A 115343-nucleotide genomic window follows, 5' to 3' on the forward strand; every position below is an offset into this window, starting at 1 on the left:
GTTGGATTAGAGATCATCGGGACTCTATTTCGCCTGAAGAAATTCCTGCGGCAGACGAACATGTTCAAGAGTTGCAACGCCTGCAGGAGGTAGAGCAACGCTACCAAAAGGCCGTTAAGGTCCTTGGTGAAAAAGAACTCGAAATCGAAATTTTGCGAGAGTTGCTAAAAAAGCAAAACCCCGCTTATCTGAAAAATTTGAAATAGCCGACCCATTCATTAAGCGGGGGGAACCGGCAGCTGTTGTGCTGCGCATTCTTGGGTTGTCAGAATCAACGTATTACGACCGTAAAAAGCGACTGGCCCAGTCAGCAGAAAAAGGCGAAGAACGTCCAACCGAAAGCCGTGCAGGTCGTCCCGTGCCTGGATACTCTTACACGGCTACAGGTGAGAAAGTTAGCGACGCACAAATCAAAGAATGGCTGCTCGAACTCCTTGAAGGAGAAGAGTTTGTCTATGGTTATAAGTTTTTGGCCCAATCCCTTCGAGATAAGTATGATCTCATCTTCAACAAAAAGAAGTCTTATCGACTTTGCCAAGAGTTAGACATATTGCAGAAACCTAGAAAGCGCGTACGTTCCCACCCTCGCCGATTACCGAGAAATCGAGTTATAACGGGGTCAAACCAACTTTGGCAAATGGACATTAAATATGGATACGCGATCGGGCAGGAACGGTTCTTTTTTGTACTCAGCATTATAGATGTGTTTGACCGAATGGTAGTAGGGCAGTATAGAGGCCCAGTATGCGAAGCTAAACAAGTCGTCCAAACCTTATGGTATGCCTTGCAAGACCGTATAGAGCCCGGCGAGCCCATGCCGGTGGTTCGTACAGACAATGGTCCGCAGTTCGTCAGCAAGCTATTTGGAGATACCTGTGAAAGCTTGGATCTTATTCATGAGCGTATACCACCTCGGTCCCCCAATATGAACGCCTACATTGAGTCATTTCACAGCGTCCTGGAGCGCCATCTGTTTAGCCAAAGGGACTTTATGACCCTCGATGAAGCTTATGAGGCGCTGGACCAATACATGGACTTTTACAACAACCGAAAAATTCACGGTAACTTAAGAAAAATGTCTCCAGCGAAGTTCTCGATATGGGTGAGGACACTGGAAGACACCTCTGCCTTTCATAGAGCGGTGTAATACGGCAGAATAAGGAGCAATCCTGTGAATTCATAAACATTGTAGGGTAGGACTCCGGATTAAGGGGGCCTAGCCGAATCTGCATCTTTTTCCTTCCAAAATCACCCTTTTCCCGCCAACTTAAGAAAATACCTGCACATACGCATCTTTTTCATTCTAAGTCCACCAATACCTCCAAAGTTCCTGCACTTTTGCATCTTTTTCGCTCGGTTGGGAAGAAGTGGGGTACGATTGGATAGCGTGAGATTACGGTCAGGTTTACGGTTAGGTTGCAATCTGATTTATGGCTTCGTCGTACTGTGACCGACTGTTTCCGGCTGTGCCAAGCCATGTCCGCCTGTGTCTGGTCGTTTCCGACTGCTCCCGGCGTTTCTGACCGTGGACCAGCCCGGCGCATGGCCAGAGCGCAGCGCGAATCCGCCATGCGCGGGGGCTCCGATAACCGGAAGCCGGCTCCCTATCTTTTGTCCACTTGCAGCAGCGCAATATCCTTCAGTCGATATGTATGCTTGATTTTTTCCTCCGTGATGACGTTCAGCTTCAGGAGGCCGGCGATTTTGGCGGTGTCCGGTTTGGAAAGCAGACGCCACAGTTCCAGGTCCGGGAGCGCTTCATAAAGCTTGTTCTCGTCATACTCCCGTCGGGCCTGATGAATGACCCGGACCGTATGTTGTGCGAGCTCCAAACCGGTGATTTGCCGCTCTCGGCAATGCTCCAGAATACGTTCGCGAAGCTCCGCCAGTTCCTGCTCCAACTCCTTCATCCGCTGTTTGACTTCAAAATAGCGCGCCACGATCATGTCCATATCCTTCAACTCCTTTATATCCCATGGATATGCCGTAAGCTGAAGTTTTAGGACAGCTTGTCTTCCGGATCCCTGGCCCCGGCCGCGCTCCCGGTCTGTCCGGGTTCACACAAAGGCAGCGTGATGGTAAAGCGGGTCCCCGCGCGGTGGACGCTTTTCAGCGAAATCGTCCCTCCCATTCCCTGGACGGCCTGGTAGGAGAAATTCAGCCCCAACCCGGTCCCCCGGGACTTGGTCGAGAAAAAAACGGACCCCAGCCGTTCCACCTGGTCTTCCGTCATCCCGATCCCGTTATCCGCAATCGTTAAAACGGCTTTTGACGCCTCGGTCCAGAGGTCCAGCGTCACCTTTCCGTCGGTAACGGCATAGCAGGCTTCAATCGCATTTTTGATTAAATTGACTAGGATCTGCTTGATTTTTTCCGGATTGGCCAGAATCGGAACCGGATCTCCCGGCGCCTCCAGCTCAAGTATCACATTGTTCATATTGGCGTAGGGACGCATGACTTCCACGGTAATCCGCAGCTGATGCGCCAGATCGGTCGCCTCCTGTTGATCCGTTAGCGGCTTGGAAATCGCAAGGTATTCGGAGAGAATATACTCCGTACGCTCCATTTCACTGATGCAAATGTCAATATAGCGTTGCACTTTCTCCTGATCCAGCCGGGACTCCCGAATCAGCTTCAGGAACCCCTTGACGGCGGTTAACGGGTTCCGTACTTCATGGACAAGCGAGGCGGCGACTTGGCTGACCACTTCCACCTTTTTGTTCTGCATGTATCGGATAAACAAGTCCTTGTCCGCGGCAGCTTTCTGGAAAAGCCAGATCAACAGACAACTGCCGAAAAAGTTTTGAACCGGAATAATCACAATATGGAACCATAAATGACTTTCGATCAAAGCGGGATTGTACCAATAGACGAGCAGAAGCGGAACGATGGAAAAGACGGACCCCGCGGTTAAGGTAACGCCCCACTTTTTGTCGGTTTTCCGATACCATTTGTACAGCAGAAGCGAAATCGGAAGCGTAACAAGCAGAATAAGCATGGCGACCCAGGTTCCATCCCCGCCGAGGTATAGCCGATACAGCACAAATTCCGGCAGAAGAAAGAGACCTGCTCTATAGCCGCCGAAAAGCAGCCCGAAAAACAAAATGATATACCGGATGTCGTAAAAATACCCGCTCACCGCGCTTGCCCCAAAGGTCATGGAGAAGAACAGGCAGATCGTGCTGATCACGATAATGAACGGGGTCGAAAAATTCCGGGGCTTGTCCCGGTAATATACGTTAAACGCCAAAAAGGGGATCAGGGCAAAAAATAACTGAAGAATAATTTCCTTAACTACGGTCATCCATAGTGTCACCCTTCACAGGTTACTGGTTTGGTTTTAATCGGCTGCTGTTCTCATCATATTTCTTTTTTTGAAAATCGTATACAGATAAACTGTAAAAAAAACACGGTTAGACAAAGTTCACACTCTGTCCAACCGTGTCGAATGGTCGGATCGACAATGTCGTCCTTCATTTACGGTTCTTGAAGCTTCCATTTCTGCCTGTCCAGGGACGGGGCCGGAGGTTTCAAGCTTAAGCCGCTCCCGTCCTCCGTAACTTCAATGGCTTGCTGGTGATAAGCCGAGATCACGGAGACCGTGCCGTCCTCATGTTCGGAAATCAGCCAGCGCTGATTGGGATAGCCGAGATAATCGTACAATTGAAGCTTGTTTTGCCCGGTATCGAGGTCCAGCGCTTTCCCTTCTTCGGTTCGAATCGAATAAGAGCCCGCCTCGTCTCCGGTAGGTACCAGAACCCAAACCCGATTGCCGCCTTCCTCGGCCAAGTCGGCCGGAACCACCGGTTCTCCGTTTTGCGATTTCTCGGCAAAAAGCACTTGAGGCCCTCCGCTATGGACAAGGATCGCTTTTTGCAATTTCGCGGGTTCCATGTTGCTCGCATTCACATTTTGGAAAAAAGCTTGCCCGCCGAACACATGAACGCCTATATGTCCCTCGGCGAATGTTCCGTCGGCAACCTCCATCATTTTCACGTCGTCCACAAACACGCGCATTTGCGGTCCGCTTGCTTCGATGCGAATGCGGTAGGTTTTCCCCGGCTGCAGAAAGGCCGGCACTTTGGCGAGCACCTGTCTCTCCGCAAAGGCTCCGTCCAATTTGTAAAACAGGCGGAAGGCCTTCATATTGGGATCGATGTTAAAATAGTATCCGCTCCGTCCGTCCGGGCTGGCCCGGAACAGAAGGGAACCCGCTCCACCCGAACGGGCCAGCGTCATCTCGGCTTCCAGCGTAAAGTCCCCCGCCTTTTCCCGGGCCATGTAAGCCGCATCGCCGTCATACCTGCCGCGGATGCCCTGTTCCGTGGCGACCCACGTCGCTCCGGAAACATCCGATGTCCAGCCGGTCAAGTTCGTACGAAACTCGCCGGCGAATACCTTGACCCGCACCCAGGCGGACGCTCTGCCGTCGGCGGTGGAAGCGGTGAGGATGGCCTCGCCTTTTCCTTTGCCCCGTATGACGGCCCGCCCTTTATCAGAGGACTCTATAGCCGCGACAGCGGCATCGCTGGTCGTCCACCGAATCGGCGCGGTACCCCGGTTTTTCAGGTCCGCGACCGCCGCCTCCAACCGTAACGCGTCACCGACGGAGATTTCGCGGTCGTCCGTATCCATGATCACTTTGGGCCCCAGTTCATCACTTATGCTCCATACGTTTTTTAGCGCGTTCACCTTCAAGGAAACCAACTTGACCTTGCCGCCGTCGGCATAGAAGCCCATCTCCCGATGAGCCGGATCGGGAAAAATGACATCGGAAATCACCGCCCGGCCGTCATTGCCGAAGACTTCAACCGAGCCATCGTCGACGAAGGCCTGCAGCCGGATCCTTCCCTTCTCCGGTTGAAGGGGCGCGGTATGGAAGGTGCTGAACAGCGGTGAAAATTCCGTGTTGCCGGAAGCCGAACGGTCCACAAACATTTGCTTTTGCGCCACCTTGTAACCGGCCACCGTTTTTTGTTCCCCTCCCTCGCGCAGCCGGAAGCCAAATTCCTTGACCGTGCTGCCTTCGGGAATCTCGATGACCGCTTCAATTTCAAAGGCTCCGGCGGAAAGACCTTTCAGAAGATTCGCTTCCTTCGCCGTCACCAGCCTGTCTTTGACAGAGAACACTTCCCGCTCCAACGAATCCAGTTCCTGAATCGGAGCCTGAAACAAGCGGAGTCCTTCATCCGTTTGCCGCAAGGTGACCTCCCTCGGAATGGAGAGCGTCCCCTTCCACCCTTGCGTCGGAAAGGCGAACGGGTAATCCCAGTTGGTCATCCAGGCCAGCATGATTCTGCGCGAATCCGGCAGATCGGAAAAGGACATGGAGGCATAGAATTCTTTGCCGAAGTCCGTCGTCAGCACCTTCCCGGCGGGGTTATCGTTGACGAATTTCCCCTCCGGGGTGAGCTCCCCGATAAAGTACTCCGCCGCCGAGCCCTGTGTTTTCGGATTGGCGCCCGTACTGATCATCAGCACCCATTTCACCTCGTCCGTCCCCTCCACTTTAAGTTGAAAGAGGTCGGGACACTCCCATACGCCGCCCCGGACATAATTCCCGTATCCGAACAGGTCCGCAAGCGTCCAGTCCAATAAGTTCGTCGAGGTGAAAAAGCGGATATGGTCGCCGCCGGAGACCACCATGACCCAACGGTTATTCGCTTCGTCCCTGACGACCTTGGGATCCCGGAAATCCCAGCCTCCCGGCTCTTCGCCCTGCTTGCCCGGGTTCTCGATCACGATGGGACGCTCCTTGGAATACTCCCAAGTCCGGCCGGCATCTTTGCTGTACGCCAAACCGATGCGCTGATTCCCGTTGGGGCCATCCGGATGATAGGAGGTATAATAAGCGACCAGGCCTTTGCCTCCTGAATCGGCGAACAGCCCGGAAGCGTTCTCAAGATCCGCCACAGCCGAACCGGACCAGACATGACCGTATTCATTCCAGGGAAGCGCGACGGGGAGCCGTTTCCAATGGACCAGATCCGGGCTTACCGCATGAGCCCAGGTGCCCCCGTCCTGATGAAACAGGTGGTATTCCCCTTCGAAATAAACAAGCCCGTTCGGGTCGCTCGCCGATCCCCTGGCCGGGGAGTAGTGATAATCCGGCCGGTATTTTTCCGCGTAATAATCGTCTTCCGGTGTTAGATAAGCATCCTGAAAATACGCTGTACCGTCCGATACGGAGAAGCCGGCGTGTCCCCGGCTAAAGCTGTGATCGGTGACTTCGATCGCCGGTTCGGCGTATCCGTCGAGCTGCACTTTAACGCGAGGTCCGACCGCCGCGATCTCCAGATGATGCCTGGCCGCTGGCGGCGACGGATATGCCTGGTCCGATGTCTGAAGCACAGTTCCGTCCATCTTCCGCAATTGAACGCGCACTTCGCCCTTCTCTTTCACCAATGCCGCCTCGTATCCTTCGGTCCCGCTTGCGTTCACCCGAAACAGCAGCCCACCGTCTCCCCGCTCCGATCCATCCGGTCCAAAGGAGAGGTTTCCTTCCAGGACAAAATTATCCCCCAGTTCGCCGAATAGTTGCAGCGCCCGGTTTGAACCCGCCTTCGTGCGCTCACTCATTCCGCGAATTCCTTGGAGATCCGGTTGCCAGCTCCCCGTTTCTTTCACCAAAGAACCCAAATTGCTCTTAAGTTCACTAACCTTTACGTTTTGAAAAAGCGCCGATCCGCCCCGGGCGTGTAGTCCCATATACCCCGTAGCGTAGTTGGCGTCCGCCGCCTCAAGAACCGGGGCGTATTGATTGCCCCAAAACACCTGAATCCGCTTCCCCTCCGCTTTGATCTTCAGCCGGTAGATTTCCCCTTGGGACAGCGTAACCTGCCGTTCTCCCAACGTTCTCCCCTTCCCCGACCCGTCGATCTCGCTCAAACGGAGCATGCCCGTTTTCGGAACAAGGGTCAGCTTATAGAAGGACCGGCCTTCCGTATCGGAGCGGAAAATCAAGGATGGCTCCGCATCCCGGCCCATGACCATCACATCGGCCTCCAAAACAAAATCGTCCGCCTTCGCCGCGGCGATCGCCATGACCTCATTCCCGGCATCCGGGGTCACAAGAGCCCCCTGCTCCGTGTCCTCCATTTTCCCTTGGCCCTTAACACGCCACCCCGTCAAATTGGTCATAAAATTGATTGCGCTTTCAAAATTGATCGCCGTATCCTCCTTTTCCGCAGGGCTTATAGAACGGTTACTTTCCGCCCGGCCGGTATTCGGTTGTCCGATCAGAGCCAGTATCGCGCTGAAAACAAGCAGCGCCGACATCGACGCAGACAACAAGGAGTGGGATTTTCTCAACATCCGCCCTCTTCCTTTCCAAATGGAATGTTCGCGGCGTGAGGCGGGACAGGAAAGGCAAAGAAGCCCCTTCCTATCCTCAACCCTTTACCGCCGCATTAAGCCTGATCCCTTAATGCGGACAGGCCCAAGGCCAACGCGCCGCAAAGACCCGCTTGCTGCCCCAGCCCCGGAGGCACAATGTAATCGTCGATATGTTCCAGAATTTCCCCGGCGCTCAAATATCCGTTCAGATTTCGCTTCACCGCCTCCCGGATCAAGGGATAGAGCTGCGCTTGCTGCATCACTCCCCCGCCGAGAATCACTTTCTCGGGGGAGAGCAAGAGGATCGCCCCCGCAATCGATTGGGCGAGATAAAACGCCTCGATCTCCCAAGCCGGGTGATCCGCCGGAAGCTCATGCCCTTTCACCTTCCAGCGCTTTTCCAGGGCCGGGCCGGAGGCCATTCCCTCCAGGCAATCCCCATGGAAAGGGCAGGCTCCCGCAAAATCATCGTCCGGGTGCCGCCGGATCAGCACATGTCCCCCTTCCGGATGGACCAGGCCGTGAACCAGCTTGCCTTCCGAATAGACGCCGATGCCGACCCCCGTGCCTACCGTGTAATACAGGCAGCTGTTTACCCCCCGGGCGGCCCCCCAGGTCGCCTCCCCGAACGCGGCGGCGTTGACGTCCGTGTCCCATCCGAACGGTACCGGAAATTCCCGCCGCAGCGTGCCGAGGAAGTCGAAATTCCCCCAGCCCGGTTTCGGAGTGGTTGTCACATAACCGTAAGTCAGGCTATCTTGGCGGATATCGATCGGCCCGAAGGAACCGACTCCGATCGCATCCGTTTGCTTTCCTTTGAAAAAGGCAATAACTTGGTCTAGTGTCGTCTGCGGGTCTTCGGTCGGAAAGCTGATGCTCTCCGCAATTTCCCCCCGCTCATTCCCAATGCCGCAAACAAATTTGGTGCCGCCGGCCTCAATCGCTCCAATTCGCATCGTAAGTCTCCCTTCTTTTCGCTGGCCTCATTCCGGGATTCGGGCGGACGGCTTCAGAGTATACACCTCAAGAACGTCCAGCATCATGGTGTCATCCTCGGCAACAAAGGAGATGCCGCCCGCTTCGCCTTTCGGATAAATCAAATCGGTGATCACGGCCTGCCCGCCATTCGCGAACAACTCGATCGAGGAGCGGTCCACCAGAAGCCGCAGCTCCACCTTATCGCCGGCCGCGTACAACTTGGCGTGATGGGTACCCGGGAATTGTTCATGAAAATCGTGTATGCCCGATTTTTTGCGGTCCACGAACACCTCAAGCTCCGCCGCATTCACGCCGGCCACAGTTTCACAGGCGTCTCCCGCTCTTACCTTGAAGGCAAAGGACCGGCCTGCGGGAGCTACGGCTCTCAGCTCGAAACTCTCAAGCTGCAGGGAACGCAGCGCCGTTTCCGCTTCAGCCGCGGATATGCCTTGAAGGCGCAGCACGGGGACACGGGCGCCCTCCAGCTCCCGGGCTGGCTTTTGCAGCAAATAAACCGCGCCGTTTCTTTCTTCCAGCGATAGTTCCCTCGGTACCGTCATCGCGCCGCGGAAGCTGTCCGTCGGCGTCAGATTAGCGTATTTCCAATTGCTCATCCAGCCGATGAACAGGCGTCTGCCGTCCTCCGCGGGCACGTCGGACCAACTGACCCCGGCATAATTGTCCCTGCCGTAATCCAGCCAGCGAATCTGGCCGGATTCCGCGTCGGGCACAAACGTCAAACCATCGAAATCCCCGGTGAAATACTGCGTGCGCGAGCCCTCCGGATACTCCGGGTTATCCCCGATGCTGACCAGCATCACCCATTTCTGTCTGGAAGGATCCCCGTTAATGGAGAGCGAAAACAGGTCCGGGCATTCCCAGACTCCGCCGTGGAATCCGATGCCGTCGCCGAACTCGCTGCCGAAGGTCCAACTTTTCAAATCCGTTGAGTGATACAGGCGAACCGTTTGACCGCAAGCCAAGATCATGATCCACCGCCCGGTGTCCTGATGCCAGAACACTTTGGGATCGCGGAAATCGACCAAGCTCTCGTCCTGAAGCACCGGATTTCCTTCAAACTTGGTCCAGGTTCTGCCTTTGTCGTTACTGTAAGCAAGGCTCTGGGTTTGAACCGGTTGCGAGCCTGCCGTTTCCCGGCTATGGGTGAATATAGCGACCAGGCCCGGTTTTTCGCCGAAAAAGCCGGTCGTATTATGCCAATCGACCACGATGCTTCCCGAAAAAATCATCCCGATCTCGTCCGGGGCCAGGGCGATGTCGAGCTCCTCCCAGGTCACCAGATCTTTGCTTACGGCGTGTCCCCAGTACATCGGTCCCCAGGTCATGCCATGAGGATGATGCTGAAAGAACAAGTGATACTCCCCTTCAAAGTAAACCATCCCGTTCGGATCATTCATCCACATCGTCCTGGGCGAAAAATGATAGACTCCTCGGTAATTTTGTTTGATAAAAGTTGACATAGGTTTCTCTCCCTCTCCCCGAATTTATCCGGCGGCTCTATATCTGAACTTATTTTTTCGTTGCTCTGTCATAACCGGACTGTTTGATTTCCATCCATTCCTTCAAGCCAAGCCGGTCCAGTTCCTTCAAATATTCGTCCCACTGCTCGTCGATCTTGCCGTTCTGGTACCATTCGGTGCGCATTCTCAATACATAGGCGAACAGATCCGTCTCAATCGTCGTCAGCCGTTCAAGCTCTTCAATCGAGTTGAACACGCTCGGCATCGATCGTTCCGCCTTCATATGGGGCGCCATGATTTCCTTGATGATCCGCAATCGTTCCTTGGCATCGTCCGGCAGCGTCGTATACTTGCCATAGTAGCTGTCCAGAATGGCCAGCGGCCCGCCGACACTGGTCTTTTCTCGGAGTTCCACCGGGGCGGTTCCGTTCAGCGGCAAATGCTTCAGCGTATTTTTTTCCGCATCGTATTCAAAAATGTTCTGTTGAGTTTCGTCCCCATACGTTCCCCAGTTGTTTTGCACCGATTGAACCGGATCGTACAACTGGTCCACCCATTTCGCCGTCGTCTCCAGGTTTTTGTTGGCGCTGGTAATCACCATTCTGCCGCGATGGAAGCCCAGGGCATTGATTTGGGTGACATTGATTTCGCCGTCGGGACCGGCGAGCGGAGGCATCACGTCATAGCTGTCATCGGCCCCGGAAATATTGCTCTTGTCCCAGGAGAAATACAGTCCGTACTTGTGATCCTTGCCTTTGGCCAAATAAGTGCTCCAATCCTGCGTATAGGCCTCGACGTCAATGAGCCCCTCTTTATAAAGCTCATGGATAAACTTGACCGCTTCCTTATAGCCTTCCTCGGCCGGCGCGAACACCACTTTGCCATCATTCGTGACGACAGCGTGGTCGGCGTTCTCCCCAAGCCCGAACGAAGCGAAGAGGAACACCAGATCCTCGGCTCCCGGTTTATTGATAAAAGATAACGGAATTTCATCCGCTTGGCCGTTCCCGTTCGGATCCTGCGTCTTAAAGGCAATCAGCACCTTCTTAAGCTCCTCCGTGGTCTTTGGCATTTCGAGCCCGAGCTTCTTCAGCCATTCCACATTAATCCACGGAACGGCGTCCACCGCCTGAATCCGTTCCTTGCCGCTGCCCAGCTCTTCGATCCAAGGAAAAGCATAGATATTCCCGTCCGGAGCCGTAATCATCGCTTTGTATTCCGGAGCATCCTCCAGCACTTTTTTGAAGTTGGGCATATGCTGCTCGATCAGGTCGTTCAACGGGATAATCGCCCCGTCCTTCGCCAGCTTCAACAGCTCGTAATCGCTGTACCCCGCGTCAAAAATCGCATCGGGAAGATCCCCGCTCGCCATGGCGAGATTTCTTTTTTCGACAAACACGTCCTTGGTGAAATTCTTCCAATTAATATGCACGTTCGTCTTTTCCTCAAGCCGCTTGTTGATCAGCTTCTCGTTCGGGTCGGACGGAGCGAGCGGCGAGCTTTGGGTTATGAAGTTCAGCGTCACCTTGCCGTTCGGATCCTGCTTCTCGCTGGCGGCCCCGCCGCCCCCTCCGCCGCAGGCCGAGAGCAAAATAGCGGAAGCCAAGAGCGTTACGGATATCGATTTCAAGGCGCTTTTCGGTGTACTCATTTTTCTCATTGTGGATGACCTCCCATTTTATTAAAAAGTACATGATGTATAAGTTGAACTAATTGATTTGCTCTAGGCAAAAGTGTGAAATGATTCTGGAGAAGCTACAAGCTTTCTGCAAGAAAGCTGCTTCGGAAGCATAAGCCTCGCTCGCCTTTGTGACCGGATTTCTACCTCCTAGGTAATAATCATGAAATCTGGGAACAACAGCGATCGGAAGAACATTTCACACGGCTGCCTCGTATGCAATTTAATAGATCAACTTATCTGCATATATGTGCTGCCGCCCCCTATTTCAGGGAACCGACCATGACACCTTTCTCGAAATACTTCTGAAAGAACGGATACATAATGACCAGCGGAAGACTGGAGATGACGATCGCCGCATATTTGATAATCTCGGACAAGCGCTTCATTTCCGCCATGGCGAGCTGGTCGCTGATCATCCCCGGGTCCACCTGATTCTGAATCAGAATCGAACGGAGAACGAGCTGGAGCGGATGCAAATTCGGATTGTCCAGATAGATCATCGCGTCAAAATAGGAATTCCATTGGCCGACGAAGGCGTACAGGATAAGCACGAAAATAATCGGTTTGGAAAGGGGCAGTACGATCCGGAAAAAGATGCTCGCTTCCGAAGCCCCATCGACATCCGCGGCCTCGCGCAATTCGCGGGGAACCCCTTTGAAAAAGGTGCGGGATAAAATAATGTTCCACACGTTAACGGCCCCCGGGATAATCACCGCCCAGATCGTGTCGAGCAGCCCCAAATTTTTGACCAGCAGGTAAGTCGGAACGAGCCCCCCGCCGAAGAACAAAGTGATCAGAAACAAGGTCATAAACCAGCCCCGGCCCTTCAGCCGGTCATCCGATAATGCATAGCCGGCAAAGATGGACACCGTTACCGTGAGGAGCGCAAATGCGCTGGAATAGAGCACCGCGTTGCCGAAGCCGCGGATCATCGCCGGGTTGGACAGAATTTTCTGATAACCGTCCAGCGTCCAGTCCGACACCCGGAAGGATATGCCCCGGCTCAATAACACGGAGGGATCCATAAAGGAGGCGACCACGATATACAATAGCGGAACAACCACGACCAGAACGGCCAACGCCAGGAAAAAACCGTTCAATTTCAGCAGAAAGCGGTCGAAGCGGGAATGTTTAATGGGCATTGTTGTTTGCTCCTTTCTCAATAAAGACCATCGCCCTCGTTTAGCTTTTTGACGATAAAGTTCACCGTAACCAGCAGAACCACATTTATCACGGAATTAAATAAGCCGACGGCTGCCGAGTACGCGTAATCGCCCGATTGCAGACCGATTTTGTAAACATAGGTCGGAATGATTTCCGATGTCGGCAGATTCATCGCCGTCTGCATGAGGTAGGCTTTTTCAAAACCGATGGACATGATTCCGCCCGCCGCCAGGATAAATACGATAGCCATAATCGGCCGGATCGTCGGCAGATCGATATTTCGAATCCGCTGCAGCAGATTTGCCCCATCGAGGTTGGCCGCATCATGCAGCTCGGGGTCCACATTGGCCAATGCGGCCACATAAATAATCGAGGACCAGCCCGCTCCCGTCCAAATATCCGACAGAATATAAATCCACCTGAAGTACTCCGGCCTGGACATAAACATGATGGGCTCGCCGGTCATCCAACTGAACATTTGATTGATCGGCCCCGTCGGCGACAGGAAGATAAAGAGCATCCCGACGATGACCACCACCGAGATGAAATTGGGGGCGTACAGAAAAAGTTGAATGTTCTTCTTGACTCCCGCACGCCGGACTTGATTCAGCATCAGGGCCAAAAGAATCGGCACCGGAAAGCTCAAAATCAGGCCAAAAAAACTTAATTTAAGCGTATTCATAAAAATTACTTCGAAATTGGGAGATGACAGAAACTTCTCGAAGTGTTTAAACCCTACCCACTCGCTCGCGAGAATGCCCTTGATCGGGCTAAAATCTTTGAATGCGATAATCGCACCGTACATGGGACCGTACTTAAAAATAAGAGTTAGGATCAGCGCCGGCGCTAGCAGCAAATAGAGAAAGGAATGCTTCCGCAAATATTTCATCCAGTTTGGCTTGCCGGAGTGAACAAGCGCCGGTTTTCCTTGGGTGGTATTCATCAGATTTTGCAAATTTGTGGCCTCCGTTCTTCCTGACTTTGCATTTGTCAACAGTAAAGGCTTTCAAATTTTCGATTCCTGTGCCTTTTTGTATCGAATGCACTTACAATTTAACAAACGGAATGGTTTAGGTCAATACATTTTGCTAAAATATTTTTGTGCATTTGTAAAAATTATTTCGATATTAATTCCTTATTATATTTACAAATGCATACAATTGTTGCGAATTATCATGTTATTACGACATTTTTAAGTGATATTCTAATAAAAAGCTACTCCCCTCACTTTTTCCTCTATGGATAAATTATTTATCCCAAGTCTCCAAATGTAAACTTATGTGTGCATATGTAAAATTAATATTGCTATTTCCAGCGAACTGTTATACATTGGAAGAGTCGAAGTTATCGTGTTCTCACTTCGTAGGAATAGATTAAGTATAGATACAGAGGTGAAAGAATGGCGAAGGAGAAAGTAACGATCCAGCATATCGCCGACGCTCTGGGAATTTCCCGAAACACCGCCTCCAAAGCGCTGAACGGAAGCGGGAGCATTCCGGATGAGACCCGGAATAAAGTCATCAAGAAAGCTATCGAATTGAAATATAAGCAGTTTGCGTTTATGGAAAGCGAGAGCCTCTTAACCAAGAGCTCCAATACGAGAAACATCGCGCTTTTGACCGAAAACTTGCCCAATACGTCCCATTTCGGGTCCACGCTGATCAGCGGCCTGGAGAAAAGAATCAGCTCGGAGGGCTACAATTTATCCATCCATATCGTCAGGGATATTGAGATGGAATCTTTATCGCTTCCGAACAATTTTGACAAGTCGAATGTCGACGGCATCGTCTGCATCGAGCTTTTTGATCTGGAGTACAGCAAGCTGATTACCGACCTCGGAATCCCGACCATTTTTATCGATTGTTCCGCCCATGTCTGCTACCCCGAATTTCAGGCCGACGTCCTGTTGATGGAGAACGAACACAGCACGTACCGGTTGACCAAGAAGCTGATTGAAGGCGGATACAAGGAATTGGGGTTTATCGGGGATTATAACCATTGCCGGAGTTTTAACGAGCGATGGGTGGGATTTAACCGGGCATTGACTGAGGCCGGTCTTGAGCTTAAGCTATCCCAATGCGTTGTGGATGACGACCGCTTGTTCTCCTCCAAGCCCGGCTGGATGGATGAGCGGCTGAACGAGATGGGGAAGCTGCCTTCCGTGTTTGTTTGTGCGAACGATTACATTGCCGTAAGCGTCATCAAGGCGCTTAAGAACCGAAACCTGGCGATTCCCCGCGATATCGTAATCTGCGGCTTTGACAACGGACCGGAGTCCGTGATCGTCGAGCCTCATTTAACGACCGTTCATATCTACAGCAATGAGATGGGGATTAAGGCGGCGGAGATGCTGCTGTCTCGGATCCATGATCCGAACCAGCCTTATCAGGTTTCCCATATTTACACAAAACCGATATTCCGGGAATCCACCCCGGAACTCGGATAGCCTGCCGCCAAGCGGGCAAGCAGCAAAACGGCTGGATAGGGGAGGCCCTTTCCAGCCGTTTATTTAGGGTTGCGGTTTGTAAATGCCGATTTTCAGGATGGTTATAATCTCTTCAAATTCTTTAGTGACCTCCTGCAGTCTGGAAGTCCCGCGATCGGGCAAACCGCCAAACTCCTCCATAAACTTGCGGGTTTTCATCTCTAACACCGAGGCGACGATTTCCAGGGCTCGCTCCGTCACAAACGTTTCCCGGAAACGGGAGGTATCTATTTTGGTCCTGAACCATGCTTCTCCTTGTTTTTTTATCCGCTGCTCCCGCTCGGCAAGCTCCGCCCGCAGCTCCTCCGGGGTATCTTGGAACGCGGACACGACCAGCTTATAAATAGTCGGATATTTCATAAACATTTTAACCTTCGCTGTGCTTATCGTTACATAACGTTCCAGTATATCTTCGGGCATCTCGCTTAGTTCCGCATTCAAAAACGCCTCAAACTGGTCCAAGCATTGATCCAAAATTTGCAGGTACAGCCCTTTTTTACTTCCGAAATAGTGAAAGAGAATGCCTTTGGATGTGTTCGCCTTTTGGATGATCCGATTGGTGGATGCCTTGCGGTACCCCTGCTCGCTGAATTCTTCCAATGCATACTGCAGAATGATATCTATCTTGCTTGTCATGAATAGTCCCCTCCCTGTCTATTTCAATCCGGTAAGCTTCTCGCTGACTTCCCAGAGCTTCCCCCATACCGCCTTATCGTAAGAACTGCGGGAAGAAGCTACCTCACGGTTTAGCTCATCAAAGTACTTTCCGGAGACATGAAGCAAAGAAGGGGCTGCTGATAGGTAGAAATAAGTTTCCGCCATTTGCTCGGGGTCGATGGAGAACCTCCGCTTGATCCGATAGAGCGCGCCCATCCAGGCCGGGAGGTGATTATAGCGTCCCGCGTCCACTTTGACACTAGGTACCCGGATGGCGTTCGCCGTAACCCCGGTCCCTTTCAACCGCTCGGCGAGCTCATAGGTAAACATCAATTGGGCAAGCTTGGAATGGTAATAGGCCCGCGTTGGCGAATATTTCATTTCGCCGTTCAAATTATCAAATTCGATCGTCATACGAGGATAAGACAAAAGACCTTTCGAAGCAATGGTAATAATCCGGCTCGGTGCGCTTTGTTCAAGTCGACTTAGCAGCAAATTCGTCAGGAGGAATGGCGCAAGGTGATTGGTGGCGAAGATGTTCTCCACACCGTCTTCCGTCAACACGGGCCGCTTCATGGATAAATCGAAGTTGGCGGCATTATGAATCAGCACATCCAAGCGTTCAAACTCGCCAAGTACGGTCTTCGCCAGCCTGCGAACATTTCCCTGTGACGCAAGGTCCGCTTGAAGCACTTTAACATCTCCATTGCCTGTTTCCTGCCGGATTTCCTCCGCGGCCTTCTCCCCGGCATTCGCATTCCGGCACACCATGATCACCGCGGAACCCGCGCCGGCCAGACGCTTGGCCGCCCGCTTGCCAATCCCGGCATTGGCCCCTGTAATCAAGGAAACCTTCCCCTTCATGTTCCATTCCATTATGATCACCCGTTAATTCAGCATGGTTATTGACCATGTGGTCAATGTTGAGCTTATTATACGCCGCATTGACCATACGGTCAATGCGGCGTTTTCTTAGATTTCTTTAGTAGTCCGGGAGTATAACCTATCCTTGATTCAGGTAAAGTACAGCAGGCCCATTCTTTTACTTCCGCTATTTCAGATCCACCTTGAACTCCAGTTCGCTGATATATTTCTTTTCCCCAAATTTGCCTGAGGTACGGTCCACTTTTTGTACATAAGGTTTAATCGTAACGGATTTCGGCTTCTCTTTGAAAGGCGTGAAGAGGAAGTCTATATGATACTTTCCATCAATGATGTTCATTCTGTTATCGTAAAGATCGTCCACCTGGTTGTTGTTCTCATCGAAGATACTGACCCCGAATGCATGCTTACCGGCATACAGATATTTGTCAGGAATTTTGTATTCTTCTCCGAGGCTCTTGAACTCTCCTTTACCGGTCATGGTCAACCGTGTACTGATCGGCGTCAGTTCCAGTTTATCCAAGGTGAGGCTGAATCCGTCATGGGATTTGACCGACTGCGGGTTCAAGACGAGATTTTCGGTGTTTTTCTTCACCGGAAACTTCAGCACATAAGGTTGGTCGGCCCCCGTCATGTTCACTTGCAGCGTCAAATCGAAAGACTTGCCCAGTGCCGGCCGTCCCAAGTTTCCAGGATGGCCCGATGTGCCGGTACCGAAAGGGAGGGAATCATTGAAGTTCAGAATCGCCGAATCCCCGCTTGTCCCTTCTTCCAAAATGTAACGGCCGACAAAGTAGTTCTCGCCATTAACGATCATTCTGATGTCCTTGATCACGCCCTTGCCGCCGGTAACTCTGTCGCCGTTGGAAAGAACGTCGCCCAGCAGTTTGTCATCCGTTTCGCCTTCTCTCTGTAAAGCAACGGAGATGCGCGTCCCGTCATAGATATAACCTGTACTTTTAAGCGTGATGCCGCTGTGGCTGTCTTCGGCGTTAACGGGCTGATACAGCCCCTGCTTTACCCCCGCCTGAAGCCCCTCATCACCGTATTGCTGGAATACGTTGCCGATCAACGGGACCTGGCTTAACGCGCTGGCCATGGTCGGGGAAACAAAACCGCTGCCGATGACCCCAAGTCCCATGGCCGCGGCGATCCCCGAGATCGCCGCCGCTTTTTTCATCATGCTGCTCTTCCGATCACGATGACGAATACCTGTATTTGTTTTGTTCATTTCCTCCACAATCCTCTCTTCCAGGTTTAATTCCGGCACTTCCGTAAGATTGATCATATACTCCAAATTTTCAATAACCTGCTCTGCTGGATCCCATGTTCGTTTCAATTTTGGCGCCTCCCTTATTACGTTCATATTGAACCAGTTTTTTACGGATGCGTTCATATTTTTTTCGCAATGCAGCCGCCGTACAGTCCATAATCTGCCCGATCTCCTCAAAAGTGTACTGCTCTACCGCCTTTAACAGCACCAGGTTTCGCTCGTCAGGCGTCAAAGGATCCAGCAGCTCCATTACGGCGGATTCCCGTTCGGTATGGGTATATAAACGGGCTTCATGCCGATACTTGTCCGCCAACCTTTGCTCCCGTTTTTTCTTCTTCAACACATTCATGCTGTGATTGTAGGCGATTCTGTACAGCCATGCCGAGAAAAGGGATTCCCCCCGGTAGTCGCCGATATTTCGATATGCCCGGATAAAAATATCCTGGAGCGCATCCTTCGTCTCCTCAGGGTCTCTGATGAGATAGTAACAATAGATATACAACTGTCTTTCAAAATGGCGAGTGATCTTGATAAACGCTTCCTGGGAGCCCACCTGCGCCTGCCGAGCCCATTCATCGATCAGCGCTCTGAGCTCTTCCCCGTTTACGGCAGCCGTTGTTCTTTTATCCACTCCATCACCTCCCGTGTTCCGAATTCGTATATATGACAACCGATTCTTCGCGATTTGTGACATGAAATTAAAAAAAACCGCCGGCTCGATGCCAGCGGCCAAAACTCTTATGATTTCCCCAGATAGGTTGAACTAAATAAATGATTGGCGTTGGGCAAGGATGTGATAGGGTTTCGGAGTTACGTTGCCAACATCCACAATTGTAGATATAAAGCCCCACTCCACCTTCGGAGTCTACATCATTAACGGGAAAATTTAACGGGAAAATTTCCCGTTAATGTACCGCTCTTTGGCTCTTGGATCGGATTTAGCTGGAAAAGCTCCATCTATTTCGCGGTCCCATTGCCGATATGCACTATTTCAGGCGAATTAGCGGGAGGTTTTCCAGCTAATTCGCCTCTGCAGCCGCATACGTACCAAATTAACGGGAAGAATTCCCTTTAATTCGAACCAAACCATAGTTACCTTTATAGATTTCTGTATAAACGATACATCACCACAGCCGCTTCCGCCCGCGTGGCGAAAGCTTCTCCTTCAAAGCGGTTCCCGCTTTTTCCCTGCAGGAGCCCCAGACCGGCCACCTTGGCGGCAGCCTCCTTCGCCCACGATGGAATCTCCTTTTGATCGGAGAAGGACGAGGCCGCCGGGGCTGCCGTCTTCCCTTCCGCATGCTCCAACGCTCTGGACAGAATTATCGCCATCTCGGCCCGGGTGATCGCTTGATCCGGCGCGAAGGTCCGGTTGTCGTACCCGGTCACGATTCCCGCCTTCACAACGCTTTGGACGGCATCGTAATACCAACTGCCCGCAGGGACATCGCCGAACTGCACTTCCGCAGGCCCGCTCGGCTTCAAATCGAGCGCCCGTGCCAGCAGGGAGACGAATTCCGCCCGGGTAACCTGTTCCTGCGGACCGAACAAATTCCCGCTTCTTCCCGTCACGATGTCCTTCGCGGCAAGCACTTCAATCTCGTTGACCGCCCACGAGTAATTTGTCTCGGTCACGTCCGTGAACTTCATTTCCTTGGCCATGAACATGTAACGGCTAAAGCTGCTCAATCGGGCCACAAGGCTGCCGTCTTTTAGAAGGGTCGGCAGTTGGACCGGCTGCCCCTGTTCCGGAAGCTTGAACAGGCTGATTTTTTCGGGATTCAGCTTGGCTGCGACGAGCGCTTCGACCGGGATCGATACCGTCACAGGTTGGCTGAACGCAGGGTTGCTCAGCACCTTTCCGCTCTTATCCAGCACGGCGAAGTCATAGTACTTCCCTGCCGGTCTAAGCACGGCTTCCGGGTTTAACCCCGCCAGCAGCGTCGCTGCCGCCTCATCCGTGGCCGGCGTCACTTGAACAAACCCGGCCTCCCCGGGAAGAGCCCCCGCCGGCACGGTAACCGTCAAGCCGCCCTCCAGGGAAACCACGGTCGGCTCTCCGTCCTTGACCGCCACTCTGACGGATCCGGCTGGTGCCTGCTCCAGCTTCGGTGTTACGGGTGCCGGTGTGAAAGTACCGCTACTGCTGCCATTGCGGCTGCTCTTGCCGCTTCCGCCACCGGAGCCACCGGAGCCACCGGAGCCTGGCGCATCGGTAACGGTAATGTCCGCGGTCACCCGCAAAGCGCCGTAGTTGATTTCTACCGTGGTGCGGCCATCCCGCTTCCCGGTCACCTGCCCCTTATCTACGGAAATCAGCGCCGGATTGGCCGGCGTGTACTCGGCTTCCGCCGTTACGTCGGTCTCCTTCCCTTCCGCGTTCCGGTAAATCACGGTCAACTTCCCTTTAGAACCCTCCTGAAGGGAAAGCGTCTGCGGTTCTACCCGAAGCGCGGGCTTCTCCAAAACGGTGACTTTGGCTTGACGCCGGGAATCCGCCTGAATTTCCTGACCGTTCTGGTCGAGCAGCACGAGATTCACCAATTCAAAAGAGTACTCCCCATGCGGCGCCGCCCCGAATCGGAAAGACGCCAATGATCCGATTCCGGTGTATCCCGGGGTGCCGTTCAATGCAACGGAGTATTCGTACCGGCTGCTTTCCGGTGAAAGCTCGTAAACCGCCCCCGTTACGGACAATTGCGCGTCAGGATTCCATTTCGCCTGATGTTCGCCCAGTTGCGGGCTCGGCACAACCTCCGGCATCGTCAGCTGCTTACTGTACACCAGATCGAATTTCGCGGAGTATACCGCGGCGGTAACGTCAAAATCGACGCCTACCGTAAAGGGTTGATCCGCGGGTACTTGGCTCGGCAATGCCGTCACAACAACCGCGTTTTTCACCTCGGATTTGTAATTTACGACATGGGCCGGGACAACCTGGCCGTTCCCGGCAAGATCATAGATGTAAATTTCATAGGAGTTCTCTCCCGGATTCACGGGAACCTGAACGGCGAAATTCCCGTTTTTATCCACGGTCCCGTCAATTTGTACTTTTTTCCCGTCATTTGCACTGCCATAAAGCACGGCCACACCGATCACGTCCGGAATGGATAATTTCCCCTGTGACACCAACAAGTCGATTAATAAATCCTGGGTAATCATGCCGGAGATGGTCCCCGAGAAGCTGGATTTATCCACGACAATGTCGGGTTCTCCGAGCTTCGCAAGAGGCGCCGTGGTATCAATGATGAAGGCTGCGGCTTGATCCTCAAGAGGAACTGCATTTTCTCGTCCATCCCCTACCCAAGGCACTAAATAATACAAACCTTCATTCAGTCCCGAGCCATTCCAAGGCTCATTAAGTTTATAGGTGCCCGGATTCAAATCGTTCCCGTCCAGCAGCATTCCCAACCATTGGCCATCGGCGGCATGCACATCCAGGGAGAAGTAAGGAACGCCTTGATTTAACTTGAATGATATGTTCGTAACATCCGATACCGTATCCCCGTTTGGAGAAAAAATGTCCGGTTCCAGCGTTACATCGGAAACCGTGGCGTTTTCCGGCGTCTCTCCAATATAGAGAGCGATAGGCATTTGAATTTCATGACCGCTGCCCGGATCCGCCAGCTTCAATTCGCCCTCGTAATACGTGGCGTCCGTTTGTTCGGGTACTTTAACGGCAATGGAGAAATCCCCCTGTCCTCCTGCGGGAACATCGACCTGACCGTTGGACAGTTCAAGCTGAACCGGCGATGAGCCGTACCATTCGGTACTCAGGACGTAAGAAGAATTCTGTCCCGCGATATCCTTGACGGTAATTTTCCGTTCGCCGGCGGACCCCAAGGAAACATAACCAAAAGAAATGCTGCCGGTATAGTGAGTAAGCGAATCCTTGCCGCCCACATTTGCGGTGGTTTCCTCGGCCATGGCGACCGCTTTGGCCTTCAGGATTTTTTCAAGCGAAATGCGTCCGGCGCCTTGCTCCATGTGTTTATAACGGGCTCCAAGACGGTCATTCAGCTTAACGGTATTATTCATCATCAAGGCCTTGATTTCGGATGGAGTCAAATCCGGGTATTTTTCTTTAAGTAGAGCAGAGGCCCCTGCGATATGCGGTGCCGCCATACTCGTGCCGTTTTGCGCCGCATACCATCCCTCGTACTCGGGTACGCTGGAAAGAACTCTCACTCCGGGTGCGGTAATATCCGGTTTAATATCAAACGAGGGTTTGGATGGTCCCCGGGAACTAAAATCGCCCATGATATCCTGCTCCACGGTTGTGTCAAACGTAACTTTCAGTGCAGAATTAGCCTCTAGTTCGGTCTTGATCCGTTCTCCCGCTACACCGGACAAAGCGTAGATCGGAATCGTCACGTTGATCTCCCCGAGTGTCCCGCTCTCCAGTTCACCCGGCACATTGTTAAATATAATGGCGCCGATGGCTCCGGAAGCTATGGTATTTCTCGCTTTTTCTTCAAAAGAGAGCTCCCCGCGCTTGATCAGTGCGATTTTTCCGTTCAAGTCCTTTCCTGCATAATCCGCCTCTCTGCCGAAACCGACGTCCACCAATTCGTATTCTTCCGTCAAGGTTTCAATCCCCTGGGACTTATCGAACGTCTCCATGAAAAAGGCGCTGTCGTCCGAGCCGCCCACCTTGATGATGGGTGTCTCCATCGGGTGTTTGGAGGCCCCTACCGTAACCGCCAGCTCGGCTGATCCCGGATCGCCGACCGTCGCTTCACCCGGGCCATCGTTTCCGCCGGCTACGATTGCAATGACGCCCGTTCTTACCGCGTTGTTGACGGCGACGGAATCCGCGGACGCTTCATTGTTTCCTGGCGAACCCAAGGATAGATTGATGACGTCCATGCCGTCCTCGACGGCCTTCTCAATCCCGGCGATGACGCCTTCGTTCGTTCCTCCTCCATAGGGACCCAGCACTTTATAGGCGTAAATATCCGCTTCAGGGGCTACACCTTTGATTCCCTCCATTCCCGCTGCGCCGACACCCTGGCCGGCAATAATTCCGGTGACGTGGGATCCGTGCGAGGTGTAATAAGTTTTCCCCAGCTCGTTCACCTCGGGGAGATTCGGGTTTTCCTCCCGGGCTTTATAGTAATCCTCCTTCGTGGTTTCATACGGTTCCCCGTCGTTATTGATAATGTCGTATCCCCAATAACCGTCCGGATTCCGGACGATAGCCCCTTCCAGGTCGGGGTGATCCTTCGCGGCCCCGGTGTCGAGAACGCCGATCTTGATCCCTTCCCCCCTGGCGCCTTCGCTCCAGAGCGCTTCGCTCCCGATAAAAGGAACGCTTCCTTGCGCGGTAACCAAGGTATCCGGCTCGGATGTAGCATAGACCGTTTTGTTCGGATACACGGCTTTGACTCCGGGCAGCGTCAGCAGTTCTTCCACCTGATTGGCCGCCAGGGTCAGCGAATATCCGTTAAATACCTGGGTAAACTCACGTTTAATCTTTGCATTCAACTGACTCTGTGCCGCTTTTTTGAAGATGCTCTTCTCGAGTTTAATCTTTGCGAGATGCGATGAAATGGATGGCCCCTTGAGACTTGACTTGCTTTGAACCTGCCCGGCCTCGGCCTCGAACACTTTCACCGGGGTCTGCTGCAATTCTACGATGACGGAAACGGGTTCTTGGCTGTCTGTGAGGGGAACGTAATTTTCGGGTTGAAGTGAAGAAGAGGGAAGAGGTGCCTGCTGCTCGATCTTTAGGGCTTCATCATGAAAAAGAGATTGGGAAGATGACCGGGCGGATTGACTCTGCCGCTGTTCCCTGCTCAACCTCGGATCGGGTTTCAGGTCATCCAGCGATACGGCATTCCGGTCCAAACCGGAGATGACTTTAACGGCGCTTTCTGCCTGTTGGAGCGACTCCTCCTGCGCTCCCGCTGCCGGCAATAACAGCGTAAAAGTTAACAGAAAGCTTAAAATTCCTGCAATGACTCTCCTGCTCAAACTCTCTCATCTCCTTTTATTTGGTTTTTATGTACGTTCAAAGCTGTAATACAATATCTATTCTAGAAGTGGATTAAATTACCTTTTGATTTTCATAAAAAATCCCCCATCCTCGCCCTAAAGCGAAGTACGGGGGATAAGGGATATCGCCTAAAATGAACGCCGAACTTCGGTGGTGCAGGTCGTATCGGCTTTAATAAAATTCTCGTGCTTGCCGAAATGCGCGACAGCCTCCCGATCCGGAAGCCATACCCATTCATCGATTTCCGATTGGCAGCGGTGCGCGCGAAAGGCCGCCAGTTTGGTCTCCAATTGGGCGGAAACATCGATTTTCACGACATCCGTACGCGTATAACCAAAGAGCTCGGGACGCTCCATCATATCGCCGAAAGAGATAAAGAACAGGCGTTGCTCCAGCCCGGTCCGTCTGCAGGCCGCCGTTGCGGCTTTGCCGATCGCGCAGTGGTCGGGATGGCCTCCCCACTTTGCGTGAAACGTGAGGACCACGTCCGGTTCGATCTCGCGGACCAATTTTTCAATCCGTGCGATGAGCAGCTCCTCATCGATAAATTCGACCGTCTTGTCCCGGATGTCCAGGAATCTCAAGTCGCGAACGCCCAGGATCCGGCACGCTTCCAGCAATTCCTGTTCCCGGGCGGCCGCGATCGTTTCCCGGTTCAGATAAGGCGGGTTGCCCATGCGGCGGCCCATCTCTCCCCGGGTCGCGCTGACGAGCGTGATCTCCGCCCCTTCCCCGGCGTATTTCGCCAGTGTCCCGCCGCAAATAAAGGTTTCGTCGTCCGGATGCGCAAAAACCGCAAGCAGCTTGCCCACCCGGCGTTGCTCTGTGTGGTTTATCATTCCGGAAACGGCTCCCTTCCCAGGTGTAGTGCGGCATGCATCCGGCCGCGATCGTCAAATCCGGCCAGCAGCAGGCGGCCTTGTTCATCGACCTCGTAATGGGTGAGCGCCTCCATGCGCAGCCAACCCTGGCCATCAAACCGAAGAGCAGCGCGGCAGGGATTGTCGCCTGCGATAAAAGCCTCGTCTACGCAGATTTTGAAATTGCGGACAAAGACGTATGATGTCGCCTCGCTGTGAACATAAACAGTGTCTCCGACAAATGCGCGAAGCTCCTTTTGCACCTGTGCCTGGTCTATTTTTTTCATCCTTCAAACCTTCTTTTTTCAGAAATTAAAAATCTCAGCCCCATCATTATAGCAGGATTTCCGGACAGAAGCCGTAATTGGGGGAAAGCCCGAAGCCGCCTTAAAGATCGGTCAAAAATCCTTCCCTCTCCGGGTCGTAAACATTCAACACCTGATAACCTTCATAGCTTTGCACCATCGCCAGCACCCAATAGAGCGTCGGCCCACCCTTAATCTCATCCTTCATATAATAGATCCCGCTGTCCTCAAAACCGCCGAATTGAACAAGCTCCTTAAAGAGCTTTACCGTTTCCGGCTCCAATTGCAGTCCGGGCAATTCGCTAAGCTTCAATTCGTTCAAATCCTTGTTCAAAGCGGCGTAGCGGGAATATAATTCTTCCTGCATCCCCGGCACATCGATATCCGGGCCCATCACTGTAAACTTGAGCAAAGTTTCCGTAAATACCGATTCATCCAGGAGGGCGTCGGAATAGATGGCCTTGACAGCCTCTCTTCTCATCCGGCTTTCCTTATCTATCTGCTCGGAAGATACGCCACTGCTTGACTCTTTCGGCGTAGCCGCACCGATATTGTCTTCCTCCGTCGACAACCCCAAGGTTTTGATCGTTTTGGCGATTTCCGCATCCCAATTGGGAATTTCCGTATACATCACTTTCCCCGTTTCCTGGTCGGCTTCGGTTTTGGGAGAGAAATCATAAAACTTCCCGCCGTTAAAAAGGTGAATGACGTTGGAGTCCGGATCTTTCACCACTTTATGGCCTTCGATGGTCATTTCCTCACCGTACACTTCCTTCGCCAGTTCGTTCAGCGGTGTCCATTGTTCAAACCGTGCCGAATCATTGCTGATCTGCAGGGACTGTCCCTCCGCAGCAAAGTTTTGTGGCTGATCATCATGATGATAGCTGACCATGATCCAATAAGGTTCTTTTCCGTCGTTCACAAAATAGGATGGAACCTTGTACCGGCTCAAATCCAACTGGAAGTATTTCTTATACTCCGAGTCCGCCGTCATTCCCCGGGCAATTTTGATAAGTTCCTCCACGGAATAGGTGCGACCCGAAAAATTCATAACATAGGAGACTGAATCGAGGTCATAAATAAAATCTCCGTCTATGTAAACCAGCTGCGCCTTTCCCGAATCCGGTCCGACCAAATACTCTTTACCGTCTACCGTTTGTACCTTAAACCCCTCATCCTTAAACTGTTTATAGGTTTTCCCGTCATTAGGGACGACCCGGATGTTCAAGGGAGTTCCCTCCGATTTTCCTTGTCCGCCGCTTCGGTCTTCCAGTCTCAACTGCAAAGAGATCTTTTGGTCGATCCATGTTGCCGTGGAAACCGGAGAATTGCGGAAGCCTTTCTCCAGACTGGGCAATTTGATCTTCTCCAGGCTTTTGTTAAGAAGCTCCGCCTGATAATGCACCGCATTCTTCACGTACAGCAAGTCCTTGGCACTGAATTCCTGTCCTTGAACAGCTTGGTCAACCTGCCCGGCTTGCCCGCTTTGCCCCTTCGCTCCGGTCTCTTGCCGTTGCTCGGCGTCCGCTTTCGCCCGCTCCTCGGCTGCGGACTTGCCGCAACCCGCCATGACCGCCGCCGCCAGCAGCATAACACTTATCGTCTTCAGCTGTTGTTTCATGTTGCCCCTCCTGATGTTTCATTCACTTGATATGTCATTTGCACTAGATTATTATAGCAATCCAGAGACTTTAATCCTATCAAATTCTCAGGATAATGCGCGAATGCATGGCCCCTAACCCCCGTTTCTGGAAGCAAGCCGGCAACCTAAGGTATAATGAAAGTATGAAAGATTCAAACAACAAGACAACTTATGTACGAAGGACGGTATCTATGATTGATCATTCCAATCCTAATCCACTGGAACAAGTGAAAACCATTCAAAAGAAGCTGACCCGGTTCTTGATGATGTATAAATTCGCGCTTCACGAAGTGGAGACGAAGATCGAAATTCTGCAGGAGGAATTCCAACTGCTGCATGACTACAACCCGATCGAGCATACCAAGTCAAGGCTGAAGTCGCCCGAAAGCATCATGAAAAAGCTGTACCGCAAGGGCGGAATCCAGTCCCTGGAGGATATCAAACACACGATTCACGACATCGCCGGTATCCGGATCACCTGTTCCTTTATCTCGGATATTTACCGGATCAGTCGGATGCTTCAGGCGCAAAAAGACTTGAACATCATTGCGATCAAGGATTACATCAAAAATCCGAAGCCCAATGGTTACAAAAGCCTGCATATGCTGGTGGAAGTGCCGGTCTTCATGTCAGACCGGGAGGAACTCGTCTGCGTGGAAATTCAGATCCGGACGATCGCCATGGATTTTTGGGCCAGCCTGGAGCATAAAATCTTCTACAAGTACAATGAATCCGTGCCGGAACGCCTGCTCGCGGATTTAAAAACAGCGGCGGACACCGCCTACGAGTTGGACACGAAGATGGAGCAGTTGCACCATGAAATGGAAGAGATCAAGCTCGCTCATCAAAATGCCGGCGAGGGTGAATTTCAACTGCTGTTCGACAATCAGAAGCTAAAAATTCCCGATAACCTGCTTCAGTTGCTGTCAGGTGACGAAAAGGAATGAGAAAAGAGCCGCTCTCCAGGGCTGGATATAGTCCTGGAGGATGGCTATTTTTCGCCTATGTCTATTTTCCTATTTTCTATGAAAAATGAATTGACGAAGTCACTAGATTCCCTTTATACTTCCCTAAAGTTATTTCATATTTATACATAGAATAGGGGAGAGCACCGTCATCATGAGACCCACCAAGGCTAAGAAGATCCTAGAAAAATGCGTTTTTACGTTCCTGAGTTTCTTGCTTTTACTTCCTCTATTTATCATCCCCTCGTCAGCCCATGCTTCCACCGGCATCGTAAACCCCAATCAGGTTTATTCCTACAAGGTGATGCAGCGGGATATCGATCGGCTGGCCGAGGTCTATCCCGACCTCATTTCCTACCAATCTCTCGGTAAAACAAAATATGGCCGCGATTTGTGGGCGGTTAAACTGGGGCGCGGCGAATCCGTCCTTTTTCTGAACGGTTCGCATCACGCCAGGGAATGGATGACCACCTCGCTGCTGATGAAAATGATAGAGACCTACGCTCTGGCCTACACCGCCAATACCCCGATCTCCAATTATGAAGTGCGCAGCTTGCTCGACAGCGTGACGATTTGGATCGTCCCTATGGTAAATCCGGACGGCGTCACCCTTGCTCAACAGGGAACGGCCGGATTGCCGGCCAATCTGGCCAACACCTTGCACCGATATAACGGCAACAGCAGCCATTTCGCACGTTGGAAAGCCACGATGGAAGGGATCGACCTGAACCGCCAGTACCCGGCCGGCTGGAGCACGATCCGCAATGCAGGAGCGTATCCCTGGTATCAGAACTATAAAGGAAAACAACCGGCGCAAGCTGCGGAAGTGCAGATGATGATGGCTTTTACCAAACAAATTGATCCGGAAATCACGATCTCCTATCACAGCTCGGGTGAAATTATATTCTGGCATTACCGGACGCCAAGCCAAAACGTCGCCCGCGACCAATCGATCGCCACCGTACTCGCCAATCTAACCGGATATTCCCTGGTGAAGCCGGAGAAAAATCCGTCGGGTGGAGGCTATAAGGACTGGTTTGTCCAAACCTTTGGCCGTCCGGGCTTTACGATTGAGATCGCCGATTATGTCGGAGAACGAAGCGTTCCGCTGAGCAAATTCGGCGGAATCTGGTCCGAAAACCGGCTGGTGGGTCTCTACACGGCCAAGAAATCCTACGACCTTTGGCTCGGGAAGCAAAAGGTCCAGTACGTCGAGGAGCCGATGGACCTGCTAGCGGGCACGCCGTTGTACCCTAACATCGGCGGCGCCGCAACCGCCACCGCTTCCCTCGCGCCGCAGAAGCTCACCATCACCGCCCGCAAAGGGGACTGGGTTCAGGTAAGCGCGGCCGAAGGAACCGGCTGGATTCACCCCTCGCCGGGGATGCTGACGGTCGTCGAACCGATCGATGCTTCCGCCCATGTGCCGGAGGTTATCCGGACCTACCGCTATCCGGATGCCTTTGCCCCCAAAGGCCCGGCGGTATCGCCGCAAACGATTCAAGTTACCGGTCAATCGGGCGAGTGGCTGCAAATCGCGGCGGAAACGGGCCCGCTTTGGATCCGTGGCCAGGGCTTGGAGTTGAAGGCACCGCTTCAAAATTCGGAGCCGGAGTCTAGGCCCGCTCCCGCGCCGGAGAATCAGGCCCCTGCGGGGGGGACCCCACCCGAGAATCAGGCTCCTGCGGAGCCTACAACCGAGAATCAGGTTCCCGCGGAGCCTACACCGGTCCAGCCGCCTTCTCCGGCGGATTCAACGCCGGAAAAAGCGCCGGATCACGCACCGCAACCCCCGCAGGAACCGGTCCGGGGCGTAGTGACAGTCGAGGGGGAAATCGTTCAGTAGATGAAGCAGCCGGTCAATTCAATCTGTTGACGGCTTGCTCCAAAATGACAAAAATAGCGGCTATGGCTTCCGTTACAAGCAGGAGGTCAGTCGGGAATCATGAATCGTCCCTTCCACTTTCTACTCTAACGGACATCATAGCCGCTATTTTGCGAAAAATCGCTTCCTTCCTATTCTAACGGAAATATGAGCGCCTATTTGCTCCCTTTACCTCGAAAGCGGCCTCATTTTGCCGAAATAGCAGCTATGGCTTCCGTTAGAATTCCGATCCGCTCCGAAATGCCAAAATAGCGGCTATAGTTTCCGTTAGAACCAGGAGGTCAGGCGGGAATCGTGAACCGTCCCTTCCACTTCTGCTCTAACGGACATCATAGGCGTTTAAGGCCCTTATTCACTTGCCAGGCCCGATTCACGGGAGCATTTCCTGTGAATCGAGCCTGGTTTATTTTTACTCCCATAGAAGGAGGAACCAATAAAGTTGTCGAATTATGGCATACAGGCGTGGGTTTAGCCCGCAACTACGAGACAGGAGGACTACAAACTTCATGAACTTTTGGCAAACCCTCGGGATTGAGCCCACCGGGGACAAATCCGCGATAAAACGGGCATACGCGAAGCTTTTGAAAATTCATCATCCGGAAGATGACCCGCAGGGCTATCAAAAACTTAGAGAGGCTTTCGACCGGGCCATGAAAATAGCCATCGAAGAGGAAGAGGAAAATGAAGCTGACTATCAATGTAATGATGGTACTGACACTGATATTGATGTTGTTGCCGACGACATAAACCAGGGAATTAGATATAGAAGTACATACCGGTGGACAGATGTGGCGCCGCATCAGGTGTTGAACGAAGTTCAGCTATTTTTTCAGAAAATGAAGGAGTTGTATTACGATTTCGCGCGTCGGATCGATCCTCAAGAATGGAACGCTTTGATGGCGGATGATTTTTTGTGGAAAGTCGAATATCATGAAGAACGCTTGAATGCGCTGATCTTATTTTTGGAGAAGCATCAAAACTTACCGCATGAGGTATGGCAAATTCTCGATAAATGCTTTCGGCTGGTTGAAGACAAGGAATATTTGTTTGAGATTTATGACGAACCGACGGTTAAGTTCATAATCAGGCAAATTTACGGGGCGACAACGCTTGGTTACGATTGCTTTGTCAACAGGGAGCTTCATTTCGATATCGAACATTATCTTACGCTGAGGCAACGAGCCCAATCGATGTTAATGGAAGATCAACTGGAGGAAGCCGCGGACGTCCTGGCCGAGGCCCATCAAATGTTTCAGGATGATCCGGATTTGCAGTTGATGAGGGCTAAATATTTTCGGAGAGTCGGCAATAAGGAAGAGGCCCTCACCAGCCTGGATGATCTTCTTACGCTAAAGCCGGAAGATTATGAGGCTCATTTGCTGCGGGCACAGATTTATTACGAAGAACAGCAGTACGAGGAGGCGATCCGGGAGTGCGAATCGCTTCGGGAATATCATGGTCTGGATATAGATATTTGGAGCGTATCCCTTGGTTCCAAGCTGGCATTGGGACTCGTCGAGGAAATCTGGAGGGAAAATGCGGAGACTAAAGTAAACTCCAAAGATTATGTTCATTTCCTTTTTGATGTTTCTCTTGGGCAAAGTTTGCATAATAAGCATCTCTTCACTCAAAAATATAATCCCTATTACAAGCTGTCGAAAAAAAGCGATTTTAAATTCTTTTGCATTACCTACGGCGTCATCTTCCTTCGATTAAGCTGGCTGTATCTCATCGTTTTTTGGGCCGTCCAACTTCTGTTCCATCCGCCGGGATTCATGATCTTACTCTATTTCATACTTGGCCTGAGCGCTTGGAAGACTTTGCGAACGCTCAAGTTGTTTTGTACCTGACAAGGAGGATTCGGCAAGCATGTTAAAACACTATAGTTTCAGGAAACGCAAGCGGCTGGCGTTGTATTTTCGCTGTATTTCCGCCTGCAGCGAGGAATGGATGCTCAATAACTATTATGTGGCCTACGAATTCGGGATCATTGATCGCTATATTCGCAAAGGTCTGATCAAGCACACGTTGAAGCAATGGGGAATTACGAACGCCTCCGAATTAAAGAAAAAAATCGACTGGCTGCTTCAGGACGGAATCCGGGCCGAGTACAACCGCAAACATGCCTGTTTGGCTGCGCTGACGGAACAAGGAAGAAGCCGGTTTCTTGACTCTATGAAAGATGAGGCGGATTTTGAAAAATGGGGGGTCGTGCATAAATGCCTGCACCAACTTCCTTCCGGAAATGCCGTGGCGTATGATGGAGCTTGGGCCATCCTTCTGGCCCGTGCCGGATTGGCTTTAAAATTTTTGACGAAGAATGAAGCGTGGGAGATCAAGCTGAAAGCTGCCGATATGCTGCAAAAAAACTATCGAAGCTGGAACGAATTTAATGTGGGTTATTTGTGCGGGGATCATTTTTCCAAAACAAAGCCGGGCATAGCTGCCAGATATACGTTTTTGCCCCTCCATAATCTGATGTCTCACAGTTCCGTACTGTATAAGAAGGCGTTGTGGAATATCGATCTGCTTCCGGATAAGGCCGGATAAAAACCGGCCCTTCCCTACTCTACCTTTGTTCTGCGCACAAGGGCGAAATCTTTACCCGCCAGCACTTCGCCGATCAGCGAGTCCTCACTTTCCATAACATATTCGTTGTAATAGTTCACGGCCAGGCTTCCGTCTTCAAATTTTTCTACAATAAGGAGGTCATCCGTAGGCTGGGGAACCAGGCTTTTAGCGATTTTCACCGCTATCGCATCGTTCCCGTACTTCTTCTCGCCCTGTTGCCCGGGTTTGGCATAATCGATCCGATAGATGCGGTCATTCAGCAAACGGTATTCGTAACTCCCCTTCTCTCTGCGGTCCAATTCCTTAAAGTCGGCCGTGCGAAAAGGATCGTCCTCGTCCATCGCTACGGCTGAATAGATAAAGTCCGTTTTGTCGGCAAAATCAACGTCTTCCACCAGTGAAGCCAGGCTGATTCCCTGATCGGCCGCAATAAAGCTATAGCGGTTTCCATGAAAATCCACTCGCTCCAGTTCGGTGGACGGTGACTGCTTTTTCCTAAAAGTGATGTAGTCCTCGCTTTGCGTTCTGACTGAAATATTGCAATAATTGTATACCGGCCCGTAAAGGACGGGATCGATATTTTCGCCGTGGTCATCCGCTTGTCTGAAAATATCCTGCATCTTGTCGTCCATGAATTTGTGTTCTTTATTTACGTACACCTGAATCTCACTTTCGCCGTTGCCGAAGATCTCGACCATTTTGTCCAAAAACGCTTTGCTTTGCTCCGCATGTTTGCGGCTGTTCTTTTCTTCCCCTTTGAAAAAGATCTCCAGTTGAATGCTGTAATCCTGATCTTTCAAAAACTTCGCGATATCCCCTTCATATTTTTGCGAGAGCGTAAAATAACTGTTATGCCGGTCGCCGGAATTGTAATGGCTGAAATAATGGGAGATCCAGAAGTACCCCAATTTCTCCCCCTCGCCGATCAGGCTGGACAAGTCAAATTTTCGGATATGGTATTGTTTGGAGACGCCGTATATTCTTATAATATGTTCCTCAATACCGCGTTTGATTTCCGCGGCCTGATAGTTATCGGCAATGAGCCGGTCGGTTTGGCCGGTGAGTTGCCCCCAATTTGTACTGACCAGCACATTAAAAACCTCGCCATTTTGTGCCATACGAACTACACCCTCATTAGGAACTTTCCGTTTAAAACTGGGAATAGGCCCGTTTGGCGAGGAAGCCAGCGCTACTTCAATGACTTCGGCGTCCGTCATCCCGTACTTTTCCTTCACATAATTTATGGCCAACCGGCTGATTTCATTTTCTTTGGCTTTTCTCTTGTCTGCGGATGTCGAACATCCCGAAAACAATAAGCCGATAATACATATCATAACCGTTAACTTCTTCATCCTTTCCCCTCCCCATGCAACAAACGCATAAGGAGATATTATTACAATAACGCAATTAGCACTAGATCCTAATGTCCCTTTTCAAGTTTCCGATAAACAGGACCAACTTAACCACACCGATGCCTAGTGCGAGGATGCATAACAGAAAGACGAGATGGCCAATCCCCGGTAACCAGGAGAACAGCACGCGCCATGGGGCTACAAAACAGCCCGCTCTGAAAAGCAGCGTAACGGGAACTGCGAAATTAAACATTAGGAGAAACAGGACAGACGACAAGTTTCGCAGCGGAGTACGCGTAATACTAACTTTCCGTTTGAATAGGCGCATGATGGATATCCCCAGCAGTACAGCCACGGCTAGACCGACAAGATCAATGACGATGTATGTCGCCATAACATTTCCTACATCTGTCTGCGGTTGGCGGCCGTGTAAAATATCACGAATCCCGTCCGTAATCATTTCGAATTTGCCGCCGCGGACCAGATAATCATGCGCGTTAATCAATACGATGATCCCTGTGTCGCCGTCCAGCACCATCGAAGAGTGAAAGTTCTCGACATCGCCCTGATGCCTGACTACCCCATCGGCAATTTCCCATCCCATTCCATAATATCCGTCAATCGTAGGGTCGGGAACCGCTGGTTCATGCATGCGACGGATGCTCTCGGTGGAAGCAACTGAGCTATCACCGAATTTTCCATCATTCAGCTGTGCCATGAGATAATGGGCCATATCATCCGCACTGGAAATCAGGTAGGCGGAGGCAAGCATGGAAGGGTTGTCCGGCTGCTCTGTGGGGAACATGTACCCAAAAAAGGATTGGTAACCTTGCGCTAGACCATGCTTCTTGGCCGCTAACGTTGAAGTGAAACTGTTCTTCATATCAAGGGGTTCGAAGATATTCTTCCGGACGTAATCCGCATAGGACATCCCCGAGACACTCTGGACAATCCCGCCCAATATATCGTAATTGGCATTGGAGTATTGATATTTTGTCCCTACCGGCTCACTTAGAGGGGTATCTTTAAAACCCTGGATCAGTTTTTCAATGGTTGGCTCGGTGCCGACAAAACCAATCCGCCCGGTATAAGTAGACAACCCGCTGTTATTATTTAGCAAATGCTTGACCAGAATTGTACCGGACGCCTTGCGGTCGGCCAATTCAAATTGAGGCAAATAGTCCCGAACCGGCGCTTCCAAGTCCACTTTCCCCTGTTCTGCCAACTGCATGATGGCCAGAGCCGTAAACGACTTGGAACTTGAGCCTAAAATAAAGGGAGTTTGCGCGGTAACAGGCTGCCCCTGCGGGCCTGCGACGCCATATCCCTTCAAATAAAGGGGCTGATCCCCCCTGACTATACCTATGGCTACCCCGGGGAGCTGGAGCTTGTCCATCATCGTCTCGACAAATTTATCGATTTGGGTTGTCTCCTCCGCGGAGGCTTGGAACCCTCCAGTTGCTTGTACTTTAGCGTTAGGCCCAAAGATATTGACGATCCCAAAGATTAGAATCATGATGACCGGAAAAACTCTTGATCGGTTCGATTTCATCCTTTTATCCTCTTCTCATTGACAAATTACTTTAAGCATATCAAATGAGAAATTCCCCCAGTCTTACATTTACCTTAAGATCGACGCGAATTTGTTAAAAGTCAGCCAAAAGGTGTTACACTAATGCCGATTGAACGCGCGGATTAAATCAAGTTCGCTACAAGAAATCGTCAAAACAGGAGGTCATCGCATTGTTTTTATTTAAATCCAAACCTCGGAAAATGATCCCGCTCTTAATGTGCGGGTTGCTCATCGCATCCGCGGCTCTTCAGCCGAAAGTATCCGCCTCGGCCACGGAGCGCCAAGCTGCCGTGCCATTGGAAGCTAAACAAGTGGAGGCTTTTGTGGACGAGTTCTTTAATCAGCCTCAAAACAAAGAGCAGTTAACAGGCGCAGCGGTCGTTCTCGTCAAGGGAGACCGGGTTCTGTTTCAAAAAGGCTACGGTTATGCCGACCTCAAAAGCAAAAAGCCGGTAGATGCGGAGAACTCCGTCTTTCGGATCGCCTCGATCTCCAAATTGTTCACGGCAACAGCCGTCATGCAGCTCGTTGAACAGGGGAAAATAAATTTGCAGGGAGATGTCCAAGCTTATTTGGGCGATTTGAAAATTCCCAACAAAACCGATAAAACGCTCACGATGGAGCATTTGTTGACGCATACTACCGGATTTGATTATACGGATAGTCCGAATCTTTCCGAAAAAGAGGTTCCGAACAACCAGTTTATCAAGCAACAGGTACCGACGATTGTCCGCGATCCGGGTGAAGCTTACCGGTATGACAATTACGCCTTTAATCTACAGGGGTATATCGTGGAGCGGCTGTCCGGTGTTCCCTTTAGTCAATATGTGCAAAAACATATCCTGGAACCGCTTGGCATGGAGAGCAGCAGCTTCCAAATGACGTCCGAACTGCGGGAGCATCTGGCTACCCCTTACACGGCGAAGAAGGAGCCGATCCCCGAATACCTTTCCTACCCGGCCGAGGCGCCGGACGGTGGGATGTTCTCTACAGGGGGAGATATGGCCAAATTCATGATCGCCCAGCTCAATGGCGGACAACTGGCGGACGCCCGAATTTTAAGCAAAGAATCGGTGAAGAACATGCAGCAAATCCATCATCGGATTCACCCGCAGATCCCCGGCACGGCTTACGGGTTTGAAACCTTTTACAGCAACAACTATAATGGTCAGTCGGTCATCGGCAAAGGCGGGGATTTGTCGGGTTACCACTCCTGGATGTGGCTTATGCCCGAACAGAAAGTAGGCGGTTTTATCGTTGTTAACGGTGACGGCACGAATTTGCGCGAAAACTTTTTCGCAGCCTTCATGGATCATTTCTATCCCGAAACGCCGAAACAGAAATCGTACCTTAACACGTCCAAAACGGAGCTCAGCCAACTGACGGGGGTTTATCAAGATCTAAGAATCCCCTTTTGGGTATTTCAAGTTACGGTGACCGACGACGGACAACTGACCATCGTGGATCCCTATGGATCGCATACCCTCCGGGAAATCGAGCCGATGTTGTTTGAGGATGAACAAGGGATTAAGGCCGCTATTAAAGTGAATTCAAACGGAACTCAATATTTGTACTATAACAAAGTAGATAGTTGGGCGAAAAAAGCCTCCGAGCCTAAAGAATATACGGATGTTAGTAAGCAGCATCCCTATGCGCCATGGATTTATGGAGCGGATCAACTCGGATTTTTAAACCCTGCGGCGGATGGCGCTTTTCACCCTGAGCAAGAAATGACCCGGGCCGAGTTTATTGCGGAACTTATGCGCATGACAGGATTGGCCCCGGCAAAAACAACAACGCTAACGGGTGATGCGGGAGATGCTCCTTATTTGGGGTTTGTGCAAAGAGCCATGGACCTTGGGTTTGTTCAAGGAAACGCGAAAAGCAAACAGGTTTACGATACTGGTCAAATCATTTCACGGCAGGAAGCCGCGGTCCTGATTTGGAGAGCCGCGATGACAGCCGGCGTGAATACGTCGAATTCCCCGGGCATTCAATTGCTTGGGGAGACGGACCCTTGGGCCGTGGATGCGGTGCAGTATATTGTGAATCATGGCATGTACGGGCCGGAAATCACCAAGGACTCCGCCGGCATCGACTATCGGTCCAAGCAACCCCTGCTGCGGCAGGAAGCCGCCGTTTTGTTAAACCTTTTTTGCAAAAAACTGACCCTTTAAATAATCTTATTCCCGACTGAACAGCACAAAAGAGCCCGGTACCCCAAGTGGGTAACAGGCTCTTTTGTGTTGGGTGCCGGGTGTTGGGTGCCGGGCCTCGGCTTCCGATCGCAAGAACGTAGTGCCCCATCAGACAACTTGATAACAGAGAATTCCTGCAGATTTGCATCTTTTTTCGTATCCCCTCGTGAATCGGCTTAAATACCTGCAGATTTGCATCTTTTTGGAGTTGGAAGTGTGTTGGAAAGTGCGCTAGGCACCTTGATCGCCGTGGGCTAGAAACGATTTGGATGTCTGTGGATGTGAGACTGCGTACTTATCGACTGCGTATATCGAGCACCTCGCTCCAAATCATAGTTGAAGCAGCGACGTATGCTCATTTTCCCCCACTACGATGTCTGATGAGGCACTAGCGGCGGTACAGCACAAGTTCAAATGAGGTTTGTCCGTTCCCGTTGTCCAGACGCAGCTCGCCGCCATGCCGCTCCATAATTTGCTTGGTAATCGACAAACCGAGCCCGGTTCCCCCATCCCCTTTCCGGGTTGAATCTCCCCGCACAAACGGTTCAAAGATGACGGCTTTCAAGGCATCGGAAATCCCGACTCCGTTATCGATCACCTCAAGCCTTACCATAGCTCCGAAATCCGTTAGGCGTACGGTCATTTCCGTACCCGGCGGATTATAGCGGAGCGCATTGGATAACAGATTGGAAACCGCTCTCCGCAGCAACCCGGCATTATACGCCACCGTGACCTGAACGGCGGGAATGTCCAGGTTTAACACAAATTTGCGTTCCTCAAATTGATCATAATAATCGGCCACGGTCTCCCTCAACAGTTCGGCCAGATCGCCCGGGGCGGCGCGCAGCGGAAAATCGGGGCTATCCAGCTTGGACAACTCAAAGATGTCATCGATCATCGATGCGACCTGGATGGATTTGTTGTAAATCAATTGCAAAGCCTTCATCCGGTCCGTCTCATCGTCTATCATTTCAAGCTGAAGCGCTTTGGCATAACCCAGAATAGAGGTGACGGGCGTCTTCAAATCATGGGAGAGATCGACAAGCATCCGGCGCTTGCTCTCCTGCAGATGGCGGTTCTCCGCCTCCGCCTGCTGCAAGGACTCGGCCAACGCATTAAAATACCTCTCCACCCGCGCAAACTCGTCCGTTGCCTGAATATCCAGCCGTTCCTCAAACCGCCCTTGCCGCATCTCCCCCATCGCTCCCGCGATTTGCTCCAACGGTCCGGTGATCCGCTTAGCCGTCCACAAGCTGTAGACCGCAACATTGGCGCCGAACAATAGCAGCAAGAACAGCAACCCGGACAAGCGAAGCTCGACGGTTTCCCGCTCCATATCCATCGCGAAGCCCAGGAACACAAGGAGGGTCACAACTAAAGTACAGGCGGAAAAAATATGGCTCTTCACCAATCGGCGGTACAGTGTGTTTTTCTTCATGAGAACTCCTCTTTCCTGGCGAACTTGTAGCCCAAGCCGCGAATCGTTCGGATATAGACCGGTTGCCGGGGATTGTCCTCAATCTTCTCCCGCAGCCGGGAGATATGTACCATGATCGTATTGGCGTCTTCATAATAATAGTCCGACCAAGCCTGCTCAAACAGCTGTTTTTTCGTAAAAACCCGGCCCGGAGCATCCATAAATGTCTTCAGCAGCTTATATTCAATGGCGGTTAACTGAATTTCCTCCTCCTGCTTATACAGAACACAGTTCCGGTTGCACAGCCTCAGTTCTCCGATGACCACAGACTCCGACTGGATCTCCTCGATCAGGGAATCCGTCGGCGGCTCATTGAACTCATAGGTCCGTCTGAGCATGGCTTGTACTCGGGCTACCGCTTCCAGCGGATTAAAAGGCTTCGCCAAGAAGTCATCGGCTCCCAATTGCAGGCCGAGAATTTTATCGCTGTCCTGATTTTTCGCCGAGATCATAATCACCGGAAGCTTATATTCCGTGCGCAACTGCTTGAGCAGTTGAATGCCGTCGAGTCCGGGCATCATGATGTCAATGACCGCCAGATCAATCCTGCGCTCCCGGATACATGTCCACGCCTGCGCGCCATTATAAGCTTCTATAACAACCAGATCTTCCTTCTCCAAAAAAAGCTTCAGCAGCGCAACAATATCCGGATCATCATCCGCCAGCAGTATGGTCTTTTGCATGAAATCACGCTCCCCTATCATCTCATCGACATTTTTCGTCCGTTCCTTTAGTTTAGCACTTTCCGCCCGAATTTCCGGTATTTTTAAGACGGATTTAAGATTTTCGAAAGTTCAGCGAAAGAGCGCGGCTGTATTCTGGAACATATATTTTCGATTCCAATACCGCTGGAGGTTTTTCCATATGAAAAAAACAATCACTATACTGCTGCTTCTCCCTCTTTTCTTCAATATGTTCTATTTTGTTCCGTCCGCCCAGGCGGCCGGCTCGTCCGATTTCTCCATCACAGCGGAGCGGCTGGAACAACTCCTTGATCCTATGATGGATGAGGAAACCAGCAAGGGGTATATCCATGGGACGGCGGTAGTCGTAACCCAAGGAGAACGCATTTTGTTCAGCAAGGGATATGGCTATGCCGATGTGGACAACAAGCGGTCTGTTGATCCCGCGCAAACGATCATGCGGGTTGGCTCGATTACGAAAACGGTGACCGCCACCGCCGCCATGCAATTGGTCGAGCAAGGGAAGCTGACCCTTCACGACGACCTGAACCGGTTTCTGGTCGGCTACAACGTGCCGGTTTTCGGAAAAAAACCGATAACGCTGCACCACCTGCTAACGCATACCGCCGGATTGGATGAAGCGGTTTACGAAATCACCTCGCTCTCCAGATCGAACCATCTGTCGGCGGAACAATTTTTGAGTAAATACTTCCGCGACCATCCCCCCGTGCGGGAGCCCGGGGAACAATACGCCTACAGCAACGCCGGACTCGGACTGGTAGGGAATTTGATCGAACAGAACTCGGGCGCCGACCTTAATACTTATATGTCCAAGCATTTATTTACGCCGCTGGATATGCCCAGCGCAAATCTGACGGTACCCGAAAATAACCCGAACATGGCCAAATCGTACAATTATACAAGCGGTCATTATGAGGAAGTCCCCTACACTTTCCTGAGTATACCGGGGGCCGGCGGCCTCAGTGCCACGCCGAATGAGTTTGCCCATTTTATGATCGCCCAGTTGAATGGCGGACAATATCAAGGCACGTCGATTTTGGAGCCTTCCACCATTGAAACGATGCATGAGCAGCAGTTCGCCGAACATCCGGATTTGCCCGGGATGGGCTACGGTTTTTACCGGGGACGCTTGGCCGGCGGGATCGAGACCCTGTCTCACACCGGAGACGTAGAAGGCTTTAACGCCAGAATGCTGCTGATCCCCGCGAAGCGGATTGGCGTCCTGGTAGTCAGCAATGCGGTTATCGAAGGATCCACGCAAATGAATCAAAAAATCGAGGATGCCATTACCGGACTGATCGCCGGACCGGAGAAAATGGGCAAAGCGCTGTCATATTCCCGGGAGCAATTGCAGCAGTATGAGCGTACTTACTCCTTCTCGGGCGCGCCGAAGCGGGGATGGGGCAAATGGCTTTATTTTCTCGGAGGCAAAGATTTTGAGGTCAAAGCGGCCGAAGGCCGGCTTATCCTGACGGGCGTGTTCCCGGATGGGAGCGGCGAGCGTAAAGAGCTAAGCTATGTGCCGATCGCGGAAGGCCTATTTCAAGAGGAAGGGGGCGGCGGAAAGCTATGGTTTGAACAGGGCGATCACGGATGGCAAATGACCCTCGCACAGGAAACGACACTGGCGGAACAGCCCGGATTCCTGCACCGTCCCGTGTTCTTGCTTGGCATATACGCCGGCTCGGGATTGCTGCTCATCGCCCTGCTGGCCATCTGGCTTGTGCGTTACGTCGTCCGCTTATTCCGGAGAACAAAGAAGCCCATTTCCTTGCACATTACCGCTATCACGCTGCTGATGTCCATTTTTCTGGTCGTGCAATTGGTATATGGCAACACCGAAATTACGTACGGATATCCGGGCTGGTTTGCCTGGGGCATCTCCTCCCTGCCGCTGGCAGCCGTGATGATCGCCGTTCACTTGCTATGGCGGGACGGCATCCGGTCCGGCAAGAAAACCTCCGCTGCGCTCGGCAGATGTGCGTTTGCCGCAGGATGCATCGCCTATACCGCGTTCCTGTTCTATTGGAATATGCTGTCCATTCATGCCTGGTAGGGTGCGCGGAAATTCCTCCACCTGGCGTGGTCCGCAAGCCGGAACAATAACCAGCGCTAACACTTAGCGGGAAAACCTCCCGTTAATTCGCCCCTTGCCGCCCACGGCTAGCGATTAGCTGGAAAACCTCCAGCTAATTTAGGGGGCAGAGGTTCTTATCGCCCCTATCCGGCGGGTTTAGCGGGAGAAATTCCAGCTAAATGGTGCAATATGGGCGAAACGAGCCAAATTAACAGGAGAGATTCCCGTTAATGGATCGAGTTCATTCAAAAAGCGGCTTGCCGATGGAGGCAAGCCGCTTTTTTGATTGGCGATCAGTAATACTCCGTTACCGAAGGCCGGCTGGAGATGATGCCCTCGCTGTCCAGCTTCTTCTTGAGGTAGGATTTGTCCGAGGAAATGAGCAGGCTCATGACGGCGTCGACCACAAACAGGAAAGTGATGTGATTGGACATCATGGCGCTGTTGCTGACGGACATTTTGTCCGGCACGATGATGTTCGTTTCCGCGGCCTCGGTGACCGGGGAAGAATCGTAGCAGGTGATGGCCACCGTCTTCGCCTGGTTCATCTGCGCCGTGGATACCGCGTCGATAATTTCCGGCGTCGCGCCGGAACGGGTGAACGCGATGACGATGTCCTCCGCCGTGGCCTGGGACGCCGCGATTTTCATCGCGCGGCTGTCGCTGCTGGCCTCCGCGCTGATCCCGATCAGCGACAGGCGGTTCTTCAGGGCCATGGCCGAGAGGAAAGAATCGAAGATGCCGAAAATGTGGATGCGCCTGGCCTGCTTCAGCATTTCCGCCACACCCTGCAGCGCCTCCTCGGAGATCATCGCCGACGTGTTGACGACCAGCTCGTTGTAATCGAGGGCCAGTCCGTCGATGGGCGTGATTTCGCGGCGTTCTTTTTTCCGCGTCTGCATTTCCCGGTAAAACGTATCCTGGGCGATCGCGATCTTGAAATCGTTAAAACCCTTAAACCCGATTTTCTTGCAAAAACGGTTGATGCTTGTCTCCGAAACGCCGATCTCATTGGCAAGCGCCGTAATCGTATGCTGGGTAATAAACTCGGGATGATGAATGACAAAGTGAGCGATCTGGTTTTCGCCGTAGGTAAATTTTTGCTTGAGCGATATGATTTTTGCAATCACCGCGGGTACTTGCGAAGCCATGATATGTCCTCCTGCATTTGCGATTAAACCGCTCCGAAGGAACGACCTTTCGCAGTAAACGATTTACCTATTATAGCATATGGAGTCCACTCTCGCCCAAAATTGTTTTCCACTTATTCACATTTTCCACAAACTGCTCCATTTTCATCCGGTCCGTCTGCACGAGGTAAATATTGTCCAGCAGGCTAGGCAGATAGGGGAGCCCGAGCAATTCCTTGCAAAAAGCGTGCGCCGCAATCTCGCTCGTCTGCAAGATCGTGGCCATTCGGCGGAAGGGGCCGAGTTTTAGGCACTCCACCGGCTCCAGCAGCTCATTCGTAAACCGCCCGCTGCGGTACTCCAGCAAGTGATAATACTCATGCGCCAGGTGGATGTCCACGATCCTCTCGAAGGTCACGGGGCCGAGCGCCCCGTCCGATGCCGCAGCCGCGGCTTGAAGCTGATGCATGGATTCCCGGTAGACGGTGATCTCCGGGACCTTTCCGCTCCAGTCCAGTTGAGCCCGCAGCGCCACTTTGAAGGCACCGTTGCCCGCACCCGCCGATGCCGCCAGATTGAAGCGGACCCCCGCCTGATCGAGAAGCTGCCGGATGGGCTGCCCCTTCAGCCGGGCCGCCGCTTCCCGTCCCATCTCCAAAGAACGCGACAAGTAATACCCGTACTTCCCGGGTTCGATTTTATGAAAAACCGGATCCCTCTCCAGCTCCGCGAAAGCCAGTACCTCATCGTTAAGGCCCAGGCTGCGGATCTCGTAAACAGGATGCCGGCCCGCGCCCGCGCCGACGCCCACGCGCTGCTCCTGCCCCTGTTCCCGTTCCTGTTCTCGTACTTGTACACCTGTCATGGCCACCTGCCCCCTCACGCTTTTAAGTCTATTGGTACGCTACCGCGAGCCAAACTTCCTCCTCGCCCAGCATTTCCGTCTCCATGTCCAGGATGGACAGCAATTGTTCCCTGGTCTGCATCCCGGTCAGATCGAGCATTTTCTCCCGGAAAAACAGGAAGACCTTCGGAATCGTAGCATTGGCGTCGGAATAAATCGTATGCTCATCCAGGAAACCCACGAATGCGTCGTGCCGCTCCTTCTTGGCAAATTGGCCGTAATGCACGCCGGCCTGCTTGAACCGGACCACGCCCTCCCGGTCAACCACGCTGACGGAGATGCGTTTCTTCTTTAGAAGGCCGAAGAAGGATTTACGGATTTCTTCGCTAGCGAACAGATGCCATCTCCCCGTCTGGGCGGCCAGCCTCATGGAATCGACCGGCGCGTCCACGGAGCTTGCCGCGATGCTGCGCATTTCGTCTTCGGTTAATGCCGCCTGTCCCAGATCCTTGGACCGGAGCTCCGTCGAACCGGTCGCGATCGCGCGCAGAATGTTCTTCTGGTTATCGATTTCGATGGTAATTTCCACGGTTTCTTCGCTCGCGCCGGACTGGACGATTTTATCCATCACATCGCTGCGAATCCGCTTGATATCCGCCTCGGTCGGATTGATGACCGTACGTTCGATCTGCTCCTTGACCATAGCCAAAGCAACACCGATCGTCGAGATATACGGCGCGTTCTTGGCGATCTGCCACTTCATCCGCTCCTTCTCGGCCATCGCCGGCACGAGGACGGCCCCGCTGCCGCCTCCGCCGACCAGGGTGACGAAGTTGCGGTCCAGCTCATAGTCCGCGATCATTTCATTGACCGTTTTCATCGTCTTCTCGATCGCGATATCCATCACCTGACGGGCCGCCGCCTCTCCGGAAATCCCCAGATGCGCGCCCAAGGCGTCCCAGGCCAAGCGGGCGCTCTCCTTCCCGGCGTAAGCATAGTCCCCTTCCGGCACATAGCCGAGCAGGTTGGCCGCTCCCGCCAAGGTGAAGGAGAATTCCTCGCCGCTTCCGCCTTTCGCGATGGCGTATTCGGGGGCGTCTCCTTCGCGCGGGCTGATGAACAGCACCCGCGCGTCCTGTAGCTGTGCCGGATCCGCGAAGCATTCGTAGGCTTTCCCGGCGATATGGGCGCTCCGCGGGCCGACGTCGACGATCTTGCCGCCCGCTACCCGGATCATACTGCCGCCGGCGATGCCCAAGGTCCGCACATCCAGGGATTGCAGGTAGGTGCGGTGTCCCCCGACCTGCGCGTTCTGGATCATGACCTTGCCGTTCTTGATGACCGAGATGTCCACGCTCGTGCCGCCCACTTCAAAAAAGATGCCGTCGGAAATTTTCTCGTACATCAGCGCTCCGGCCACGCCCGCGGCCAAACCGGACAGCATCGTCAAAATCGGGCGTTTCCGCACCTCGTCGATGCTCATGACCCCGCCGTCGCAGCGCATGATCATCAGCTGCGAGGAGATGTTCGCGTTCTTGACCGATTTCTCGGTCATGTTGGCCGTCTCCATCATCTTCGGAATGAGGCTGGCATTGATGACCGCCGTTCTCGTCCGCGTCCGCAGGCCGTACAGCTGCGAAATTTCGTGCCCGCCGGTGGCGAACACGCCCCGTCGCTGGGCCGCTTCGACGACGCGCAGCTCATTCGCCGGATCATCCACGCTGTACGCCTCCGAAGCGACGATGACCTCCGCCCCCTGGGAGAGCAAATCCTGCAGCCCCTGCTCCACGGCCTCATCTTTCAGATTTTTGGAGTCCAGGTACGTGTGGTAGGTTTGCAGATTTTTGCCGGGCGCAAGCTCGATTTGTCCCGGATTGGATTCGCTGCGCGCGCTCAATCCGTCCATCCCCGCCCCCATGCCGAGGATGCCGACTTTGGCGACATCCCCTTCCAGCAAAGCGTTGGTCGCCTGGGTCGTACCGTGGGCGATAAAGGTCACGTCCTCGGGGGCGATGCCCTTGCTCTCCAAAATTGTCTGCAAAATTTGCACGATCCCTTTAGCCACGCCGTCCTCATCATGGTGCGTAGTCGGAATTTTCATTTTTTCAATAATCTCGAACGTTTCGTTATCCAGCACGACCGCATCGGTAAACGTACCGCCGACATCGATGCCTACCCTTACTTTTCTACCCATTTCATAGCTCCCTCCTATCTCTCTAAACCATGCCGTTCTCCCGCTTAAAAGACGACAAGCGCACCCCAGACCATCGAGATCAGCACAGCCGTGACCATCCAAGGCAGGGTCCGTTTCAAAATATCGTTAATGTCGCTCTTCGTAAAATCGGCCACCCAAACGTTATGGGAGTTGGTCGGGTCGGAGACGGACTGCACATTGCTGACCACCCGCAGCGCCAGCATGGCCGCGATCGGCGTCATGCCCGCCCCTACGAACAGCGCGGCGATACCGCTGCCCAGTCCCCAGACGTTCAACGGACCGCGATAAATCGCCAGCGGCGACAAAATGGTAAAGAACAGAATGTACATCAGCGGGCTGTTCGGCAGCACCGCTTCGATCAACGGCGAAATAATCGCCGTCACCTGCGGCGCCATAACAGCGTTGACCAGCATGCCGATGCCGATCATCAGCCCCAAGGCTCCGGCCACATCCTGAATCCCTTCGACGAGGGAGCTGGAGAGCACGTGCACCGGGCGTTTCGGCCAGGACAGGATCAGCGTGGCAACCGCGCCGATGATAACGGCGGGCACGATATCCATCTTGAAGACGAACACCATAATGACCGGTACCAGCGGGCTGATCAGCGCGACCGCCGGCACTTTGCGGCCATCCGCGGACGGCGAGGTCGCCGGCATCGCCCACGCTTTGCGGCCGCGCCCGTCGCGGCGGGCATAATAGACGATCATGATCATACTGATGACGATCAGCGGCAAGGCGGCGATCAACGTGTAGTCGGCGACGGTCGAAACCGGCAGACCCATGACATCCACGTAAACCGCCCAGTTGGAAACGTTGAACAGCACCCCGACGCCTACGGCAGACAGTAAGACGACGGAAGCCAGAAATTGGCTGATGCCGGCGGTCAGCATAATCGGGATAATGATTGTCCCTACGAGAATGACCATCCCCAGACCGCTCGCCGCGGAAAAGATCACCGAGGCCGTCACGAAGAACAGCAGCGCGATCAGCACCGGCTTATCCCCGGCCAGCTCGGCGGCTTTACGGATAATCGATTTGGTAACCCCGACTTTATTCAGGATTTGCCCGAACCAGGCGCCGAAGATCAGCCCGGCGATCGCCGTGGACAGCCGCATCGACCCTTGGGCCAGAATCGTTCCGCTGAGGGTCGCCGTTTCGGGATCCCCGGAAGACCAAGGTACGCCCGCAATAAGCGCGAACAAGATCGCCATGCTCGGCAGCGCCAGAATCGTCGGCAGCTTCCGGGTCATCATCAGCCCCGCAAACAGAAGAAATACGAGTAAAATGCCAATAGCCTGTACCCACATGATTGAACTCATGGTTCAAGTCCCCTTTACCGTTCAAATGAAAAGCTGAATAAGTTGAACTCTCGTTTGCAGATAGAGCATCGTGCAAAAACTAGCGGAAGTCTAACGGCTGGAGCAGCCGCTATTTTGCGAAAAGTAACCCTTTGGAAATTCTAACGGTCGTGAGAGCCCTTATTTCCCCTGGGTTCCCTCCCTAACGTCCCTAACGGCCAGGTTTATTCGAAATAAGCGCTGTGTTGGCCGTTAGAATTGGAAATCGGCGTTTTTAGGACAAATAACGGCTGTGGCAACCGTTAGAGTAAGAGTAATAATACCCTCAGACCTCCAGGTAAGCCCCCTGCTCCTTCAGCACGCTTTGTACGCGTGCCACGTCAACCTGCTGGACCTCCAGGTTTTGCAGCGCCGCCTGAGCGGCCGCGACCCCGCCCGCATGCCCGATGGCGCCGGTTGTCGGCGTCGTCCGGACGGCGGCCTGGGCTTCGAAGGTGGCCGAGAGGCAGCGGCCGATGACGATGACATTCTTCAGCGTGGGAGTTACGAGGCAACGGTACGGAATGCTGTACATGCCTCCCCATTCCAGCTTCTCGTGCTTGGTCCCCTCGCCGTCGGGGTTATGGATGTCGATCGGATAGCCGGAATGGGCGATCGTGTCCTCAAACTTCTTCTGCGACAAAATATCGGCGGCCGTCAGCGTGTAAAGGCCGATAATCTGCCGGGAGCCGCGGACGCCGATCGATGGGCCCGTCGATTCCACGGTAGCGTTTTCAAAACCGGGAATGTATGTTTTCACGAAATGTTCCAGTTCCCTGCACTGTTTCCGCCCTTCCGTCTCGGCCCGGCTGAGGCTCCAGGCATCCGTACCGTCATGTCCCAGAATCCGCGTCGTATTCAGGATCACTTCGCCGGGCGTATTCGTCTCGAAGAACAGAATATCTTCCCGGGGAATGGAAATTTCGCCCCGTTCTTTCGCCTTTTTAAACAGGCTGACAAAGCCGGCGGTCGACAATCTCGGCGCCTTCTCGATAATCGAGGTATCGCCATTGTAAAGCGGGAAATCCTCCGGATGGGCATGGATATATTCCTTGACCTTCGCGATGTCGACATTGATCATCTTCATTTTCAGCGTCATCGGCTGGGTGGCCCCGTCGCTTTCCCGCCCCTTCGTAAAGGCGGCTCCCGCACGGACGGACAGATCGCCGTCCCCGGTCGCGTCGATAAACACTTTGGCGGACAAGCGGCTTAACCCGGATTTATTGCAAACCGTAATGCCGGTGACCCGTCCATCCTCCGTGTGTACCTCCGCCAGCATCGTGTGGTACAGGATTTGGCCCCCGTTCTCCAGGACCATAGATTCCAGTTCCACCTTCATCGCCTCGGCATCGAACGGAGTGACCGAATACGTAAATCCGACCGTGTCAAAAATATGTCCCGGCGATTTGCCCACCCTCTTCAGCCTTTCGATCAGCTCATCGGTTAAGCCTTGAATGGCTTGCTTCTCCCCGGCATGAAAGGTCATCATCGGGCCGACTCCGTTGGCGGTCAAGGTCCCTCCCAAATAACCCTGGGATTCCACAATCAGCGTGTTCGCGCCCGATTTGGCCGCCGCTACCGCGGCCATCGTCCCGGAGATGCCGCCGCCCATTACTATGACGTCAAAAGACTCCATCCTGCATTTCCTCCTTATTTGTGGTTTTGGCTGTTTCTTGTGTTCTAAAGTAGCAGAACCAAATCGACTTGTAAATGATTTTGTTTATTTTTTTCTAAATATCCGTTAAATTAGAAAATAATTTTCTTTACATGTAAGGTATATGTTTTTATACTGGAAAATAGATCGATGTATGCGTTTTATTTTTTTTGGAATCCAACTAAAGGAGCCAGGGAATGGAGTATGGAGAAACTACTGGAGCAATTGAAAGGACAGTTGATCGTATCCTGTCAGGCTTATCCGGGAGAGGCGCTGTACGGCAGCCATATTATGACGGCTATGGCGAATGCCGCCAAGGATGGAGGGGCTGCGGCCATCCGGGCCAACTCGCCGCAGGATGTGGCGGCGATTAAAGAAGGCTGCGGCCTGCCGGTAATCGGAATCTGGAAGCGGAGCTATCCCGGCTCGGACGTGTATATCACGCCCTGCCTGTCCGATGCGGAGCTGATTTTTGCGGCCGGGGCAGATATCGTCGCCGTGGATGCCACGGGGCGGGAGCGGCCCGGGGGCGAATCGCTGGAAGGCCTCGTGTCCGGGATCCGGCGGCGGCCGGGACGGCTGCTGATGGCCGATGTCTCGACCGTGGAAGAAGGGATCGCCGCCGCCGCGCTCGGCTTCGATCTGATCTCCACGACGCTGTCCGGCTACACGCCTTACAGCCCGAAGAACGAAGGGCCGGACTTCCGGCTGGTGACGGAGCTGGCGTCCGCCGTGCGGGTTCCGGTCGTCGCCGAGGGCCGGATCCACAGCCCCGAAGAGGCCGCCGAGGCCTTCCGGGCGGGAGCCTTCGCCGTGGTCGTCGGCACGGCGATTACCCGGCCGCACACGGTGACGGAGCAGTTCGTCCGCGCCATACGGGGGGCCGGACCGGCCGGTGACGGCCGATGAGCCGGACGCGCGGAGCGATCGGCATCGATCTCGGCGGCACCGGCATCAAGTCGGCGCTGATCGGCACGGACGGCGGCGTCCGGCATTTCCGCACCGTGCCGACGGAGGCCGCGCGGGGCAGGGATGCCCTTCTGGCGAAGCTGTCCGGCCTCATCGGAGAGCTTCGCCGGACCGCCGCGCAGGAGGGGATGGATCTGCTGGGCATCGGCGTCGGGACGGCCGGGACGGTCGATACGGCCGGGACGGTCGCCTATGCGACGGAGCATCTGCCCGGCTGGACGGGAACGCCGCTGCGCGAGCTGCTTGAGCGGGAGACCGGACTTCCGGTCGCGGTGATGAACGATGTCCATGCCATCGCCCGGGGCGAGCAATGGAAAGGCGCCGCGCAGGGTCTCCCGAGCTTCGTCTGCGTCGCCCTCGGTACGGGAATTGGAGGCTGCATCGTGAGAGACGGCACCATGTTTACGGGGGACGACGGCTATGCGGGCGGCTTCGGCCACCATATCGTCGCCATGGGCGGCCTTCCCTGCACCTGCGGCAACCGCGGCTGCTGGGAGAACTACGCCTCCGTGACCGGGCTTAAAACGTTGATGCGCGAACAAGAAGCTCCGGACCTCTGGCTCCGGGACCCGAGGCAGCTGTTCGTGGAAGCCCGCGCGGGGAGCGCGCAGGCGCTTGATCTTGTCGACCGGTATGCGGAGCGGATCGCGGTCGGTCTCGCCAATCTGGCGCATACGCTCAACTCGCGCCGGTTCCTCCTCGCCGGGGCCATCACGGCCCAGGGCGATTTCCTGCTGGAACGGATCGGCGGGCACCTTCGCCGCATCGTGATGCCCGTCTATTGGGGCGACGGGATATTCCTCCACGCCGCCGCGCTGGGCGAGCACGCGGGCGTGGTCGGTGCGGCGTCCGCCGTGGCCGGAATGTCGGATTGAAGATTACGCAAACAAGCTGACGGGATAGAAGTTCCCGTCAGCTTGTTTTTATTCGGCTAAAAATGCAGTTTCACTTGAACCAAGGGGCTGTCGATGACATTCAGCAGTCTTCTCAGCCGCCCCTGCGCATCTCTCACATAAAATGAAGGATCGTCGATGGCGTAAAACTCCAGCCCTACGGCAAAGCTCATGCAATAATCATGCCAATCCTCATAACGATTTCTGGCGAGCTCGACAGCCTCGCCCACAAAGCTCCAGGCCTCCTCGCTTGTCAGCCATTTCAACTGTTCCGCCATAAGCGACTTGAGCACAATGAAGGAACAGTCGTACCCCGTTAATCCGCCGGAAGGCATCCGGCGCAAATAATGGTTCACGACCGCCATCTTGTGCCGAATCAGCGGGTCCGAACCGGACTCGATGCGGCGGAGCCGTTCCGCTTCGGGAAGCAAAATCAATTCTTGATGCATATTATCGAATTCGTCGCGGAGCCCTACGGACATCTGCCATTCGATATGCTGCCTCAGTTGCTCCGGCGTGTCGATATGATGCTGCTCCGACAGAATCTTTTTATTGTTGATGGTGCCAAGATACATTTTCTCGGGATGCGCAATATAATATTCCGCGCTCGGCCCCATATTAATGAAGGAAAGCATGGCATGCGCCAACGGCTTCCACTTTCTGCGCATTTCTTCCACTGTGAGCACCATGTTTACGCCTCCCCCCTCCTGCCTGAGGACCCGTCATACAACAGGAAACGTTTGTTTTTAACGATATTCTTCATGAGCCGGACATACAGCAAGACTAAGACCAGGATGTAGAACCATGCGATAACGGGAATTTCCGGGCGCAGAACGCCCCCTTCCAAACCGTCCCTGATATTGATGTAAAAATCCTGCAGGGATATCGTACCGTAGTTTCCCTTTTTCGCCCAGTTGTCCTTGAACGCTTTTAATTCGGGAGAAGAAATTTCCCGCACAATCCCTTCCGCCTCAATCGAGCCATTCTCAAAAATCTGTTTGCTCTGCTTGTAATCGGTAAGCAAGATGACGGACATCTCACCCACCCGCCCCCGGCAAATATATCCTGTTAACCGATCGAACAGGTCTCGTTGCTCCGCTTCGTTTTGAGCCATATAGGAAATCAGGTTGTTGCCGTCTTTATCCTTCTCCTTCAGTTCCAGCTCCAACGTGCCGGTGTAGAAAGCTTTGGATATGTTCAAACGCACCGGGCTTCCCGGAGGCAGCTGTTCCAACTCGTCCGCCTTTGTAACCAAGGGCGCCTCAGGAGGGTCAACCATCTGGTTCATATACGTCCAAACCGGCATTTGCACATGTTTATTCCAAGTGATGGCCAATAAAGTATGCAGCACCAGGATCAGGGCCAGGCTCATCCATTTCATGAGCAGCAGGTGCCCGAATCTCTGAAGCGTCTTGGCCGGGGAGTGCTTTCCCCATTCGCGCTGAATCTGCCGCATTTGGCTCCGGCGACCCTTGTTTGACTTGGGAAGGCGTTGAATAAATCCATCGATTTTAGCCAAATTGATGACGGCTTCCATGTCATTCTCGCGCAGCTCCAGCATTCGCGTGTAAAACCGGCGGGCCTGATCCGGCTCCTTCAAACGCATGCAGCACTGCCCCGATAAAGATAATACCTCCGGATCATCGGGTCTGAGCCGCCGAAGTCGGTCCAGTTCCTCCCTGGCTTCCTCCAGGTGATCCATCTGCAAAAGAAAACCCGTCCGGATCATGCGCATTTCCAAATCATCGGGAAAAATTCTTAGAATGTCATCGCATGCCGGCAGTGCCTTCTCCCAGTCTTCGACCTCCCGGTAAAACTCAATTTGCAAACGAAGGATTTGCGTGTCTTTGTCAAAAATTTCGCGTGCCTTTTCCAAGGCCCACCTAGCATCCTCCATCTTATGATTCTGCATGGCCAGGGCGAAATCTTCCCGGTAGAGAAGATAGGCTTCAGGATCGTCCACATTTTCCGCGGCCAACAGATCGGCATAACCGAGCTTGGCCGCAAGCGACCCTCTAACCATATAGTTAGAAATTTTGGGATATTCCTCCCGAAAACCGGCGGGGTCAAGCCCCATCTTCTCTTTGATCCCGAAAGTGCCGTCAAGCAAGACCCATACTTCGCCGGACAGAAAATAATGGTCCTCCAGATAATCCAGCACCTCGTCCGTCAGCCGTCCCTGGCTGCCCAAACGCCAAAGGACATTATTATTCAGAAGCTCGGTCCAACGCGAAAGATCGAATCTGGACGTGAAATCCTGGTACAATTGATCCAGCTCTTCCATAAATTCTTCAACGAGTTCCACCGGCGTCTTCTCGGGAAGCAGGTCCTCCGGTTCCCAGTGGAGTTTCCTGAGAGCACGGGAAAGAGGCGGTGTCAGGGCATCCTCCTCCGCTTCACTCCCTTGATCAGCATCTTCTTCGGTATCTTCCTCATCGTCCTCCACGAATCCGATACTGGCCTCGACCGCGGAAAAACCTTGTTTGACGAGCTTCATCGCCTCGTCGAACGCTTCCCTAAGGCGTTGATAGCCCTCCGGATCATCCTCGGGATGGTGCTTTTTCAGCATCCGGGCGTAAGCTCTGCGGATCTGCTTCTCGTCCTCCGTCGGAGGAAGATCCAGGATAGTCCATATATTCAAGCCGGAGCCCACCACCTGATGTCATATTTGTCGAATCTCTTTTGATGAATAGCTATTTTTATTATCGACAAAGTGCCCTTGGGTTTTTAATGCCGGTCCGTCCGTTGCTTTCCGGCGAAGGAATGTAACTAACAATCCTAAAATTGGCCTCCGATAAATGTATTAATCAGAACTAGGCAGGTTGAACTAATTGATTTGCCTATTAGACAGCGGGGTGAAGGGTTCTTTTCAAACTCTTGGCCTACAGCTCATGGTTTGGTTCAATTAAAGGGAATTCTTCCCGTTAATTCGGTGCTTATGCCGCTGCAGGGGCGATTTAGCTGGAAAACCTCCCGCTAATCCGCCTGAAATTGTGGATATCGGCCATTGGGCCAGGAAATAGATGGAGCTTTTCCAGCTAAATCCGGCTCAAGGGCCAAGAGCGGTGCATTAACGGGAGGTTTTCCCGTTAGTGTGTAGACGCCGACGGTGACGCTTCATATCTACAATTGTTGAAGTCGGTCCAACGTATTTCCGAAACCATTTCACATTTGCTAACGCCAATTCCTTAGTTCAACCTATCTAGATTTCGCTTGGAAGGTGGATCGCTTTTAGATGACCATTTGGGAACGGTTGGGGCTTCCCCCAACTACGGATATGAAAGCTATTAAACGCGCGTACGCCCGGCAGCTCAAAGTTTACCATCCGGAGGATGACCCCACCGGGTATCAAACCTTGCGGGAGGCTTTTGACGCCGCCTTGGTTTATGCCAAAAAAGGAGTGCCGCCCGAAACTGCAGACAACAATGTGGATTGGGCAGAAGCGGAAACTGCGCCTCCCCCGGAGGCAGACCTCGTCCTTCCAAAAATACGCCTGATGAATCCGGAAGCGGACCCGGACGACAACTTGAATCGGGAACCGGACCTCGTCCTTCCAAAAATACGCCTGATGAACCCGGAAGCGGACCCGGACGACAACTTGAATCGGGAACCGGACCTCGTCCTTCCAAAAATACGCCTGATGGAAATGCCTCCCGTTGCGGAAGTCGATCCGGCCGAAGCGAATTTTCGAGCCGTCGCGGAATGGATAGGTCTCGCGGCCGCCCTGTACGATGACTTCCCTTCACGGATATCGGCAGTGAAGTGGGAGGAGCTTCTTCACTCCGAAACAGTGTGGAATCTGGACACCGCCTCCGTTGTCAGCGCACAGTTATTATCGCTTTTGCAGACGCGCCGCTATCTGCCGACCGAAGTCTGGCGAATGCTCGAGAAGAGTTTCGGCTGGCTCCGCATGATGGAAGCATCGGACGAGTACGACCCTGACCTCCATGCCGATTCCTTTCTGCTCTTTTATCAAAGGCAGCTTCAATCGGGTTTCCGTTTCGATTCGCTTCTCCGGGCGGAGAATGTCGATATAGACCGGTTTTTGGAACTTCGGGATCTCGGGCATCAAGCTCTGGTCATGGACCAAATATCGCAAGCTGAACGACATCTGCAAAGTGCCTATACCCTTTTTGCCGATGATCCCGACCTGCTCAGGCTGCTGGGGGAGTGTTGTTTTCGCAAAAACTACTACAAAAAAGCGTTGGATTACTTCAACCGGTTGATTGAGATCATGCCTGAAGAAATCGACGGGTATTTGTATCGTGCCAAATTGCTGCACTATAAACGGGACTATGCTCAATTGCTGGAGGAATGTAACTCCATCCTTTCCCGCTGGCCGGAACATGAGCAAGCCCGTCTGCTAATGGCTCGCGCCTGCCTGGCACTTGGCCAAAAAGCGGAAGGAACAGCCTTGCTTCAAAGCGCAGCGGAAGTCCATCATCCCGCTGCCAGGATTCAATCCATTCCGGATCGGACCAAATGGAGGCGGTTCGTAAACCGCAAAATATTAACCGGTTTTGTCTTAGCCCTGACGGCCCATTTGCTTCTGATCGGCCTGCTCATTTCGTATTGGAACGCGGCCAATGCCAGAATACCGAAAAGCGTAAAAGATCTCCAGGATCCGAACCTTATAAGCGATCAAAGGTATATTGAACTGCCGAATTTGGATCTAAAAAACCTGGAGGTGGGAGAGTATGTCCTAGACGATCAACGCGTTTTCGAATACAAACCCTATGCCTTTCTTCGTTTTGATCAATACGGGGATCCTGACCGTTACATATATCTCGGGGAAATTTCGGGAATGCCCATCATTTTCTTATCCGAGACACCGCTTGAGCTTGCAAAGGAAAAGCGCCAAACGCCGCTAAGAGGATACTTGCATAAAACCGAGCCCGATTTGGGCTTGGCGGTCGCTCAAAGTCTTCATTGGGAGTCTCTTTCTCCTTCCGACACCGTGATAGGGAGAGTGGAAGCTTATTCACGAAGCCTGAACGGCCTCGATGCCAAAGCGGCCGATAAGCTTCCGCCTTCCGAGCTTGACCCCATCGTCGAAACGTATTTCGAAGTCAGAGGACCGATGGCCGAAACGCCGTTTAACAGACAGCTCGTCTTCCAGCTTGGAATCCTGGTTTTTCTAGGGGTTATCGGCGTATACAAAACGGTATTTGAATATATAAGAATTCGCCGGATTCGATAAATTTGCGAAAGGAGCATACTGGAGAATGTTACGGCAATGGGACAGATTATCATTTTACGATTCTATGACTTATACGCTGTTTAATACTGGACTTTCTTTCAATAAAGGGATAGATAGCTATCGCCATATCCAAACATGCCCCTCTCAAGCGATCACCGACTTCATGCTCCTTCATGGCATTAAAAATGAAGAAACCTTCGATCACTTTCTGAACTGGCTGCACCATAAGGGTTATCGGCATGACTTTAACAACTATGCCCGGCTGCTTTCCACTCTATCTCATCCTGCACGTCAACAATATATGGAAACGGTGGGGGAGGAACATAAGAATAAGTCCAGGCTGTATTGTGTCCATACCTTCATGGATGTATTGGCACCCTCCCATATCGCTGCCTATGACTATGCGCTAATGGTAGCCATATTTCGGATGGGGGTCCGTGTCAAATTCATGACTCGAAAATCCGCTCGTTCCTTCAGTACGCAAATCGCTGAGGTTGTGCAAAAAATGTACGTGAACTGGAGTGAATTCCATGCCGCTTGTATTGCCGGGGCTTATTTTTCCGCTTCCCCGGCCGACCTGGCGGCGCTCACCAGCAAATACTCTCTGGATTTGCTTATAGCAACCCGCCATACTCCGCTGATTGAATGGGATTTCAAACTATCTTGATCAGCGATTGGCGGGCGGATACTTAAAAAGCGGCTGCCTCTTTCGGGGCAGCCGCTTGAATTTACTGATATCTCTTAAGTTCGGGATGCCTAATGTAAAACAGTTCTTTATAATTAAGCTCCCCTTTTTCCGGCTGGTAATCCAACCCAAAAGCCTGTATATTCTTCTTCACATTTTCTACGTACTTATCTACGTCTTCCTCAAAAACATCTAAATCAATTTCGGGAATGATTCGGTAAATGATGAATTCGGTATCATGTTGTTCTTCCATCTCTTGATATTTCTCATACAATCGGATTCCTTCGGGAGTTACGGGTTCGTTCGGCAAGCGCTTGTTGCCGGCGGAATATTTTTGGGCTAACGGGTGCATCGCGGCGATCGACTCGGATATCTTTTTTGATGAAAGCGTCCCGCCCTTTTTTAACTCTTCCTTAATCTGTTCCCATTCGGCATCCAGCTCCAGCATATCTCCGTAGAACTCCTTGATTTGCCTGGTCTCCAAAACCCCCAAAAGTCTTTGGTAACTTTCGTTCGGTGTATGAGGCGCCAGTTCCTTGGCCCGTTCAAATAACTCCAGGGCTTCATCCAATCGATTCTTCTTAAAAGCCGCATTCCCTTCCCGGATCAGGTCGGCGGTCAAATGCATAATCTCCTCGGCCTGTTCCTTCTTCTCCCGGGTCTGCAGGTTTTCCGGGTCCATGCGAAGAACCTCGGCATACACCTCGACCGCCTGTTCAAAATCCCGCTCACGCAAAAGATTGTCGCCTTGCGCAATCGGTCTATCCTCTTCGTTGCGATCAACAGGTGGTGTGTTATTACTCGGGAAAAAAACGAGCAGAAAAAAGAATCCTACCAGATAAATGATAGCCCAGTGCCATTTCATTTTCATGCCCTTGACGAGTCTCCTTCAACTTAACAAGATTTCCCGATCTATTTGCGCCGCTGCTTCGTCATCCGCATATACATCACGATGGCGGCAATCATCATGGCGATAAAACCGATGTTTTTGGCCATCTCGGGCGCCAGACCGAACAGCAGGCACAGATTGCTTACGAGCGAATTCGTCAGCAACGCAACCAGAATCAGCATCACCGGTCGCCAAACATTGTATCCTCTCAAATGAATGCCCCCTGAAAAGTTATTAAAGGTTATTATATCACGCCGATCCGTCGGCCGCCTTTTAACTTGATGAAATATCGGTAATGGTCCACTTCCCGCTGTCCCCGGTTCCTTCCTTAGTCAATCGGAAAGCAGCCTTATGCTGTCTCCCGTTCTCATCCTTCCATTTCAGTGTGGCGGTCGCGTCCGTGTCGTCCTCTTTCACGTCCAAGGCGCTCCCTTCCTCCTCCAGGTCCAATATCAAGTTTTGCATAACGCTGTAATCCACTTGAGGCCCGGCCTTGTCGGGGTTCTTGCTGCAGTACCGGCACAGCTCCGCCCGGCGCGAGGCAACATTCTGCGGCGGCTGCTCGTCGATTATGCCTAAGGCCAAATATTCCTCGACAACTTCCTCCGGACTCGCCGGATAATCGGGCAAATTCACGGACGTATCGGCATGTATAAACTCCCCTTTTTGGAGCTTATAAGTGCGGGTTACTTCATAATATAATACGTCATAGCTATAGCGGCGCTGCTCATAACAGTCGAAACGGCCGTTATTGTCGGTGTCCAATAAGACATCCTCGCCGGCACCGGTTGCCGAGGCGCTGTAGGCGATATTTTCCGGAATGCCCCCTTCCAAATCGAACAAGCTGAAACCGGTCATGCTGGCCCAGTTGGTAAGCCCCAGGAAGATTACTTTGTCTTCCCTCCCCTCCAATTGAATGAGCTTGATTTCTTCGACGCTGTAACCGCCCGAATTCAGGTTGTCCCCCAACTGGACAATTTGGCCGTCCCGGTTTTTGAGCACATAGATATCTGTCAAATCGTCCTCGGAAGGGCCGTAGGCCACTACCGCCTCTTCCAGCCCATCCCGGTCCAAATCCTCCTTTTCAAAAAAGAACAATTCCAGGTTTGCCCCAAGCCCCTTCTCTTTAATGAATTTTTTGAACAGCGGGGTGGAGTCGGGTTCGCCCGCTCCTTCCTTGGCTTCCGCACCGTTCGGCAAAGGCGCCTCCGTCCTCTGCACCGGTTCTGCGTTCGCCTGAGCGCCGACGTTCGCATTGTTGCCCGGAGCCGCTTTGGAACAGCCGACCAAAGCGGCCAGAGCCAAAATGGAAACCATCCGCCCGAATTTTGTCATCATCGTATGTACATCTCCTATCCTGTCTGTCTTGTCAAACTAGCCTCCTTCTCTGTTTTAACAGATTTTCCCGGCGCATGCCATAAGGACCGGTTCCGCCATCGTACGATGCTTCCCGCCAACGTCACAAAAGTAACAAGCCGGGGTCCAGTGGACCCCGGCTCTCGCTGCTTAAAGGCTATACGAATAACAAGCTTTGCTGATCGACTCTTTGATCGTCTCGCACCCGCGCTTCAAATTATCCATACTGATCGTCAGCGGAGGCATAATCTTGATCACCGTATCATTCCGGCCGGCTCTTTCCAGAATGAGGCCGTCCTTAAAGCAATTTCTGGCAATCTCCCCTGCCGCCTCCTCGCCCAGCACTGCGACGTCAATTCCCCAAATCAATCCGATGCCGCGGATATAAATACCGGGGGCCAGCGGTTCGATTTCATTTTTCAAATATTGGGCGACAAAGGCCTCCTTCTCCCGAACCTGCTCCCCGAGCCTCTCCGCCGCTCTGAATTCCAGCGCGGCTTTGGCCGTAACGAAGGCCAATTGATTGCCCCGGAATGTCCCGTTATGCTCTCCCGGACTCCAAATATCCAGCTCCGGTCTGATCAGCAGCAAAGACATCGGCAATCCGTACCCGCTAATCGATTTGGACAAAATGACGATATCGGGCACGATTCCCGCACGTTCAAAGGAGAAAAACGGGCCGGTTCTGCCGCAGCCGACCTGAATGTCGTCGACAATCAACAGGATATCGTGGTCGTCGCAAAGCTGGCGCAGGTTTTGGAGCCACTCGATTCCGGCCACATTGATCCCGCCCTCCGCCTGAACGGTTTCCAGAATAATCGCCGCGGGTTTGGCCGTCCCGGAATGCGTATCCGTCAGAAGCCGCTCCATGTAACGGATCGTATCCAAGCCTTCAACCGACGCTTCGTAAGGAATAAAAGTAACGTGGCTAAGCGGAAGTCCCGCACTTTCCCGCATCGAATTGCTGCTGGTGATGGACAGGCTCCCCAGGGACATCCCGTGGAATCCGCCCATAAAGGCAAAGACGCCGGTTCTGCCCTTGACCTTTCGAGCCAGCTTCAATGCGGCCTCGACCGCGTTTGTCCCCGTAGGTCCGCAAAATTGCAGTTTATAGTCCAGGGCTCGTGGCTGGAGAATATGCTCCGAGAACGAGAGAATAAAGTCTTCCTTTGCCTTGGTATACATATCGAGTCCATGCATAATCCGGTCTTGGGAGACATACTCCAAAATTTTGGCCTTCATGTATTCGTTGTTATGTCCGTAATTAAGTGCGCCCGCGCCCGCAAAGAAATCGATATAGCTCTCCCCCGTCTCCGAATACAATTGATCGCCCTTCGCTTTATCAAAGATGACCGGGAAGCTTCTGCAATAAGACCTAACGTTGGACTCCAGGACTTCGAATGCTTTCATTTTTCATTCCTCCTCGGTTTTTTCCGTTCTATGAAATGTCAGGCTTCGTGTGCTTCCACAACCCTAATGGGCTCCGGCTCCTTGCCTTGGGTAAAAAACTCCCTCAAGTCCCGGTTGCGGTGGGCCAATATGCCGACCGCAAGCATTCCGACGCCCGATATCACCGTAATGTAGTACCAGTCCACGATCTCCAGAAGAGCTCCGTAAACCCACATCCCGACGGGCACAGCGATCGTCGTTACCGTGCTCACTACCCCTAAAATACTGGCTCTGATCCGCTCGGGGATATAAAGCTGAACATAAGAGAGCATGGGGATATTTCCCATCGTGTTCAAGGCCCCGGTAAACGACAAGACGATCATAAAACCGGCCATAAGCAGCGCTGTCGCACTCTTTTCGAAAATCGACCATTCCGGAAACATCCACAGGATGATCATTAAAGCTTGGCACTGGATGAGAATGAATATTTTGTTGGTGATAAACCGGTTTACCGCCGGCAGCGACACGAGAATGGCTCCAATAATGACGCCGACCGCCAGAGCCGCTTCGATAAAGGATAACTGCTGCGGAGACATATCCAGCGCCTGATAAACGATAAACGGCAGGATCAGGGAAACCGCAGGCCCGATCACAAAGTTGATAAAGACGAAGATCATCAGCAAATACTTGATTGCAGCGCGCTGCCGAATATATCCGTAAACCTCCTTCAAGCTTTCGAAATAAGGCTTCGACTCCTCGCTCTCGGCTTTGCGGGACGAGAACCGCAGCATCAAATTAAGAAACCCGGATAGTATGAACGCGGCCCCCTCGATCAAAAAAATCCGCTCCAACCCGAATTGACTGTAAGCCGCCGCCCCCAGCACCGGCCCTAATATCCCGATTAGGGCACCGATGCTTTGCGTGCTGGAGTTGACCGTCGCCACCCGCTCAGGGGCCACGATATTCGGAATGGACGAGTTAATCGTCAGGGTAAACAGCGCTTGGAGTGCGCTTAGGATCACGGCGTAAACGACGAACAGCCAAATGCTGTCATGATAAAAATGAAACATGAACATGAGCAGCAGAATGGAAATTCCGCACAGGAAATCGGAAATGACCAATATCCGTTTTTTGCTGCGGCTGCGGTCGACGAGGACACCTGCGACCATATTGACGATGATGCCGGGAATATAGGTAAAACTCAATACAAGCGCGAACATACTCGATGATCCGGTGAGATCTAAAATGTACAGACTAAGCGCAAAGCGAAAAATGGATGTCCCCAGCTCAGTAATAAGCCTGCTGAGACTGAAGATTACAATGTTTTTGGAATCTCTCATATGGTTAACACCTTTCAGTCGTGCAGAGTATAACCCTTCATTTGTTTTCCGGCGGCCTCATCAAGCATGTTCCGCACCTTGTTCGAATCCTCCGCGACAGGAAGGATCAGCGATACGCAAATCTGGTCTGCCCTGTGCCAGGCCATAAAGAGAATCCGATTCGGATCATCGCAGTTCACACCGTCCCCGTCCAGGTAGTCCAATTCCGTATCCTCTCCAAGCTCCCCAAGATAATTGAAATTGACAGGCATCTCATGATGGGCAGCGGCCAAACGGATGCCCGCGTCGGTGAAACCCGGATCGCTCGACTCGTTATACAGCAAATTCGCAAAATGGATGTTATGATCGGAAACCAGCTTCAGTTTCTGTTTGATCGCCTCGGCCTGCTTGTCCATGTCCACTTCACAGTCCAGCAGCACCGGGATATAATCGACGCACTCGCCCACGAGCTCATAGAAAGATTGATCCCCGTACTGTCTGCCGAAGTGCGTCATCCACATCGGAATCCGCTTCATATTGAAATAAGAACCGAAGAACCTCGCAAAGATCCCCAGGGCTGTTATCCATATGTCTTCGGCCTCATGGGCGGAACCCGCTTGTGAATCTATGCTTATGGAATGGTTAACGACGGTCGTATTTAACGACTCTCCATCGCCGATATTCCGCAGCCGCATACTAACAGCCACCTCTTTGGCCGCCACAACGAAGGACGGAATGTCAAACAGCGCATTGAAGCGCTCCGCCGCTAACCCTTCCGGCCCTCTGCAGATCCGTTCGATAAAGTCCGTAAACATCGCATGCGTTTTTCCCGTTTCGGCGCTTTTCCCTTGGCTCAGCAGCTCATACCGTTCGATGACCCGATTTCGAAGTACCTCATTGCTCATATAATCAAAGATCGTGTGGGAAAACGGAAGCAGCAGGATATATTCCTTTACGTTCTGCTTGACCAGCAATACCCGGTACATCAAGGGATCCCGGCTTGTGTAAGGCTCGATAAAGAACTTGTCCATCAGGGACTTGAGAATACCGCGCTGCGTGCCGGGTTCGAAATGGGAAATATCCATCCACGGCAATTCAAGCCGTTCCGGACCCTCGTGCAGCCGCCAAAATCCTTCTCCGGCATTCGCCGCCTCCACAAATACGCTTCGCATCACCTCCTCTAAAGATACAATTTGCTGCAGCGCCTCACTCAGCAATTCCGGCTGAATGGCCTTGTTCCACTTCACCATCGTTCCCGAGACGTCTTTATGTTGGAAATGATACATTTGGGACGGTGAAATTTTGTAATCCCTAACTACCCGTTGGTCCGTAATTCCCTTGGCGTACTCGGCCTGCATCCTGGCGATGGATTCCAGCCGGTTAGCTACCCAAGCCGGGCCTGCCGTTTGCCGTAAATTCATTCGTTCCATCCATGCTTCCCGGCTCATGCTCAGGTTCAGGGTTTGGGCAGCCCGATCCTCGGCCTCCGCAATGTAATGCGGATGCAGGCGCTCATCAATCAGGCTGACGATCAGTCGCTCCGCTTCGTGCTTCAGGGTTTCGTCCAGCCCGTCGATGTGAACGACTTGATACTCCTTTTCTTCAACGGAATACGTCCGCCATTGGCAGGACCGCCCCAACTCTGCGCCAAGCCATTGCTCCGCCGCCCGGACATCCGCGATGCGATCCCGATCCCCGGACATTACCGCACGGTTTGACCGTATTCCGTAAGCCGCCAATTCCGCCGGAGTTTGATGGGCGAAAACCTGGTTGATACTCAGCTTCCAGCCAAGATCAGCCAGCCTCGTCACCATTTGCATCGCTTTTAACGAATGTCCGCCTAACTCAAAGAAGTTGCTGTGGACGCTAATGCGGTCGATCCCCAAAATTTCCGACCAGACCTGGACGATTGTGGCCTCAACCCCGTCTCTCGGCGGCGTGTACTCCACCTCGTTCCCGTCGTATTCCGGCTCGGGGAGCGCCTTGCGATCGACTTTGCCGTTTACATTCAGCGGGAGCTGCTCCATGAAGACGAAGACGGAGGGGATCATATAGTCGGGCAGCAGCCGGGCCAGATACTCCTTAAGAGCCGGACCGGTCAATTCCACCTCGGCCGAAACATAGGCGCATAGGAACTTATTTGACACATCCCCTTGATCCTTTACCAGCACGACCGTCTCTTTGACCGACGGGTGACCGAGAAGCAGGTTTTCAATCTCGCCGATTTCCACCCGGAACCCCCGGATCTTCACCTGATGATCCAGTCTTCCGATAAACTCGATCGTTCCGTCCGGAAGCCATTTCGCCGCATCTCCGGTCCGGTAAACCCGATCTCCCGGAACAAAAGGATTGGGGATGAATTTTTGCGCCGTTAAGGCTTCATTGTTTATATATCCCCGGGCGACCCCGTCTCCACCGACCCAGAGTTCCCCGGGAACTCCGACCGGATTCAAATTGCCGTATTTATCGACGATGTAGGCCGTTGAATTGCTGATCGGGGGACCGATCGGCACGCTTTTCTCGTAAGCTCGCTCGATCGTGAAGCAGCAGGAGAACGTCGTATTCTCCGTAGGCCCGTATCCGTTCACCAGAATCAGATGCTCGGCATGCTCTCTGACCAACTGAATATGTTTCGGAGAGAGGACATCTCCGCCGACGATTAAGTAACTGACGGAGCTAAACATATCCGGATTATGCTGGGCAAACTGGGTAAACAGCGGCGATGTCAACCATAAGGCCGTAATATGGTGCTTACGCAGCGCCGTTTCCAGATGCTCCGGATCCAGCAGCGTAAATTTGTCGACCAGGTACAGTCTGGCTCCGTTCAACAGCGCCCCCCAAATATCAAACACGCTGACATCGAATACCGGGGCCGCCGTTTGCAAAACGCGGTCCTCTTTCGTAAACCGCACATAATTCGTATTTTTGACCAATCTGGCCACGCCGAGATGCTCGACCATGACCCCCTTGGGCATTCCGGTGGACCCCGATGTATACATCACATATGCAAGGTGGTTGGCGCCGGTCTCATGCCAAAGATTCGGAGCGCTGTAGTCATCCAACTGCCGATGATCCACTACGACGACTTCCGCTTCTTGAACAGCGCGGTCCGCATAACAGCTTCGGGCGAGGAGCCAGCGGGCTCCGCTGTTCCGGAAGAAATACTCCACCCGCTCTTTCGGATGGTCGGGATCGATCGGAAGATAAGCGCCTCCCGCCTTCAGGATTGCCAGCATCCCGATGATCATCTCCAGGGTGCGATCGCCCATGATCGCCACGACGCGATCCGGGCCGACCCCTTTGGCGCGAAGCGTTCGCGCAAGCTGGTTGGCCTTGGCGTTGAGCTCGGCGTAAGTCAGCTCCGTCCCGTCGCAAACGAGCGCGATTCGTTTCGAATGACGGCTGGCCTGTTCCTCGAACAGCTCGTGAATCGTTTGGCGGGGGTACACCGTCTTGGTGTTGTTAAAATCAACCACAATCCGGCGGCGTTCTTCCTGGAGCAGCATGCTGATCTGCGACAGCCTGATCTCCAAGTTCGCCGTAACGGTACGCAGGATCTGGAGGTAATGGGCCATCATCCGCTCCACCGTGTCTTTCCTGAACAACCTGCGGGCATATTCGACATCCAGGCGGATTCGCGTCCCCTCCTCGGCCGCCGTTACCATCAAGTCGAACTTGGACGCGCCGTTGTCGAACGGGTAAGGCTCTATAACCAGTCCTTCGAGCCGGATTTCCCCCACACCGACGTTGTCCACCGCGAACATGGTGTCAAACAGCGGATTGCGGCTGATATCCCGTTGAAGATTCAGCTTCTCGAGCAGATCCTCGTATTGAACCTGTTGATGCTCAAACGCCTCCAGGGAAAGCTCTTTGACCTCTTCCAAATAGGCGAGAAACGGCTTGTTCCCCTCGGGTTGCGTGCGGATCGCGAGCGTATTGACGAACATGCCTATGACGTTTTCCAGTTCTTTATGCGCCCGGCCCGCGGTCGGGGTGCCTACGATAATATCCTCCTGATTTGCGTATTTCGAGAGCAGAATGTGATATGCCGCCAGGAGGAACATGTACATTGTGGTTCCCGTCCGGGCGGCGGCATCCAGAATCCGGACGCTTAAATCGCTGTCGATTTCCAGGGAGAGGGCGTCCCCCTCAAAGCTTTGGAGTTGCGGCCGCGGTTCATCCGTAGGCAGATTCAGAACCGGCAATTCACCGGCGAACCGTTCCAGCCAATACTTCTCTTGCTTCGCGTAGGCTTCCGTCCGGAGCATATCGAATTGCCATGCCGCGTAATCCTTGTATTCAATCCGCTCTGGCTTCGCATCCGCCGTTTCACCACGGTACAACAGGCCTAACTCTTCAACCAGAAGGCGGATCGATGCTCCGTCGGAAACGATATGATGGATGTCGATCATCAGAATATGCTTGTCATGCCGGAGCTTCGCCAGTCCTACGCGGATCAGCGGGGCCGCTTGTAAATCGAACGGCTGCACGAATTGCCGCAGAGCTTCCCGAATAAACTGGGGATCGTCCGGGATTTCCAGGTTCTGAATGGCGAAGGGAACCTCTGAATGCACCTTCTGTACCAATTCCCCTGCGCGGATGTGGAACGACGTCCTGAAAGCCTCATGTCGGCGAATTAAACCGATAAACGCCTGCTGCAGCCGCGAGGGGTCCAGACTCCCCGACAACTGCAAGGCAAATGGCATATTGTAAGCCGTTCCAGCCCCCTCCAGCTCATTCAGAATCAGCAAGCGTTTCTGCGCGGACGAAACCGGATAATACGCCTGTTCCGGAACGCGTGCAATCGAGCTGTAGCCCATCGGCTCCATCGCGTCCACGGCCGCCGCCATTCGTTCCAGCGTCGGGTGATGAAACACCCCGCTCAACGGAAAATCGACGCGCAGGCTTTCCTGGATATGCGCCGCAAGCGTTGCCGCCTTCAGCGAGTGCCCGCCCAACTCGAAGAAATGGCTGAATGCCCCGATGCCGGTGACCCCCAATACATCCGACCACAGCCCGGCAAGTTTCCGTTCGGTTTCGCTGCGGGGCGGCACATCATGATCCCCTGGCGCGGCGGTAAAGTCGGGCTGAGGCAGCGCGCGGCGATCGATTTTTCCGTTGGAGGTTAGCGGGATGCTGTCCAAAGCGACGTAGTGGACCGGAATCATATATTCCGGCAGCTCCCGAGCCAAGCCTTCGCGAACTTCGCGAACGGTCCATTCCCGCAACGTTGTGAAATAGGCGCATAGTTCCTTTTCCTGCTTCGGATTCATTACGACCGCGACAACCGCTTCCCCGATTCCCTCCTGCTTCAGGAGCACCTTCTCGATTTCGCCCAATTCAATGCGATAGCCGCGGATTTTGACCTGTTCATCCAGGCGGCCCAAGTATTCCAGATTGCCGTCCGGCAGCCATCTCGCCAGGTCCCCGGTTCTGTACATTCTTTCGCCCGGATAGAAAGGATCCGCCGTAAACTTCTCCGCCGTGAGCTCCGGCCGGTTCAAATACCCCCGGGCCAGGCTGTCTCCGGCGATGCACAGCTCTCCGGGAACCCCGATCGGAAGCAGCTTGTTATGGACGTCCAGAATATAAACCCGAACATTGTCAATCGGTTTGCCGATCGGAATATTGTCGTAATGGCCGTCCACCTTAAAGGCCGTGGTGACGATCGTATTCTCCGTAGGCCCGTAGTTGTTCACAAGCTCATAGGATCCGGGACGGTAGGACTTCAGCTTGTCCCCTCCGGTAATCAAGACGCGCAGCGAACCGCTCCCAAGCTGGATAAACTGTTCGCAGATGGCCGTGGGCAGGAAGCTGACGGTGACGCCGGTTCTCTCGAAATAATCCGCGAGCCGCGGCACGTCGTACCGGATCTCCTCCGGAATAACGTGCAGTTCTCCGCCGGACAGCAGCGGCGGGAATATTTCCCACACCGAGGCGTCAAACCCGAATCCGGCGTATTTGGTGCATCTATCCTCCGCCGTCAACCTGTAGTAAGTCCGGTACCACTCCGTCATATTCATCAGGGAGCGGTGCTCGATCATTACGCCTTTCGGTTTCCCGGTCGACCCCGAGGTATAGATGATATACGCCAAATCGGAGGCGGAACCGGGAACCGGCGCCAGCAGCGGTTCTTGTAAGGAATAAGGCTCCCGCAGCGCCAGCGCATCCCCCAGATCGACCTTGGGGATAGCTATGTTCCAGTCTTTGGGCTGCAACAGCCGGTTTTTGGTGAGCAGCAGCCCCGCCCCGCTGTCCTCCAACATATAAGCGATGCGTTCGGCCGGATACTCGTGGTCAATCGGGAGATACGCCCCGCCCGTTTTCAGCACCGCAAGCACCGCCACGATCATCTCGGCGGAATGTTCCACCAGGATGGCCGTAATTTGCCCCGGCTTGACGCCGTTGGCCCGAAGGAGAGACGCAAGACGGTCGGCCTTCAGGTCCAATTCCCGGTAAGTCAAACGCTGATCTTTGAATACGACCGCCGTATGGTCCGGGGTCCGCTTCGCCTGTTCGGTAAAACACTCGTGTACAGTGCGGTTTACCGCGATTTTTTTCTTGGAACCATTAAACTGCTCTAGAACCTGCCGCCTTTCCTCCTGCGGCAGCCATTCGATCTCCGCCAACGGAATCTTCCGGTTCGCCGCAATCGCACGCAAAACCTCAACATAATGCTTCAGCAGCCGCGTGATCGTTGAAGCTTTGAATAGCCTAGCCGCGTATTCCGCATCCACGATCATTCCTTGCCCCTTGTCCACGACCGTCACCGTCAGATCAAACTTGGACATGCGGCCGTCCCAGGAGGAAGAGCGGGCGGCAAGCCCGTCAAAGGCAACCTCTTCGATGTCGAGATTCTGCAGCGTAAACACCGTATCGAACAAAGGATTGCGGCTTAAATCGCGTTTTAGCCCAAGCTTCTCGACCAGATCTTCATACTGATATTCTTGATGTTCAAAAGCTTGGAGCGCCGTTTGCTTCACTTCACCCAGAAAACGGTCAAACGGCATTTCCGCTTCCGGCTTGACGCGCAAAGCCAGCGTATTGACAAACATACCGACCGTATGAAGCACATCCGCGTGCGGCCTGCCAGCTGTCGGTGAACCGATAACGATATCTTCCTGGGTGGAATATTTCGACAACAATATGCCGTAAGCGGCGAGCAGAACCATGTACAAAGTGGCTCCCGTTTCACTCGCCAGCTGTTTCAACCGGGACGCCAGCTCTTCGTCAATTTCCTCGGAAATAAACGCGCCTTCGAAATTCTGAATTTGCGGCCGCGGGTAGTCGGTCGGGAAATGAAGCACGGGAAGCTCACCGGCGAATTGTTCGAGCCAGTACCGCTCCTGCTCCTGCAGCGCCCCGGAAGCAGACAGCCCGTTTTGCCAGACGGCAAAATCTTTATATTGAATCCGCGGAGCCTTCCGGACAGTCTGTACGGCCGCTCCGTCTTCCTTGCCGAGACCGTTGTACAGCTCACTGAGCTCCTTCACAATGACGCCGATGGATGCTCCGTCAGCCGCGATGTGGTGGATATCAAAGATCAACGCATGCTGTTCTTCCTGAAGTTGAGCAAACCCGACCCGAAGCAACGGCGCCGCCCCGAGATCGAACGGAGTAACGAAGGAATCGACCAGGTCCTCCGGTTTCTGATCCGGCTTTACCTGCAAACGTGTTACGGCAAACGGCACGCTCTCGTGCACCCGTTGAACCGGCTCGCCCTGATGGAAGGCAAAGGAGGTGCGCAGCGCTTCATGGCGGGCAATCAACGTTTGAAACGCCCGTTCCAGCCGGTCGACGTCTAGTTTCCCTTCGAGCCGCATGACAAAAGGCATATTATAAGCGGTGTCCATCCCCGCCATCCCATTCAAAATAAACAGCCGTTTCTGCGCGGAGGATACCGGGTAAAACTCCGCGGTTGGGGCGGGCTCGATCGCGGCATAATCCGCTTGTCGATTGCCGCCGAGCCTTACAGCCATGTCGGCGAGCACCGGCGCCTGGAAGATCTCCGCCAGCGGCAGTTGAATTTGGAACTGTTTCTTCACTTCCGTAACCAGCTTTAGCGCCGACAAAGAATGACCGCCGAGTTCAAAGAAATGATCGTTTGCGCCGACGGCGGGCAGATCCAACACCAACTCCCAGATCTCCGCCAATTTCCGCTCGGTCTCGGTCCGAGGCGCAATAAAGGAATTCCCGGAATATGCGGCGTGTTCCTCCGGTTCGGGCAGCGCCTGCCGGTTGACTTTGCCGTTCGACGTCAACGGGAGCGAATCCAGAAACACCCAGTGGGCTGGAATCATGTACTCGGGAAGGTGGTTTGACAGATATCGCTTCATTTCGTCCGCACCCAGCCCATTCTCCCCGACCAGATAAGCGCACAGCGATTTGTTGCCTTCCCCTTTATCCCATACAGTAACCACGGCTTCCTTCACGCCCCGATGCATCTGGATCCGGCTTTCGACTTCCCCGGTTTCAATGCGGAACCCCCTGATCTTCACCTGATGGTCCATCCGGCCGATGAAATCAATCGTCCCTTCCGGGAGCCAGCTGGCGGTATCCCCCGTTCGATAAATGCGCTCTCCTTCCGCGAAAGGGCTGGCGATGAACTTCTCCGCAGTTAAAGCCTCATTGTTGATGTATCCGCGAGCGACTCCGTCGCCGCCAACCCATAGTTCTCCCGGAACCCCGACGGGGCATAACTGTCCGTAGAGGTCGACGATATATGCCGTGGAATGGGCGATCGGGCCGCCGATCGGGATGCGAGCATCCTCCAGCGAGCGGATCGTATGGCAGCAGGAGAACGTCGTATTCTCCGTCGGCCCGTATCCGTTGATGATCGTCGTCTCTGAACAGTGCTCGGCGACCCTTTTGATATGCTTGGGTGAAAGAGCGTCTCCCCCGACAATCAGATGACGAAGCGGCTCGAACAGGTCCGGCTGCAGTTGGGCCAGTTGATTAAACAGCGGGGAGGTCAGCCACATCGTCGTGATTTCGTATTCGCGAAGCGCTTCACCCAGCCGCTGCGGATCCAGGATCGCGGTTTTGTCGATAATATAAAGCTCCAGGCCGTTCAGCAGCGCGCCCCATATTTCAAACGTGCAGGCGTCGAATACGGGAGCTCCCGTCTGCAGGATGCGCCCCCCGGGTTGAAAGGGAACGTAGTCCGTGTTCCGGACAAGCCGCACCACATTCTGATGTTGGATCATTACCCCTTTAGGACGCCCCGTTGAACCGGACGTGTACATGACGTAAGCCAAGTTTCCGGGCGTCGGATTCCCTGCCTCCGTACAAGCTAGACCTTGATCCGGCTGACGAGGGTCCAAGGAAGACTCTTCTTCCGTTTGCTCGAGAAGAATCATCTCCACTCCGTCCGCCTGCTTGTCGGCATAACACTTCGGCGAGACGATCCACTTCGCCTGACTGTCGCTCAGCATGTACGCGATGCGGTCATCCGGATATTCCGGATCGAGGGGCAGATAAGCGCCGCCGGCTTTCAAAATGCCCAGCATGCCCACCACCGTTTCCACGGACCGATCGCCGATGATACCCACGATCCTGTCCGGACCGACCCCTCTGCTTCTCAATCGGGATGCAAGCCGGTCGGCTCGTGCGTTTAACTCCCCGTACGTAAGTCTAATATTGGGGCTGACGACAGCCGTCTGTCCGGGGATCCGTTCGGCCTGACGCTCGAACAATTGCACCACGGTTTGATCGCGCGGGTACTCGCCTGCCGTGTTGTTGAATTGGTGCAGGATTTGCTTTTGCTCCTCGTCCGTGAGGATAGATATATCCCGGATCGCCGCGTCCGCCTTGCGGCTGATCTGTGTCAGTACCTGCTCGAAATGCCGGAACAAACGGTCCATCGCGGCTTCCTCATAACGGGAAGCATTGTACTTGAATTTGACCTCGAGCCCGTCGTTCGGCATCAGGATCAGGTTGAAATCATAATGCGTCTGCTCGAAGTCCTCCAGGTCGGTCATCGTGAAGGGGCTGTCCATGTCGTCCTGCGAATCCGCGCTGACCGGATAGTTTTGAAACGCATAAATATGTTGAATCAGATTGTGCTTCTTGAATGTAAGGGATTGAATTTCCGCGAGCGGGTAAAAATCGTAGTTTTGCGTCTCCAGGGAGGATTGCTGCACTTGTTGAATTAATGAAGAGAACGGCTGATGGCCCTGGAAGGAAATCCGGATCGGAACCGTATTGATAAACAGCCCGACCATGTCCTCCACTCCCTCCACTTCGGCCGGCCGACCGGAGGTGACGGAACCGAAGACCACATCCTCGGTTCCGTTATAACGTCCCAATAGCAGAGCCCACGCCGATTGGAGTACGGTATTCAAGGTAACTTGATGGGTTATGGCCAATTGCTCCAGTCTTAGAGCCGTCTCCTCGCTTATTTTATAGCTGCGATCGACCTGAACGAAGCCGCGATCCCGATCACACCGGCTTCTTATGCCGAAGGATGGCAGTTCGATCTCGGAGTCGTAGCTTCGTAAATAATCGGCCCAGTAGGAACGGGCTTCCTCGCGGTTTTGCCGATCCAGCCACTGGATGTATCTGGAGAAGGGAGGAGCCTCCTCCAAAGACAAGGATTGGCCCCGGCTCAGTGCCTTGTACACCTCGAACAACTCCTGAACGATCGTCTTCAAGCACCAACCGTCCATAATAATATGGTGATAGCTCCAAATCAGCTTATATCGCCGATCATCCGTTTGCAGTACGGCTGCGCGGAGCAGCAAATCCTTGGCCAAATCAAAGTCTTTCTTCTGATCCGCCTGAATGAAACGCTGGATATACCGCTCCCGCTCCGCTTCGCCCAAATGGGACAAATTTTCGTAAAAGACGGACATGACCCGTTTTTTAAATACAATCTGTTTCGGGTTTTTCATATTTTCATGCAGAAAATTCAGCCTTAACACATCGTACTTCTCGATAAGCGCGTTAAAACTTCTTTCCAGCAATCCAACATCCAGCTGTCCCGAGACGGTACAGGAAAACTGTTCAAAATAGGCCGAAGACTCCGGATTTAAATAGGAATGGAACAACATTCCCTCTTGCATCGGCGTTAAGTTGAATACCCCCGAGATCGACAGCTTTTCGCTCATGACCATCTCTCCCTGAATTCAGTTTATTGTTTATAAAAATCCATAATCGCTTCCAGCTCTTCGATGGACAAATCGCTTCCGCCCACGTCCGAAGGCGTCAGCTCTCGCGATTCCTTCTCCATGCAATGCTTGATGATTTCCGTCAACTGGGTCTTGAACAATTCTCCGAAGACGCGAATGTCCGCTTCCGAATATTCCGTCAGGTTATACTCGATCGACAGGATCAGGCGGCCGTCTTCCACAAGCCCAGTAATGTTCAGGGCGATTTCCCGTTCGGCCTCCGGGCTGACCGTTTGTCCGTAAGACAGGTCGGACGCCCGGAACAGTTCCGTGTTGACGTCGTTGTCGAATTGCCCTAGGTAATTGAATTTGATTTCGGGCTCCAGCCTGAACTGCAGATCACTAAGGGTTTGACCCCCGGCCAGGTATTTCAGGATTCCGTGCCCGATGCCTTTGTTCGGGATCCGCCGGATCTCCTCTTTGACCGATTTAATATGGTAGGATACATCCGCTGAGCTTGGAATGTTCAAGACGACGGGATAAACGGAAGTAAACCACCCGACCGTCCTGCTGATATTTACATTTTTCAAAATCTCTTCCCTACCGTGCCCCTCCAGACAGATAAGGACGTCCTCCTCCCCGGTCCACAACGATACGGCCCTTCCGAGGGAGGCAAGCAGAAGGTCGTTGATTTCGGTGTTGTAGATATTGTGGACTTTGCCGAGCAGTTCCTCCGTCTCGGATTGGGATAGCCGGAAGGAATAGATCATGTTATCCGCGACCTTGGCCGTCTGTCCCGTGTAGGGGGACGACTTCGGCAGCGCTTTTATGCTCGCGGATTCGATCCGCTTCCAGTAATGCCGTTCTTGTTGCATCGCCTCACTGTTCGCAAACTCCGTCAGCCGTTTCGCCCAGGTCTGGTACGAGTCCGTTTTGGCCGGAAGCGCGACCGGCTCGCCGCGGAGAGCTTGATGATAGGCCAGCGTCAAATCCTCGAACAAAATACGCCAGGAAATGCCGTCGATCACCAAATGGTGGATGATGACGGCCAAATGGTCGCCCAAGCCGGTCTTGAACAAGCCCACTTTGACCAGCGGCCCCCGCTCCAGATCTATACTGCCGTGAAGCCGGTCCAATTGACGGGAGATTTCCAGCCTGCCCTCTTCCCCTTCCGGCACGGCTGCTACGAACAGATCGAACCAGGAACGCGGATCCTCTCCGTCTGCCCCTTCGTTGTATTGCTTCCATCCTCCGTCATCCCGCCGATATACCATTCTTAAGGTATCGTGATGACGGACCAGCCCGCGGAAGGCCTCCGCAAGGATCTCTGTGTCGAACCCGTCCTCCTTAAAGAGAACAACGGCCTGGTTCCAATGATTCGCCGGCGTGAACCCGGATGCGAAGAACCATTTTTGAATCGGAGTCAATTCAACGAATCCCTCGACGGGCCCTTGATCAATCTCACGATAATCGGCTTCCACATACTTGGACAGCTTCCGGATTACCGGATTCTGAAACAGGTCCTTCATTTTCAGCGTATAACCTCGACTGCTCAGTTTGGAGGATATTTGAATGGACCGGATGGAGTCTCCCCCAAGTTCGAAGAAATTGTGGTCGATGCCGACATGATGGACGCCTAGAACTTCCTCCCAAACCGAAACCAGCATGCGCTCCACTTCATCGCGCGGTGCGGCGTAATCGTCCGCCGAAGCGTTGTCCCGTTTGGGAGCCGGCAGCGCGGCCCGGTCAACCTTGCCGCTGGCCAGCAGCGGCATCCGCTCCAGGGTGATGAAATAAGCAGGAATCATGTAGCCGGGCAGCGCGGCCGCCAATTCTTCCTTCAGCTTATGGATGAAGCCTTCCTCTTGAACGCCCAAGGAAGGATTGGGCACCAAATAAGCGCACAAATATTTGCTCCCGGTTTCATCTTCCCTGGCCAAGACGACCGTTTGCTGGATGAAAGGGGATTGCTGAATACAAACTTCGATTTCCTCCAGCTCAATACGGAAGCCCCGGATTTTCACCTGAAAATCTTTACGCCCGGCAAACTCCAGATTGCCGTCGGGAAGCCAGCGTCCCAAATCACCGGTTCTATACAGTCGCAGTGACTCCCCTGTTCCCCTTCTAAAGGGATCTTCCATGAACGATTGGCCCGTTCTTTCCGGATCATGAATGTAACCGCGGCCGACCCCGGCTCCGGATACGCAGATTTCCCCGTACACGCCTACCGGACATAGGTTCATATGCTCGTCGACCACATACAGATTCAAATTCGCCAGCGGTTTGCCGATAGAAACGTTGTCCACTCCCTCGGGAAGTTCCCGGATTACGCGCTGGCTGATATCATCGGCCGCCTCTGCGGGTCCGTAAGCATTCACAACGGGAATCTCGGGATATAAGGCAAGCCATCTTCGGGCCAGGTCCGGCTTGATCGCTTCCCCCGTAATCATCAAGTAACGGAGGGTTTGCAATTTCGCTCCGGTGTGCTCCAGCACATCCAGCATGACCGCCAGATAGGAAGGGACCACTTCCAGAAGCGTCACCCGGTCCGCCATAATCCCTTCTATAAACCGCTCGACCTCCAATACCGATTCATGCGGGTAAATGGCGGTCGTTCCGCCCAAAGCCAAGGCTCCGAAGCATTGCCAGACCGAAATATCAAAACAGATATTCGCATTTTGGGCGAAGACCAGGCGACGGTCCAACCCCAGCTCATCCGCTTCCGCAAGGACGTGGTTCAAAAGCCCCTTGTGCTCGATCATTACGCCTTTCGGCCTTCCGGTTGATCCGGAGGTGAACAGGATATAGGCCAGGCTGTCCGGATCATGAGCATGGTCCATATTTCCCGGAATTTCCCGCATCAGTTCATCCATCACTTGGTCAAGGCACAGGATGTCCCCTTCATACAGGTCTCCCAGACCATCCTGCAGAAATTCTGAACGAGTAATGAGCACCCGAGCCCCCGAATCCTCCAGGATACCGGCTTTCCGCTTCACCCCATACTCGATGTCTATCGGCACATAGGCCCCGCCCGCCTTCCAAATCCCCAGCACGCTCTGGATAAAATCGGGGGAACGCTCCAGCATGACCGCGACAACTGTATCAGCCGGTATTTCTCCTAAATTTCTTTGCAAATAGCGGCCGATCCGATTCGCTCGGGCATTCAGTTCCCCATAAGTCCATACGTTCCCGCCGTATTTCACGGCCGGTTCTTCCGGCTGCTCCAAGGCAAACCGCTCAAAACGGCGGGGCAACGTCAAGTTGAAATCGTAATCCGCGGCTTTCCCCCGGCCCAGTTCGATCAGCTTCTCCCGCTCATTCTCACCGAGCCATTCGATCGCGGCCAACGGGCGATCCGGGGAAATAACCAGGTTATGCAGGATTTCTACGTAGTGCCGGCCGATTTGCGCAGCGGTCGGGCTCTTAAAAAGATCGGTATTATATTGCAAATCAAAATGAATTTCCGCCTCGTCCGCATACACATCCAGCATGAGATCGAACTTGGAGATCTCATGCTTCAATGCGTACGGGGTGAGGAGCAATTCGCCGAGCTGAACTTGCGGCTTCTCCCGGTCCGTTAAATTGAACATCGTATCAAAGAGCGGGTTGCGGCTCGTGTTCCGGTCGACATCGAGCAGCTCGACCAACCGTTCGAACGGCAAATCCTGATGATCGATCGCCGATAAAGTATGGTCCCGGACCTCCTGCACAATCTGGCGGAACGTCTTCTGCCGTTCCGGAAAACCGCGCAGCGCCACCGTATTGATAAACATCCCCAACATGTCCTGGACATCGCGGTGTTGGCGTCCGGCGACCGGCGATCCGACTACGATATCCTCCTGCCCGGTATATTTCGACAGGAGTACATAATAAGCGGCCAGCATGACGGCAAACAAAGTGGAGCCTGTTTCTCGGGACAGCTCCCGAAGCGCCACGGAAAGTTCGGATTGCAGCGAAAACGGCAAGGTTTTGCCGTTAAAGCTTTGCATAGCCGGCCTTCTGTAATCCAAGGGCAAGTTCAGCATGGGAAGTTCCCCGCGGAAGCGCTCCAGCCAATACGCCTCATGTGCCTTCATCTCTTCGCCCGACAGCCGTCCGTTCAACCAGGCCGCATAATCCTTGTACTGAATCTCCAGCGGCGGCAGCCGGTCACCCCGATACAACTGTTCCAGTTCACGCAGCATCAGGTCCCCGGACAGGCCGTCGGAAATAATATGATGCATGTCGATGAACAGCACATTCTCCTCTTGTCCGGTTTGCAGCAGGCGAATTCGCAGCAACGGAGCTTCCTCTAAGTCAAAGGGAAGGATGAAGGAGGAGATTTGCCGCTGAACTTCCTCCCTTGCCGCGCCAAGCATCTCCACAGTCTCCACCCGGCAGTGCGCCCGGGGATGAATCGTTTGTACAAGTTCACCGTCCACCACGTGAAATGACGTGCGGAAAACCTCGTGCCGCTCCACCATTTGGTCGACAATCCGCTGCAGCTGCGCCGTGTTCACTTCCCCAGCAACGCGATAGGCGAATGGCATATTGTAGGCGGTTGAGCCCGATTCCTCCAGCGTGTTCAACACATACATTCTTCTTTGCGCAGGGCTGACCGGATAATGGATACTGGCGGGAACCGGAAGAATGGACGAGGCATGGCTCTTTCCGTCGCTTAAGTCCCCAATTCGTTCAGCCAGAAGCGCCACGGTCGGGAACCGGAACACGTCCTTCACTTTCACGTCCACGCCAAGCTCCCCGTGTATTCTCGACGCGATCACCGTCGCTTTCAAGGAATGGCCGCCCAATTCAAAGAAGTTATCGTGCGTACCGACGCGTCCGGCGCCAAGAACTTCCGACCAAATGGAAACCAAGGTCTCTTCCGTCTCGTTACGGGCCGGTACAAAGCCTTCATCGGACCGGAGATCAACCGGATCGGGCAGATGACTGCGGTTGATTTTTCCGTTGGCATTGTGTGGCATCTCTTCCAGTTGGACAAAGACCGCGGGCACCATATATTCCGGTAAACAGCCATGTAAATAATCCTTCAATCCGGACACCGGAAGGGCGTTGTCCGCAGTATAGTAGGCGCACAAATATTTTTCACCTTCACCGGATTCCTTTACAAGAACGGCAGCTTCCCGGATCTGTGCGTACTCGCTCATCCGGTGTTCGATTTCGCCCAATTCGATGCGGAAGCCTCTGATTTTGACCTGCTGGTCTTTCCGGCCGACAAACTCGAGATTTCCGTCCGGAAGCCATCGGCCCAAATCTCCGGTTTTGTACAAACGCACTCCAGATTCCGGAGCGAACGGATCCTCCATAAAGACTTGTCCCGTCCGTTCCGGATCGTTCAAATAGCCCCTTCCGACCGCGATGCCGGCCACGCAGATTTCCCCCACGATCCCGACAGGGCACAGCCTCATCCGGTTATTTACGATATAGATCCGGATATTGGGCAGCGGCTTGCCTACCGGAATGTACCCGCTATTCTCCGGTGTCCGATCCATCACGTATTGGCAGATGTCATCGGATGCTTCCGCGGGTCCGTAAGCGTTGACCATCCTGACTTCCGGGCAAAGCTCAAACCAGCGGGCAACCAGGGCCGGCGTCGCCGCCTCACCGGTAATCATCAGATGCCGCAAATGCTCGAAGCGGAGTGCCCGCTCCTCCACGATGTCCAGCAAAATCCCCAAATAAGAGGGGACCACTTCGAGCAGAGTTACGCGATCCCGACTCACTTGGTGAATAAATGAACCGGGGTCCAGGATCAGCTCGTCCGGATAAATCGCCGTTGTTCCCCCCAGTACCAAAGCGCCGAACAACTGCCATACCGAAATGTCGAAGCAGTGATTTGCCGTCTGGGCAAAGATAAGTTGATCGGTTAAGCCGAGATCGTCCGCCTCCGCCCAAATATGATTGAGCATGCCCAAATGCTCGATCATGACGCCTTTCGGTCTCCCCGTCGATCCCGAGGTAAAAAGCGTATATGCCAGGTCGGTCATGGCCACCGGCAGGTCAAGATCGCTCTCCGCTTCCTGATCCGCCGGGCGGACCAGGCGGTCCATCTCGACAAGCCGGCCCGGATACAGGTGACGCAAGCCTTCATCCGCATAGTCCGATAGCGTCACGAGGAGTTTGGCTTCCGAGTCGGCGACAATTCCGGCCTTTCGCCCCTCGGGGTAAGAAACGTCAACCGGGATGTATGCGGCTCCGAGTTTCCATATCGCCAAAATACTCTCAACCATCAACGGCGAGCGTTCCAGCATAACGGCCGCAAAATCGCCGCGCCCCAGGCCGCGCTCCCTAAAAAGGCGCGCCAAGCGATTCGCATTCCGGTTCAACCGGTCGTACGTCATAGCCTCCTCTCTATAGAGCAGGGCGATTTTATCGGGATGACGCCGAGCATTTTCTTCGAATAACCGGTGGGCGGGCTTGTCCAGCCTGAACGCTTTGTCCGTGCGGTTAAAGTCGTCAAGGATCGTCTCTTTTTCCTGGTCCGTAATGATATCGATGTCCTGAACCAAAATCCGCTCATTCTCCAAGACGGTATCCACAATCCGCCTCAAATGGCCTTCCATGCTCCGCAGCAAACTTTCCTCATAGACGAAACCGTTATACGTAAACAGCACTTCGAGTTCCCGTTCGGGAAACACCGTGACATCCAGATCATAATTGGTATGCTCCGACATTTCGCTATCGGTCACGGAAAGAGCTTTCTCCCCGCCGCCGTTCGTTGTTTCCAGCGGATAATTTTCAAAAACGAGAATGTGGTTGATCAGATGATGCTTAAGCATGGTTTTCGCTTGAATATCCGCCAGGGAAACATAGCTGTAGCGGTTCGCCTCCAGGATCGAATCATGCACGTGACGAAGCAGTTCCTGAAAGGAGGTGCCCGCTTCGCTCTTGACCCGCAAAGGAAGCGTGTTGATGAACAAGCCTACCATGCTTTCGATTCCCGGTAGTTCAGGTGGCCTTCCCGAGACGACCGAGCCGAATACCACATCTTCGGAATGGTTGTAATGATGCAGCATAATGCCCCAGATGGTGTGAAATACCGTACTCAATGTAACTTGGTTGTTTACGGCCAGCCTCTGGAGAAGCCGGGTCGTGTTCTCATCCCATTTAAAATGATATTTTCGATGATCGAACCCATCTTTCGCCTCGCCTCCAACGGAGGGAACCCGGGCCTGCAGTTCATAATCCTCCAGATAGTTGCCCCAATACCGCAACGCCTCTTCCTGGTCCTGCTCACTCAGCCACATGATATAGTCGCTGTACGGATAAGCGAGGTCCAACTGAAGCGGAAGACCGGCCGCCAGCGCCTCATAAATCCGGAACAAATCTTGAGCCAGGATCCCCATACACCAACCATCCATAATAATGTGGTGAAATCTCCAGACGACCTTATGGACTTCTTCGTCCATTTTAAAAACAGCCATCCGCAGCAGCGGTCCGGTTTCCAAATCGAATTTCCGCTTCCGGTCTTGGTCTTGATAAGCTTCCACTCGTCGGGACCGTTCGTCTTGGGGATATCCGGTTACGTCCATGTAGTCGATTTGCGGATCACGCTGGTTCAGCACGATTTGCAAGGGCTGTTCCACTTCCGTAAATATAAATACCGTTCGCAACGCATCATAGCGTTCGACCAGTTTCGCGAAACTGCGTTTCAGCGTTTCGGGGCATAGCTCCCCTTTGAGCGTGAACGAAACCTGCTCAAAGTACGCTTCGGAATCCGGTTCCAGCAAGGAGTGGAACAAAATCCCCTCTTGAGTCGGCGAAAGCGGGTAGATCTTATCGATTTCATGATCGCTCAAATTCACACACTCCCCATTTATTTCGCTGCCGGATCATTTCAATCAGGAATCCGGCAGCTTCCGCAATCAGGCGGGACTACAGCTTCTTTCTCAGCTTTTGGGAAATCGTATCCAGTTGTTTTTGCGTAAGTTTTTTGTACTGATAGTCCGTCGGTGTCGCTTCCTTCACTTCTTTACGGCAGCAATGACGGATGATTTCGGTCAGATGGTCCCTGTACCGGCCGGCCAGCCATTCCATCGTTTCCATGCGGTATTGATGCTTGTTGTAATTCATGTCCATCGTGAATCGCTTGCCCGATACCATGGCGTTGAATTCCAGCTTATAGGCCTTCTCGATTTGCGCGCCGACCTCAGGTCCCGCCGATAAATCGGACAATTCGAACAAATCCGTCCGGGCGACATCATGGTCAAACTGCCCCAGGTAATTGAAGATGACCTCCGGTTTCAGCCGGAATTTCAGGGGAAGCTCCACATTCGTTTTTTTGACCGTTAAATACTTCATGATCTCATAGCCCAGTCCTTTGCCCGGGACTCGCCGCAAATCATCCTTGGTTCCTTTGATCAGCCCCGCCAAATCCGTCGTGTTCGCCGAACCGAGCGCGAACGGGAAGATCGAGGTAAACCAACCTACCGTTCTCGATACATTCAACCCCTTAACGACGTCTCCCCTGCCATGACCTTCCAATTGGATCAGGACGGAGCCGGCTCCCGCCCATTCCTGCAGCGTCCGGCTCAGAGCGGCCAGCAGGAGATCGTTGATCTCCGTGCTGTAGGCATGGTGGGCATCCGTTAACAGGCTTCGTGTTAAATCGGGTTCCAACGTCCATTGCAATTTGGCATGATCCCCGGCCAGGTTTAATGAGATGGCGCTGTCGACGGGTAATTCAATCACGGGCGTCCGCTCGATAACGTTCCAATATCCGGCTTCTTTCAGCAATCCGGGGCTCACGGCATACTCCGCGAGCTGCTCCGACCAGCCCTTGAAGGAATCGGTTTTGTCCGGAAGCCGAACCGGGATCCGCTCAAGCAGTTGTTTATAGACCGTTGAGAAATCTTCCAGGATGAACCGCCAGGACACCCCGTCAACCACCAGATGATGAATAATGATCAATAAATAGTCTCCGGCTGCCGTGCGGTAAACGGCCAACTGGATGAGCGGGCCCCTCTCGATATGCAATTTCGTCTGCAGCTCGGCCGATTGCCGCTCGATTTCGGCCCGTTCATCGGCAGCTTCCGTTACATCGATCACTTGCAAGTTATAAAGCCCTTGACCCTCAAGTCCCTCGTTCACTTGCACGACCCCTTGTTCCTCCGGCAGGTATTTCATCCGCAGCGCATCATGATGCTCCACCAGGCGGTCGAAGGCTTGCGAGACGGTGACCGGATCAAACCCTTCGCGCCGATAGAGCAGCACGGAATGATTGTAATGGTGGACATGTTCCCATCGCTGTTCAAACAGCCGGCTTTGAATCGGAGTAAGCCCGACTTCCCCCGTCACCGGTTCCTGAGCGGTTTTGCGGGCCAGAGGCTGCACGTACCTGCTCAATTCCCGGATCGTCGGATATTTGAATAAATCCCTCATTTCCATTTTCAGCCCATGTGACATCAATCTGGAGGATACCTGCAAGGCCTTGATGGAGTCCCCGCCGCTTTCAAAAAAGTGATGGCTCGTCCCGATTCCCTTAACGCCCAGGATTTCTTCCCACACCCTGACCAGGATTTCCTCGACTTCATTCGCCGGGGCCGATTCCGAACCGGATGGCTCCAGTTCAATCACAGGTTCGGGCAGGACCTTAAGGTTCACCTTTCCGTTCTCGTTCAAAGGCATGTGATCGAGAAAGACGTAAGCGGAAGGCACCATGTAGGCGGGCAGCCTGGAGGCCAAATAGTTCCGTATCTCCGCCGCTGTCAAAGGTTCGGACGTAACCGCGTAGGCACACAAAAACTTGGTGCCGTCCTCGCCCTCCTTGACGGTAACCGCAGCTTCCCGGATACCCGGATGTCCCGCCAACTGAGCTTCGATTTCGGCCAATTCGACCCGGTAGCCGCGGATTTTCAATTGGTGATCGATTCTCCCGATAAATTCGATATCCCCGCCCGGCAGCCGTTTAGCCCGATCCCCCGTTTTATAAAGCCGCCGCTCGGGGTTGAACGGTTGGGGGACGAACTTCTCCCCGGTAAGCTCCGGCTTGTCCAAATAACCGCGGCCCAGTCCGCGGCCGGCGACCGCAAGCTCTCCCGGCACCCCGTCCGGAAGTAAATTGCCGTAGGCGTCCAGGATATAAGCTTCCGCATGAAAGATCGGCTTGCCGATGACCGGCTGCCGTGAAAATGCCGGGAAACCGTCCAAATCCAGCGGATGCGCAATACACCCGATCGTCGCTTCCGTAGGACCGTAATGATTCAAGAACCGGGCATGCGGGTATCGCTCGAAATACCGCTCTACATCGTGAATCTTGATCTTCTCCCCGCCGAGTACGATGAGTTTCAGCGACTCCAGGGTTCCCACCGTGTCGAAGCGTTCATGGTTCACCAGCAGATGAAATAATGATGGCGTCGCCTTGATATAGGTGATCCGATGCAGCGATATATAGTCCAGTACATACCGCGGATCCACAATATCGTGGCGGTCTAGCAGGTGCAGCTCGCATCCGCCGACGAGCGCGGGATACAATGCGGTATAGCAGAGATCAAAGCCCGCCGAAGAAAGCAGCATTGTTCGGTCCTCCCGGCCGATCCCCCGGCTCGCGACAAACCACTGTACATAGTTCGTTAAATTCCGGTGTTCGATCATGACCCCTTTCGGCGTTCCGGTTGTCCCCGAGGTGTAGATAACATAAGCCAGATCGTCTCCACGGACAGGTGTGTTCAAATTAGGCTCCAGGCCTTCTGTCGTTTTAAGTTGATCCAAAAGAAAGAGCTGCTCCACGTTCTCCGATCCCGCTAAACTGTCGGCATACGTCAACAGGAATTGCGAACCGCTGTCCGCCAACATGAACCTGATCCGCTCCTGCGGAAATTCGGGATCTATCGGCATGTAGGCTCCCCCCGCTTTGAATACGGCCAGCAGGGCCGCAATCGTCTCGGGCCGGTTCTCCATCATGATTCCGGCTATGCCGCTTCCCTCCGCAAAGCCGCTTTCCAGCATCATTTTCGCCAGCCGGTTCGCTTTCGCGTTGAGCTCGGAGAAACTCCATCTCTCCTCCCCATAGACCAGAGCGATGTGATTCGGCATTTGCTGCGCCTGCGCTTCAAACCACTCGACGACCGTGGCGTATCCAGGTTGAAGTTCCGGGGCTCCGCCTTCACTCTCCTGTCTGTGCGGGGCAGGCATTTGTTGTTCCGCCCTTTCCTCACCGGACAGCAGGGACAATCGGCACAATTCCAGATCCGGGCGGTCCGCAAACGTCCGCAGCACATGAACCAAAAGCCGGGCAAACCGCTGCATGGTATCGGCGGTAAATAAAGCCGTGCAATAGACAAATTCCAGGAAAATATCGTCCTCCGTTACCCGGGCCAGCAGGGAGATATCGAATTTGGTCGACTCCTGGCTCAGAGGATACGGCTTGACGGATAAACCCTCCACTTGAAAGTCGTCTTCTCCGGCATTTTGCATCGTCAACATCACGTCAAATAACGGGCTGCGGCTCAGGTCTCTCGGAACCGCCAACGCTTCCACCAAGCTCTCAAACGGATACTGCTGATGATCGTAAGCGTTGAGGCAAACCTCTTTGACTTCCTCCAAATAGGTACGGAAGCTCTTCTCCCCTTCCGGCCGGGTTCGCATCGCCAGCGTATTGACGAATACCCCCATCACCTTGCGCAGATCGGCATGCTCTCTCCCGGCGACCGCGGAGCCCACAATAATATCCTCCTGCCCCGCATACCTGGACAAAAGGACGCTGTAAGCGGCCAGCAAAATCATATACAGCGTCGTCCCCGTCTCATGGGCCAACAGCTTTAACTGAGCGCTTAGTTCCCCGCCGACCGCGGACTCCAACGCGGTTCCGTCCTGGCTTTGAAGCTGGGGCCGCGGGAAATCGGCCGGCAGGCTGAGCACCGGCAGTTCGCCGGCAAATTGCCCCAGCCAGTATTGCTTATGATCCTCGTATGCCCCCTTGGCCAACTGTTCATTATGCCACACGGCATAGTCTTTATATTGAATGCGAAGTTCCGGCAGCTCCCCTCCGCTGTAAAGCGTATTGAATTCCTCAATGAACACTTCGATGGAGGTGCCGTCCGAAATGATGTGGTGCATATCGATCAGCAAAACGTAATGATCCAAGTCTTTTTGTGCCAGCGTGGCCCGGAACAGCGGGGCCCGGCTTAAATCGAAAGGGGCCGTAAATTGCTTGGCGATCCGTTCCAACTCGGCCTCGTTCACCCATCCCGCATGTTCGATCTTAAACGGCGAATCGGGATGGATCATCTGCACCGGTTCCCCGTCGATCACTTGAAAGGAGGTGCGAAACGCCTCATGCCTTAGCATCAAGGCCCGAAAACTCGCTTCCATTTTCTCAAGATCCAGGTTCCCTACGATTTCAAAGGCCGCGGTCATGTTGTAAGAGGTGCCGCCCCCGTTCATCTGTTCCAGCATGAACAAGCGCTTTTGCGCCGCGGACAGGGGATAGCAGCTTTGCGCCGCCGCGACGGGAATTTCGGTAAAGTCGCTGCGCTCCGCTTGCCGAATCAGCCGGGCTAATCCCTGAACGGTGGCATATTGGAAAAAGCTTCTCACCGGGATGTCCGCGCCCATTTCCCGATTGATTCGGGCGATCATCACCGTCGCCTTCAGGGAATGGCCTCCGCGTTCAAAGAAGTTATCGTGGATGCCGATTCGGTCCAAGCCCAGTTCCTCCTGCCATATGCGAACCAGCTGCTCTTCGATCGCATTTTCGGGCGGCGCATAGGTTTCGTGCGAATGCGGGCCTGCTTCCGGTTCAGGCAAAGCCTTCTTGTCGATTTTTCCGTTCGGGGTCAAAGGCATGCGCTCCAGCGGGATAAAATAGGACGGCACCATGTACTCAGGCAGCGTCTTCAACAGGCTTTCTCGAATCGAGCCGAGCTCCGCTCCGGCCTGGGGCACGTAATAGGCGCATAAATAGGCATTGCCCGGTTCATCCTCTTTGGCGGCCACCACGGACTCTTTCACCGGCAATTGACGGATCATCGTCCTCTCGATTTCTTCCAGCTCGATCCGATACCCGCGAACTTTCACCTGGAAATCCGTTCTTCCGATGTATTCCAGGCTTCCGTCCTCCCTCCATTTCGCCAAATCTCCGGTACGATACATCTTGCGTCCTTCGGCGTGCGGATTATCGACGAATTTCTGTTCCGTCAAGTCTTCCCGGCGCCAGTAGCCCGCCGCCAAACCGTCCCCGCCGATGCATAATTCGCCGGGAACGCCGATCGGAACCAGACTATCGCTTTCATCGACGAGATAAATCTGCGTGTTGGCAATCGGTCCGCCGATATCCACCTGCTTTTTGGCTGTCACATCGCTGACGCAGGACCAGACCGTGGTTTCCGTCGGGCCGTACATATTGAAAATTTTTAAATGGGGGATCTCCTGGAGCCGGTGCAGCAAATAAACCGGAAGCGGTTCCCCGCCGAGCATGAGGTCGGTCGCATTTTGCAGAAATGCCATGTGCGGATCGCCGGCCAGCAGCATCTTTAACCGGGACGGGGTCATCTGCAGCATTTCCACGCGATGTTCCGCAATCAGGCGGTGGAGCGCTCCGGGATCCAGTTGGTCCGCCTCGTTCGCGATGACGACGGTGAGTCCCTTCGCTAAAGGAACCCAGGTTTCCAGCACAAAAATATCAAAGGAAATCGTCGTCAAGCCCAAAATGCTCTTCCCCGGGATAAAGGCGATTCTTTGGGCCATCGCCTCGATAAAGTTATGAACCGCCCGGTGCGAAATCATGACTCCCTTGGGATTGCCTGTGGAGCCGGAGGTATAAATGACATAAGCATGATGCCCTGCCCTGTGCATTCGCTCCAGGCCGCCGTTTTTGTGTTCCGTTTCCAGATACAGACTTTCATCCTGCACGAACAGCGTGGTTACGCGGCCATCCACCGGGTTGGCCAATCCCGGCTCGGTCAGCAACACTTCCGCTTCGCTGTCGTTGAGCATGTATTCAATCCGGTCCGCCGGATAATCGGGATCAATCGGCAGGTAGGCGGCTCCCGCTTTCAACACCGCTAACAAGGCGACGATCATATGGACCGAACGCGTAACCATGACACCCGCGATCGTTCCCGGCACGACTCCCTTTTTCCGAAGCGAAGACGCAAGCCGGTCCGATTTGTCGTCCAACTGACGATAGGTGTAAGACTCGCTATTCCAGACAACCGCAACCTCATCCGGGGTGCGTTCCGCCTGCTGCTTAAACAGCAGGTCGACCGTCAACTCCGGGTCGTAGGTCATTCGGGTTGCATTAAAGTCAACAAGCAGTTGCCGGCGCTCCTCCGCGGACAATAGGTCGATTTGAGATAAGCGCACGGCCGCGTGATCCGCCACGACGCTTAAAATGTTCACATAATGGGACAGCATCCGCTCCGCTTTTTCCCGCTTGAACAGCGCGGTGCTGTAATCCAGGTGCAGCGCGACGGACTTCTCGTTCCAGTCCTCGGCGCTCAGCGTGAGATCATAAGGTGACACTCCCGGATTGATCTCTTCCGGTATAAAGGTCACGCCCACCGCGGACATGTCCTCCATCTCCATATTCTGCAAAATGAACATGGTATCGAACAGCGGATTCCGGCTGGTGTCTCTCCGGATGTTCAGTTTGTCGACCAGCCATTCGAACGGGTAATCCTGATGGTCGAACGCACCGAGGCTGCTGCGCCGGACCTCTTCCAAAAAGGCGCGGAACGTTTTGTCTTTACCCGGGTAACTGCGAATGGCGACGGTATTGATAAACACGCCAATCAGCGGCTCGATGTCGGGATGATTGCGTCCGGAAACCGGGGTACCGACAATAAGGTCATCCTGCCCGGTATATTTGTGCAGCAGCACCTTATAAGCGGACAGCAAGACCATAAACAGCGTCGTTCCGGTCTCCGCCGCAAGACGGCGGAGCCGCTGCGTCAGGCCTTCGTCCAGGCGCAGACTTAAGCGCTCGCCTTCCATGCTCAACCGGCCGGGGCGCGGATAGTCCGTCGGCAAGTTTAAAAAAGGCAGCTCCCCTTCAAATTGATGAAGCCAGTACACTTCCTGCTCATTTATTCTTTGTTCGTCCGTCACGCGGTGCTGCCAAACGGAGAAATCGGTATATTGCACCTTTAACTCCGGCAGAACATGCCCTCGGTACAGTTCCGCCAGCTCCCGCAAGAATACGGCCATGGAATAACCGTCCGAAATCAAATGATGCAGATCCACAAACAAAACATGCTCCGTTTCGGACACTTTAACCAGCTCCGCTCGGAAAAGCGGGGCTTGGGTCAGGTCGAACGGCTTCATAAAAAGCCGGAACCGGTCTTCCAAAGTTTCCGTTGGAGACAGCTCCGCGTAAGGAACCTTCAGGGCAATCGGTTCGCCGATCCGTTGGACGACATCCCGGTTTTGAATTTCAAAGGTCGTTCTGAACACCTGATGCCTGCCGGCAATCTGCTCCAGCGCCTTCAAAATCCGCTCGCGGTCCAGCTTGCCCTGAAGCGTAATCCGGCCCGGAATATGATGGACCCATGTATGTTCATCAAGCTGCTCCAAAATATAAATGCGCTTCTGAGCGGCTGAACTTTCATAAGTATCCCGCTTCTCCTGCAGCGGAATCGGTTCGTACCCATCTTTCCATCCCCCGTCCAGCATACGCGCCAGTTGCCGAATCGTCGGTTGCTGGAACCAAGGTCCGATCGGAATTTGCATGCCGAACTCCTGATAAATTCGCGACAGCATCACGGTTGCTTTCAGGGAGTTTCCGCCCAGGGCGAAGAAATGGTCTTGCGCGCCGACCTGCTCGACCCCGAGGAGCTCGCTCCAAATCCGGGCAATGCCTGCTTCCGTTTCGTTTAGCGGCTCGGCATCCCGCGAAAATGCAGCCGGATCCGGCAGCCTGCCTACGTCAATGGCCCCATCTTCCAGCAGCGGAAACGACTCCAGCATAACTACATGGGAAGGGATCGCATATTCGGGTAGACGCTCCGTCATCTCGGCTCTTACTTGCGAAGCGTCCCTTCCCGGGGAGGGAGCGATGTAAGCCGCAAGTTCCGGCATATGTCGCCCGTCGACCGCCCGAACCAGCACCCGAGCCTCTTCCAGAGCGGGGAGCTGCCGCAGCTTATCCTCCAACTGCGACAGATTGACGCGATACCCTCGAATCTCTGCCGTGCGTTGGATCTCGCCGAAAATGTTCAAAGCTCCGGAAGGCGTGAACATCGCCAGCTGTCCGGAAGGTACTACGGCCCCCGCCTCTGGATCCGCAATGTGCAGTTCACCCGCAGCGCCTACGGGAAGCGGATAACCGAAGGAGTCAAGAATATGTACTCCATGCCGGTGACTTAGCTGCGAGACAAGCCGGGTCTGCTCCTCCGTCATCAGCGACAGCTGCGACACCTTCCGGGATGAATCCTGCGCCATGGTTAGCAGCAAATGACGGTAACCTTCCGCCCAAAGCTCCATCGCCCGGGGTTCGAACAAATCGGCGCTGTAATCGATATCCAATCTTAATTCCTGGTTAATCTCCGTCACGTTGAGAAACAGGTCATAGTGCAAATGCCGTACCGGATAAGGGATTATTTCGGTGTCCAATCCGCTGAAGTTCAGGCGGCGTACCGGACGGTCCATATTGAATAAGATATTGATCGCGGGCATATGCGCCCCGGGCATGCGTTCGACCAGACTTGCCAGAGAATAGCCTTGATGCCGGTCCAATCGCTGCATAGCCAGCTTTACGGCAAACATGTAATCGGCGACGGTTTCGCCGCCGTTGATTTCGGTATATACCGGAAGCAGATTCACGCAGTTTCCTACCAGATGGGTCTCCCCCATATGGGATTGACCCGCGGTCGGGATACCGACGACAAGTTGTCCTTGTCCGGCGAGCCGATGCAAAAACAAACCGTAAGCCGCGAGCATCGTGATGAACAGACTGTTTTTGCTGCGGATGCTTAGCGCTCTCAACTCTTTGGTGATATCGCGATCGAGTGTTAACGTTTGTCTGCCGGCGTTAAACGTCTTCTTCACGAGATGTCCGCTCGGCGACGGCAGTTGCAGGACGGGGACGGGCCGCTCGAACTGCGCGGTCCAGAACGCCGCGGTCTCATCGGCTTCCGGCTGCTTCAGCTTCCTTTCCTGCCACTGTAAGTATTCACGGAACTGGACAGGCTGAGGAAGCCGGGCCCTGCGTTTCTGGCAGATGGCCGAGTAGGCTTCTTCCAATTCGCCGGCAAACACCGCAATGGACCAACCGTCAACGGCAATGTGATGAAAAGTAAGTGCCAGGATCGATTCCTGTTCGGCCAGTTGGAGTATGGTAATTCTGAACAAAGGCTGCCCGACATGAAGGTCGAATGCACGAGAAGCATCCTCGGCCATCCAGCGGTCCAGCTCGTCCTTGCCCTCGGCGACGGAACGGCCGCGTAAATCCTGAACCTGAACCGGAACAAACGCTTGGGGCAGAATGACTTGGCATTCCCCGCTTGCATCGATGACGGTCCGTAAAGCTTCGTGGCGCTGAACCAGCAAATCTACCGCTTGCTGCAAGGCTTCCAGGTTCAGCGCCCCCTTCATATGGAGCAAAACGGATTCGTTCAAGGAAGCGGAGGCGGGTCCCCCGGAAACGGAGGACATCCACAGCTGCTTCTGTTCATTGGATAACCGGACGGTCTTCCTTCCGCCGTCATCGTCCGGCGGCAATGGACTTCCCGGCAAAAAACCACCCCGCTGCAGATCGCCGACGCTCTCTTTTACAATGCGGATGATCTCGTCGATGTCTTCCCGGGTGTGCGCGGTGGACAGGAAACAGTTCCGTCCTTCCCACACATACAGCCCTTTATGAATCAAATGATAGAAGAACAGTTCAATGTCGCCAAAAGATACAAACCGGAACAACGAACCGAAATTCACCATATAAATCGGTACGTTACCTGCTTTAAAGAAGGCGTTCAGCTCGCGGACGAGCCTCTCCGTCCTGCTGTTCAATTCCTCGTACAACGCGGAGCCTTGCGATTCCAAATAATCGATCGTCCTTAAGGCTACGCGCATCGTCAGCGGGTGGGTGCAGAACGTTCCGCCGACGAACGTTTTTTGGTCGGCTTTCCGCGGATAGGAATCGTCGCCGAAATTCCAGTTCCCGCCGTCAATCGGATCCATAAAATATTCTTTCCCGGCCACGATCCCGATCGGCAAGCCTCCCCCCACCACCTTGCCGTATACCGCCAGATCGGCCTGAACGCCGAACCAGGCCTGGGCGCCGCCCAGTCCAATACGGAAACCGGTAATGACTTCATCGAAGATCAGCGCCGTTCCCGACTGGGAGGTAATCTCCCTGAGCTGTTGCAAAAACCGGCCCGGCTGCAAATCCGGCCGTCGGCTCTGCACGGGCTCTACGAGCACGGCGGCCAATTCATGGGCATGGTTGCGAATCACGTCCAGGGATTCGGGCTTATTGTAGTTCAACATCATCACGTCTCGAACAAAATTCTCCTGGATACCTGGAGCCATCGGCAGCGCCGAAGCTTCGTCCGATTCCGGATCGGCCACGCCCAAAACTCCGTCGAATGTACCATGGTAGGACCCGGAGAAGATGACCACCTTCGAGCGTCCCGTAGCCGCTCTGGCCGTGCGCAGCGCCACCATGACGGCTTCCGTGCCGGAATTGTAGAAAGCTACGCGATCGACCCCCGTGATCCGGCTGATCCGCTCCGCCACATCCCCGGCCAGGTCCGACATCGGACCCAACGGTGGCAGCGTAGGGGACGAGCCCGCTTTCATTTCCGCCACGAGGAAATCCGGGTTATGGCCCAGTAGATTCACACCGAATCCCATGGTTAAATCAATGTATTCATTTCCGTCCACATCCCACATCCGGGACCCGGAGGAACGCTCGGCGATGATCGGATATATCGCCTCTTTCCAATAGGAGCGGAAACCCGAAACATTGCGGTTGTTGGCGTGCACATATCGCGTTCGCTGCGTATAGGCTTTGGACCCCTGCGTTCTCCTTGTATACGCCGAGAAAAAGCGGTCGAGATACTGCTTTTGCATCTCGGTAAACTCCCCGGCCTCTCCGATCATCATCGGCTGATAAGGGATGAACGGCTTCGGCTCCTGCGAATCTTTCTTCGCTTTCTCCGCTCTGTCACCCGGGGCCGTATTCTTCGGTCCGATCGGCACTATTTTTTCAGCGGCATCTGCCTTTCCCGGCTTCCTCCCCGGGACTACACTAAGCTTCTGCACAGCCCCTTGGGCCATGCTTTTCTTTCCCGCGCTTCCGCTCAGGAGCTCCAGTTGCTGTCCAAGAATATCGGCCACACTCCGCTGTTGAAGGCTCATCAGCTCGATCTGCCGCGCCAGAATGCGCTCCAATTCCGAGCCTTCCGCAGCGGGAACCGCCCACTCGCCGGCTTCCACGGAAATCCCCGCCGCGGCTTGGAACTGCTGTTCCTCCGCTTCCCGAAGCACGGTTTGCTCCTCCCGTACCGGTTCATCCTGAGGTTGAGGCTCCGTCCGAACCGCCGGCTGCGGATCTCCATTTTGGATAATATACGCGGTCAAACTTTGTACATTGGTAATGGAATCGAAAAACCGTTCGATCGCAATATCCAAATGGTAGACTTCCTCAATCTCCTTGCGAATCCGCACAAGCATGATAGAGTCCAGTCCCATTTCGAGGAAATGGGCGTGGTTATCAATCTCCGTCAATTCCAAACCCGAAGCGGCGCTTATCATCCGCTTGACTGCATGTTCCACATCGTCCGTCAAGCTCTTCGTTTCCGTCATCGTCATCGTCCACTCACCCTGATTCGTATTCGAGTACTTCTCCGCTGTCCGGAGCTTTGCGGGATCAATATCGATCCAGCAGCGTTTGCGTTCGAAAGGATATAACGGCAAGGGGACCCTCCGGGGGGCAAGCTCGACATAGAGCTTATCCCAGTCGATACGCGCTCCTTGAACATAAAGCTCGCACAAGCGTTCAAGCCGGAGTCTCCGGGCCTCCTCATCCCCCGAGTTGCTCTTGGATACGATGGCCGCCGCCTCATCACTGATTTGGGCCAGTTCCGTTTCCGTAATCTCACCGGGTTTCCGTTCCCGTCCCAAATCCGAAACGATCTTGTAGACGCCCCGGTAGACGCCTTCTTGTCCTGCGTCGGCCAAAAGGTTGGACAGTTTGCGGGACAATTGTTCCCGCGTTTGGCACACGAAAGCGATTCGATGCTCCAAATGGGCCCGTCCCGTCCCCGCCGTGTAGCAAATGTCGGCTAAGGTCTGATGCGGGTACAGATTCAAATGGCTCACATACCGTTGCAACAGCTCACGAAGGGAGCCTTCCGTTTTGGCCGATATAGCAAACACCTGGCCTTGCCCCTTCTCTTGAACCGGCGTTTCCAACACCGGATCGACATATTCCTCCATCACCACATGACAGTTCGTTCCGCTGAAACCAAATGAACTGACCCCGCATTTGAGCGGCAGTTTGGACTCGTCGAACGAGGCGAGCTCCGTATTAATGTAGAAAGGCGACTGTTCCAGACGAATATTTCTGTTCGGCTCTTTGAAATGAATCAACGGTGGATTTTGCCGATGCTTCAGCATGAGCGCCGATTTAATCAAACTGGCGATTCCGGCCGCTTCGAACGTATGGCCGATGTTGGCTTTTACAGAACCCAGCGCGACGAACTGTTTCTTGTCCGTATAACCGGCAAAAGCTTTCTCCAGCGCGGAAAATTCAACGGGATCGCCCAGTTTCGTCCCCGTTCCGTGAGCTTCTATAAACGCCAGGTCATTGGGTTCCAATTTCGCATCCCGCCATGCCGTCCGGATCACTTCCGTCTGCGAAACCGGGTTTGGCGCGGTAATCCCCACCGTCGTCCCGTCCTGATTCACGGCGCTGCCCTTAATCACCGCATAGATATGGTCTTTGTCCTCTATAGCCCGACTCAGCGGCTTTAACAATACCGAAGCGACTCCCTCGCTCACCCCTGTCCCGTCGGAAGCCGCGTCAAAGGTTCGGGTACAGCCGTCTTTCGATTCCATATCCAATCCTAAAGACAGAGGCAGCAGCGAAGTTCGGACGCCGCCGGCCAGCGCCATTTCGCATTCGCCGTGACGAATGGCGTGGCAGGCCATGTGAACAGCAACCAATGACGAAGAACAGGCTGTGTCGACGGTGACCGCCGGGCCTTTTAAATCGAGGAAATACGCGATACGGCTGGCCAAAACGGACGGCAGATTACCCACGATGTAATTGGAAATCCGGTCCGGCTCATTTTTGGAAATCAGACGTTCATAATCGTATCCCACTTTTGAAAAGCCGGCGTAGACTCCCACTTTCCTGCCGCGCAGCTTGTCGCCCGCATACCCCGCATCCTCCAGGGTCTGCCAAGCCTGCTGCGCAAACAACCGCTGATTCGGGTCCATCAGCTTGGCTTCATTGGGGGAAATTTTGAAGAAAGCATAGTCGAATTTATCGATCTCCTCCAAATAACCGCCGGGTCTAAAATCGGATTCCTGACGTTCCAGCCCGATGACCGACAAATAATCCTTGGCGTCTTCCCGCCGGGCGGCCTGAAGTTCGCCGATTTGCTGGCGGCCTTCGGTCAAATTCCCCCAATACTCCCGGAGTGTCGCCGAGCCCGGCAAATAGACGGACATGCCGATAATGGCGATATCCCTGTCATCGCGCCTGGATGTTCCGGCTCCCGTTGCTTCCGAAGTTTGAAGCAGCGTCTTTTCCGTCTTAAGGTATTTGGCCAAAGCGGCGATCGAAGGGTAGGCGAACAAATCGGCGACCGCCAGCTTGATTGCGAATTTCTGTTCGATCCGGTCGGCCATTTGCGCCAGATGCAGGGAGCCGGCTCCCATTTCAAAATAACTGTCGCGAATGCCGATCTCGTCTTTTCCGAGCACCTCACGGCATATTTGCTGAATATCCAACTCGATTTGCGTTTGCGTAAGCTCCGGATCGCGTGACCTCCGCAACTCCTCCGTCCGATCCGTTTGGTCCGCCTTGCGCGCCCGTGCCAACCCTTCCATTTCCCGGGATACCTCGATAAATTCGCCGTCTCTATACATTTGGGCAAGCTTATAGCGCTGCACCTTTCCGCTGGTCGTCTTCGGCATTCGCTTAATCGGCACGATATCCGCGATTTCCCAGCCTCCGCGTTCGTTCAAAAGCCGTTTCAGTTCAAGCGTGATGGGATAGAATTTATCCAGTTTTCTTTTGGAAACGACAAACAGTACGATTTCTTCCTTCTTCAGGTCCGTGTTATAGACCCCGCAGGCCGCTACCCGGCCGAGCTCCACGCCATCCACTTCCTCGGCGATCCGCTCCACATCGTGAGGATACACGTTTTGTCCATTGACGAAGATAATATCTTTCGCCCGCCCGGTAATGACCAGTTGACCGTTGCGGCGGAACCCCAAATCTCCCGTCCTTACCCAGCCGTCCGCCGTCAACAATTTTCCGGTCGCCTCCGGATTGTTGTAGTAGCCCCGGGTGACGTTGGGTCCGCTGATCTGGATGTGTCCTATCGTCCCCTCCGCAAGTTCCGCATCTTCCTCGCCGCAAATCCGGAATTGACAGTAGTCTATCGCGTAGCCGACCTCGACAAATGAGAGCGCATGGGCCGATTCCCGGTTCACTTCAACGACCCGGTTACCCGGGTTCAAGTGCCTCCGGTCCACATAGACGGTCACATATTCATCCTCCGCAGGGGGGATTGCGACGCCTACCGAGGCCTCTGCCAGTCCATACACGGTGCACATCGCCGTCCGCTTCAAACCGTAAGGACCCAGCGTCTCCAAAAAGGCGTGGCACAGATCGGTGGAAATCGGTTCCGCCCCGTTATATATAATGCGGACCCGGGATAAATCCCAGGAATCGACCTTTTCCGGTTTAAAGAACTGAAGGAAATACTTATAGCCGAAATTCGGCGAGGAGATGATGCTTACCCGGTGCTCGCTCGCCTTTTTGATCCACAACAGAGGTTGTCTTATAAAAAGGGACGTCGGAATGATAAATTGCTCCAAATTGGCGGTTAGCGGAGATATATGATTGCAAATCAGTCCCATATCATGCGTCAGAGGCATCCACTGCAAATAGGAGTCTTCCGCCGTTATTCTGGAACTGCTGAGTATGCCGCAAACGTTGTAAATCAAGTTTCGATGCGTGAGCATCACTCCTTTGGGATCGCCTGTCGAGCCCGAGGAAAATTGAATAAAGGCGATATCGTCGGGATGGGCGGTATGCAGTTTTGGGGCTTGTGCCCCGGCAAATACCTTCTCGTCATCAATAAGAGTTACTTTTCCTCGGATCTTATCGAACAGATGGCCCTGTCCGCTCTTCTCCGTAAAGGTCTCCAAATCCCGCAGAATTCTGGAATCCGACAGCAGATAAGGGTCGTTCAGCACCTCCCAAATGCGAAACACCTTACTCTTGTGCTCATCATTGTTCCCCGTACTGACGGGGACCGGGATCATGCCGCCAAGGATGCACGCCCAGAAAGCAGTGACAAACCGGCGGTTGTTCTCGATTTGAAACACGATCTCCTGACCCGGGATAACCCCCCGCTGCTGCAGGTATCCCAGGAATCGGCAGGACTCTTCATACAGCTCTTTATAGGAAAGACGATCCTCCTGATCCTCACCATCAATGAACGTAATTCCCCGACTATCGGATTTTCCTCTTTCTTTCATGACGTCGATCAGACTTGCAAATTGCTTTGTGTACACCCATTTCCCCCCCAAAAAATAGATTATCGCTGCAATACGGCGGCCGACTGCCCGATGGCCTGCAGCTTGCTGAAGATGTCGTTCTGTTTGTCCGGCGGCAGTTGTTTGGTGTTCAAGATCTGCCGCAGCAATTCCCTTATCCGGTCCAGGATTTGATTGACGTCCAAATTCCCGTCCCGACGACGCATTTGTTCGATCAGTTCCCGGGTTTGCCGAATGGGCTCGACAACGCCGGTTGTGTAGGCCTCAGCATCCTCATTCCGGTTTCGGGCGATGAGGGCGGCCGTTAAAGCCGCCTGTGCCGCAGCGATCGCGGTTTCGCGCCGAGTCCCGTCCGCAGCGAATAACGGACGCAGCGTATTCATTTCTTGCGGATGCTCCACATGGAAGGTTTGTACGGCTGGATAAGTCTCTTTCATGAGCTGAGTCAGCACCTGGCGAGGCCCGACTTCCACCGCTCGCTCCATGTCATTCCGGTACAGGTACTCCATCGTCTCCCGCCAGCGAACCGGGTGAGTCATTTGGCGGTAGAGCAGCCCAACCAGATCCTCCCGCCCATAAGGCCGGGCTGTAACATTCGAGATAATCGGCCATCGGCCGGGCCGGGTTTCCACATTCCGCAATTCCAACGCCAGCTTGTCCGCCGCGGACTGCATCAGCGGGCTGTGGAAAGGAGCGCTCACGTTCAAATATTTCACGCTCGCATGCGGCGCCGCTTCCAGTACCCGATCCGCAACGGCCCGGACTGCCTCCTGGTGGCCGGCAATGACATGCTGCTGCAAAGAGTTGTAGCAGGCAATGACTACCTGCGAGGTTTCCGTCGTTGTCCTGCGGCACCACTCTTCCAGTTGGTCCGCGACTACATGAGTCACGGCGGCCATCGCGCCGAGACTGGAGGAGACCGCAGCTTGCATCAGCATCCCCCGTTTTCTTACAATGCTTAGTCCGTCCCGATAAGACATAACCCCGCTGCACACGAGGGCGGAATATTCGCCAAGACTGTGTCCCGCCATAAAACAGGGCTCCCAGCCCAGTTCTTGTCGGCCGATCTCGAAGGCCATGACGCTTACGGCCAAAATCGCCGGCTGTGTATTCATGGTCTGCATGAGTTCTTGATGACTGCCTTCAAAGCACAATTTGACAAGATCATAACCTAACGTGTCATTAGCTTCTTCGAACAACAGCTTTGCCGCGGTAAACTGATCGTGCAACTTTTTTCCCATGCCGACATATTGCGACCCTTGCCCCGGGAACAAAAAGGCGGTATTTGCCATACGCAGACCTCAATTCAAATATATTTAGTTGGATAAAAGTGGAGCAGGGTGTAAGAGTTTGAGCGATTGATGTTGGGTAGTGGATAATGAGAAAGAACTCTGAAGTGTGAGTCTTGAAGTGAAGCTTCTGACGCAACTCATAAAATGAAAGGATATGTTTTACATAGAGGTAATTATATAGAAGTGGATGATAATTAAGTAATTAACATCTAAAGTCAAATATACTATATACTTTTTACATGTCAATCCAATTATTGTATATTTCATGTAATATTTTAGTAAAAGTCTGCTTTGTTTACATTTTGCATCACCAAAAAGGCTTCCGGAACGAGCCGGAAGCCTGCTGATTAATCCACCGTCAACAACCTTGGAGACGTGGTTTGAACCGATTTGGATGCGGTCCAGGACCCGAGACAAGCCGCCGCAATACTTAGCGGAATCATCAAGGCTATGCCGCCTCCGTTCATGATCAACGGGACTTCCACGATGCCGTAGTCCGCCAGGACGAGGTTTAACAGAGGAGGAAGGCCCAAGAGCCCTAACGGGATTCCAACCAAAGCGCCGATCGCCGACAGGAACAGGATTCCCGCCGTTTCCGACAGACGGATCTGCCGGGAGGTCATGCCGATGGATTTGTAGATACCGTAGGTTCGGCTCTCTTTTTTCATATGAATCCGGCAGATGCTATAGATAATCACAAATGTAATTACGATGAACAGCAGTGCCATGACTGACATCGGAAGGACGATGATGGTGAAGGCTTGGGAAAACACCTCGTCAACCAGCGTGGCCTGGCTCGCCGTCCAAAGCACGTTTCCGTACCGCTGATGCAGCTCGCTCACGAACTGGTCGACCGACACGCCTTCCTTGAGATTGATGAACGTGGTATTCATCGTGCTGCCGTAATCCGGATTGACATTCCGGATGACATCGGCGGTAATTCGTCCCGTAAATGCCATATTCGCGATCGCCTGATAGATTCCGGTCACTTTAAGCGTATGTTTCTCGCCTTCAATGTAAATATCCAGCGAATCCCCCGCATGAATGCCTAAAGTCCGTGCTACGTTCACGCCGATGGAGATTTCCCGGGCGCCGGCCGGGTTTCGGCCCTCCACATTTTCATAGCCGATGTCATCGTAATTCCCGTCGGCCACCGTTAGCAGCACTCCCATCGTATCCGCCTGCCCTTTCGCGGAGGACCCTTGATTCTTCAGCGGCAAAACCGCGTTCGCGTCCCCATAGCGGGAATAGTTTTTCACTCGGGGATCCGACAACACCTCTTCCTGCAACCGGTCGAAGGTCAATTTGGCGGGATTATCGATTCTTACCGATAAGTCGGCCGAATCATATCCCCATTTCGCGATAGTTCCATGAATGGAAGAGATGCTGTTCACGAACAGGAAACCGAACACGAGGACGGAAGTAGATAAAGCGGATATCAGAACAATCAGCACCGAACCGCGAACATTCTTCGTGACGCCTCTAAGACCGATGATTAACGAGGTGGGGAGCGTGCCCAACTGAAGCAGTTTCCCTTTCCAGCTTCCGCTTCCGCCCGCTTTCCGGGAATACTCTTTCTCCGACATGCCGTAACGGACGGCTTGGGCCGGCTCCACTGCGCGGGCCTTGTAAGAGAATAGCAGCGCGGAGAGGAAGATCATCACGACAACGGCTGCTCCGAGCCAAACGGCGAGCATCGAATAAGCGTTGTTCATATCGGCGGAGCCTATGCTGAGATAAGCCATGGAGCCGGCAACGATTTTGGCGGAGAAGACATAACTGGCCAAAATCCCGGGTATGACCGAAATGAACGCCAAAAACGTATACTGGGTGACATAGGCCAAAATAACTTTACGGGAGGATAGGCCGACGGACTTGATGATTCCGATCGTACGGTAGCTTGATAGGATCGCGTCGGAAATGGTGAATCCCAGTGTGTAAAGCGCGACCGCGATCATGACGACAGCCAGAAAGATCATCACGAAACTAATGACCTGATTCGCTATCATATAATAGGACGACAGACTCTCGAAGTCTTTTACCGATTCCAGGTAAGGGGCTCCCAGAAACTGTTCGAACCTCTCCCAATAGGCCCTGTTTTGACTGTAATCGTCAAATCGCAGACCCGTCATGTACTTATCGTCCCCCTGTAGAGCCGACAAGTTTGTATTGTAGTCCTGATGGTTCAGCCAGATCCGGCCGCTGGTCGCGAAGGGGGAGCAATAGGAAATATCTACGACCACGGCGGCAACGTTGAGCCGGAAGCTTCCTTCGTCGGTTTTAAACTCGATTGCGTCTCCGACATGAATATTGTTGGAATAAGCGAGAGATGTGGGGATCCAGGCCGTTCCGGCCTCGGGTGAGCTGCTTTCTTCTCCTTCCGCAAACAACAGGCGGTCAACGGGAAAAGGTCCGTTCGGCGTATCCATCATGTACAAATCGACATTGGGAATCTCTTTCCCGGCGTGCGACATGCTGGACAAATAGCGGTACCGCATTACTTCGGAGACGGTGACTCCCTCCTGCCCCGCCCACCATTGCTGAACCCGGTAGGGGTCGTAAATCCCGTTCTCCAGCCGTAGTATTTGATGGGCGCCGCGGGTCTCGGCGTGCATCTGCTCATACATCCGATTCGTGTTGTTAAGGACCAGGACAGCCGTCGACAGAAGCAGGGCCGCAAGCATGATGATGATGGCAATGAAGCTGTTTTGAACTTTTTTGTTCTTCAGATTCGTCCAACAAAGCTTCCAAACGGCATACATGCCTTATCTCCCCTTCCCTGACATGAACATGAAGATTTGGCTTTCTCTTGCTTTCAATTGTTCCGGCGTATACTTGCCTAGTTCCAAAATACCGTCGATCATACCGTCCTTGACCAGAATCAGCCGATCCGCCCTGCAAGCCGCCTTGATATCGTGCGTCACCATCATTATGGATTGGCCGGTCCGGTTCATATCCGTCAACAGGTCGAGAATGATCGTCCCCTGCTCTTGACTCAGCGCCCCGGTGGGCTCATCGGCAAAGATCACCTCGGGCGAGTTGATCAGGGCTCTGGCGATGGCCGCCCTTTGCTGCTGACCGCCGGAAACCTGGGAAGGCAAGCGGTCGGCCTGCTCCCCGATGCCCATCGTTTTCAACAGCTTCAAGGCTTGTTTATTCACATCGTTCTTGCTTCGCCCGGCCACATAACCCGGGAAGGCCACATTTTCCAGCAGGGTGAAATCCGGAATCAGGTTGATCGATTGATACACGTAGCCGATTTTACTGGAGCGGAAATCCGTGATTTCTTTTTCCGAATAGGCATCAATCCGCTGTCCTTTGAAGAACACCTTTCCGGAACTAACCGTATCCAATCCGCTTAGGAGGTACAACAACGTGGACTTTCCCGATCCCGAGCTTCCCATAATCACTGTGAAATCGCCTTTATAGACCTCCAGATCGATCTTTTTTGCCGCGTGAAATTGTTCGGTTCCGGTCGAGTAAGTTTTGCACAAATCCTCCGTCTTGATCAAAACGACTTTGCTGGCATTTGGGGTTATCATAAGGGCGCCCTCCTAAAAGTGGGATTTCTCATTTTTGAAGCTCGTTACTCTGTTTGACGGTTAGATTGCCGGTGTCGGAGACCAGTTCCACCCATGGCCCCCCTTTCCCGATCCCATCGTCCCGATAGTTCGGCAATGAAACGTCGGTCTTTCCCGAACCCGTGGATAATTTCGTTCGCAGCGCTTGCGGAATCAGGGCCGTTTGGATCGTAATATCGCCGGTATCCGTTTCGGCATGGATGTCGTGGGCAATGTGACGGAGTGAGGCCGCAATGGTGCCGGTGTCCGTCCTGGCCTGAATTTCTCCCTCTTGGACATCCAATCGGATCGAGCCCGTATCGCTTGCCGCCGAATAGATATCCGCTGAAACGGAACCTATCGAAATATCTCCCGTGTCCGAAACGACCTGCAGACGGCTTAGCTTTTTCTCCGGGATCCCCACGGTCAACTTAAGATCCGTATAGATATCAAGAAATTTAAATCTACTGTCCTGGACAACTTTGATCCGGACGCTCCCTTGGTCTTCCGTGATATCTATCCGGTAATCCTCCAGCCACTTTTTCGTCGTCTTCCCACCCAACGCTGTCCGGATTTCATTTCCTTCGATCGGAAGTACCTCGACCTTTTCCGTATCCGTTTCAATACGGATTTCGTCCGCCAACTCCGCACCGAAGGTCCGTTCGACGGAAAGATCGCCCAAGTTAAATGGAGAATTGCCCAGCAGATACATAACCGCGTTTCCAACCACCGAGACGGCGATCAGCAGAAGGGCGAGTCTGCTTATTTTTCGTAATCTCCGGGTCAACTCAGATCACTCCCTTCTCATCATTTTCAGGTTATATTTCAGATACCGGATGACAAGACGATAGTACAACCGGGTTAATTGGATGATCCCGACCAGAAGCAGCAGACCTGTGCCGACCAGCCCCAACATCAGGAAAAAGTCGCTGATAACAACCGTGAGGATCGGATGCTGCATGATCAGCAAGACCGGCGAAATCATCAAGAAGAGAGCGAAGCCGAATAGTCCGGCAAGGACAGCCAACGAGGCGGCAAAGGGGATCAGGACGATAACCAGATTGAACAATCCCAAACTTACGGTCGCCAGAACCGCCTTGGTTACGCTAGCCAGCGAGGGGGAATTTCCCGCCAGCCGAATTTGAAATTGGGCAAGCACGGCCCGTGCGACCAATTGGGGTTGGCCCAACCTGGAGATGATCTCTTCTTCGGACCGTCCGTTTAATTCGGCCATCTCGAAATGCTCTCGGTAATCAGCCATGGCTTCGGCCCTTTCATCGGGAGGCAGCGGCTTAAGATATTGGGACAGTTCGTTCAAGTAGTCTTCTTTCTTCACTCTGAACCCTCCTCAATCATCTCCTGCACCCCTTTGGCAAACTTACTCCATTCTTCGATTAATTCATGCATGACTTTTCTTCCCTCATCCGTAATCTTATAGTATTTCCGGGGAGGGCCCTCATCCGACTCAAACAGATACGTTGAAAATAGTCCTTCGGCAGCCAACCGCCTTAACAACGGATAAATCGTACCTTCCGCGATTTCAAATTTTTGCGAAATCTGATCCACTAACTCATATCCGTAGCGGTCCTTCTTGGCCGTTAATACCAGGACACAAAGCTCCAACACACCTTTCTTGAATTGAATATTCAATATCTTCCACCACGCTTTGTTTAGTACTGAGCATTGTGCAGTAGCTGGATAACCAAATATTAACATACGGTACTGTTTAATGCAAGGTACCTGTTATTAATTTATCCGTCGGTGTGCTGGAGCCCTCTTCTACCTATGCTCGAAACGATATCCTTGACCGAGATTTGCCGCACCCGGATCGGTCCGGGGCTGTCGGCGCAAACCGCCAGCTTGTAGCTCCCCTTGATCGTACAGCTCTGAATGAATGCGGGGATTCGATCATTCGAATGCAGTTCGACCGAAGGGCCCTCCAAGTTGAAGTAGAAAGCATCCAAAGGTTTTTGCAATCCGACCCCCAAAAATTTGATATAGCTTTCCTTTAGGGTCCACAGCTCAAATAACGCATCCATCCGCTGCTCCTGCTCCCTGGAAAGAAGATATGCATATTCGCTAGCATGAAAAAATTTACTGGCGATCCCCAAGTCCATGCTCTTGACCTCTTCGATATCGATCCCGATTTCCTCCTGATCCAAACCGCAGATCACATATCTTCCCGAATGGGAGAGGTTAAAAAAAATCCGGTGCTGCCCCCGAATATAGGGCTTTCCGTATCGGTTTTTGTCGAAGATCAATTCATTCATCGACAGTCCGGTTTTCCCGGCGACCATATAACGGGCCAAAGCTTCTCCGTAAACGGCTCTTTTTCGATCCGACTCAAAGCGAAACCGGTTCGCTTCCATGCGTTTTTCCCGTGAGCAGATCCCCAGCAAGGTATCGTTGTCTTGGCAGGAGATTTCTTCTTCAATGTCGACGTAATACATCTCTATCATCTTCGCTCGATCGTCCTTTCCGCGCCGTTCCGTGCATCCAACTCGATCAGTTTATTCCGCAGATGCGTCAGGACAGGGCCGGGCTGATCCACAAAATAAAAGTGGTTGCCTTGAAACATCGTAAGCGCGAACGTTTTGGAAGTATACCGCTTCCAGCCCTCCAGCTCATCTCCCTTAGCCAGGTGGTCCCTGCTGGCCCCGTAAACTTCTATGGAAATCGGCAGCGGCGCAGCATGCTCCGGCTGGTAGGTTTCGCACAGCTTCATATCTTTTCGAAATGTAGGCAGAATCATCTCCAAGAAGTCCCGATTCTGACGGAGCACCTCCGGAATTCCTCCCAAATGGACGATGTTATCAAGAAACTCCGCATCGCTTTTCATATATAGTTTGTCATCATTATTTTCCGTCAAGCTTTCCGTAAATCGGTTCATATGATGGGGAGCCCTGACACAAGAAATAATCAACCCTTCCGGCAGTCGCCATCCCAGATGCTGCATCCTCCGCGCCAGTTCGTAAACGACAAGTCCTCCCATACTGTGCCCGAACAAAACATAGGGGACATCCGTATACTCCCCCATCTCTTCCGACAGTGAATGGATCAACCTGTCCATGCGGTCGATGGAAGGTTCCGCGAATCTGGCACCCCTGCCGGGAAGCCGCACGAAACAAGTCTCCACGAATTCGGGCATGTCCTCTTCCCAACGCAAGTAGGTAGAAACATCGCCTCCCGCCGGAGGGAACAGAAATAACCTTAAACGGATTTCGGACCTACTTCGTTTTCTTTTGAACATAAACCATCGCTGGACCTCTTGGATCATCTATTATTTGCCCTCCTATTCGCATATGGGTCATATTCCCTTTAAAATCGCAAAGGAGTCGTCGTTTCGGTTTTGGAAAACGAGATGCCGCTTAATACTGCCCAGGTAGTCGGAATAGAAAAATTCGTTGCTGCCAACCTGGCGCAGCCCTGAACCATCCATTCGGATGGCGAATATTCCCCCTGTTTCCCTATCTTCATCACTTACGGTGAAATATGCCCATCCATCCAAAACATCCAGGGGCTCGAGATCCCAACCGATAATTTTACGCACAATTTCATCCCCCTTTTGGAACAGATGAAGGTAAGTTGCGTGCTTATCCCTATCACGTTCCACAAAAAAGAACGAATCCGAATCTGCTTCACCTATGTAATCATCCATAAAAAAGAAGTAAGAAGATAGTTGCTCCTCCTTGGTCTTCTTGAAAATCTGATCGAAGGCCGTTTCGTCGTCATCGTTCTCCTCAATATACATCTCGCCCGTGGATGGCAAGGGCTGTCTCATCAGTGGAAAATAGATATCGCCAAGGGTTTGTATTCCGTAGCCAATGTAATAATGATATTTTTTGTCCTGCGGATTCAATACAATCGGATTTACCCTTATCTTCGAACTCCCGTCAAGCGATATTCGATACACGCCCGGGTCGATGCTATTGGTAGTATAATAAATACTTTGGCTCTTGAGGAAAAATAGATCGATCTCTCCTAGGTTGGTCAAGCGCGTTAATTTTTTGGAGGACATGGTAAACTTGTAAATATCACCGGTTTGGCCATCTCCCTGCTTAAGAAAATAAACCGTCTCGTAGTCTTTATAGAGGACATTGCTGAAATTCCCTTTAAGGATTGAATAAGTCTTCGTCTTATCTCCGTTTACGATCGTTTTGTACAAGCCGTCACTAGCTTTTGCCCAAAAGATCGTCAAAGGTTCCGTGGTTTTTTGACGAGGAATGTTATGAATTCTAATGGTCAATTCGGAGGCTTGCTCAAGATTAAGATTGCTTCGGCTTGCCCCCATTAACGGTATACAAATCAACACAGCCGTAAGTAGAACCATAATTTGCCGTTTGCTCAATATCATTCACTTCTCCCTAAATAAATGAAGTAGTAGCTAAATCCGACAGCGCCTGTCCTCGTACAACTATTCGACTTTAGGAATTATTTTCCTCCCAAGGTATGAGGCATCCCCTTCAAAAGTTGCAAATCTACAGGAATTTCCGGTGGTTTTCACAAATGAGTCCTCTTCAACGTAAAAGCCTGCAGATTTGCAGGAATTTCACAAAGTACCAGGTCTAAATATGTCAAACCAGCCCCAATCCAAACAAAAGGCCCCCTAGAGCAGGGGACCCTGAACTGCATAAAGATATGCTTTTCCCGAATTGTCGATACCGTTGACACCGCCGGCTAGCCGGCGCTTAGGCCGTTCAGGCCGACGCCGTCTTCAGCTTGCGGCGCTTCTGGTAGCGGGCCAACAGCCCGTGCAGCGGCGAGAAAACAAACGCCAACACGAACAGGATGCCCGCCACCGTGATCATCGCGCCCGCGATGGAAGCGTCCAGCCATTTGGCGGCATAGTAGCCGCCCGCGGAGCTGACGGCGCCGATCAGTACGCTGTACAGCAGCATCACGCTGAGCCGGTCGGTCAGCAGGTAAGCCGTCGAGGCCGGAACGATCAGCATACCGACGACCAGAATAGCTCCAACACTTTCAAAAGAGGCCACTGTCGACAGCGACACCATCCCCATCAACAGGTAGTGGAATAGGGCCACGGGGATGCCCACCGCTGCGGCAAGCGCCGGATCGAAGGCGCACAGCTTGAACTGCTTGTAAAAGAGACCGATGACCGTCAGCACAAGCACGAGCGTTCCGCCGAGCATCCACACGGCGACCGGTCCGAAATCATAGCCGTTCCAGATGAGCGTATCCCACTGGACATAGGCGATCTCCCCGAACAGGACGCAATCCAGATCGAGATCGATATGCGCCGCGTTTCGGCTGATCAGAATGACCCCGATGGCGAACAGCGCGGTAAACACGATGCCGATGGAGGCATCGGATTGGAGGCCGCCCTGCTGCAGCAGTTGAATCAGAAAGACCGTGATCAAGCCTAAAACGGCGGCCCCGACCAGCATCAGAAGCGAATCCCTGGAACTGCTGACCAGAAAAGCGATCGCGATGCCGGGCAGGACGGAGTGGCTGATCGCATCGCCCACCATCGCCATTTTGCGGAGAACCAGGAAGCAGCCCAGTACCCCGCAGGTCGCGGCAACCAATGTGCCGGTTAGTATGATCCAAAAATCCGCCATCAGTCCGCACTCCTTTCCGCTGCTTGCGTTCTTTGCGAAATCCCCGGCATGTCGACGACCGCGGATTCGAAGCTTCGCCGAAGGTCATTCCTCTGCCGGAGCCGGCGGACCAGCTTGGCGACCAGCCCGCGATTCGGCGCGAATACCGCCGATACGACGAACAAGGAGGTCGCGGCGAGCACGGTGACCGGCCCGGTCGGCAGATTTGACAGCGTGCCGCTGATCAGGGTGCCCGTCACCCCCGAGAGCGCCCCGAACAGACCGGCCAGGACGACCATGACGCTTAAAGCGTCCGTCCAATAACGGGCCGCCACCGCGGGAGTGATCAGGAGCGCTGCGACCAGCACCACTCCCACGGCCTGAATGCCGACCACGACGGCAATAACCGTCATAAGGAGCAGCAGCTGTTCCAGCAGGCCGACCCTCAACCCCCCCATGCCCCGGGCAAACCCGGGATCAAAACTGACCAGCTTGAATTCCTTAAACAGCAGAGTGCATACGGCCACAAGGATGAGTGAAACGATACCGACCAGATAAACATCGGACAGCATCATGGAAGCCGCCTGGCCGAACATATATTTGTCCAGCCCGCTCTGATTGCCGTTGCCGCTGTGCTGGATTTTGGTCATCATGACCACGCCGATCCCGAAAAACACGGACAACACGATGCCCAGCGCGGCATCCTGCTTGATCCGGGAATAGCGGGTAATGGCATGGATGCCGAAGGTAGCAACCACGCCCGCCAAAACGGCTCCGATCATAAAGAGCCCGATCGACTTCACTCCGCTGAGCATAAACGCGATGCAGATGCCGGGAAGCGCGGCGTGCGCCAGCGCATCGCCAAGCAAGCTTTGTTTGCGGAGGAAGGTAAATGAGCCGATCACCCCGGTGCCGAGCCCGAGCAGTAAGGAACCCATCAGGATCCACTGCATATTCGGATCGGTCAGCCAATTTATCAACGAGGCTATCATAAGTCTTACACCTTCCCTGCCGGTACGGCGGCAAAATCCTGCAGCATGGCGATTCTTCCGCCGTAGGTTTTTTGCAAATATTCCGGTGTAAAAATGTCGGAGGTCGGCCCCGACGCCACCAGTTCTCCATTGAGGAGCATCACATGATCAAAATATTCCTGAACGGTGGACAGATCGTGGTGCACGACCAACACCGTTTTCCCCTGGTCTTTCAGTTCGTGCAGCAGTTGGATGATCGCTTTCTCCGTCGTGGCGTCCACGCCGGCAAACGGCTCATCCATAAAATACAGCTTGGCGTTCTGAGCCAGCGCCCGGGCCAGAAATACCCGCTGCTGCTGGCCGCCGGACAATTGGCTGATCTGCCGCCCGGCATAGTCCGCCATGCCGACTTTGGTCAGGCATTCCAGGGCAATTTCCCGCTCCTTCGCGCCCGGGCGGCGAAGCCAGCCCAGATGGCCGTACCGGCCCATCATTACGACGTCCAGAGCGTTCGTGGGAAAATCCCAATCCACGGATTCGCGCTGCGGTACGTAACCTACATTTTTACGCTGCTCACGGTAGGGTTGGCCAAAGATTTTCACTTCGCCCCCCACCTTGGGAATCAAGCCGAGCACGGCTTTCAGCAGCGTCGATTTTCCCGCTCCATTCGGCCCCAACACACCGATCAATTTCCCCGACGGGATTTGAAACGAAACGGAGCGAAGCACCGGTTTTTTCTGATAGGCGACGGTAAGTTGATCAACTTCAAGAGGATAGATCGTCATCGCTTGCTCTCCTTTACTCTGGGCTCATTTCACCCTAACAGTCTATTTCAAAGCCCCCACAATGGTGTTCACATTATGGCGTACCATTTTAATGTAAGTGTCCGCTTCGGAACCCGGTTCGCCCAACGAATCGGAATACAGCTCTCCGCCGATTTTGACCTCATGCCCCAATTCCTTGGCTCCGGCAATGACCGCTTCCATCGATTTTGTGGGAATGCTGTTCTCCACGAAGACGGCTTTGATTTGATTCTTCACCAAAAAATCGCGCAGCTCGCTGACATCCTTCGATCCGTATTCCGCCGCCGTACTGATGCCCTGCAGGCCCATCACCTCGATACCGTAAGCGTCTCCGAAGTAACCGAAGGCGTCATGCGCGGTAACCAGCACGCGTCCGGCTTCCGGAATTTCCGCGATCCGCGCCCGAACCTCGTCGTCCAGTTCCGTCAGCTCCGTGATATAGGCATCGGCGTTTTGCTTGTAGGTATCGGCATGGGCCGGATCGTATTCCGTCAGTGTATCGCGAATCGTTTCGGCCGCCGTAACCCAATACTTCACATTAAACCAAATATGCGGGTCATATTGCGTTCCTTGCTCCTTATCCCCGGCTCTTAGCTGAGTGGGATCGATATTTTTGGATACGGCGACCGTCGGCTTGTGTTTCTCAAGCTTCTCCAGAATCTCCGTCATCTTCCCTTCCAGATGCAGTCCTCCGTAAAAAATCATTTGGGCCTCGTCGAGCTTCTGAATATCTCCCTGAGATGCCTTATATAAGTGCGGATCCACCCCAGGTCCCATCAGTCCGTGGACCTCCACTTCCTCGCCGCCGATTTCCTGAACTACATCCGTGATCATCCCAATCGTGGCCACCACCTGAATCTTGCCGGCATCGGCCGGCCTCTTCGCCCGATCCGCGCTTCCCTCCACCTTGGAGCAGGCCGCCAAAATGATCAGAGCCAATACGCCTAGCGTCATCTTCGCCCGTTGCAGCGGACTTTTCTTCACCTTGATTTCGTTCATTTGTTCTCTCCTCCCACATTTTCGGCGTCCACGCCCATTTGTTGTACAAGTAAATATTTGTTTCCCTGTAGATTATTTTTTTAGTTGAGTGTAAAAAAGTTTCCTCAAGGCAAATTTTAAGGGATAAACATACAAAAAAGCAAGAGGAATTTTTCCTCTTGCTTGGCTGATGGATGGATATAACTTGAAAAAGAGGCACGTGTCATCCGATAAAGTGGCTCGGTAAATTAGCTGGAAAAGATCCCGTTAAATCGAAACGCACATTCCCGCATAACCGGTGCGAACCGGCCGTATATCTGCAGGTCAACGCATTTCCGGCATTCAAGGGCGATTAATCCTGCTTCTTCCCGTCAGTCTGCCCATTTTGCTGCTTCAAAGATTTCTTCGGCACGCCGTCGAGCCCATATTCCTGATCGTAAGCCTCAAAAATTTTGCGGGCCACCGGCGCGGCGCTGTGGGCACCAAAGCCCCCTTCCGGTATCACCACGGCCACAGCTAATTTAGGATTTTCGCGTGGAGCAAAAGCGATAAAGACCCCGTTCTCTAATCTTTTACCTTTGTAGTCTTGCTCTGATGTCCCCGTTTTTCTAGCAAAATCATACGCAAAACCGTTAAACGCGCTTACCTCTGTGCGCATCCCTCTTATTACTTCATCCCAATAGTTATCTTTAAATTTAACTTCATTCAATACTTTTGGTTCGATTTTTTTAATGATATTCCCTTCCGAATCTGTAATTTTAGTGACTAAATGGGGTTCCATCCGCTTTCCTCTATTGGCTATAGTAGCTACATATTGGGCAAGCTGCATTGCCGTATATTTACCTTGCTGTCCGAAGGAAGCGAGAGCCAACCGGGTCAGTGGTGTTTCCGTTTTATTAAAGTACTCAAGCTTTCCTAGATACTCATTAGGTAAATCCACGCCGGTAGAAACTCCCAATCCAAACTCCTTCATGTGCTTATCCCATACGTCAATTCCTTTGGCTCCGTACTTGTTATACAACTTCTCGCCAACCATATCCACCATAAAGGCATTGGAAGAATGACGGATCGCTTCCGCTGGGTCCAGTGACCCATAAACATGCCCACCTGAGTTGCGAACCCGGGAGGAATCATTTTTGCCAAAATAGGCTACTCCACGGTCAGAATATGTGGTGCTCGTAGTAAATAAATTTTCATTCAGTCCAACTAGTACCGATAATGGCTTTACTGTCGAGCCCAATAATACCGTGGATTCAAAATTATGACCGGAACGTCCTGAACTATATGGAGTAACCGTGCCATTTTGATAATTCGAGCTTATTTTATTCCATTCCTCTTTCGGAACACTACCACTTTGCCAAAGGTTTGTATCATAATCCGGCATACTGGCCATAGCCACCACATTGCCGGTGTCCACTTCCATCGCTACCGCATAGCCTGTATTTGCATAAGGATGTGTCTTTCCCGATACGGCATTACGGTGTACCCAGTTGATTTGGTCCATAATCGCTTGCTCGGTCACCAATTGTATATTTTTATTTATTGAAGTATGAAGATCATATCCTTTGACGGGCGGAGTCACCTCCGGAATCCCGTTCGCCATATTACGCGGATCTATGGGGATGCTCTTAAAACCGTTTTTACCGCGCAATTCAGCCTGATAATAAAGTTCCAGTCCATCGTACCCCACATTTTCTGTTTCGGTATAGTGCAAGGAAGGATCTTTTTCTTCCTGGGCTCTAATCTGCTTATAGAACTCAAGATTCGTTGATGCATTGGAATACTTGCGGATGTATCCTATTGCCTGAACCGCAACCGTATCTTTATCATAATGTCGAATGTTTTCTTCCACGACCTCAATTCCCGGGAATTGATCCTTGCGTTCGAGAAAGTATGCCACTTCCTTCGGCTTAAGATCCATTTTGATCCGCCGAGGCGTAAAACCTCCATTTTGCCGGTAATCCAGGTCCATCGCCTCAATAATATCTTCCTTGGTCATTTTCTCCGTCTTCGGATCACCGTACTTATCGAAGACTTCTTTAAGCTTGTCGACCAAAGCCATGGCTTCCGGACGGTTCTTCTCACCGCTTTTTTTGCTGTAATCCTTCTGCAACGTAATATACAGCGATTGCACCGGCGTGGAATACGCCAGCTTCTCGCCGCCGGCTGCATAGATCGTTCCCCGGGTAGGCGGCAGAGGCACGTCTTTAATCCGCATGGCGGTTTCCTGCTTGGACAAGGTGGGTCCTTCGACAAACTGCAGGATCGCCAGGCGAACGATAATCACGGTAAAAATGGCAAACGCGCTGAAGAAAAACAAATTCAAGCGGATATTAAAATGACGCTGCATCACAGCTTCTTGTTCGCGCGGATCGTCAGAGTACACACTTTTCATTTCCGTTTCCCCTCTTTACCCCTTTTGATTCTTAAAACTCCGTACTCTTATATTAGCATAACGAAAAAGGGCATGGCGAAGTTACAGCGTTTCCCAGCTTTTAGACGAGCTTGTCGGGAATATGCGTCTCCTCAAAAGCGGGCGGATTAAACCAATCCCCGCTGCTCGCCCAAGTGGCGTCGAGCGGAATCCATTTCTTCTGCTCTTTCAGATATACCTCGTTCCACGCATGCGGGCCGTACCCGCCGCGGCCGTCATAACCCAGCCCGGTAACCACTTTGACATCCAGCCCTTGCGAACGGGCCATCACCGCATACAACCGGGAATAGTCGATACATACCCCCCGCTTGGTGTCGAAGGTCTTCTGCGGCGTCTGCTCGCGCCAATGGCCATTGTCCTCATAGTCCCGGACCTTCTCGTAATCATAAGTCACGCGCGATCCGACCCAATCGTACAGCAGGCGCGCCTTTTCCTCATCGTTTCCGGCCCCTTTGGTAATTTCCGCCGCCGCCAGTTCAATATCCTGAGGGATATTGGCATCGATGACCTCGTATCTCTGCTGAAGAATGCCGTTCAGTTCTTCCTCGACACTGCGGGTGAAAACGGGCAGCTTCTCCTTGATCAAATTGCCCGACAGCGGTTCGATGACCGTACGCGCCCCATGCTGGTAAACCGGGGAAGCCTGTACATACCGGCTAAACCCGCTGTCCGGGAACAGCGTTACGGCAATAAACAAGACGGCGATCACCATTAAACACCGGGCCGCACCGATCACTGCGCCGATTCCTGCACCCGCAAGACGGCTGAGCAGGGAGGCCGGACGCTCCCCGCCGAAGACGAGCCGCCCCAAAAACGAGCTGCCCTTGCCTCCCAGCGCAAACGCCGAAGCAAGCCCCAGCACCGTGCGGATGAGCCAATAACTGATCATGAACAACACCGCAAAACGCATCAGCGAAAAATCCCGTACAGCCGTCAGCAGCGTAAAATAGACCTGCTCCCATCGGGATAAGTCCCGCGCGGGCAGCTTGATGCCGGCCAGCCATTCTTGTACGATCGGCGACAGCCAGACCGTAAGGGGGATCGAAGCCAGCAAGCCGAGCACCGACAGTATGCCCCCGCTGAGCAGCGACACCAGCCTGCCCGCGCTGCGCGAGGCCCCCCGCAGCAAGCCCTGCGTTATGGAAAACAGCAGGATGACCAACAACAAAGCGGAAACCAGATTCAAATCGAACAAGCTCTGCAGCCAACTCTCCGTCATCGTCACCCTCCATTCTCGATGTCTTTATTATTAAGGGGTGTTTTGTTTCGCTTGCTGAATAAACGCCTCCAGCGTATCGCTCACTTTCCACTCGCCCAAAGAAACGCCATGGAACATGACCTTGACTTTCCCGTCGCCCTCTTTCCCGCTAACTTCCAGGTTGGGGGTTTTGATGGTGAACGTACCGTCCGGGTTCCGCGTCATCTTCGCATCGGCCGCTTCCTTCTTCATCATATTCATCGCTTCACTGCGACTGATCTCCACCGCCTGATCCTTCACTGTCGTGATGGCGTCCCCGATATCCTTCAGTGAAATTCCGCTATAGATGATGACAAAAGCCGCAATGACAAGCACCAGCGCCCATTTAACAAGCGTCTTCACAAAATTCAAAATCAGGAACAGCACGACCAGCGCAACTACGATCACCAGCCAGTTCTGCTTTAAAAACTCCGTCCATACTTCTAAATTCAAATCAAACATCAGCTATACACTCCTACCATCCGTTTTCGTCACATACTGTACATCATTCATGTTCATCATTCATGCACTTTCCCCATTATACATGATGGCCCAGGGCGGTGTCAGCTTAACCCTTTTTACGGGGGATTGGCCGAATAATCGGGCATGCAAAAACCAATCCACGGTAATAAGTTCGTCCCTTAAAACGTACAAGTAGAGCATAAAGACTTTCCCAGGGGAGGCAAGGTAATGAAGATCGCAGCGTTTTGGCTTTATTTTTTTATGTTCCTAGCTTTCTTTGACCTTCACGCCCAGTATCCGATCCTGACGCCATTTGCGCTCTCGATCGGAGCCGCCCCCGCCTTTATCGGCTGGATGATGGGAGTTTACGCCCTGACGCATCTGCCCGGAAATCTGCTGGCGGGGCAGGGTGTGGACCGGCACGGCAGCAAAGGATACATGGTTTTCAGCCTATTGGGGGCGGGGATCATCCTGCTGATGCAGGCGCATGTCACCGAGCCATGGCAGCTGCTGGTGCTTCGCTCCATCAGCGGATTCGTGCTCGCTTTCTTGTCCCCGGCGTGCCTGGCGATGCTGGCTTCTCTCGGCAAAAACGCCGTTCAGCAAGGAAAACTGATGGCCGGCCACGGAGTCATGCATACGCTCGCCTCCGTCGTTTCGCCTGCGGCCGGGGCATTTCTTGTCGCGAATACAGGCTACACGCTCACATTTCAGTCGTTGGGCTGGCTTTTGATCGCAACCGGCATCATCGCCATCTTTACGATTCACGAGCCGAGAAGAGCCATCCCGGGTGCCTCCGGTCCCGGCCAGGCTACCCAGGCCCAAATCCCTGTCAAACTCAATGTCATCCCGCTCAGATACTATATCCTCCCGCTGGCGGTGTCCTGTTCGCAAGGGATTTTGTTTTTTGAGCTTCCCCTCCAGGCTGGAGGAACTTCCGGTATTTTGCATACCGGGCTGTATTTCTCCCTGATCAGCTTGGGTGCGCTCACAACGCTGTCGATGCTCTTTCTTAACCGCTATTCCCCTTACCTTCGGGCGATAGCGGGAATTTTGGGCATCGCCCTTTCCTTTTTCGCGTTGGCGGCACTGGAATTCATCCCCCTACCCGTCTCGCTCTTTGCGCTCGGGATGGCCAAGGGGGTCACCTTTCCGGCCATCGCTTCCGTCTTTATCGACCTTAGCGGCGGGAAACGGCTCGGGACCGTCTTCTCCTTGCAATCGATCGCGATGTCGATCGGCTCCTTTATCGGCCCGATTTCGGCCGGGATGATTCATGGCGTCTACTCGCCTTACTTCCTGGCATTTCTGCTGCTGATGATTGCCCTGCTCTTCGCCCCGCAGCGGAGACCCATAGAAACCTCCGCCCCGCCGGCACAAATCGGCACACACCGCCTCTAAACGCGAGGCAAGGACTATTTTCCGGCTTTGGGCAACAGTACAGGGCCATAGGTTTCCTCCCCACATAGGATATCGTGTAGAAACTACTTAGCGACCTAGAGAGCGGGGTGAACCTATGGGCCACATCGATCCTTGCGGGTCGGGGCCGGCTGTTGGAGGCATATGGACCTCGACCGGAACCATTCTCGTATTGTATATTTTGCTGGTGATTGTCTTGCGCTCCCCCTTTTTTTACTGCTAAAGCGCCTCAACCAAGGTCCGCCCGAAAGGCGGACTTTTTACTTTTCCCGGGAAATATGTCGTAATCCCGTTTTGCATGAATCCCTCTCGGGGGTATACACTACATATAAAGAGTATTTCTAAACACAGCTTCCATGCGCAAAAAGTTGGAGTGATGACGTTGTCCATCTGTATTATCGTTGAAGGCAAAAATGACCGCA

General features: G+C 53.2%; 65 protein-coding genes and 1 pseudogene (1 of these 66 running past the window's edge). 15 read left to right on the forward strand and 51 right to left on the reverse strand.

The window, feature by feature from the left end:
• A pseudogene (locus V4U84_RS19490) lies at positions 1–206 on the forward strand (transposase); the annotation flags it as partial.
• Positions 207–244: 38 nt separating this feature from the next.
• On the forward strand, positions 245–1147 hold the full coding sequence (locus tag V4U84_RS19495) for an IS3 family transposase (RefSeq protein ID WP_334074351.1): 903 nt from the start codon (positions 245–247) through the stop codon (positions 1145–1147).
• 457 nt (positions 1148–1604) lie between these two features.
• Here the strand turns inward: V4U84_RS19495 and V4U84_RS19500 are convergent, their stop codons facing one another.
• The 8 genes from V4U84_RS19500 to V4U84_RS19535 all read right to left on the reverse strand — a co-directional run bounded on the left by V4U84_RS19500 (position 1605) and on the right by V4U84_RS19535 (position 13528).
• Positions 1605–1952, reverse strand: a complete 348-nt coding sequence (locus tag V4U84_RS19500) for a hypothetical protein (RefSeq protein ID WP_334075414.1) — start codon at positions 1950–1952, stop codon at positions 1605–1607.
• A 47-nt stretch (positions 1953–1999) separates the two neighbouring features.
• Positions 2000–3304 carry a HAMP domain-containing sensor histidine kinase gene (locus V4U84_RS19505; protein WP_334075413.1) on the reverse strand — a complete coding sequence of 435 codons (1305 nt, stop codon included), beginning with the start codon at positions 3302–3304 and terminating at the stop codon, positions 2000–2002.
• A gap of 173 nt (positions 3305–3477) precedes the next feature.
• The gene (locus tag V4U84_RS19510; protein WP_334075412.1) at positions 3478–7314 is read right to left on the reverse strand and encodes a GH32 C-terminal domain-containing protein; all 3837 of its coding nucleotides are present in this window, start codon (positions 7312–7314) and stop codon (positions 3478–3480) included.
• Positions 7315–7409: 95 nt separating this feature from the next.
• The gene (locus V4U84_RS19515) at positions 7410–8291 is read right to left on the reverse strand and encodes an ROK family protein (protein ID WP_334075411.1); all 882 of its coding nucleotides are present in this window, start codon (positions 8289–8291) and stop codon (positions 7410–7412) included.
• 27 nt (positions 8292–8318) lie between these two features.
• The gene (locus V4U84_RS19520) at positions 8319–9794 is read right to left on the reverse strand and encodes a glycoside hydrolase family 32 protein (protein WP_334075410.1); all 1476 of its coding nucleotides are present in this window, start codon (positions 9792–9794) and stop codon (positions 8319–8321) included.
• Between the two features lie 49 nt (positions 9795–9843).
• On the reverse strand, positions 9844–11454 hold the full coding sequence (locus V4U84_RS19525; protein WP_334077786.1) for an ABC transporter substrate-binding protein: 1611 nt from the start codon (positions 11452–11454) through the stop codon (positions 9844–9846).
• A gap of 281 nt (positions 11455–11735) precedes the next feature.
• Complete coding sequence (locus tag V4U84_RS19530) at positions 11736–12617, reverse strand: carbohydrate ABC transporter permease (RefSeq protein ID WP_334075408.1); 882 nt, start codon at positions 12615–12617, stop codon at positions 11736–11738.
• A gap of 17 nt (positions 12618–12634) precedes the next feature.
• On the reverse strand, positions 12635–13528 hold the full coding sequence (locus V4U84_RS19535) for an ABC transporter permease (protein WP_416367277.1): 894 nt from the start codon (positions 13526–13528) through the stop codon (positions 12635–12637).
• A gap of 510 nt (positions 13529–14038) precedes the next feature.
• Here V4U84_RS19535 and V4U84_RS19540 point away from each other — a divergent pair.
• Entirely contained in the window at positions 14039–15085 is a 1047-nt protein-coding gene (locus V4U84_RS19540; protein ID WP_334075407.1) for a LacI family DNA-binding transcriptional regulator, read from the forward strand.
• Positions 15086–15148: 63 nt separating this feature from the next.
• Here V4U84_RS19540 and V4U84_RS19545 read toward each other — a convergent pair whose 3' ends face one another.
• The 8 genes from V4U84_RS19545 to V4U84_RS19580 all read right to left on the reverse strand — a co-directional run bounded on the left by V4U84_RS19545 (position 15149) and on the right by V4U84_RS19580 (position 26720).
• The gene (locus V4U84_RS19545) at positions 15149–15760 is read right to left on the reverse strand and encodes a TetR/AcrR family transcriptional regulator (protein ID WP_334077787.1); all 612 of its coding nucleotides are present in this window, start codon (positions 15758–15760) and stop codon (positions 15149–15151) included.
• Between the two features lie 18 nt (positions 15761–15778).
• Positions 15779–16657, reverse strand: a complete 879-nt coding sequence (locus tag V4U84_RS19550; RefSeq protein WP_334075405.1) for an SDR family NAD(P)-dependent oxidoreductase — start codon at positions 16655–16657, stop codon at positions 15779–15781.
• Positions 16658–16832: 175 nt separating this feature from the next.
• Complete coding sequence (locus tag V4U84_RS19555) at positions 16833–18002, reverse strand: DUF4179 domain-containing protein (protein ID WP_334077788.1); 1170 nt, start codon at positions 18000–18002, stop codon at positions 16833–16835.
• Positions 17965–18567, reverse strand: a complete 603-nt coding sequence (locus V4U84_RS19560) for an RNA polymerase sigma factor (RefSeq protein ID WP_334075403.1) — start codon at positions 18565–18567, stop codon at positions 17965–17967. Before V4U84_RS19560 ends, V4U84_RS19555 begins: the two co-directional genes overlap by 38 nt.
• Before the next feature lie 467 nt (positions 18568–19034).
• Positions 19035–23912 carry a S8 family serine peptidase gene (locus tag V4U84_RS19565; protein ID WP_334077789.1) on the reverse strand — a complete coding sequence of 1626 codons (4878 nt, stop codon included), beginning with the start codon at positions 23910–23912 and terminating at the stop codon, positions 19035–19037.
• 150 nt (positions 23913–24062) lie between these two features.
• Positions 24063–24773, reverse strand: a complete 711-nt coding sequence (locus tag V4U84_RS19570; RefSeq protein WP_334075401.1) for a PIG-L family deacetylase — start codon at positions 24771–24773, stop codon at positions 24063–24065.
• Positions 24770–25081: a DUF1806 family protein gene (locus V4U84_RS19575; protein ID WP_334075400.1), complete on the reverse strand. Its 312-nt coding sequence runs from the start codon at positions 25079–25081 to the stop codon at positions 24770–24772. Before V4U84_RS19575 ends, V4U84_RS19570 begins: the two co-directional genes overlap by 4 nt.
• A 100-nt stretch (positions 25082–25181) precedes the next feature.
• Positions 25182–26720: a hypothetical protein gene (locus V4U84_RS19580; RefSeq protein WP_334075399.1), complete on the reverse strand. Its 1539-nt coding sequence runs from the start codon at positions 26718–26720 to the stop codon at positions 25182–25184.
• Positions 26721–26932: 212 nt separating this feature from the next.
• Between V4U84_RS19580 and V4U84_RS19585 the strand changes: the two genes are divergently transcribed.
• The 4 genes from V4U84_RS19585 (at position 26933) to V4U84_RS19600 (ending at position 32141) form a co-directional block, all read left to right on the forward strand.
• Positions 26933–27688 (forward strand): GTP pyrophosphokinase, encoded by a 756-nt coding sequence (locus V4U84_RS19585; RefSeq protein WP_334075398.1) that lies wholly within the window; start codon positions 26933–26935, stop codon positions 27686–27688.
• A gap of 172 nt (positions 27689–27860) precedes the next feature.
• Positions 27861–29552, forward strand: coding sequence for a M14 family metallopeptidase (locus V4U84_RS19590; RefSeq protein ID WP_334077790.1), 1692 nt, complete (start codon positions 27861–27863; stop codon positions 29550–29552).
• A gap of 545 nt (positions 29553–30097) precedes the next feature.
• Positions 30098–31441, forward strand: a complete 1344-nt coding sequence (locus V4U84_RS19595) for a tetratricopeptide repeat protein (RefSeq protein ID WP_334077791.1) — start codon at positions 30098–30100, stop codon at positions 31439–31441.
• Positions 31442–31460: 19 nt separating this feature from the next.
• A complete protein-coding gene (locus V4U84_RS19600; RefSeq protein WP_334077792.1) occupies positions 31461–32141 on the forward strand; it encodes a DUF1266 domain-containing protein in 681 nt (226 codons plus the stop codon).
• 14 nt (positions 32142–32155) lie between these two features.
• On the opposite strand, the gene V4U84_RS19605 is transcribed toward V4U84_RS19600, so the two are convergent.
• Positions 32156–33514, reverse strand: a complete 1359-nt coding sequence (locus V4U84_RS19605) for a hypothetical protein (protein WP_334077793.1) — start codon at positions 33512–33514, stop codon at positions 32156–32158.
• A gap of 61 nt (positions 33515–33575) precedes the next feature.
• Positions 33576–35066 carry a serine hydrolase domain-containing protein gene (locus tag V4U84_RS19610; protein WP_334075393.1) on the reverse strand — a complete coding sequence of 497 codons (1491 nt, stop codon included), beginning with the start codon at positions 35064–35066 and terminating at the stop codon, positions 33576–33578.
• A gap of 191 nt (positions 35067–35257) precedes the next feature.
• Between V4U84_RS19610 and V4U84_RS19615 the strand changes: the two genes are divergently transcribed.
• Positions 35258–37264 (forward strand): serine hydrolase, encoded by a 2007-nt coding sequence (locus V4U84_RS19615; RefSeq protein ID WP_334075392.1) that lies wholly within the window; start codon positions 35258–35260, stop codon positions 37262–37264.
• Positions 37265–37673: 409 nt separating this feature from the next.
• Here the strand turns inward: V4U84_RS19615 and V4U84_RS19620 are convergent, their stop codons facing one another.
• Together V4U84_RS19620 and V4U84_RS19625 are read right to left on the reverse strand one after the other, a co-directional pair.
• Positions 37674–38723, reverse strand: coding sequence for a HAMP domain-containing sensor histidine kinase (locus V4U84_RS19620; protein WP_334075391.1), 1050 nt, complete (start codon positions 38721–38723; stop codon positions 37674–37676).
• Positions 38720–39445: a response regulator transcription factor gene (locus V4U84_RS19625; RefSeq protein ID WP_334075390.1), complete on the reverse strand. Its 726-nt coding sequence runs from the start codon at positions 39443–39445 to the stop codon at positions 38720–38722. The genes V4U84_RS19620 and V4U84_RS19625 overlap by 4 nt, the downstream gene beginning before the upstream one ends.
• Positions 39446–39626: 181 nt before the next feature.
• Here V4U84_RS19625 and V4U84_RS19630 point away from each other — a divergent pair, with 181 nt between their 5' ends.
• Positions 39627–41522 carry a serine hydrolase domain-containing protein gene (locus V4U84_RS19630; protein ID WP_334075389.1) on the forward strand — a complete coding sequence of 632 codons (1896 nt, stop codon included), beginning with the start codon at positions 39627–39629 and terminating at the stop codon, positions 41520–41522.
• A gap of 314 nt (positions 41523–41836) precedes the next feature.
• On the opposite strand, the gene V4U84_RS19635 is transcribed toward V4U84_RS19630, so the two are convergent.
• The 5 genes from V4U84_RS19635 to V4U84_RS19655 form a co-directional block, all read right to left on the reverse strand.
• Positions 41837–42694, reverse strand: coding sequence for a MurR/RpiR family transcriptional regulator (locus tag V4U84_RS19635; RefSeq protein ID WP_334075388.1), 858 nt, complete (start codon positions 42692–42694; stop codon positions 41837–41839).
• Positions 42695–42764: 70 nt separating this feature from the next.
• Entirely contained in the window at positions 42765–43538 is a 774-nt protein-coding gene (locus tag V4U84_RS19640; RefSeq protein WP_334075387.1) for a hypothetical protein, read from the reverse strand.
• 28 nt (positions 43539–43566) lie between these two features.
• Positions 43567–45711, reverse strand: a complete 2145-nt coding sequence (locus V4U84_RS19645; RefSeq protein ID WP_334075386.1) for a hydantoinase/oxoprolinase family protein — start codon at positions 45709–45711, stop codon at positions 43567–43569.
• 44 nt (positions 45712–45755) lie between these two features.
• Positions 45756–47051, reverse strand: a complete 1296-nt coding sequence (locus tag V4U84_RS19650; RefSeq protein WP_334075385.1) for a transporter permease — start codon at positions 47049–47051, stop codon at positions 45756–45758.
• A gap of 304 nt (positions 47052–47355) precedes the next feature.
• Positions 47356–48705: an FAD-dependent oxidoreductase gene (locus V4U84_RS19655; protein ID WP_334075384.1), complete on the reverse strand. Its 1350-nt coding sequence runs from the start codon at positions 48703–48705 to the stop codon at positions 47356–47358.
• A gap of 222 nt (positions 48706–48927) precedes the next feature.
• Here V4U84_RS19655 and V4U84_RS19660 point away from each other — a divergent pair, with 222 nt between their 5' ends.
• Positions 48928–49632, forward strand: coding sequence for an N-acetylmannosamine-6-phosphate 2-epimerase (locus V4U84_RS19660; protein WP_334075383.1), 705 nt, complete (start codon positions 48928–48930; stop codon positions 49630–49632).
• Positions 49629–50567, forward strand: coding sequence for an ROK family protein (locus V4U84_RS19665; protein ID WP_334075382.1), 939 nt, complete (start codon positions 49629–49631; stop codon positions 50565–50567). Before V4U84_RS19660 ends, V4U84_RS19665 begins: the two co-directional genes overlap by 4 nt.
• A 56-nt stretch (positions 50568–50623) precedes the next feature.
• Here V4U84_RS19665 and V4U84_RS19670 read toward each other — a convergent pair whose 3' ends face one another.
• Positions 50624–51274, reverse strand: coding sequence for a DUF1266 domain-containing protein (locus tag V4U84_RS19670; protein ID WP_334075381.1), 651 nt, complete (start codon positions 51272–51274; stop codon positions 50624–50626).
• A 2-nt stretch (positions 51275–51276) separates the two neighbouring features.
• Positions 51277–53226 (reverse strand): J domain-containing protein, encoded by a 1950-nt coding sequence (locus tag V4U84_RS19675; RefSeq protein WP_334075380.1) that lies wholly within the window; start codon positions 53224–53226, stop codon positions 51277–51279.
• A gap of 594 nt (positions 53227–53820) precedes the next feature.
• Between V4U84_RS19675 and V4U84_RS19680 the strand changes: the two genes are divergently transcribed.
• Complete coding sequence (locus tag V4U84_RS19680; protein WP_334077794.1) at positions 53821–55785, forward strand: J domain-containing protein; 1965 nt, start codon at positions 53821–53823, stop codon at positions 55783–55785.
• Between the two features lie 25 nt (positions 55786–55810).
• The gene (locus tag V4U84_RS19685; RefSeq protein WP_334077795.1) at positions 55811–56452 is read left to right on the forward strand and encodes a DUF1266 domain-containing protein; all 642 of its coding nucleotides are present in this window, start codon (positions 55811–55813) and stop codon (positions 56450–56452) included.
• 61 nt (positions 56453–56513) lie between these two features.
• Here V4U84_RS19685 and V4U84_RS19690 read toward each other — a convergent pair whose 3' ends face one another.
• From V4U84_RS19690 to V4U84_RS19805, 24 genes are all read right to left on the reverse strand, one after another.
• Positions 56514–57341: a tetratricopeptide repeat protein gene (locus V4U84_RS19690; RefSeq protein WP_334075377.1), complete on the reverse strand. Its 828-nt coding sequence runs from the start codon at positions 57339–57341 to the stop codon at positions 56514–56516.
• A 41-nt stretch (positions 57342–57382) separates the two neighbouring features.
• Positions 57383–57571: a hypothetical protein gene (locus tag V4U84_RS19695; RefSeq protein ID WP_334075376.1), complete on the reverse strand. Its 189-nt coding sequence runs from the start codon at positions 57569–57571 to the stop codon at positions 57383–57385.
• A gap of 61 nt (positions 57572–57632) precedes the next feature.
• Positions 57633–58697: a hypothetical protein gene (locus tag V4U84_RS19700; RefSeq protein WP_334075375.1), complete on the reverse strand. Its 1065-nt coding sequence runs from the start codon at positions 58695–58697 to the stop codon at positions 57633–57635.
• Between the two features lie 168 nt (positions 58698–58865).
• On the reverse strand, positions 58866–60125 hold the full coding sequence (ectB, locus tag V4U84_RS19705) for a diaminobutyrate--2-oxoglutarate transaminase (RefSeq protein ID WP_334075374.1): 1260 nt from the start codon (positions 60123–60125) through the stop codon (positions 58866–58868).
• 38 nt (positions 60126–60163) lie between these two features.
• Entirely contained in the window at positions 60164–61444 is a 1281-nt protein-coding gene (locus tag V4U84_RS19710) for an MFS transporter (protein ID WP_334075373.1), read from the reverse strand.
• Between the two features lie 14 nt (positions 61445–61458).
• Complete coding sequence (locus tag V4U84_RS19715) at positions 61459–72531, reverse strand: amino acid adenylation domain-containing protein (RefSeq protein ID WP_334077796.1); 11073 nt, start codon at positions 72529–72531, stop codon at positions 61459–61461.
• Positions 72532–72554: 23 nt separating this feature from the next.
• Positions 72555–80330 (reverse strand): amino acid adenylation domain-containing protein, encoded by a 7776-nt coding sequence (locus V4U84_RS19720; RefSeq protein ID WP_334075371.1) that lies wholly within the window; start codon positions 80328–80330, stop codon positions 72555–72557.
• 76 nt (positions 80331–80406) lie between these two features.
• Positions 80407–96225: an amino acid adenylation domain-containing protein gene (locus V4U84_RS19725; protein ID WP_334075370.1), complete on the reverse strand. Its 15819-nt coding sequence runs from the start codon at positions 96223–96225 to the stop codon at positions 80407–80409.
• A 23-nt stretch (positions 96226–96248) separates the two neighbouring features.
• Complete coding sequence (gene fabD / locus V4U84_RS19730) at positions 96249–97499, reverse strand: ACP S-malonyltransferase (protein WP_334075369.1); 1251 nt, start codon at positions 97497–97499, stop codon at positions 96249–96251.
• 347 nt (positions 97500–97846) lie between these two features.
• Positions 97847–100261 carry an FtsX-like permease family protein gene (locus V4U84_RS19735; protein WP_334077797.1) on the reverse strand — a complete coding sequence of 805 codons (2415 nt, stop codon included), beginning with the start codon at positions 100259–100261 and terminating at the stop codon, positions 97847–97849.
• Between the two features lie 3 nt (positions 100262–100264).
• Entirely contained in the window at positions 100265–101041 is a 777-nt protein-coding gene (locus V4U84_RS19740) for an ABC transporter ATP-binding protein (protein ID WP_334075367.1), read from the reverse strand.
• Positions 101042–101069: 28 nt separating this feature from the next.
• The gene (locus V4U84_RS19745) at positions 101070–101846 is read right to left on the reverse strand and encodes a DUF4097 family beta strand repeat-containing protein (protein ID WP_334077798.1); all 777 of its coding nucleotides are present in this window, start codon (positions 101844–101846) and stop codon (positions 101070–101072) included.
• 6 nt (positions 101847–101852) lie between these two features.
• Positions 101853–102395, reverse strand: a complete 543-nt coding sequence (locus V4U84_RS19750; RefSeq protein WP_334075365.1) for an HAAS signaling domain-containing protein — start codon at positions 102393–102395, stop codon at positions 101853–101855.
• Positions 102392–102709, reverse strand: a complete 318-nt coding sequence (locus V4U84_RS19755) for a PadR family transcriptional regulator (RefSeq protein WP_334075364.1) — start codon at positions 102707–102709, stop codon at positions 102392–102394. The genes V4U84_RS19750 and V4U84_RS19755 overlap by 4 nt, the downstream gene beginning before the upstream one ends.
• 101 nt (positions 102710–102810) lie before the next feature.
• A complete protein-coding gene (locus V4U84_RS19760) occupies positions 102811–103518 on the reverse strand; it encodes a 4'-phosphopantetheinyl transferase family protein (protein WP_334077799.1) in 708 nt (235 codons plus the stop codon).
• On the reverse strand, positions 103515–104336 hold the full coding sequence (locus V4U84_RS19765; protein ID WP_334075362.1) for a thioesterase II family protein: 822 nt from the start codon (positions 104334–104336) through the stop codon (positions 103515–103517). The genes V4U84_RS19760 and V4U84_RS19765 overlap by 4 nt, the downstream gene beginning before the upstream one ends.
• A gap of 30 nt (positions 104337–104366) precedes the next feature.
• Positions 104367–105413, reverse strand: coding sequence for a DUF5050 domain-containing protein (locus tag V4U84_RS19770; RefSeq protein WP_334077800.1), 1047 nt, complete (start codon positions 105411–105413; stop codon positions 104367–104369).
• A 343-nt stretch (positions 105414–105756) separates the two neighbouring features.
• On the reverse strand, positions 105757–106638 hold the full coding sequence (locus V4U84_RS19775; RefSeq protein WP_334075360.1) for a metal ABC transporter permease: 882 nt from the start codon (positions 106636–106638) through the stop codon (positions 105757–105759).
• Positions 106638–107609 carry a metal ABC transporter permease gene (locus tag V4U84_RS19780; protein ID WP_334077801.1) on the reverse strand — a complete coding sequence of 324 codons (972 nt, stop codon included), beginning with the start codon at positions 107607–107609 and terminating at the stop codon, positions 106638–106640. Before V4U84_RS19780 ends, V4U84_RS19775 begins: the two co-directional genes overlap by 1 nt.
• A gap of 5 nt (positions 107610–107614) precedes the next feature.
• Positions 107615–108373, reverse strand: coding sequence for a metal ABC transporter ATP-binding protein (locus tag V4U84_RS19785; protein WP_334075358.1), 759 nt, complete (start codon positions 108371–108373; stop codon positions 107615–107617).
• A gap of 42 nt (positions 108374–108415) precedes the next feature.
• Positions 108416–109390 carry a metal ABC transporter solute-binding protein, Zn/Mn family gene (locus V4U84_RS19790; protein ID WP_334077802.1) on the reverse strand — a complete coding sequence of 325 codons (975 nt, stop codon included), beginning with the start codon at positions 109388–109390 and terminating at the stop codon, positions 108416–108418.
• 331 nt (positions 109391–109721) lie between these two features.
• Positions 109722–111764 carry a peptidoglycan D,D-transpeptidase FtsI family protein gene (locus tag V4U84_RS19795; RefSeq protein WP_334075356.1) on the reverse strand — a complete coding sequence of 681 codons (2043 nt, stop codon included), beginning with the start codon at positions 111762–111764 and terminating at the stop codon, positions 109722–109724.
• Between the two features lie 100 nt (positions 111765–111864).
• Complete coding sequence (locus tag V4U84_RS19800) at positions 111865–113022, reverse strand: transglutaminase domain-containing protein (protein WP_334075355.1); 1158 nt, start codon at positions 113020–113022, stop codon at positions 111865–111867.
• A 30-nt stretch (positions 113023–113052) separates the two neighbouring features.
• Positions 113053–113493: a hypothetical protein gene (locus tag V4U84_RS19805; protein ID WP_334075417.1), complete on the reverse strand. Its 441-nt coding sequence runs from the start codon at positions 113491–113493 to the stop codon at positions 113053–113055.
• Positions 113494–113730: 237 nt separating this feature from the next.
• Here V4U84_RS19805 and V4U84_RS19810 point away from each other — a divergent pair, with 237 nt between their 5' ends.
• Both V4U84_RS19810 and V4U84_RS19815 read left to right on the forward strand, forming a co-directional pair.
• Entirely contained in the window at positions 113731–114903 is a 1173-nt protein-coding gene (locus V4U84_RS19810) for an MFS transporter (RefSeq protein WP_334077803.1), read from the forward strand.
• Between the two features lie 400 nt (positions 114904–115303).
• Positions 115304–115343: the 5' portion of a toprim domain-containing protein gene (locus tag V4U84_RS19815; protein WP_334077804.1), read on the forward strand. 308 nt of this gene lie beyond the right edge of the window; only the first 40 of its 348 coding nucleotides appear in the window; the start codon lies at positions 115304–115306; the stop codon falls past the right edge of the window.

It is taken from the genome of Paenibacillus sanfengchensis (assembly GCF_036864765.1).
GTDB classification, from domain to species: domain Bacteria; phylum Bacillota; class Bacilli; order Paenibacillales; family Paenibacillaceae; genus Fontibacillus; species Fontibacillus sanfengchensis.

What these genes read in the sequence shown, in the direction of transcription:
- V4U84_RS19500 (WP_334075414.1), bottom strand. Translation starts at nt 1,952, where the DNA reads ATGGACATGATCGTGGCGCGCTATTTTGAAGTCAAACAGCGGATGAAG.
- V4U84_RS19505 (WP_334075413.1), bottom strand. Translation starts at nt 3,304, where the DNA reads ATGACCGTAGTTAAGGAAATTATTCTTCAGTTATTTTTTGCCCTGATC.
- V4U84_RS19510 (WP_334075412.1), bottom strand. Translation starts at nt 7,314, where the DNA reads ATGTTGAGAAAATCCCACTCCTTGTTGTCTGCGTCGATGTCGGCGCTG.
- V4U84_RS19515 (WP_334075411.1), bottom strand. Translation starts at nt 8,291, where the DNA reads ATGCGAATTGGAGCGATTGAGGCCGGCGGCACCAAATTTGTTTGCGGC.
- V4U84_RS19520 (WP_334075410.1), bottom strand. Translation starts at nt 9,794, where the DNA reads ATGTCAACTTTTATCAAACAAAATTACCGAGGAGTCTATCATTTTTCG.
- V4U84_RS19525 (WP_334077786.1), bottom strand. Translation starts at nt 11,454, where the DNA reads ATGAGAAAAATGAGTACACCGAAAAGCGCCTTGAAATCGATATCCGTA.
- V4U84_RS19530 (WP_334075408.1), bottom strand. Translation starts at nt 12,617, where the DNA reads ATGCCCATTAAACATTCCCGCTTCGACCGCTTTCTGCTGAAATTGAAC.
- V4U84_RS19535 (WP_416367277.1), bottom strand. Translation starts at nt 13,528, where the DNA reads ATGAAATATTTGCGGAAGCATTCCTTTCTCTATTTGCTGCTAGCGCCG.
- V4U84_RS19540 (WP_334075407.1), top strand. Translation starts at nt 14,039, where the DNA reads ATGGCGAAGGAGAAAGTAACGATCCAGCATATCGCCGACGCTCTGGGA.
- V4U84_RS19545 (WP_334077787.1), bottom strand. Translation starts at nt 15,760, where the DNA reads ATGACAAGCAAGATAGATATCATTCTGCAGTATGCATTGGAAGAATTC.
- V4U84_RS19550 (WP_334075405.1), bottom strand. Translation starts at nt 16,657, where the DNA reads ATGGAATGGAACATGAAGGGGAAGGTTTCCTTGATTACAGGGGCCAAT.
- V4U84_RS19570 (WP_334075401.1), bottom strand. Translation starts at nt 24,773, where the DNA reads ATGATAAACCACACAGAGCAACGCCGGGTGGGCAAGCTGCTTGCGGTT.
- V4U84_RS19575 (WP_334075400.1), bottom strand. Translation starts at nt 25,081, where the DNA reads ATGAAAAAAATAGACCAGGCACAGGTGCAAAAGGAGCTTCGCGCATTT.
- V4U84_RS19580 (WP_334075399.1), bottom strand. Translation starts at nt 26,720, where the DNA reads ATGAAACAACAGCTGAAGACGATAAGTGTTATGCTGCTGGCGGCGGCG.
- V4U84_RS19585 (WP_334075398.1), top strand. Translation starts at nt 26,933, where the DNA reads ATGATTGATCATTCCAATCCTAATCCACTGGAACAAGTGAAAACCATT.
- V4U84_RS19590 (WP_334077790.1), top strand. Translation starts at nt 27,861, where the DNA reads ATGAGACCCACCAAGGCTAAGAAGATCCTAGAAAAATGCGTTTTTACG.
- V4U84_RS19595 (WP_334077791.1), top strand. Translation starts at nt 30,098, where the DNA reads ATGAACTTTTGGCAAACCCTCGGGATTGAGCCCACCGGGGACAAATCC.
- V4U84_RS19600 (WP_334077792.1), top strand. Translation starts at nt 31,461, where the DNA reads ATGTTAAAACACTATAGTTTCAGGAAACGCAAGCGGCTGGCGTTGTAT.
- V4U84_RS19605 (WP_334077793.1), bottom strand. Translation starts at nt 33,514, where the DNA reads ATGAAGAAGTTAACGGTTATGATATGTATTATCGGCTTATTGTTTTCG.
- V4U84_RS19610 (WP_334075393.1), bottom strand. Translation starts at nt 35,066, where the DNA reads ATGAAATCGAACCGATCAAGAGTTTTTCCGGTCATCATGATTCTAATC.
- V4U84_RS19620 (WP_334075391.1), bottom strand. Translation starts at nt 38,723, where the DNA reads ATGAAGAAAAACACACTGTACCGCCGATTGGTGAAGAGCCATATTTTT.
- V4U84_RS19625 (WP_334075390.1), bottom strand. Translation starts at nt 39,445, where the DNA reads ATGCAAAAGACCATACTGCTGGCGGATGATGATCCGGATATTGTTGCG.
- V4U84_RS19630 (WP_334075389.1), top strand. Translation starts at nt 39,627, where the DNA reads ATGAAAAAAACAATCACTATACTGCTGCTTCTCCCTCTTTTCTTCAAT.
- V4U84_RS19635 (WP_334075388.1), bottom strand. Translation starts at nt 42,694, where the DNA reads ATGGCTTCGCAAGTACCCGCGGTGATTGCAAAAATCATATCGCTCAAG.
- V4U84_RS19640 (WP_334075387.1), bottom strand. Translation starts at nt 43,538, where the DNA reads ATGACAGGTGTACAAGTACGAGAACAGGAACGGGAACAGGGGCAGGAG.
- V4U84_RS19645 (WP_334075386.1), bottom strand. Translation starts at nt 45,711, where the DNA reads ATGGGTAGAAAAGTAAGGGTAGGCATCGATGTCGGCGGTACGTTTACC.
- V4U84_RS19650 (WP_334075385.1), bottom strand. Translation starts at nt 47,051, where the DNA reads ATGAGTTCAATCATGTGGGTACAGGCTATTGGCATTTTACTCGTATTT.
- V4U84_RS19655 (WP_334075384.1), bottom strand. Translation starts at nt 48,705, where the DNA reads ATGGAGTCTTTTGACGTCATAGTAATGGGCGGCGGCATCTCCGGGACG.
- V4U84_RS19660 (WP_334075383.1), top strand. Translation starts at nt 48,928, where the DNA reads ATGGAGAAACTACTGGAGCAATTGAAAGGACAGTTGATCGTATCCTGT.
- V4U84_RS19665 (WP_334075382.1), top strand. Translation starts at nt 49,629, where the DNA reads ATGAGCCGGACGCGCGGAGCGATCGGCATCGATCTCGGCGGCACCGGC.
- V4U84_RS19670 (WP_334075381.1), bottom strand. Translation starts at nt 51,274, where the DNA reads ATGGTGCTCACAGTGGAAGAAATGCGCAGAAAGTGGAAGCCGTTGGCG.
- V4U84_RS19680 (WP_334077794.1), top strand. Translation starts at nt 53,821, where the DNA reads ATGACCATTTGGGAACGGTTGGGGCTTCCCCCAACTACGGATATGAAA.
- V4U84_RS19685 (WP_334077795.1), top strand. Translation starts at nt 55,811, where the DNA reads ATGTTACGGCAATGGGACAGATTATCATTTTACGATTCTATGACTTAT.
- V4U84_RS19690 (WP_334075377.1), bottom strand. Translation starts at nt 57,341, where the DNA reads ATGAAAATGAAATGGCACTGGGCTATCATTTATCTGGTAGGATTCTTT.
- V4U84_RS19700 (WP_334075375.1), bottom strand. Translation starts at nt 58,697, where the DNA reads ATGATGACAAAATTCGGGCGGATGGTTTCCATTTTGGCTCTGGCCGCT.
- ectB (WP_334075374.1), bottom strand. Translation starts at nt 60,125, where the DNA reads ATGAAAGCATTCGAAGTCCTGGAGTCCAACGTTAGGTCTTATTGCAGA.
- V4U84_RS19710 (WP_334075373.1), bottom strand. Translation starts at nt 61,444, where the DNA reads ATGAGAGATTCCAAAAACATTGTAATCTTCAGTCTCAGCAGGCTTATT.
- V4U84_RS19715 (WP_334077796.1), bottom strand. Translation starts at nt 72,531, where the DNA reads ATGAGCGAAAAGCTGTCGATCTCGGGGGTATTCAACTTAACGCCGATG.
- fabD (WP_334075369.1), bottom strand. Translation starts at nt 97,499, where the DNA reads ATGGCAAATACCGCCTTTTTGTTCCCGGGGCAAGGGTCGCAATATGTC.
- V4U84_RS19735 (WP_334077797.1), bottom strand. Translation starts at nt 100,261, where the DNA reads ATGTATGCCGTTTGGAAGCTTTGTTGGACGAATCTGAAGAACAAAAAA.
- V4U84_RS19740 (WP_334075367.1), bottom strand. Translation starts at nt 101,041, where the DNA reads ATGATAACCCCAAATGCCAGCAAAGTCGTTTTGATCAAGACGGAGGAT.
- V4U84_RS19760 (WP_334077799.1), bottom strand. Translation starts at nt 103,518, where the DNA reads ATGATAGAGATGTATTACGTCGACATTGAAGAAGAAATCTCCTGCCAA.
- V4U84_RS19765 (WP_334075362.1), bottom strand. Translation starts at nt 104,336, where the DNA reads ATGATCCAAGAGGTCCAGCGATGGTTTATGTTCAAAAGAAAACGAAGT.
- V4U84_RS19770 (WP_334077800.1), bottom strand. Translation starts at nt 105,413, where the DNA reads ATGATATTGAGCAAACGGCAAATTATGGTTCTACTTACGGCTGTGTTG.
- V4U84_RS19775 (WP_334075360.1), bottom strand. Translation starts at nt 106,638, where the DNA reads ATGGCGGATTTTTGGATCATACTAACCGGCACATTGGTTGCCGCGACC.
- V4U84_RS19780 (WP_334077801.1), bottom strand. Translation starts at nt 107,609, where the DNA reads ATGATAGCCTCGTTGATAAATTGGCTGACCGATCCGAATATGCAGTGG.
- V4U84_RS19785 (WP_334075358.1), bottom strand. Translation starts at nt 108,373, where the DNA reads ATGACGATCTATCCTCTTGAAGTTGATCAACTTACCGTCGCCTATCAG.
- V4U84_RS19790 (WP_334077802.1), bottom strand. Translation starts at nt 109,390, where the DNA reads ATGAACGAAATCAAGGTGAAGAAAAGTCCGCTGCAACGGGCGAAGATG.
- V4U84_RS19795 (WP_334075356.1), bottom strand. Translation starts at nt 111,764, where the DNA reads ATGAAAAGTGTGTACTCTGACGATCCGCGCGAACAAGAAGCTGTGATG.
- V4U84_RS19800 (WP_334075355.1), bottom strand. Translation starts at nt 113,022, where the DNA reads ATGACGGAGAGTTGGCTGCAGAGCTTGTTCGATTTGAATCTGGTTTCC.
- V4U84_RS19810 (WP_334077803.1), top strand. Translation starts at nt 113,731, where the DNA reads ATGAAGATCGCAGCGTTTTGGCTTTATTTTTTTATGTTCCTAGCTTTC.